This window comes from Kribbella sp. NPDC056951 (assembly GCF_042674205.1).
Taxonomy (GTDB): Bacteria; Actinomycetota; Actinomycetes; order Propionibacteriales; family Kribbellaceae; genus Kribbella; species Kribbella yunnanensis.
On sequence record NZ_JBHUQZ010000005.1, the window covers coordinates 57,672 to 172,630 of the forward strand.

94 protein-coding genes, 1 pseudogene, 2 riboswitches and 1 other annotated feature (2 of these 98 cut by a window edge) are annotated in these 114,959 nt (G+C 68.0%); of the genes and pseudogenes, 47 read left to right on the top strand and 48 right to left on the bottom strand.

Annotated elements, in window-relative coordinates:
* On the bottom strand, nt 1–1,080 hold the 5' end (the start) of the coding sequence (locus tag ACFTSF_RS21160; RefSeq protein ID WP_380155359.1) for an RICIN domain-containing protein. Its footprint begins 1,146 nt before the window's first position; 1,080 of the gene's 2,226 nt are visible here — the first part of the coding sequence; the start codon lies at nt 1,078–1,080; the stop codon falls past the left edge of the window.
* A gap of 97 nt (nt 1,081–1,177) precedes the next feature.
* Between ACFTSF_RS21160 and ACFTSF_RS21165 the strand changes: the two genes are divergently transcribed.
* The 6 genes from ACFTSF_RS21165 to ACFTSF_RS21190 all read left to right on the top strand — a co-directional run bounded on the left by ACFTSF_RS21165 (nt 1,178) and on the right by ACFTSF_RS21190 (nt 7,243).
* Nucleotides 1,178–1,609 carry an RpiB/LacA/LacB family sugar-phosphate isomerase gene (locus ACFTSF_RS21165; protein ID WP_380155360.1) on the top strand — a complete coding sequence of 144 codons (432 nt, stop codon included), beginning with the start codon at nt 1,178–1,180 and terminating at the stop codon, nt 1,607–1,609.
* Between the two features lie 53 nt (nt 1,610–1,662).
* Nucleotides 1,663–2,679, top strand: coding sequence for a Gfo/Idh/MocA family protein (locus ACFTSF_RS21170; protein WP_380155362.1), 1,017 nt, complete (start codon nt 1,663–1,665; stop codon nt 2,677–2,679).
* Nucleotides 2,679–4,172, top strand: coding sequence for an ABC transporter substrate-binding protein (locus tag ACFTSF_RS21175; protein WP_380155363.1), 1,494 nt, complete (start codon nt 2,679–2,681; stop codon nt 4,170–4,172). The genes ACFTSF_RS21170 and ACFTSF_RS21175 overlap by 1 nt, the downstream gene beginning before the upstream one ends.
* Nucleotides 4,169–5,080, top strand: a complete 912-nt coding sequence (locus ACFTSF_RS21180) for a carbohydrate ABC transporter permease (RefSeq protein ID WP_380155364.1) — start codon at nt 4,169–4,171, stop codon at nt 5,078–5,080. Before ACFTSF_RS21175 ends, ACFTSF_RS21180 begins: the two co-directional genes overlap by 4 nt.
* Before the next feature lie 2 nt (nt 5,081–5,082).
* Nucleotides 5,083–5,913: a carbohydrate ABC transporter permease gene (locus ACFTSF_RS21185; RefSeq protein WP_380155365.1), complete on the top strand. Its 831-nt coding sequence runs from the start codon at nt 5,083–5,085 to the stop codon at nt 5,911–5,913.
* Nucleotides 5,914–5,986: 73 nt separating this feature from the next.
* Nucleotides 5,987–7,243 (top strand): hypothetical protein, encoded by a 1,257-nt coding sequence (locus ACFTSF_RS21190; RefSeq protein WP_380155366.1) that lies wholly within the window; start codon nt 5,987–5,989, stop codon nt 7,241–7,243.
* Between the two features lie 2 nt (nt 7,244–7,245).
* Here the strand turns inward: ACFTSF_RS21190 and ACFTSF_RS21195 are convergent, their stop codons facing one another.
* From ACFTSF_RS21195 to ACFTSF_RS21215, 5 genes are read right to left on the bottom strand one after another with little or no spacing between them, the layout of a single operon-like run.
* The gene (locus tag ACFTSF_RS21195) at nt 7,246–8,064 is read right to left on the bottom strand and encodes a carbohydrate ABC transporter permease (protein WP_380155367.1); all 819 of its coding nucleotides are present in this window, start codon (nt 8,062–8,064) and stop codon (nt 7,246–7,248) included.
* Nucleotides 8,054–8,929, bottom strand: coding sequence for a carbohydrate ABC transporter permease (locus ACFTSF_RS21200; protein ID WP_380155369.1), 876 nt, complete (start codon nt 8,927–8,929; stop codon nt 8,054–8,056). The genes ACFTSF_RS21195 and ACFTSF_RS21200 overlap by 11 nt, the downstream gene beginning before the upstream one ends.
* Nucleotides 8,929–10,185: an extracellular solute-binding protein gene (locus ACFTSF_RS21205; RefSeq protein ID WP_380155370.1), complete on the bottom strand. Its 1,257-nt coding sequence runs from the start codon at nt 10,183–10,185 to the stop codon at nt 8,929–8,931. The genes ACFTSF_RS21200 and ACFTSF_RS21205 overlap by 1 nt, the downstream gene beginning before the upstream one ends.
* A 16-nt stretch (nt 10,186–10,201) precedes the next feature.
* A complete protein-coding gene (locus tag ACFTSF_RS21210) occupies nt 10,202–11,800 on the bottom strand; it encodes an FAD-dependent oxidoreductase (protein WP_380155371.1) in 1,599 nt (532 codons plus the stop codon).
* Nucleotides 11,797–12,843: a LacI family DNA-binding transcriptional regulator gene (locus tag ACFTSF_RS21215; protein WP_344148791.1), complete on the bottom strand. Its 1,047-nt coding sequence runs from the start codon at nt 12,841–12,843 to the stop codon at nt 11,797–11,799. The genes ACFTSF_RS21210 and ACFTSF_RS21215 overlap by 4 nt, the downstream gene beginning before the upstream one ends.
* A 178-nt stretch (nt 12,844–13,021) precedes the next feature.
* On the opposite strand from ACFTSF_RS21215, the gene ACFTSF_RS21220 reads away from it, so the two are divergent.
* Complete coding sequence (locus ACFTSF_RS21220) at nt 13,022–15,367, top strand: hypothetical protein (protein WP_380155373.1); 2,346 nt, start codon at nt 13,022–13,024, stop codon at nt 15,365–15,367.
* On the opposite strand, the gene ACFTSF_RS21225 is transcribed toward ACFTSF_RS21220, so the two are convergent.
* The 5 genes and pseudogenes from ACFTSF_RS21225 to ACFTSF_RS21245 form a co-directional block, all read right to left on the bottom strand.
* Nucleotides 15,364–16,140 carry a hypothetical protein gene (locus tag ACFTSF_RS21225; RefSeq protein WP_380155374.1) on the bottom strand — a complete coding sequence of 259 codons (777 nt, stop codon included), beginning with the start codon at nt 16,138–16,140 and terminating at the stop codon, nt 15,364–15,366. The genes ACFTSF_RS21220 and ACFTSF_RS21225 overlap by 4 nt on opposite strands.
* A 1,327-nt stretch (nt 16,141–17,467) precedes the next feature.
* Nucleotides 17,468–18,704 (bottom strand): annotated as a pseudogene (locus ACFTSF_RS21230) (IS3 family transposase).
* Nucleotides 18,295–18,426 (bottom strand) — a sequence feature (AL1L pseudoknot). (Overlaps the previous pseudogene by 132 nt.)
* A gap of 159 nt (nt 18,705–18,863) precedes the next feature.
* Complete coding sequence (locus ACFTSF_RS21235) at nt 18,864–20,798, bottom strand: hypothetical protein (protein ID WP_380155376.1); 1,935 nt, start codon at nt 20,796–20,798, stop codon at nt 18,864–18,866.
* A gap of 137 nt (nt 20,799–20,935) precedes the next feature.
* Nucleotides 20,936–21,760, bottom strand: coding sequence for an SDR family NAD(P)-dependent oxidoreductase (locus tag ACFTSF_RS21240; protein WP_380155378.1), 825 nt, complete (start codon nt 21,758–21,760; stop codon nt 20,936–20,938).
* Nucleotides 21,757–22,686 (bottom strand): SDR family NAD(P)-dependent oxidoreductase, encoded by a 930-nt coding sequence (locus ACFTSF_RS21245; protein ID WP_380155379.1) that lies wholly within the window; start codon nt 22,684–22,686, stop codon nt 21,757–21,759. The genes ACFTSF_RS21240 and ACFTSF_RS21245 overlap by 4 nt, the downstream gene beginning before the upstream one ends.
* Nucleotides 22,687–22,756: 70 nt before the next feature.
* Here ACFTSF_RS21245 and ACFTSF_RS21250 point away from each other — a divergent pair, with 70 nt between their 5' ends.
* Nucleotides 22,757–23,665, top strand: a complete 909-nt coding sequence (locus ACFTSF_RS21250) for a LysR family transcriptional regulator (RefSeq protein ID WP_344145615.1) — start codon at nt 22,757–22,759, stop codon at nt 23,663–23,665.
* On the opposite strand, the gene ACFTSF_RS21255 is transcribed toward ACFTSF_RS21250, so the two are convergent.
* Nucleotides 23,662–24,720 (bottom strand): enoyl-CoA hydratase/isomerase family protein, encoded by a 1,059-nt coding sequence (locus ACFTSF_RS21255; protein ID WP_380155381.1) that lies wholly within the window; start codon nt 24,718–24,720, stop codon nt 23,662–23,664. The two genes, ACFTSF_RS21250 and ACFTSF_RS21255, sit on opposite strands and share 4 nt — an antisense overlap.
* A gap of 76 nt (nt 24,721–24,796) precedes the next feature.
* Nucleotides 24,797–25,010: riboswitch (cobalamin riboswitch) on the top strand.
* Between the two features lie 118 nt (nt 25,011–25,128).
* Here ACFTSF_RS21255 and metE point away from each other — a divergent pair.
* Nucleotides 25,129–27,390 carry a 5-methyltetrahydropteroyltriglutamate--homocysteine S-methyltransferase gene (gene metE, locus ACFTSF_RS21260; protein ID WP_380155761.1) on the top strand — a complete coding sequence of 754 codons (2,262 nt, stop codon included), beginning with the start codon at nt 25,129–25,131 and terminating at the stop codon, nt 27,388–27,390.
* A 12-nt stretch (nt 27,391–27,402) separates the two neighbouring features.
* Here metE and ACFTSF_RS21265 read toward each other — a convergent pair whose 3' ends face one another.
* The 7 genes from ACFTSF_RS21265 to ACFTSF_RS21295 form a co-directional block, all read right to left on the bottom strand.
* Entirely contained in the window at nt 27,403–28,230 is an 828-nt protein-coding gene (locus ACFTSF_RS21265) for an ABC transporter permease (protein ID WP_380155382.1), read from the bottom strand.
* Nucleotides 28,227–29,144 carry an ATP-binding cassette domain-containing protein gene (locus tag ACFTSF_RS21270; protein ID WP_380155384.1) on the bottom strand — a complete coding sequence of 306 codons (918 nt, stop codon included), beginning with the start codon at nt 29,142–29,144 and terminating at the stop codon, nt 28,227–28,229. Before ACFTSF_RS21270 ends, ACFTSF_RS21265 begins: the two co-directional genes overlap by 4 nt.
* A 6-nt stretch (nt 29,145–29,150) precedes the next feature.
* Nucleotides 29,151–29,690 (bottom strand): MauE/DoxX family redox-associated membrane protein, encoded by a 540-nt coding sequence (locus ACFTSF_RS21275; RefSeq protein ID WP_380155386.1) that lies wholly within the window; start codon nt 29,688–29,690, stop codon nt 29,151–29,153.
* Complete coding sequence (locus tag ACFTSF_RS21280; protein ID WP_344145624.1) at nt 29,683–30,111, bottom strand: lasso peptide biosynthesis B2 protein; 429 nt, start codon at nt 30,109–30,111, stop codon at nt 29,683–29,685. Before ACFTSF_RS21280 ends, ACFTSF_RS21275 begins: the two co-directional genes overlap by 8 nt.
* Nucleotides 30,108–30,365: a lasso peptide biosynthesis PqqD family chaperone gene (locus tag ACFTSF_RS21285; protein WP_344145626.1), complete on the bottom strand. Its 258-nt coding sequence runs from the start codon at nt 30,363–30,365 to the stop codon at nt 30,108–30,110. Before ACFTSF_RS21285 ends, ACFTSF_RS21280 begins: the two co-directional genes overlap by 4 nt.
* A complete protein-coding gene (locus ACFTSF_RS21290; RefSeq protein WP_380155388.1) occupies nt 30,362–32,185 on the bottom strand; it encodes an asparagine synthase-related protein in 1,824 nt (607 codons plus the stop codon). Before ACFTSF_RS21290 ends, ACFTSF_RS21285 begins: the two co-directional genes overlap by 4 nt.
* A gap of 152 nt (nt 32,186–32,337) precedes the next feature.
* Nucleotides 32,338–32,451, bottom strand: coding sequence for a lasso RiPP family leader peptide-containing protein (locus tag ACFTSF_RS21295; protein WP_380155389.1), 114 nt, complete (start codon nt 32,449–32,451; stop codon nt 32,338–32,340).
* A gap of 221 nt (nt 32,452–32,672) precedes the next feature.
* Between ACFTSF_RS21295 and ACFTSF_RS21300 the strand changes: the two genes are divergently transcribed.
* The 3 genes from ACFTSF_RS21300 (at nt 32,673) to ACFTSF_RS21310 (ending at nt 35,074) form a co-directional block, all read left to right on the top strand.
* Nucleotides 32,673–33,695 (top strand): LLM class flavin-dependent oxidoreductase, encoded by a 1,023-nt coding sequence (locus ACFTSF_RS21300; RefSeq protein WP_380155391.1) that lies wholly within the window; start codon nt 32,673–32,675, stop codon nt 33,693–33,695.
* A 163-nt stretch (nt 33,696–33,858) separates the two neighbouring features.
* Nucleotides 33,859–34,575: a BTAD domain-containing putative transcriptional regulator gene (locus ACFTSF_RS21305; RefSeq protein WP_380155392.1), complete on the top strand. Its 717-nt coding sequence runs from the start codon at nt 33,859–33,861 to the stop codon at nt 34,573–34,575.
* A 1-nt stretch (nt 34,576) separates the two neighbouring features.
* The gene (locus tag ACFTSF_RS21310) at nt 34,577–35,074 is read left to right on the top strand and encodes a flavin reductase family protein (RefSeq protein ID WP_380155393.1); all 498 of its coding nucleotides are present in this window, start codon (nt 34,577–34,579) and stop codon (nt 35,072–35,074) included.
* Here ACFTSF_RS21310 and ACFTSF_RS21315 read toward each other — a convergent pair.
* Entirely contained in the window at nt 35,071–35,721 is a 651-nt protein-coding gene (locus ACFTSF_RS21315) for a TetR/AcrR family transcriptional regulator (protein WP_380155394.1), read from the bottom strand. The two genes, ACFTSF_RS21310 and ACFTSF_RS21315, sit on opposite strands and share 4 nt — an antisense overlap.
* Before the next feature lie 87 nt (nt 35,722–35,808).
* On the opposite strand from ACFTSF_RS21315, the gene ACFTSF_RS21320 reads away from it, so the two are divergent.
* From ACFTSF_RS21320 to ACFTSF_RS21340, 5 genes are all read left to right on the top strand, one after another.
* On the top strand, nt 35,809–36,741 hold the full coding sequence (locus tag ACFTSF_RS21320) for an amidohydrolase family protein (RefSeq protein WP_380155395.1): 933 nt from the start codon (nt 35,809–35,811) through the stop codon (nt 36,739–36,741).
* Between the two features lie 180 nt (nt 36,742–36,921).
* Nucleotides 36,922–37,986: a fatty acid desaturase family protein gene (locus ACFTSF_RS21325; RefSeq protein WP_380155396.1), complete on the top strand. Its 1,065-nt coding sequence runs from the start codon at nt 36,922–36,924 to the stop codon at nt 37,984–37,986.
* A 40-nt stretch (nt 37,987–38,026) separates the two neighbouring features.
* On the top strand, nt 38,027–38,722 hold the full coding sequence (locus ACFTSF_RS21330) for a GAF and ANTAR domain-containing protein (protein ID WP_380155397.1): 696 nt from the start codon (nt 38,027–38,029) through the stop codon (nt 38,720–38,722).
* Nucleotides 38,723–38,798: 76 nt separating this feature from the next.
* Nucleotides 38,799–41,516, top strand: a complete 2,718-nt coding sequence (locus ACFTSF_RS21335) for a TIM-barrel domain-containing protein (protein WP_380155398.1) — start codon at nt 38,799–38,801, stop codon at nt 41,514–41,516.
* A 114-nt stretch (nt 41,517–41,630) separates the two neighbouring features.
* Nucleotides 41,631–42,554, top strand: a complete 924-nt coding sequence (locus ACFTSF_RS21340) for a hypothetical protein (RefSeq protein ID WP_380155399.1) — start codon at nt 41,631–41,633, stop codon at nt 42,552–42,554.
* Between the two features lie 52 nt (nt 42,555–42,606).
* Here ACFTSF_RS21340 and ACFTSF_RS21345 read toward each other — a convergent pair whose 3' ends face one another.
* The 3 genes from ACFTSF_RS21345 to ACFTSF_RS21355 form a co-directional block, all read right to left on the bottom strand.
* The gene (locus ACFTSF_RS21345; protein WP_380155401.1) at nt 42,607–45,420 is read right to left on the bottom strand and encodes an AAA family ATPase; all 2,814 of its coding nucleotides are present in this window, start codon (nt 45,418–45,420) and stop codon (nt 42,607–42,609) included.
* A complete protein-coding gene (locus tag ACFTSF_RS21350; protein WP_380155402.1) occupies nt 45,417–46,064 on the bottom strand; it encodes an MBL fold metallo-hydrolase in 648 nt (215 codons plus the stop codon). Before ACFTSF_RS21350 ends, ACFTSF_RS21345 begins: the two co-directional genes overlap by 4 nt.
* A 135-nt stretch (nt 46,065–46,199) precedes the next feature.
* Nucleotides 46,200–47,390, bottom strand: a complete 1,191-nt coding sequence (locus ACFTSF_RS21355) for an epoxide hydrolase family protein (RefSeq protein ID WP_380155403.1) — start codon at nt 47,388–47,390, stop codon at nt 46,200–46,202.
* A 106-nt stretch (nt 47,391–47,496) separates the two neighbouring features.
* Between ACFTSF_RS21355 and ACFTSF_RS21360 the strand changes: the two genes are divergently transcribed.
* The gene (locus ACFTSF_RS21360) at nt 47,497–50,367 is read left to right on the top strand and encodes an ATP-binding protein (RefSeq protein ID WP_380155405.1); all 2,871 of its coding nucleotides are present in this window, start codon (nt 47,497–47,499) and stop codon (nt 50,365–50,367) included.
* Here ACFTSF_RS21360 and ACFTSF_RS21365 read toward each other — a convergent pair.
* Nucleotides 50,357–51,067: a hypothetical protein gene (locus tag ACFTSF_RS21365; RefSeq protein WP_380155406.1), complete on the bottom strand. Its 711-nt coding sequence runs from the start codon at nt 51,065–51,067 to the stop codon at nt 50,357–50,359. The genes ACFTSF_RS21360 and ACFTSF_RS21365 overlap by 11 nt on opposite strands.
* A gap of 73 nt (nt 51,068–51,140) precedes the next feature.
* Here ACFTSF_RS21365 and ACFTSF_RS21370 point away from each other — a divergent pair, with 73 nt between their 5' ends.
* Together ACFTSF_RS21370 and ACFTSF_RS21375 are read left to right on the top strand one after the other, a co-directional pair.
* The gene (locus tag ACFTSF_RS21370; protein ID WP_380155408.1) at nt 51,141–52,364 is read left to right on the top strand and encodes a flavin monoamine oxidase family protein; all 1,224 of its coding nucleotides are present in this window, start codon (nt 51,141–51,143) and stop codon (nt 52,362–52,364) included.
* 10 nt (nt 52,365–52,374) lie between these two features.
* On the top strand, nt 52,375–52,848 hold the full coding sequence (locus ACFTSF_RS21375; protein WP_344145697.1) for a nitroreductase family deazaflavin-dependent oxidoreductase: 474 nt from the start codon (nt 52,375–52,377) through the stop codon (nt 52,846–52,848).
* Here ACFTSF_RS21375 and ACFTSF_RS21380 read toward each other — a convergent pair.
* The 3 genes from ACFTSF_RS21380 to ACFTSF_RS21390 are packed head-to-tail and all read right to left on the bottom strand — an operon-like array spanning nt 52,841 to nt 56,245.
* On the bottom strand, nt 52,841–53,611 hold the full coding sequence (locus ACFTSF_RS21380) for a hypothetical protein (protein ID WP_380155410.1): 771 nt from the start codon (nt 53,609–53,611) through the stop codon (nt 52,841–52,843). The genes ACFTSF_RS21375 and ACFTSF_RS21380 overlap by 8 nt on opposite strands.
* Entirely contained in the window at nt 53,608–54,153 is a 546-nt protein-coding gene (locus ACFTSF_RS21385; protein ID WP_380155411.1) for an RNA polymerase sigma factor, read from the bottom strand. Before ACFTSF_RS21385 ends, ACFTSF_RS21380 begins: the two co-directional genes overlap by 4 nt.
* 34 nt (nt 54,154–54,187) lie before the next feature.
* The gene (locus tag ACFTSF_RS21390; RefSeq protein WP_380155412.1) at nt 54,188–56,245 is read right to left on the bottom strand and encodes a glycoside hydrolase domain-containing protein; all 2,058 of its coding nucleotides are present in this window, start codon (nt 56,243–56,245) and stop codon (nt 54,188–54,190) included.
* Between the two features lie 85 nt (nt 56,246–56,330).
* Here ACFTSF_RS21390 and ACFTSF_RS21395 point away from each other — a divergent pair, with 85 nt between their 5' ends.
* The 4 genes from ACFTSF_RS21395 (at nt 56,331) to ACFTSF_RS21410 (ending at nt 62,620) form a co-directional block, all read left to right on the top strand.
* A complete protein-coding gene (locus tag ACFTSF_RS21395) occupies nt 56,331–57,194 on the top strand; it encodes a MurR/RpiR family transcriptional regulator (RefSeq protein WP_380155414.1) in 864 nt (287 codons plus the stop codon).
* An 83-nt stretch (nt 57,195–57,277) separates the two neighbouring features.
* Nucleotides 57,278–58,585: a lysine N(6)-hydroxylase/L-ornithine N(5)-oxygenase family protein gene (locus tag ACFTSF_RS21400; protein ID WP_380155416.1), complete on the top strand. Its 1,308-nt coding sequence runs from the start codon at nt 57,278–57,280 to the stop codon at nt 58,583–58,585.
* Nucleotides 58,586–58,595: 10 nt separating this feature from the next.
* Nucleotides 58,596–58,811, top strand: coding sequence for an MbtH family protein (locus tag ACFTSF_RS21405; RefSeq protein WP_344145715.1), 216 nt, complete (start codon nt 58,596–58,598; stop codon nt 58,809–58,811).
* Between the two features lie 98 nt (nt 58,812–58,909).
* Entirely contained in the window at nt 58,910–62,620 is a 3,711-nt protein-coding gene (locus ACFTSF_RS21410; RefSeq protein WP_380155417.1) for a S8 family serine peptidase, read from the top strand.
* A gap of 10 nt (nt 62,621–62,630) precedes the next feature.
* Here ACFTSF_RS21410 and ACFTSF_RS21415 read toward each other — a convergent pair whose 3' ends face one another.
* Nucleotides 62,631–63,884 carry a hypothetical protein gene (locus ACFTSF_RS21415; protein ID WP_380155418.1) on the bottom strand — a complete coding sequence of 418 codons (1,254 nt, stop codon included), beginning with the start codon at nt 63,882–63,884 and terminating at the stop codon, nt 62,631–62,633.
* Nucleotides 63,885–63,966: 82 nt separating this feature from the next.
* Nucleotides 63,967–64,061, top strand: a riboswitch (glycine riboswitch).
* 161 nt (nt 64,062–64,222) lie between these two features.
* On the opposite strand from ACFTSF_RS21415, the gene gcvT reads away from it, so the two are divergent.
* From gcvT to ACFTSF_RS21435, 4 genes are all read left to right on the top strand, one after another.
* Nucleotides 64,223–65,326: a glycine cleavage system aminomethyltransferase GcvT gene (gene gcvT, locus ACFTSF_RS21420; RefSeq protein WP_380155419.1), complete on the top strand. Its 1,104-nt coding sequence runs from the start codon at nt 64,223–64,225 to the stop codon at nt 65,324–65,326.
* The gene (gcvH, locus tag ACFTSF_RS21425) at nt 65,326–65,700 is read left to right on the top strand and encodes a glycine cleavage system protein GcvH (RefSeq protein WP_380155420.1); all 375 of its coding nucleotides are present in this window, start codon (nt 65,326–65,328) and stop codon (nt 65,698–65,700) included. The genes gcvT and gcvH overlap by 1 nt, the downstream gene beginning before the upstream one ends.
* Before the next feature lies 1 nt (nt 65,701).
* Complete coding sequence (gene glyA / locus ACFTSF_RS21430; protein WP_380155422.1) at nt 65,702–66,973, top strand: serine hydroxymethyltransferase; 1,272 nt, start codon at nt 65,702–65,704, stop codon at nt 66,971–66,973.
* 131 nt (nt 66,974–67,104) lie between these two features.
* Nucleotides 67,105–69,030: a heparinase II/III family protein gene (locus ACFTSF_RS21435; RefSeq protein WP_380155423.1), complete on the top strand. Its 1,926-nt coding sequence runs from the start codon at nt 67,105–67,107 to the stop codon at nt 69,028–69,030.
* A gap of 252 nt (nt 69,031–69,282) precedes the next feature.
* On the opposite strand, the gene ACFTSF_RS21440 is transcribed toward ACFTSF_RS21435, so the two are convergent.
* Nucleotides 69,283–69,606 carry a plasmid stabilization protein gene (locus tag ACFTSF_RS21440; RefSeq protein WP_380155424.1) on the bottom strand — a complete coding sequence of 108 codons (324 nt, stop codon included), beginning with the start codon at nt 69,604–69,606 and terminating at the stop codon, nt 69,283–69,285.
* A gap of 156 nt (nt 69,607–69,762) precedes the next feature.
* On the opposite strand from ACFTSF_RS21440, the gene ACFTSF_RS21445 reads away from it, so the two are divergent.
* Together ACFTSF_RS21445 and ACFTSF_RS21450 are read left to right on the top strand one after the other, a co-directional pair.
* The gene (locus ACFTSF_RS21445) at nt 69,763–69,933 is read left to right on the top strand and encodes a hypothetical protein (RefSeq protein ID WP_344145738.1); all 171 of its coding nucleotides are present in this window, start codon (nt 69,763–69,765) and stop codon (nt 69,931–69,933) included.
* 31 nt (nt 69,934–69,964) lie between these two features.
* Nucleotides 69,965–70,843: a DUF2797 domain-containing protein gene (locus tag ACFTSF_RS21450; RefSeq protein WP_380155425.1), complete on the top strand. Its 879-nt coding sequence runs from the start codon at nt 69,965–69,967 to the stop codon at nt 70,841–70,843.
* Here ACFTSF_RS21450 and ACFTSF_RS21455 read toward each other — a convergent pair.
* Nucleotides 70,820–72,859 (bottom strand): HelD family protein, encoded by a 2,040-nt coding sequence (locus ACFTSF_RS21455; RefSeq protein ID WP_380155426.1) that lies wholly within the window; start codon nt 72,857–72,859, stop codon nt 70,820–70,822. The two genes, ACFTSF_RS21450 and ACFTSF_RS21455, sit on opposite strands and share 24 nt — an antisense overlap.
* A gap of 169 nt (nt 72,860–73,028) precedes the next feature.
* Nucleotides 73,029–75,815, bottom strand: coding sequence for an ATP-binding protein (locus tag ACFTSF_RS21460; RefSeq protein WP_380155427.1), 2,787 nt, complete (start codon nt 75,813–75,815; stop codon nt 73,029–73,031).
* A 117-nt stretch (nt 75,816–75,932) separates the two neighbouring features.
* On the opposite strand from ACFTSF_RS21460, the gene ACFTSF_RS21465 reads away from it, so the two are divergent.
* Nucleotides 75,933–76,532, top strand: a complete 600-nt coding sequence (locus ACFTSF_RS21465; protein WP_380155428.1) for a dihydrofolate reductase family protein — start codon at nt 75,933–75,935, stop codon at nt 76,530–76,532.
* 14 nt (nt 76,533–76,546) lie between these two features.
* A complete protein-coding gene (locus tag ACFTSF_RS21470; protein ID WP_380155429.1) occupies nt 76,547–77,146 on the top strand; it encodes a dihydrofolate reductase family protein in 600 nt (199 codons plus the stop codon).
* On the opposite strand, the gene ACFTSF_RS21475 is transcribed toward ACFTSF_RS21470, so the two are convergent.
* The 3 genes from ACFTSF_RS21475 to ACFTSF_RS21485 are packed head-to-tail and all read right to left on the bottom strand — an operon-like array spanning nt 77,137 to nt 81,175.
* Nucleotides 77,137–78,918: an ABC transporter ATP-binding protein gene (locus ACFTSF_RS21475; RefSeq protein ID WP_380155430.1), complete on the bottom strand. Its 1,782-nt coding sequence runs from the start codon at nt 78,916–78,918 to the stop codon at nt 77,137–77,139. The two genes, ACFTSF_RS21470 and ACFTSF_RS21475, sit on opposite strands and share 10 nt — an antisense overlap.
* Entirely contained in the window at nt 78,911–80,704 is a 1,794-nt protein-coding gene (locus ACFTSF_RS21480) for an ABC transporter ATP-binding protein (protein WP_380155431.1), read from the bottom strand. The genes ACFTSF_RS21475 and ACFTSF_RS21480 overlap by 8 nt, the downstream gene beginning before the upstream one ends.
* 36 nt (nt 80,705–80,740) lie before the next feature.
* Entirely contained in the window at nt 80,741–81,175 is a 435-nt protein-coding gene (locus ACFTSF_RS21485; RefSeq protein ID WP_380155432.1) for a hypothetical protein, read from the bottom strand.
* Nucleotides 81,176–81,215: 40 nt separating this feature from the next.
* On the opposite strand from ACFTSF_RS21485, the gene ACFTSF_RS21490 reads away from it, so the two are divergent.
* On the top strand, nt 81,216–82,427 hold the full coding sequence (locus tag ACFTSF_RS21490; protein ID WP_380155433.1) for an ROK family protein: 1,212 nt from the start codon (nt 81,216–81,218) through the stop codon (nt 82,425–82,427).
* Here ACFTSF_RS21490 and ACFTSF_RS21495 read toward each other — a convergent pair.
* Both ACFTSF_RS21495 and ACFTSF_RS21500 read right to left on the bottom strand, forming a co-directional pair.
* Nucleotides 82,424–83,203: an arginase family protein gene (locus ACFTSF_RS21495; RefSeq protein ID WP_380155435.1), complete on the bottom strand. Its 780-nt coding sequence runs from the start codon at nt 83,201–83,203 to the stop codon at nt 82,424–82,426. The two genes, ACFTSF_RS21490 and ACFTSF_RS21495, sit on opposite strands and share 4 nt — an antisense overlap.
* A 24-nt stretch (nt 83,204–83,227) precedes the next feature.
* Nucleotides 83,228–84,544, bottom strand: a complete 1,317-nt coding sequence (locus ACFTSF_RS21500; protein WP_380155436.1) for an NAD(P)/FAD-dependent oxidoreductase — start codon at nt 84,542–84,544, stop codon at nt 83,228–83,230.
* A 162-nt stretch (nt 84,545–84,706) separates the two neighbouring features.
* On the opposite strand from ACFTSF_RS21500, the gene ACFTSF_RS21505 reads away from it, so the two are divergent.
* Nucleotides 84,707–86,440, top strand: a complete 1,734-nt coding sequence (locus ACFTSF_RS21505) for an L-aspartate oxidase (protein WP_380155437.1) — start codon at nt 84,707–84,709, stop codon at nt 86,438–86,440.
* Here ACFTSF_RS21505 and ACFTSF_RS21510 read toward each other — a convergent pair whose 3' ends face one another.
* A complete protein-coding gene (locus tag ACFTSF_RS21510; protein ID WP_380155439.1) occupies nt 86,441–86,905 on the bottom strand; it encodes a nitroreductase family deazaflavin-dependent oxidoreductase in 465 nt (154 codons plus the stop codon).
* A gap of 323 nt (nt 86,906–87,228) precedes the next feature.
* On the opposite strand from ACFTSF_RS21510, the gene ACFTSF_RS21515 reads away from it, so the two are divergent.
* From ACFTSF_RS21515 to ACFTSF_RS21525, 3 genes are read left to right on the top strand one after another with little or no spacing between them, the layout of a single operon-like run.
* Entirely contained in the window at nt 87,229–88,773 is a 1,545-nt protein-coding gene (locus ACFTSF_RS21515) for an aldehyde dehydrogenase family protein (RefSeq protein WP_380155441.1), read from the top strand.
* Nucleotides 88,770–90,092, top strand: coding sequence for an aminotransferase class III-fold pyridoxal phosphate-dependent enzyme (locus tag ACFTSF_RS21520; RefSeq protein ID WP_380155443.1), 1,323 nt, complete (start codon nt 88,770–88,772; stop codon nt 90,090–90,092). Before ACFTSF_RS21515 ends, ACFTSF_RS21520 begins: the two co-directional genes overlap by 4 nt.
* Nucleotides 90,089–91,426: an aspartate aminotransferase family protein gene (locus ACFTSF_RS21525; protein WP_380155444.1), complete on the top strand. Its 1,338-nt coding sequence runs from the start codon at nt 90,089–90,091 to the stop codon at nt 91,424–91,426. Before ACFTSF_RS21520 ends, ACFTSF_RS21525 begins: the two co-directional genes overlap by 4 nt.
* Here ACFTSF_RS21525 and ACFTSF_RS21530 read toward each other — a convergent pair.
* The 3 genes from ACFTSF_RS21530 to ACFTSF_RS21540 all read right to left on the bottom strand — a co-directional run bounded on the left by ACFTSF_RS21530 (nt 91,404) and on the right by ACFTSF_RS21540 (nt 94,727).
* The gene (locus ACFTSF_RS21530; protein WP_380155445.1) at nt 91,404–92,549 is read right to left on the bottom strand and encodes an acyltransferase family protein; all 1,146 of its coding nucleotides are present in this window, start codon (nt 92,547–92,549) and stop codon (nt 91,404–91,406) included. The two genes, ACFTSF_RS21525 and ACFTSF_RS21530, sit on opposite strands and share 23 nt — an antisense overlap.
* 124 nt (nt 92,550–92,673) lie before the next feature.
* Nucleotides 92,674–93,669, bottom strand: a complete 996-nt coding sequence (locus ACFTSF_RS21535; RefSeq protein WP_344145790.1) for a Gfo/Idh/MocA family oxidoreductase — start codon at nt 93,667–93,669, stop codon at nt 92,674–92,676.
* Between the two features lie 11 nt (nt 93,670–93,680).
* The gene (locus tag ACFTSF_RS21540) at nt 93,681–94,727 is read right to left on the bottom strand and encodes a Gfo/Idh/MocA family protein (RefSeq protein ID WP_380155447.1); all 1,047 of its coding nucleotides are present in this window, start codon (nt 94,725–94,727) and stop codon (nt 93,681–93,683) included.
* Between the two features lie 95 nt (nt 94,728–94,822).
* Between ACFTSF_RS21540 and ACFTSF_RS21545 the strand changes: the two genes are divergently transcribed.
* The 4 genes from ACFTSF_RS21545 to ACFTSF_RS21560 all read left to right on the top strand — a co-directional run bounded on the left by ACFTSF_RS21545 (nt 94,823) and on the right by ACFTSF_RS21560 (nt 100,829).
* Nucleotides 94,823–95,965, top strand: a complete 1,143-nt coding sequence (locus ACFTSF_RS21545) for an ROK family protein (RefSeq protein WP_380155449.1) — start codon at nt 94,823–94,825, stop codon at nt 95,963–95,965.
* 113 nt (nt 95,966–96,078) lie between these two features.
* The gene (locus tag ACFTSF_RS21550; RefSeq protein WP_380155451.1) at nt 96,079–97,824 is read left to right on the top strand and encodes a DUF4832 domain-containing protein; all 1,746 of its coding nucleotides are present in this window, start codon (nt 96,079–96,081) and stop codon (nt 97,822–97,824) included.
* A gap of 12 nt (nt 97,825–97,836) precedes the next feature.
* The gene (locus tag ACFTSF_RS21555) at nt 97,837–99,273 is read left to right on the top strand and encodes a DUF4832 domain-containing protein (protein ID WP_380155452.1); all 1,437 of its coding nucleotides are present in this window, start codon (nt 97,837–97,839) and stop codon (nt 99,271–99,273) included.
* Between the two features lie 107 nt (nt 99,274–99,380).
* On the top strand, nt 99,381–100,829 hold the full coding sequence (locus ACFTSF_RS21560) for an alkaline phosphatase PhoX (RefSeq protein WP_380155454.1): 1,449 nt from the start codon (nt 99,381–99,383) through the stop codon (nt 100,827–100,829).
* Nucleotides 100,830–100,854: 25 nt separating this feature from the next.
* Here ACFTSF_RS21560 and ACFTSF_RS21565 read toward each other — a convergent pair whose 3' ends face one another.
* The 3 genes from ACFTSF_RS21565 to ACFTSF_RS21575 all read right to left on the bottom strand — a co-directional run bounded on the left by ACFTSF_RS21565 (nt 100,855) and on the right by ACFTSF_RS21575 (nt 104,567).
* Nucleotides 100,855–101,316, bottom strand: a complete 462-nt coding sequence (locus ACFTSF_RS21565; protein WP_380155455.1) for a hypothetical protein — start codon at nt 101,314–101,316, stop codon at nt 100,855–100,857.
* A 5-nt stretch (nt 101,317–101,321) separates the two neighbouring features.
* The gene (locus ACFTSF_RS21570) at nt 101,322–101,912 is read right to left on the bottom strand and encodes a sigma-70 family RNA polymerase sigma factor (RefSeq protein ID WP_344145811.1); all 591 of its coding nucleotides are present in this window, start codon (nt 101,910–101,912) and stop codon (nt 101,322–101,324) included.
* 66 nt (nt 101,913–101,978) lie between these two features.
* Nucleotides 101,979–104,567, bottom strand: coding sequence for a CHAT domain-containing protein (locus ACFTSF_RS21575; protein ID WP_380155457.1), 2,589 nt, complete (start codon nt 104,565–104,567; stop codon nt 101,979–101,981).
* An 86-nt stretch (nt 104,568–104,653) separates the two neighbouring features.
* Here ACFTSF_RS21575 and ACFTSF_RS21580 point away from each other — a divergent pair, with 86 nt between their 5' ends.
* On the top strand, nt 104,654–105,916 hold the full coding sequence (locus ACFTSF_RS21580) for a S8 family serine peptidase (RefSeq protein ID WP_380155459.1): 1,263 nt from the start codon (nt 104,654–104,656) through the stop codon (nt 105,914–105,916).
* 241 nt (nt 105,917–106,157) lie between these two features.
* Here ACFTSF_RS21580 and ACFTSF_RS21585 read toward each other — a convergent pair whose 3' ends face one another.
* A complete protein-coding gene (locus ACFTSF_RS21585; RefSeq protein ID WP_380155460.1) occupies nt 106,158–106,571 on the bottom strand; it encodes a hypothetical protein in 414 nt (137 codons plus the stop codon).
* 148 nt (nt 106,572–106,719) lie between these two features.
* On the opposite strand from ACFTSF_RS21585, the gene ACFTSF_RS21590 reads away from it, so the two are divergent.
* Nucleotides 106,720–107,295, top strand: a complete 576-nt coding sequence (locus tag ACFTSF_RS21590; RefSeq protein WP_380155461.1) for a hypothetical protein — start codon at nt 106,720–106,722, stop codon at nt 107,293–107,295.
* Here the strand turns inward: ACFTSF_RS21590 and ACFTSF_RS21595 are convergent, their stop codons facing one another.
* From ACFTSF_RS21595 to ACFTSF_RS21605, 3 genes are read right to left on the bottom strand one after another with little or no spacing between them, the layout of a single operon-like run.
* Complete coding sequence (locus ACFTSF_RS21595) at nt 107,296–107,784, bottom strand: acyltransferase (RefSeq protein WP_380155462.1); 489 nt, start codon at nt 107,782–107,784, stop codon at nt 107,296–107,298.
* Nucleotides 107,785–107,816: 32 nt separating this feature from the next.
* Nucleotides 107,817–111,230 carry an error-prone DNA polymerase gene (locus ACFTSF_RS21600; protein WP_380155463.1) on the bottom strand — a complete coding sequence of 1,138 codons (3,414 nt, stop codon included), beginning with the start codon at nt 111,228–111,230 and terminating at the stop codon, nt 107,817–107,819.
* A gap of 30 nt (nt 111,231–111,260) precedes the next feature.
* Complete coding sequence (locus ACFTSF_RS21605; protein ID WP_380155464.1) at nt 111,261–111,830, bottom strand: TetR/AcrR family transcriptional regulator; 570 nt, start codon at nt 111,828–111,830, stop codon at nt 111,261–111,263.
* A 38-nt stretch (nt 111,831–111,868) separates the two neighbouring features.
* On the opposite strand from ACFTSF_RS21605, the gene ACFTSF_RS21610 reads away from it, so the two are divergent.
* Genes ACFTSF_RS21610 through ACFTSF_RS21620 form a run of 3 tightly spaced genes read left to right on the top strand, consistent with a single transcriptional unit; the run spans nt 111,869 to nt 114,058 of the window.
* The gene (locus ACFTSF_RS21610) at nt 111,869–112,264 is read left to right on the top strand and encodes a nuclear transport factor 2 family protein (RefSeq protein ID WP_380155465.1); all 396 of its coding nucleotides are present in this window, start codon (nt 111,869–111,871) and stop codon (nt 112,262–112,264) included.
* A 28-nt stretch (nt 112,265–112,292) separates the two neighbouring features.
* The gene (locus ACFTSF_RS21615) at nt 112,293–112,859 is read left to right on the top strand and encodes a TetR/AcrR family transcriptional regulator (protein ID WP_380155466.1); all 567 of its coding nucleotides are present in this window, start codon (nt 112,293–112,295) and stop codon (nt 112,857–112,859) included.
* A complete protein-coding gene (locus ACFTSF_RS21620; protein WP_380155467.1) occupies nt 112,856–114,058 on the top strand; it encodes a cytochrome P450 in 1,203 nt (400 codons plus the stop codon). The genes ACFTSF_RS21615 and ACFTSF_RS21620 overlap by 4 nt, the downstream gene beginning before the upstream one ends.
* Here the strand turns inward: ACFTSF_RS21620 and ACFTSF_RS21625 are convergent.
* The gene (locus ACFTSF_RS21625) at nt 114,055–114,519 is read right to left on the bottom strand and encodes a hemerythrin domain-containing protein (RefSeq protein WP_380155469.1); all 465 of its coding nucleotides are present in this window, start codon (nt 114,517–114,519) and stop codon (nt 114,055–114,057) included. The genes ACFTSF_RS21620 and ACFTSF_RS21625 overlap by 4 nt on opposite strands.
* Nucleotides 114,520–114,715: 196 nt before the next feature.
* Between ACFTSF_RS21625 and ACFTSF_RS21630 the strand changes: the two genes are divergently transcribed.
* On the top strand, nt 114,716–114,959 hold the beginning of the coding sequence (locus ACFTSF_RS21630) for a GNAT family N-acetyltransferase (protein WP_380155471.1). The gene runs 491 nt beyond the window's last position; 244 of the gene's 735 nt are visible here — the first part of the coding sequence; it begins with the start codon at nt 114,716–114,718; its stop codon lies beyond the right edge, outside the window.

Sequence of the window (114,959 nt, forward strand, 5' to 3'; positions counted from 1 at the left end):
CGTGTTGCGCGACAGCCACTGCTGCTGGCTACCGGACCGCACCTGACCGTCGACGATCGTGTCGGCCATGAAGCCGCCGCTCGACCAGCCGCCGTCGTCGAGCGCGAGGTTGCCCTTCAGGTGGATCCGCCGGTACGCCGACGCCTGGCTGACCGCCCAGCGGTCGAGCCCGCCTGGCGGGGTGACTGTGAGGCCCTCGGCGCCGCGCCAGAAGTTGTGCGTCGCGTTCTGCGGCGGGAACCAGTCCGCCTCGACGTGTACGGCGCCATTGATGTTCACACTGCCCGGCGTGAGGCCGAGACCGGCGACCTGGGTGAAGAACCCGACGTTCGCGCTGACGTTGTAGGTGCCGGGCTTGAACAGCAGGGCGTACCGCTGCTCGCCGTACTGGTTCTCCTCCTGCTGGTTGAAGACCTGGTCGAGCCGCGACTGGATCTGGCTGGCCGGCATCGACGGGTCGAAGACGGAGACGTTCGGGCCGAAGTCCGGCGTACCGGGCGGGTTCGGCGGAGTGTCCACTGAAGTGATCCTGAACGATTGGGCGGCGCTTCCGTTGCAGGCGAACTGCACCAGCTGGACGCTGTCCGCGGTGGAGGCCGACGGTACGTCGAGACACTTGCCGCTGTGCCGGTTCACCAGGTGGTAGGCGCCATCCGCCTCCTCGACCGGCAGCCACTGCTGGTTGTTGCCACCGCCGTACGCCCAGAGGTGGACCAGGGCATTGTCCGCGGTCGAGACGTTGGAGACGTCGACCACCTGAGCCGGAGCGGTGCGCACGTTGACGCGCACATACCCGCCGCTGGTCGGCTGGAACTGCCACTGCTGGGCGGTGCTGCTGTTGCAGGCGTACTGCTGCACCACGGTGCCGTTCGCCGTACCGGCTGCACGCGTGTCGAGGCACTTGCCGCTGTGCTTGGCGGCCACGGTGTTCCACGCGGTCGGCGAGATGGCAGCGGTCGCCGACGGCGGGTCGATCAGGGTCAGTCCACCGGCGACGAGACCGGCCAGCGCCGCGGCGATCACGACGGTACGCCGGCGCCGGGTACGCGGCGGCGGGCGGAGTGGGGCGGCTCCGGGCATGAGATCTCCTCGAGTGGGCGGCAGAGGTGCGCCTAGGAAAGCGGATTCCCACACTTAATTCAAGACCTGACCGAAGTTCCGGAACTAGGCTCGGTGCATGCGGATCTCGGTTTCGTCGGATATGGACCTGCCCGTCGCACGCGCACTCGTCGCGGAGCTGACCAAGCGCGGGCACGAGGTGAGCGCGCATGGAGCGCTCGAGCCCGGGAGCGATCCGCAGTGGGCGGTTTGCTCGGAGGCGGCAGCCCGAGAGGTGGCCGACGGTACGGCGGATCAGGCGGTCGTGTGCTGCTGGACCGGTACCGGCGCATCGATCGCCGCGAACAAGGTTCCGGGCGTGCGGGCCGCGCTGTGCACCGACGCCTACACCGCCGACGGCGCGCGGCAATGGAACGACGCCAACGTGCTCGCACTCAGCCTCCGACTCACGTCCGAGCCGCTGCTCGAGGAGATCCTCGATGCCTGGTTCGCCGGGACCCCGAGCGCCGACGAGACCGATCGGATGAATGTCGAGCGCGTCAGCAATTAATGCACCATTCATTCCATTGACACGTTCTGCGCGCCGTCCGCAAACTCCCAGGCATGACGGCAGAGAATGGACTGAATTCATTCTTTACAAGGAATGAAATTCGCGTCGGACTGGTCGGCGCCGGCAGCGTCGCCGCGGTGTACGTCGAGGCCGCGGCAGGGCTTCCCGGGATCGCGATCACGGCGATCTGCGACGTACGACGGGAGGCCGCCGAAGCACTCGCCGTACCGCTGAATGCCAGCGTGTACGGCGATCACCGGGCGATGTTTGCTTCCGGCAACCTCGATGCCGTCGTGATCACCTCGCCGCACTCGCTGCACACCCCGATGGCCGAGGACGCGGCGGCCGCTGGGCTGCACGTGCTAATGGAAAAGCCGATGGCTACCACCGTGGCCGATTGCCGGAAAATGATCAAAGTCTGCGCCGATTCCGGTGTCCGGCTGGCCGTCGGTAATCTGCAGCGATTTGTCCCGGCGGTCCGGCAGGCGCGCGACATTCTGCGCTCCGGGCAACTCGGTCGCCCGTTGCTGATCACCGAGCGGCGTGCTGTCCGGTACGACCCCGACTCCCGCCCAGCCTGGTTCTTCGATCCCGAGTTGGCCGGTGGCGGCATCCTGATGAACATCGGCGGCCACAGCATCGACAAGGCCCAGGTGCTGACCGGCGAGAAGGTCGTCGCGGTGAACGCCCGGACCTGGCGCCGGCCCGGGATCGCCGTCGAGACCGAAGCCTCCGGCGTGATGGAACTGTCGGGCGACACCCAACTGACGTTCTCGATCACCAGTACCGGCCTGCCTCCGCAGGACGAGACCGAGGTGATCTGCGAACGCGGCGCGCTGCGGCTGTCTCACACCAGCGGGCTGTGGATGTTCCACGACGGTGAGTCCGTCCACCTCCGGGAGCGGACCGGCCACGACGAGATCGTGACCGCCTTCCGCGACCAGCTCGCCGATTTCACGGGGAGCGAACCCCCGAGCGTCACCGGCGACTACGGCCTGTCGGTCGTCGCCGCCGTCCAGGCTGCCTACGACTCAGCCGCCGATCGATCCCTGCAGCGAACGGAGTACTGATGAACCTCAACCGGATCACGCAGGCGGCACTGGCCGCCGGGCTCGCCCTGGCCACTCTCGCGGCCTGCAACAGCACTGGCGGCAGGCCGGAGACCGAGGATGGTGTCGTCACCATCAAGTGGCAGGGCTACAGCCAGGAGCGGCTCGAGTTCTACAAGGAGGCCGCGGCCGAGTTCCGCAAGGAGTTCCCGAACATCAACGTCGTCCCCGAGGAGCTGGCCGAGGCCGACTACAAGCAGGCGTTGCCGCTGAGCTTCCGGAGCAAGAACTCCCCCGACATCTTCACCTACACCTGGCCGGCCGCCGGTGCGTACTTCGAGCTGGCCGATGTCATCGGCAACAAATGGGCCGCGCCGCTGGACGACTCGGTGCTCCCGGCCGACTTCCGCTCCCGCTTCCGCGACACTTCGAATCTGATGGAGCCGATCTACAGTCAGGGCGGCAAGATCTACACCACGCCCCGGCCGCCCGCGACCGGCACGATCGGCTTCGGCTACATGTACTTCAACAAGGACGTGATCGCCAAGGCCGGCCTGACCGGCAAGCTGCCGGCAACCTGGGCCGAGTTCACCGCCGCCTGCCAGGCGATCAAGGACAAGGCCGGGGCGAGCTGTCTGGCCCAGTCGACGCAGGGACCCGACGAGATCGAGCGACTGCTCACGACGTTCGTCGGAGTGAACAAGAAGGGCTACACGCCGACCAAGGTCTCCCTGCAGTCCGGCAAGTTCACCGAGACGTCCGATCCGCAGTTCGTCGAGGCCCTGCAGTACATCCGCTCCTTGTACGAGCAGCAGTACGTCTTCCCCGGCCAGTACGACAAGATCGCCGCCCGCCAGGCCGTCGTCGGCGGCAAGGCCGCGTTCTACTTCGACGGCGGCTGGATGTCGTCGGTCTTCCCGCAGACCTTCAAGTTCAAGAACTTCGGGGTCGCGCTGCCGCCGGCCAAGACCACCGCTGCACCAGGCGGGTACGCCGGCCGGATCGCCCAGGGACCGCCATTGCCCGAACTGTTCATCAGCTCGCAGAGCAAGCACCCGAAGGAAGCGACGCAGTTCCTGGAGTGGATGACCCGGCCGAAGGGCTGGTTCTCCGAACACTTCACCGCGAAGGGCTTCGACCTGCTCCCCTGGATCGACCCGGCCGACGCGGCCAAGTGGCTGCCGAAGGAGAACCTGGCTCGCGAACTGCTGCCGCTCGACCCGAAGGTGCATGTCCTCGCTCCGGTTCCGGCGCTGAAGTGCCCCGACCTCGCCAAGTCCGAAGCGATGAGCAAGGTCGACCGGATCCAGGAGAACCTCGTCTACAGCACGGTGAACAAGTACCTGCAGAGCGGCGGCGACTGGCCCGCACTGGCCAAGGGCATCGAGGACAAGCAGAACAAGGTCTTCGAGGCCCAGCTCAGCAAGGAGGCCGCGTCCGGGCTGAAGGTCTCGACCGACTGCTACGCCGAGCCTGACTGGGACGGCCTGACTCCGTTCAAGTTCACCAGATGACCCGCCGGAGCGACGTCGGCTGGATCTACCTCGTGATGGTCCCGTTCATCCTGCTGTTCCTGGCCTTCACGGTCTGGCCGCTGGTCCGGACCGTGCAGTTCAGCCTGCACGACTTCGACGGGATCGGCGCCCTCGGCGACTCACCGAACGTCGGCCTGGACAACTACAAGACCGTCCTATCCGACCCGCTGTTCGGCAAGGCATACGCCAACACCTGGGCGTTCACGATCGGGCAGACGCTGATCAAGCTGCCGCTGTCCTTCCTGATCGCGCTGCTGCTGACCCGTCCGTGGCTGCGCTGGCCGGCGTTCTTCCGGACCGTGTTCTTCCTGCCCTGGCTGATGCCGGCGTCGATCGTGGCCATGGTCTTCTACTACCTGCTCAGTCCCTCCGACGGAGCGATCAACCACCTGCTCACCACGCTGCACCTGGTCGACCAGCCGGTCGACTTCCTCCGGTCCGGACCGATCGCGTTCAGCACGATCGCCGTCATCTCGACCTGGCAGATCATGGGCCAGTACGTGATCTTCTGGATGGCGGCCCTCCAGCTGGTACCGCGGAACCTCCTGGAGGCCGCCGAGGTCGACGGCGCCGGCGCGCTGCAGCGGCTGTGGCACATCACCCTGCCGCTGGTTCGCCCGATGGGCGTCGTGATCGCATCCCTCGGCCTGATCTGGTCACTCGGCATCTTCGACTGGATCCAGATCCTGACCTCGGGCGGCCCGGGCACCGACACCTACGTCATCAACTACTACGTCTACGAGATGGCCTTCACTCAGGCCCGCCCACAGTTCGGTACGTCGAGTGCCGCGGCCTTCGTGTTCGGAATCACCGTGCTGATCGTGTACGCGGTCGTCGGCAAGCTGGTCGGCCGGGCGCAGCTCAAGCGGAAGGACTACGGGGTCTAGTCATGCGCACCCAACGATGGACTCCACGCTCGGTCCTGCTGGTCGTCGTACTGCTGGCCGTCTCCTTCATCTACCTCTACCCGTTCCTGTGGCCGGTGTTCTCGTCGTTCAAGTCCTCCAACGAGATGTACACGGCAGGCTTCAAGCTCTGGCCCGAGCACTGGACGACCGAGAACTACGGCCGAGCCTGGACCACGGCGAACTTCAGCCGCTATCTCTTCAACTCGGTCTTCTACAGTACGGCGAGCACCGCTCTCACCGTGATGTCCGCGGCCCTCGCGGGCTACACGCTCGCCCGCTACAAGTTCCCCGGCAGCCGCCTGATCGGGATGATGATCCTGGCCTTCCTGTTCATGCCGACGGCAACGAGTGTGCTGCCGGTGTTCGAGCTGATCCAGACGATCGGTCTGCTCAACACTGTCTGGGGTGTCCTGCTCGCCCTCACCGGCGGCGTCGGTTTCAGCACGCTGTTGTTCCGCGGGTACTTCAGCGCGATCCCCCAGGAGCTGTTCGATGCGGCCGCGATCGACGGCGCCGGCTTCTTCCGCACCTTCCGGCTGATCTTCCCGCTGGCCAAGCCCATCATCGCGACAACTGCGATCCTCGGCTTCACTTCCAGCTGGCAGGAGTACTTCGTCCCGCTGATCTTCACCCTCGGCGATCCCGATCTGCGCACGGTCTCGGTCGGCCTGCGCGCCTTCACCCAGCAGTACAGCGTCGACCTGTCCGGCTTCGCCGCCGCCGTCACCCTGTCGATGGTTCCGATCGTTGCCGTCTTCCTCTTCTTCCAGCGCTACTTCATCGAGGGCCTATCCGGAGCGGTGAAGGACTGATCCGAACTTTCCCCCGAAGCGTCACGTCTCACGGGTTACCAACGGGGTGACGTGAAATTCTGGGGGAATTTCGATGAGCGCGGTACTGACGCATGTCCAATTACCGGAGGAACTGCCGGCGGCACGGCGGATTCTCAAGCATCCACGACTGATGCAGAGTCATCGACTGACTCTGCTCGTCGTTCTCAGCAACGCGATCCTGCTCGGGATCGGCCTCGGGAACCACTGGTGGGGTTCGGTCGTTAATGTCGCATTGATTGCCCAGATCAACTTCGCATTGGGCATTCTGATCCGCCAGCAGTTCTTCGTGAATGCGTTGTGCAAGCTGGTGATGCGGGCACCGAAGTCGTGGCCGCTCAAGCTGCGCTGGACCCTTGCCAAGGGCTACCATCTCGGCGGCTTGCACGTGGGTGGCGCGATCTGTGGGACCTTGTGGTTCTGGGCGCTGACCGTGGTGGCCATCGGCCAGGTCGACGCTGCTCTGCAGGTGACGTACTGCCTGCAGTCGCTGCTGTTGCTCGGGATCGTGATGACATCGCGGCCGAAGTTCCGGGCCGAGCATCACGACCTCTTCGAACGCATGCACCGGTTCGGCGGATGGACACTGTCTGGGCTGTTCTGGATCAGCGCGCTCCAACTCGCCAGCGCCTCGACGATCATCGTGCTGACCATCACCACGGCCAGCTCGCTGCTCCCGTGGACGATGTTGCGGCGGATCCCGGTCGACGTGATCCGGCCGTCGTCACACGTCGCGCTGGTGAGCAGCAATCGCTTCCGGCCGATGGCAGGTTCGACGCGGGCGATCGCCCGGCACCCGCTGCAGCAGTGGCACAGCTTCGCGGTGATCCCGACGCCCGGCGCACCGGGGTTCCGGATGGCGATCTCGCGGGCCGGTGACTGGACCAGCGACTTCATCGACAACCCGCCGTCGCACATCTGGGTGCGCGGGATCTCGACCGCCGGCATGGCCAACTACGGCAGCGTCTTCAACCGAGTCGTGTACGTCGTGACCGGCAGCGGGATCGGTCCAGTTCTGGCCCACATCCTCGCCAACCGGGTGCCGATGCAGCTGGTCTGGGTCACCCGCAACCCGGTGAAGACCTACGGGCAGTCGCTGGTCAACGAGATCCTCGCCGCCCAGCCCGACGCGATCATCTGGGACACCGATGCCAACGGCAAACCCGACATGGTGAAGCTTGCCTACTCGGCGTACGAGTCCTCGGACGCCGAGGCCGTGATCTGCGTGTCGAACCGCAAGGTCACCTGGTCGGTGGTGCACGGGATGGAGCGGCTCGGAATCCCGGCCCTGGGACCGATCTGGGACTCCTGATCTCATTTGAGGCCGGAGTGCGCGAGGCCCTCCACGAACTGACGCTGGGCGAGGACGAAGACGACCAGCATCGGTAGCACGGTCATCGTCGCGGCGGCGAGCTGGGTGTTCCACATCTGGCCGCCGTATGCGTCGGTGAACCGGGTGAGCGCCTGCGGCAGCGTGAACAGCTCCGGCGAGGTGATGTAAACGGTCGGCTCGAGGTACAGGTTCCACGACGCAAGGAAGGTCAGGATCGCGACCGCTGACAGCGCCGGCTTGGCCAGCGGCAGGCAGATCCGGAGCCAAATCCCCGGTCTGCCGAGTCCGTCCAGCCGAGCCGCCTCCTCGAGCTCCACCGGGAGCGCGATGAAGAACTGCCGCATGATGAACGTTGCCAGCACACACGGCGCCGCCAGCGCGGTGACCAGGATCAGCGGCCAGTGCGTGTTGATCATCCCGGCCCGTTTGAACAGCTGGAACAGCGGCACGATCGTCACCTCACTCGGCACCAGCAGCCCAGTCAGTACGACGAGGAACAACGCGTTCGCCCCGGGAAACCGGATCCGCGCGAACGCGTACCCACCCAGCGCCGACACCACCAGCGTGATCAGCGTGACCAGTACGGCGATATAGACGCTGTTCACGTATTGCCGAGCAAACGGCTGGAAGCTGAACGCCTCGCCGTACGCCGCCAGCGTCGGATGCTTGGTCCACGGCGACAGCGCAAAGATCTCCGGCAACGGTTTGACCGACGCGGCAACCATCCACACCGTCGGCACCACGAACGGGATCGCCAGCACGGCTAGCGCCAGCACGAGTAGTACGCGCCTACTCCTCATAGAACACCCATTTCCGGCGCAGCTGCCATTGCAGCAAGGTCAGCACCATCACGAAGCTCAGCAGCATCAGCGCCAGCGTCGAGCCGTACCCGATGTCGTTGAACTTGAAGGCCTGCTGGAACACGTTGTAAACGAGCACGGTCGTCGACAGCTCCGGCCCACCTGCCGTCAGTACGGCGATCTGCGCGAACGACTGCAGTGCGCCGACGATCGTCACGATCACCGTCAGCAGAATCGTCGGCGAGATCAGCGGCAACGTGATCCGCCCGAACACCGACCGGCTGCTCGCACCATCGATCCGCGCCGCCTCGTACAATTCCCCCGGCACCCCCTGCAGCGCGGCCAGGAACAGCACCATGTTCACCCCGACACTGCGCACCACCTGGGTGAAGATCACCGAGATCATCGCGGTGTCGCCGTGCTGCAACCAGTTCGGACCGCCGCCGAACAGACCGTTGATCGCGCCGTTGTCCTGCAGCAGGAATCCCCAGACCAGCGTCCACGCGACCACCGACACGACCACGGGCGAGAAGAACAACGTCCGGAAGAAGGTCACCCCACGGAACTTCCGGTTCAGCAGTACGGCGATCAACAACCCCAGCGCGATGTTGAGTACGACGACTCCACCGGAGAACAAGGTGGTTGCCAGCAGCACCTTCGGCAACTGCGGATCATCCGCCAGCGCCGCATAGTTCGCGGCACCGACGAACGTCTGCTGACCGGTGAACACGTTCCAGTCGTTCAGGCTGTACCAGATCGCCATCCCGACCGGCAGCAGCACGAACAACGCGACCCCGGCCAACTGCGGAAGGATGAACACATACCCCGTCAGGACATCGCGGCGCCGGATGGTCCAGTACGACATCACTTGTCCAGGACGGGTTGGATCGCCGTACAAACCGACTTCAGTACGGCGGGGATGTCGGCGTCCGGTGTCCACAGCGCATCCAGCGCGGTCTTGCCCTTCTGGGCGATCTCGGCCGGGTTGGTGTGGTTCGGCAGCGTGACGGCGTTCGGCAGTTGGTCGACGACTGCAGCCTTCAGTTGGGCGGCATTGAGCACCTTGTTGTTCGCGGCAAGTTGTGGGCCGGTCAGCAGCGACTTGCGGGGCGGCGGGAAGAACTGCGCGAGCTTCGCGGCGTTCTCCGGATTCGACAGGTAGGCCAGGAAGTCCACGGCCTGGTCGCGTTGCTTGCTGGAGGCAAGTACACCCACGCCGGCCTGGCCGATCACGGCGTACTTGCCCTTCGGCCCGGCCGGCAGCGGGTGCAGCGCGAACTTGAACGACCCGGTCAGCAGCGACGCGCGCGACACCTGCGCGACAGTGAACGCCGCGTCACCGGCGAAGAAGTCGGCCGTCACGCCAGGACCCGGCATCGCCTTGGTCTTGAAGGCGGCATCATGCAGGAACGTGAACGCCTGCTGCATCTCCGGGCTCGCGAACGTGCACGTCTTGCCGTCCGCACTCCACGCCGACGCGCCCCAGCCGGTCCAGACCGTGGCCAGCGTGTTCCAGGCCTTGTAGTCGAAGTCGCGAACGACGAAGCCGGCCTTGCCGGTCTTGGCATGGACCGCAGCACCGGCGGCTGCGACCTGGTCCCAGGTCAGTTTGGCCGGGTCGATCTTCTGCCCGGCCTTCGCCAGCAGGTCGGTGTTCACGTACAGCGCGAACGGCGAGTTCGAGAACGGATACGCGTAGAGCGTGCCGTCCTTGCTGAACTCCTTGGCCGCGCTGTCCACCAGGTCGTCGTACTTCCAGCCCGCGGTCGCCTTCAGCGGATCGGTCAGCTCAACCAGCGCGTCGGCGGCGATCAGGTCTCGCGAGATATCGCCCATCCAGGCCAGGTCGGGCGCGTTCCCACCGGCGATCTGAGTCGTCAGCGTCGTGTTGTAGTCGGCGAACGGCAGGCTCTCGAACGTGATCGAGCTGACCTTCGGGTGCTCGGCCCGGTACGCGTCGGCGATCGAGTTGAGCAGCTTCAGCTGGGCCTCGTTCGAGGTCCAGACCGTCATCCGCAGTTTCGCGTCGGCCGCCTTGTTCGCCGTTTCGGTCGCGGGTGCTCCGCAGCCTGCGAGGGCGAGAGTCGCCACCAAGGCGACCAGCTTTCGTGCAGTGGTCATGAAGGTTCCTTCGAGTCTAGTAACCGGCGACTTCCGGCCAGTGGAGTTCGACTCCGGCCTCGGTCAGCCGGCGCTGGAGCTGCTCGATCTGGGCCGGGTCGGCCGCGAGCTGCTGCGGGCTGATCCCGTGGTCGAGGCAGAACGCGGCGAGCTCCCCTGTGGACTCGCCGATGTTCCACTCGACCGGGTGCAGCCGGTAAGCACCGTTGGTGATATGCGTCGTACCGATGTTCTTTGCTGCAGGCAACAGGTTCTGTGTCGCGACCGGGACCAGCGCGCCGAGCGGGATCTCGAACGGCGCACAGTCGACGTCGATGTAGTTGTCGCCGCCGGTGGACGGATGCAGGTCGATCCGGTACATCCCGACCCCGACCGACCCCTCGAACCGCGCCGGACCGTCGTACCCGCGGACCTTGATCGATACATCCTGTTCGCGAACCGTGCTGATCGCTTTGATCCGGCGGGACTCCCGGATGTACGGCGCCTGCGCGAACCCGTCATCCGTCCCGACCACATCCGGCCGCAACCGGAGTCCGGGCCAGCCACGGCCGCCATCCGGCCGCGGCGCCTCGGTCTGCAACCAATAGACGTAGGCCCGCGACTGCGCCTTGGCGGCGGCCAGGTGCACCGCACGGTCCTCGAAGTCGATGATCGAGCCACCGACATAGTCGAGCTGCGGCCAGTTCGCCAGCACGATGTCGCTGTCGTAGAAGCCGTCCGCGAAGGTACTCCGGGCCGCGATCCGCCGGAACAGCCAGAGATCCCGGTCCCCCGGATCGAACCGCGGATCCCCGGTCACGTCACGCTCCGGGTTGACGTTCATGGTCCGGTCCTCCGGGACCAGGGTGCGCGGGTTCGGCGCAGTGAACGACAGCATCGGCGCGCCCCAGTACGGCAGCTCGAACGAACGCCAGTAGTCGTAGTCCACCGGCCGCTCGATCGTCTGGTCGCCGGCCACGTGATCGAAGGCGAAACACCACGCGATCGACTGCACGTTGCCGGGATCGGCGACCTCGGCCGCACTCGGCTCCCCCGTGTCCGCGCGACTCTCGGCTCCGACGACGAACGCCGTACCGGTCATCGGCAGCAAGTCGCCGGTCTCGGTCCCGTCCACGAAGAACTCGGCCGCAAGCTCGGTCTCGGCCCCGGTCCGCAGGTCGGCGACCGTGACGACACGGACCGACGTACCACTCATCTCGGCGGAGACCGGAACCACTGGCTGCAGGACGGTCAAGCGGCCAGTCGATCGGTACGGCGCCAGCTGCGCGGTGATCACGGCGTTCGCGACCCGCGGTTCGTGGCAGAGCTTGCTGACCCGGCCGCGGCCCGGATTGAGCTCGCGGTCGATCCGGGCGGACACGGACAGCGGGTAGTGGTCGCGGTAGTACTTCCGGATGTCGTCGCGCAGGGCGCGGTAGCGGGCGGTGATGCCGAACTGCTCAACCCAGATGTGCTCATCGGGCGGCACGGCCTGCGAGGTCAACTGACCACCGAGCCACGCATACTCCTCGGTTAGCACCACGCGCCGACGACGCTGCAACAGCGCGAGCGCAGCGGCGACCGCCCCGAGACCGCCGCCGATAATCGCCACGTCGGTAGTGATCCGCCGCGTCACGCCTGGGCCTTCCGCGGCACGATCGTCTCGCTGGATCGCACCTCGGCCACCAGCAGCCGCCGGATCTCCAGCGTGTGCCACTCACTCGGATCCGTCGCGATGAGCAGCTGCAACAGGTCAAGGGCCTCGGCGGCAAGTCGTTCCCTAGGCACGTGGAACCCCGCCAGCGCGCGTCCCTCGACGCGATGCCCGCGCACCTCGGCCAATGCCGCCACCGAGATCTCATCGGGTACGCCGATGCCGGCCGCGGTCAGCGAGTGCACGACATCCTCGGTCAGGAACGCATCCTCGCCCAGGATCACCGTGGCACCAGTCGCCTGGGCCAATCGCGGCAGCTCGGGAATGCGCTCCTCGCCGACCAGCAGGAACGACAACCGCCCTTCCGCGGACGCAGCCTCCACCGCCAGCCGTCGATCACGCGCGGTCGGCGTATCGGTACCGCGATGCACGTACAGCGCCTGTTGGTGGCCGTGGGCAACTGCTTGGTCCATCAGCTCGTTGGCCGGCGTGACGTAGTCGATCGCGACATACGGTACGGCGGCCGCGGTCTCGTCCCGGCGTCCGATCGCCACGAACGGGAACTGCTCGGCGACCAGTCGCTCCAGCTCGGACGCGACCATCTGCTGACCGAGCAGCACGCAGCCGTCGGTCAGCCGCAGGCGGGTCTTGCGGTGGAAGAGACTGCGGGTGCCGTTCTCGACCGGTGAGGAGGTGAAGAACAGCAGATCCCAGCCGACCTGCTCAGCGGCGCGCTCCAAACCATTGAGCAACGGACCGTAGAAGTCCATGCTCTCCGGGGACAACGCGGCCTCGTAGGTGAACAGGCCGATGATCTGGTTGTCCAGCCCGGCCAGCCGGCGCGCGGCCGGGTCGGCGACATAGGTGAGCTCCTCGATCGCCGCCTTCACCCGCGCCCGGGTCTCGGCCGGGATCCGCACGTTCTTGCCGTCGCGGTCGTTCAGCACCACCGATACGGTGGTCTGGCTGACGCCCGCGAGCTCGGCGATCTCGCGCTGGGTCACCCGGCGAGGCTTCGATGGCATTCGCTCTCCTGATAATGCGTATCTGCAGTGGATTGCCACGACCCTAAGGCGATCCTCATGAAAGCGCAACACCCTCTTGACAGACACGTGATCCGCTTGAGACGGTCCTCGGCAATGGCGTGCAGATACGCATTATCAGGTTGATCTGCACGCCAGCCGCCGAACCAAGGAGCTGACGATGACCTCTCCGGAACCTCGACTCTTCCGCACGAGCCGCCGCCGGTTCCTTGGTTCGGCCTTGGCCGCCGGTGTGGTGCTGGCCGCCGAAGCAACCCCGATCACCGCGTTCGCCGCGGCCGGTGACGTCACCCTGACCGCGGGCGGTATCAGCCTGCTGGCCAGTCCGGGCGGCCGGCTCGCGATCCGTGACTCTGGTGGCGTCACGCGATCCGTCGGCTCCAAGTTCGAGGTCAAGACGAAGGTGGGCGAGGAGCCGAGTGTCACCCACACCTCCACCGGCGGTACTCCGACACTGAGCGCGCTGCCCGATGGCACACCGGCGATCCGGATGCCATATCAATTCGACGCAGCTACGTTCGATGCCGCCATCACGGTGGTCGGGTGGTTCAGCGTTGCGACCAATCACGCCGTACTGGAGTGGCGGATCACCGGCCCAAGCTCCCTGGTCCCGGACGGATTCTCGTTCAGCCGGGCGATCCAGGGGACGGCCGCATCCGACTACATCGCGGTCACCGAATGGGTCCGCGATGCGCGCGGCGGCATCCCGTACGAGGAGACCGTCGGGGTCGCGCACACCTCTGCGTGGGCTGACAAGTACGGCCTGTTCCTGCTCGAGAAATCGAAGCAGGCCTTCACGAATGCCACCTGGGTCCACGCGCCCGGCGTCGCCGATCCGGCCGGCGGCTGGACCAGCCGGGCCGACTTCTTCTTCTCCGACACCAGGCCGTCGGCGACCGCCACCATCGGCCACGGCGACGAGCTCGGGCTCGAACTGACCACCAACGCGAACTTCAACCTGTACGACGCTCCGGGCGCGCCGATGCAGCTCACCGCGCTGGTCGCGAACGGTGGCGCGGCCGCGAAGTCCGTCCAGCTGCAACTCGTGATGCGCGACTTCGACGGCGTACAGCTCGCTTCGTCGACCGTGCCCGGGAGCGTCGGCGCGGCCGGGACCTGGCAGCACACCTTCACCGTGCCCGCACCGGCCGCCGGGATCGCGCTGGCCGAGGTCGTCGTCCGCTCCGGCACCGACGAGGCGTTTGCGCGAACGAACCTCGCCACGCTGCCGCCGTACAGCTATCAAGCCGGAGCGAACAGCATGTTCGGGATGGCCAACTATCCCTGGCTGCTCAGGCCGAGCAGCGACGCCGTACTGGATCTGTGGCAGCGCATCGGGGTCAACCTGGTGCGGATCGCGTACGACGGCGGTCCAGGGCTGCCGCCGTCGCGGTACGACGCGCGCGGGATGCGGCACAACATCGAACTCCAGCCGTCTTTGAAGCCGGACGCGGACGGCGTGGCGTGGGCGGCGACCAGTCTGGCAACGGCTGTTGGTGCCGGTGCTGGATATTTCGAGGTGGGCAATGAGCTGAACCGGCCGTTTACCAGTGGCGAGATGGTCCCGGAGTATTTGGAGAAGGCGCTGCGGCCGGTGTTCAACCGGCGGGCCGCGACCGGCGCGACGATCAAGCTGATGAACAACGGCCTGGCCGGCATGGACAAGAAGTGGGTCGAGAACTTCATCGCGGCCGGTGGCTGGGATCTGATCGACGCGTTCGCCTACCACCCTGGCCGCGGCAACTTCACTCCCGACTACGCACCGCCGCCCGGTGGGGATGCCGGCCCGAACGGTACGTACTGGAACTTCGCCGGTGGCCTGCAGCAACTGAAGGCCCTGATGGCACAGCACGGTCAGAAGGAGATCTGGCTGACCGAGGCCTACGCACCGACCCGCCCGAACAGCTGGTGGAACGACACCTACCGGCACGCCGCCGAGAACGTCCTGCTCACGCTGGCCCTCTCGAAGGCCGAGGGCATCAAGTGCGTCTGCTGGTACCAGTTCTACGACAGCGTCCTCGGGATGCCCCAGGTCGCCGACCCGCTCAACACCGAGTACCACTTCGGCCTGCTGAACCGCGACCTCAGCCCGAAGCCGTCACTGCTGGCCTACGCCACCGCCGCCCGAACCCTGGACCAAGCCACCTTCCGCGGCCGTCTCACCTTCGCCGACCCGAAGACCTTCGGCCTCTGGTTCGACACCCCTGCTGGGCCCATCACCATCCTCTGGAACCGAGCCGACGGCTACGTTCTCAACACCACCGGCCAACGCACCGACTGGCACTTCCCCGCCCCCGAAACCTGGATCGATCCCTGGCCAACCAAGACGACACTCACGGTCGGTGCCACCACCGCCGTACGCCAGGTAGACGCCATCGGCCGCATCAAACCCCTCTCCCCCACCAACGGCCGACTAACCCTCATCCTCGACGGCGCTCCCCGCATCTACCACGGCCTAGCCCCACAAACGAGACGAGGCATCCACCGCCTGGCGGTCTGCCGTTAGTGAGCCAACGAAGGGGTGTGCTGCTCGTACTCGTCGGGAGTCCCTTCCCAGACGGCCGCGCACCCCGACGTCCCACACTCACAGGCAAACGGGAAGGGCGGCAACTCGGCCAACCCGATGTCCGCCTGCCACAACCGTCCCTGCACGCAGGCCGCTTGGTTCTCGTACTGCCGCTGTCGTCGCAGCTCAGCCCCCGCCTGCAAACGCGGCGGCATACCCAACACGTCCTCGACAGCGCGAACGATCTCCGGCCAGGCAGGCTCGGCCGGCACCTCGACAAGCGTCCGCCCGTACTCGCGAGCCTCCTGCCGCACCCGCTCAGCCAGTACGGCGTCTCGCGCCAGCAACCCTTCGAGTCGAGCACGCCCGGCTGGATCCGGCGTCCGCTCCAACCGCTGCTGGCGAGCGCGCCGTGTCTGCTCCCCATCCGGTACCAGCCAAACCGCCGCCGGCACCTCATCCGCCATCGACGGGAAGAGCTGCGGCCCCTCAACCAGCGCAGGCACCGCGCCCAACGCCCGTTCCCGCACGTCGTCCACCACCAACTCCACCCGCAGCCGAGCCACCCGCACAAAGGCCTCGGCCGCGTACGCCGCCCCCGCCGCCAACTGATCCGCCAAGGACGGCAGCGGCGGCATCCGATCGAGATGCGCATAAGTCCACAGATCGATCGGATGCAACGGCAGATCCATCCACCGCGCGAGCTCCCGCGCAATCGTCGACTTCCCCGCCCCCGGCGCCCCACCGATCCAAACCATCGCGGGCCAGCTCATCCACCCATCCTCCCACTCGGCCGGCTAGTCGAGAGCTCCCACCACAAGCCGGTACGACGTTGGGCACGGGTCAACCGTGTGCGCGGGCCGGAGGTGGTTGAGGGGTGCTCAAGGTGCGATGGTCGGGGCGACCTTGAGCACGGTTCGACCGTTTCAGTCGGGGCCGGATGGTTGGTGGAGTCTCAAGGTGATTACCGGCCCGCGTTCTCGAGTCGTCGGGGATATCTGGCGCGTTAGTCGGAACGAAATCGGCGCCTGGACCCCTAGGAGATCTTCCGACTAACGCAAGACCTCGAGCATCACGCACGGCAACCACAGCCCGTCAGCCCCAGACGGCGTGGAACCGCGGTCGCCGGGCCTCGCCACCCAGCCCAGCCACCCGCGCAGCGCACCCTCTGTTTTCTGTCGGCCGCCGTCGGCGGTCGAGGCGGGGTACAGGTCCGAAAGGACTCGGCCGGGGACGTCCGCTGTGGCTGATCGCCGCTCCCGGCCGACCAAAAAGACAGCGTGGCTGGGCGCCGCGGGTGGCTGAGGTGGATGGTGCGGTAGGTGACCGCGGCTCCAGGTCGCCTGGGGTTCCGGGCTGTGGTTGCCGTGCGGGAAAGAGGCCGGCGGGCCCGTGCCCGCTCCCACCCGAGCAGCCCACATCACTCGCCACCGGGTAACGCAAAGACTCGAGCATCACGCACCTCAGCCACAGCCCGTCGGCCCCAGACAACGTGGAACCGCGGTCGCCGGGCCTCGCCAACCAGCCCAGCCACCCGCGTGGCCAGCCCTGTGGTTTTGGTCGGCCGCCTTTGGTGGTCGAGTCGGGCGCAGGCCCGAAAGGACTCGGCCGGGGACGTCCGCTCTGGCTGATCACCGCTCCCGGCCGACCAAAAAGACAGGGTGGCTGGGCGCCGCGGTGGCTGAGCTGGGTGGCGAGGTTGGCGACCGTAGCTCCAGGTCGCTCGGGGTTGCCGGGCTGTGGTTGCGGTGCGGGAAGAGGCACTGGCCGCTACCCGCGAAGCCCTCCGGACCCGGCCGCCTGCCGGCAGCTAGACCACCCCGCGCCTCACCAAACCGCGCCTCGCCTCACCACCTCCGCGCCTCGCTACCCCCGCGCCTCACCAAACCGCGCCGCGCCACCCTCGCGCCTCGCCAAACGTGCCGCGCCTCGCTACCCCCGCGCCTCGTCGAAGCGCGCTGCGCCTCGTCGTGTGTGCAGCGTCGTGATGCGTTGGCCGGTACTTTTTTCGCGTATCGCGCCCCAAAATTACCGACCGACGTAACCTCCGCCGTCTGACGTCCTGAGCCGCCCCGGCGAGTCCGGAGGCTTCGTTAGGTGTTAGCTGGCCTCGGCGAGGCGGGTTCGGTGAGTGTAGTGAGTTTGTTCGGCTTGGATCGGTGTCAGGTCTTGGATCGATCCGTGGGGCCGGGCGGTGTTGAACCAGTCGACCCAGTCCAAGGTGGCTGCTTCGACGTCGTGGAGGCCTTGCCAGGGTCCGTAAGGGTTGATCAGTTCAGACTTGAACAGGCCCATGTGGGTCTCGGCCAGGGCATTGTCGTAGGCGTCGCCCACGGATCCGACCGAGGCGTCGATGCCAGCGTCGAGCAGTGCCTGGGTGAAGGCGATCGAGGTGTATTGGGTGCCGGCGTCGTTGTGGTGGACCAGCCCGGTCAGGTCGGCGACTCCTTCGGTTCGGCGGGCCCACATCGCCATCTCGAGGGTGTCCAGAACCAGGGGTGTGGTCATCGTGGTGGCTGCTTTCCAGCCGATGATCCGGCGGGAGAACACGTCCACGATGTGCGCGACGTAGACCGTGCCGGATCGGGTCGCCACGTAGGTGAAGTCGGCCACCCACAGCCGGTTCGGGGCCGAGGCGGCGAACCGGCGGTCCACCAGATCGGCCGGCCGGGCAGCTTTCTCATCGGCGACGGTGGTCCGTGGGGTCTTGCCGCGGACTACGCCACTGATGCCCATCTGGTTCATCAACCGTTCCACCGTGCAGCGAGCCACGTCGTGACCCGAGGTCCGCAGATGCAGCCAGAGTTTGGCGGCCCCAACAGCCGCACGAACCGGACTTTGCGGGCCTTCTCGATCACCGAGATCAACTCGGAATCGCGCAGTGCCTTCTTACTGGGTTGACGATTCCGGTTGTCGTAGTAGGTGGATGGGGCGATCTTGCAGCCATGCTCTGACAGCACTCGGCAGATCGGCTCGACCCCGAAACGGTCCTTGTGATCGTTGATGAAAGTAATGATCACTTGTGTGGGCGGTCGAGCTCCGCCGCGAAGAAAGTCGCTGCCGACTTCAAGATCTCGTTCGCCCGGCGCAGCTCGGCGTTCTCCCGCTTCAGCGCCTTCAGCTGCTCCGACTCCTCGCTGGTAACCCCGGGCCGCTGGCCGGCATCAACCTCGGCCCGGCGCACCCACTTGCGCAGCGTCTCGGCCGAGCCGATACCCAGCTTCGACGCGACTGACCTGATCGCCTCGAACTCTGAGCCGTAGTCGGCCTTGGACTCAGCAACCATCCGGACCGCGCGCTCACGGATCTCGGGCGAATAAGACGAGGGACCTGCCATGGACTTCATCCTTCCAACGAATGAAATCTCCAGACACCCCGGGGCGGCTCATCCGATGGATCCGGAGACCGTGCCTGCGGGTTCTTCGGAGGTTGTGGCAGCTAGGTTCCGGGGTGCCGCGCAGGCGAGCCCTGACTGGCCGGCCTGGGGGCTGCTCCTCTAGTCCTGGCTTCCGGGGACGACGCGGTGGGTGCCGGTGGGGTCGACGTGGAAGACGAAGCCGTGGGGTGTGGTCCATTCGAGGGTGGTTGGGTTGATGCGGCGGACGTTCCAGCCGCGCGCGTGGGTTTTCACTCGGTGGGCGTAGCGGCCGAGTGGGGCGAGGTTTTGTGTGTTTGTCTGGCCTGGTGGTCCGAGTGGGTCGTAGGGCTTGAGGTGGTCCAGGTCGATGCTGTGGTTGGTTTCGCGGGTGCCGTAGGGGAACAGTTCGACCGGGTGGGTGAGTTTGACGCGTTCCCGGATGCGTTCGGAGGCTTCGTAGCAGTTGACTGAGACTGCGTGGTTGAGGTCGATGACGGGCTTGACGGTGTAGGGGCTGTATCCGATCAGTTCGCTCAGCTGGGTTGCCAGTAGGGGGCCGATTTCTTCGGCGCGCAGTACACCGTCGCCGGATGCGAGTGTGTGGTCGGTGAGGTGGACGTAGATCTCGGTCTTCCCGGGGCGCGTGGGAGTGCCTGGGCGCGCGGGAGTGTCTGGGGGCTGGATGGAGGCTAGTCGGGCGTAGGCGTCGTGTTTGATCTGCGCGAGCCGGCTGGCGAGCGCGCGTTGTGCTGCTGCGTCCATGGGCTCGCCGTCATCGGGTTCGTGGTCTGTGTCTGCGGGGAAGGGTTCCGCGAGGTGGTCGGGTCGGCGGTCCGTGTGGTCGAGCGGATCGGGTTGGTCGCTGTTGCTCGGGTGTGGTGCGTCTCGATCTGCTTCGTCGTCCGGGCCAGGCTCATCCGGTACAGGCTCGTCACCAACCACCCATCCATCGCCCCCGGGAGCGTCCGGCGTCGCGGCGCTTTGAGTGCGGGCGTTGGACGTGGACGTGGGCGTCGCTGCAGCGCGGGAGGCACCGGTGTGCGCGGTCGCCGTGTTCGCGGTGGGTGCTGCCGTGTCCGGTACCGGTGATCCAGGAGCGGAGGTGTCGGCGGTGGAGTCGCCGGGAGCGGGTGTGGCGTTGCGGGATGCCGGGGGCTGCGGGGTTGAGGTGTCCGGGGCAGACGTGGCTGGTGGTGGGGTGGGGGCTGCGGCAACCGGCGCGGCAGCGGGCGCTGCCGCTGGCGCGTCGGCGGGTGCGGGCGGGGTGGGTGGGTGCGGTGCCGGGGAGGGGGTCGGGTGGTGGTGGGCTTGGGTGAGGAGTTCTTGGGCGAAGATCGGGTCGGCGATGATGCCGACTGATTCGGCTCGGCGGATCTGGGTTGAGCGGGTGTCGCCGAGGGTTTGCTGGGCGTCGCTGAGAGCGTGGATGGTGGCGTCGAATCGGGTGGCCGCACCCGAGGAGGTGCGGATGTAGATGGTTTTGGTGCCGTGTTCGTCGGAGCGGCCGATGAAGACGCCGCGTTCGCGGACCTTCGCGGCGGCCTCGGCGCGGGCTCCTTCGGGGTCGATGTGCATCTTGGCTGCTTTGACGATCTTGTCCAGGCGGTACGGGGTGATCGTGTCGATCAGGGCGGCGACCCGCTGGTCGACGTACCGGGCGGCTTCCTCGGACAGGTCCACGCAGTCGCGGACGAGGCGGCAGGCCTTCCACGGGGTTGCGTCGCCGGACAGGACTCGCGCCCAGGTGAACGGGAACCGGTGCCGCAGTGCGAGGGCGTCGCCGATGATCTTGGCGCCGATCCGATGCGAGACGCCGAGCACCGCCGCGTACTCGGCGATCGCGAACTCGGCGATCTCCGGGCAGCCCTCACCACCCAGCACCACCGCGCATTCGCGGCCGTCGACCGAACGGCGGCCGGGGCGCGGCGTGCAGGCGTCGGGGTGGAAACGGTCGGCGTAGACCAGGGCATGTTCGAGCACCCGGGCATCGGCCCGGTTTGCCATGGCGCGATGCTCGGCGGACGACTCCAGCAAGTCAGCCGTCGAAAGCAACGTCAGATCATCATCGAACATGTGTTCTAGTTTAGGCAGTCAAGGCAGCACACGCAAATCGCCGCAGAGTCAGAATCCCTTGTCCACAAGGGAAACCATCACACCTGCATCAGCCGCGAATCCGTGTAAACCGAGCCTTGCGGCGCCGCGGCCGACTATCAAACCCAGGGCAGGACCTTGCCGTACCGGATCAGCTGGCCGTAGTGATCCGGATCGGCCGGCTCCAGAGCAAGGTCCAGCAGCGGTACAGCGGCCTCGGCCGGCGTGGGCGCCGTACTGACGTCCCACCACAACGCCGAGGTGGGCGTGTTCATCATGCCGGGGCAGACCGCCGCCAAGACGATGCCGCGGGCAACGTCTTCGGTACGGCGCCGGGCGGCCAAGGTGCGGACCGCGGCAACCTGGCCGATCTTCGAGGGGATGTTCACGAACCCCGGCCAGGCGGTTGCCCGGGCAGTCCCGTCCTTGACCAGGTCGCGCCAGGCGGCTACCTCCCGATCCACGTCGTCGAGGTCCGCGAGGTTGGTGAAGTGGCGGTGCAGCGCGGGCGCCAGGTACTGCAAGGTGCCGAACGAACTGGCCACAACCAGCAGGCGGCCATCGTCGCGTAGGAGCGGAGCGAAGGCGCGCAGGAGCCGAGTGGTGCCGAAGTTGTTCACCTCGGTGTAGGTGTCGACGATCGCGCGCGGGTCGTCGTCGGGGCCGACCCGCATGACGGCGTTCCCGAACACGATGTCGACGCCGCCATGCCGTTCCTTCAACTCATGCGCCAGCTTCTCGATGGCGCCCGGGCTGCCCACGTCGAGCAGCTCGGCGCGCACCCGCGCTCCGCCGGCCGGGATGGTGGCGACGGCGGCGGTGACCCGGTCGATGTCGCGGCCGGTCAGATAGACGGTGTCCTCAGGTCCGAGACGGGCCGCCAGGCCTTCGACCAAGGCCAAGCCCAGTCCCTGGGTAGCGCCGGTGACGAGTGCGATGGTCATGCTGCGACCAGCCTTTCGGACAGGTCCCACAGCCGTACGGCGTTCGCCGGGTCCAGGGCGTAGCGAGCCACACCATGCAGCCGCGGAACCTCACCGCGACGGTCGATGGTCGGAGTCTCGTTGCAGTCGACGAAGTAGCGTCCGCCGACTCCCTCGAGCTGAGGTGACGTGGCCAGCAGAACCGAGGTCGCCGCGCCTTGCTCCGGTGTCTTCATCAGCTCGGATGGCGTGCTGCCGCTCCCGCGGCCGTCGGTGTGCCGCTGCAGGTTGGTGAAGATCGCACCCGGCATCAGGGCGTTCGCGGTGATGCCGTCGGCGGCCCAGCGACGGGTGGCCTCGACGGCGAACAACACGTTCGCGGTCTTGGACTGCCCGTAGGCCAGCCAGGGGTCGTACGCGCGGAACGCGAAGTTCACGTCGTCGAAGATCACTGGCGAGAGCTGGTGACCGCTCGAACTGACGCTGACGATCCGAGCCGAACCATCGGCGGCCAGCGCATCGTGCAGACCGATCGCCAAGGCGAAATGACCGAGGTGGTTGGTCGCGAACTGCAACTCCCACCCCCGCGGCGTATAAGTCTCGGGCGACGCCATCACCCCGGCGTTGTTCACCAGAAGGTGCAGCGGCCCATCCCAGGCGGCGGCGAACTCCGCGACCGAGGCCGGATCGGTGAGATCAAGCGGTAGGACGTGCAATGCCGTGTTGCCGGTGGTCACGCGGATGTCCTTGGCGACCCGCTCCCCCGCCTCGAGGTCGCGGACCGCGAGGGTGACTTCGGCGCCGGTGCCTGCCAGCGCTCGGGCGGTCTCGATGCCCAGGCCGGAGGCTGCGCCGGTCACCACGGCGCGACGGCCGGAGAGGTCGATGCCGGCGGCAACTTCTGCCGCCGTACTGCTGAAGCCGAACTGTGTCTTGATGAGTTCCATACCTTCAAGCTAGGCACCTCCAACCCATGCCACCAGCGAAAGTCTGGCAAGTGTGGTATGCGTAAACGTCATGACCTTCACCGACGCCTCCCTGACTGCCCTGCGGGTGTTCCGCGAGGTGGCCGAGCGCGGCACGCTCACCGCCGCGGCGACCGCGCTCGGCTACACCCAGTCGGCCGTCTCGCGCCAGATCGCCTCCCTGGAACGCGCGGCAGGCACGGCACTGCTGGAGCGCCGCCACGACGGGGTACGGCTGACGCCGGCCGGACGGATCGTCGTACGGCGGGCTGCCGCCGCGATCGATCAGGTCGATGCGGCCGCTCGTGAGCTGGCCGGGATCCCGGAAGAGCTCGGCACGGTCCGGCTCGGCTGGTTCGCGACGGCGGGCGTCTTCCTGGTACCCCGCGCACTCGCGGCACTCCGCGAGACGCACCCCGGCATCACGGTCATCAGCCGTGAAGGCAGTACTCCGGCCCTGGTCCGCGCACTACGCGCAGGCACCATCGACCTCGCACTCCTGGCCTCAGCGCCGCCGTTCCGCGCGCCCGATGCCGAATCGCCCGCGCTGGAGCTGCACACGCTCTCCGAACGCAGTCTCCGGATCGCGGTCCCCAGCACGCATCCGCTCGCCCACGCCGACGTCGTCGACATCGAGGATCTCCGTGGTCAGCGCTGGATCGCCGGTCCGGGCGGCGAGCAGTACATGGGCGTCTGGCCGGGTCTCGACGAGCGCCCCCAGGTCGTCCACACCGCGCGCGACTGGCTGGCCAAACTCCACCTGGTCGCCGCCGGCTGCGGCATCACCACTGCCCCCGCCGCCCTGACCTTCGCCCTCCCACCGGGCGTCCGGATCATCGCCGTACAAGGCGGCCCCGAGGAGCAACGCCGCATCCTGCTGGCACGGCTCCCCCGCCCGGTACCTGAGCCCGTTGCTCGCCTGGCCGCCGCCATCCGCGCGGCCGCGAGCGCGGACGGCTAGCTCGACGCGTCGGTGAGCCCGAGCTCGGCGTCGCCGAGAGTGGCGAAGTGGGCGGTGATGGATTCGTCGCTGACGCCGTCGAAGGTGGCCGGTGACCACCGCGGGTTGCGGTCCTTGTCGATCACCTGCGCCCGCACACCTTCAAGGAAGTCGTGCGAACCGTGGAGCCGCACCGACAACCGGTACTCCTGCTCCAGTGCAGCCGGCAGCGACGGCAGATCGGCCGCGGCCCGCAGCGCGCGGAGCGTCACCTTCAAAGAGGTCGGCGACTTCGTCAGCAGCACCACGGCGGCCTCCCGCGCAGCCGGTACGTCGGCATCCGCCAACCGGCTGTAGATCTTCACCAGGTCGTCGCCCTCGTAGGCCTCGTCGATCCACTCGCGGTCACCGATCAACCCAGACTCCGGAACCGGATCGGCAAACGAGGCCACCGCGGTCGCCGCGTCCTGAGAAGCCAGTGCAGTAAGGAGATCCGGCAACCGATCGCTCGGCACATACCAATCGGCGAGACCCACCGCGATCGCATCACCCGCGCCGACCAACCCGGCCGTCAGCGCGAGGTGCGTGCCCAGCTCCCCCGGTGCGCGCGACAGCAGGTAGGTGCCGCCGACATCGGGGAAGAAGCCGATCCCGGTCTCCGGCATGCCGAGCTTCGACCGCTCGGTGACGACCCGGATACTCGCGTGCGCCGACAGCCCGATGCCGCCGCCGAGCACGATCCCGTCCATCACCGCGACGAACGGTTTCGGGTACTCCGCGATCTCCGCATTGAGCCGGTACTCGTCCGCCCAGAACGCCGTCGACGCCGTACCGCCGGCGATCCCGTCGTGGTAGATCGAGACGATGTCGCCGCCCGCACACAGACCGCGGTCACCGCTGCCGGTCAGTACGACGGTCTGTACGGCGGGATCCGCGGCCCACTCGTCGAGCACCCGGCGGATGATCGTGACCATCTCGTGGGTGAGCGCGTTGATCGCGCGCGGCCGGTTCAGCACCAGATGACCGGCGTGACCGTCCACGTGCGCGAGGACCGGGGATTCTTCGACGTTGCTCACGGTGCGCCAAAGTAGCTGGATGTCCTACTAAATTCCTAGGGTGTGGATCACAGGGCCGGAACCTCCCGCGAGTGCGTAGGCTGATCGGGTAGCTGGTTCGTCCTGGCAGCCGGTCAGGACGTCGCAAGAGGGAACCCGGTGTGAATCCGGGACTGCCCCGCAGCGGTAAGTGGGAACGACCACCGTCATACGCACTGGACCTCACGGTCTGGGAAGCGACGGTCAGTAGGTGTCCGGTTCGCCGGACGTGCCCACGAGTCCGAAGACCTGCCAGCCGCCCGCTGTGCGCCCGTCGTACGGCGGTGATCGCAAGGCCTCGTGGGAGGGCCGGCGTACGTGTGCCGCCTTTCTCCAAGCCCTGTGGTCCTCAAGACAGGCTCGCTCGCTAAGGAGAGACGCTTGACCACCGTGCACGGCTACCCCCGGCAAGGCCCGAACCGGGAGCTGAAGAAAGCCATCGAGGGCTACTGGAAAGGCACGGTCACCGCCGACGCCCTCCGGCAGATCGCAGCCGACCTGCGCCGATCGAACTGGCAGCAGCTCGCGGACGCCGGGATCGACGAGGTTCCGACCGGCGACTTCTCGTACTACGACCATGTCCTGGACACGTCCGTCCTGCTCGGCGCGATCCCCGCGCGGCACCGTGCCGCAGTGGACGCCGACGCGCTGGACGGCTACTTCGCGATGGCGCGCGGTACCCAGGAGGTCGCGCCGCTCGAGATGACCAAGTGGTTCGACACGAACTACCACTACCTGGTCCCGGAGCTCGGCCCGGACACCACGTTCGCCGCCGACTCCACCAAGCAGGTCGCCGAACTGCGCGAAGCACTCGCGCTCGGATTCAAGGCCCGCCCGGTCCTCGTAGGACCGATCACCTATCTCCTCCTCGCCAAACCCGCGCCCGGCATCGACTTCGAACCGCTGTCGCTCCTCGACAAGATCCTTCCTGTGTACGCCGAGGTCCTGGCCGACCTGCGTGCCGCCGGAGCGGAGTGGGTGCAGCTGGATGAGCCGGCTCTGGTGCAGGACCGGACCGCGGATGAGCTGACTGCAACCACGAGCGCGTACGGCGAACTGGGCGGCCTCCTGGATCGCCCGAAGCTCCTGGTCGCGTCGTACTTCGACCGGCTCGGCGACGCACTGCCGGTGCTGGCGAAGTCGCCGGTCGAGGGCCTGGCCATCGACTTCACCGGACCGGCCGCGGCCAACCTCGACGACCTCGCAGCCGTCCCCGAGATCCGGTCGAAGCGCCTCGTCGCGGGTGTCGTCAACGGCCGTAACGTCTGGCTGAACGATCTGCCCAAATCGCTGTCCACACTGGCCGTTCTGCTCGGATTGGTCGACCAGGTCGAGGTCAGCTCGTCCTGCTCGCTCCTGCATGTCCCGCTCGATGTCGCGGCTGACGCGGACCTCGATCCGGAGGTCTCCCGCTGGCTCGCGTTCGCTCGACAGAAGACCGCCGAGATCGCCACACTGGCTCGCGGCATCACCGAAGGCACCGAGTCGATCGCGGCCGAACTCGAGACCAACCGAGCCGCGCTCGAGTCCAGGGCGAACTCGGCGTTGACGAACAACCCGGCCGTGCGCGCCCGCGTCGCCGGTGTGACGGCTGACGACAGTGGCCGGGCGGCGTCGTACGAGGAACGCAGTGCAGCCCAGCAGAAGCGGCTCGAGCTGCCGTTGTTGCCGACGACAACGGTCGGATCGTTCCCGCAGACGACCGAGCTGCGAACCGCCCGGGCCGACCTGCGCGCGGGCCGCATCGACGAGGCGCAGTACGACGAGGTGATCGGAGCCGAGATCCGCGAGGTCCTCGCGTTCCAGGAGAAGGCCGGGCTCGACGTTCTGGTCCACGGCGAACCCGAGCGCAACGACATGGTGCAGTACTTCGCCGAACAGCTCGACGGGTACGTCGCCACTCAGCACGGCTGGGTCCAGTCGTACGGTACCCGCTATGTCCGGCCGCCGGTGCTCGTCGGCGACATCTCCCGGCCGACGCCGATGACTGTCCGCTGGTGGGCCTACGCGCAACTGCAGACCGACCGTCCGGTCAAGGGCATGCTCACTGGACCGGTCACGATGCTGGCCTGGTCATTCGTCCGCGACGATCAGCCGCGCAGCGAGACCGCTCGTCAGGTCGCGCTGGCGCTGCGCGACGAGGTGGTCGATCTCGAGCGGGCCGGAGCTGCGGTCATCCAGGTCGACGAGCCTGCACTGCGCGAGACATTGCCGCTGCGGCAGGCCGATCGCGCCGCCTACCTGAACTGGGGTACTGAGGTCTTCCGGCTGACCACGAGCGGCGTGCGCGCGGACACGCAGATCCACACGCACATGTGCTACGTCGAGTTCGGCGACATCCTCAACGCGCTCGACGAGATGGATGCCGATGTCGCAAGCCTCGAGGCAGCCCGCTCGCATATGCAGGTCGCGCATGAGCTCGGCGAGGCCGGCTACCCGCGCGGGGTCGGTCCGGGCGTCTACGACATCCACTCCCCCAGAGTCCCCGGTACGCCGGAAGTCGCGTCCCTGCTGCACAAGGGACTGGACGCGATTCCAGCGGCACGGCTCTGGGTCAACCCGGACTGCGGCTTGAAGACGCGCGGCTGGCCTGAGGTTCGCGACTCCCTGCAGAATCTGGTCGCGGCTGCTCGCGAGGTTCGCGCCGAGTAGGTCGGAGGGGCCTCAGCCAGGGCGGCTGAGGCCCCGGATCGCCACGGTGGCGCCGATGACCGTGATGACGGCGGCACCGGCGAGCGCGGCGAGCAGTTGGCCGACGGGAGCGTGCCCGAGTACCAATTCGCGGGCGGCGGTGATGCTGTGCGACACGGGATTGAAGGCAGCGACGTGACGCAGCCAAGTGGGCAGACCTGCCTCGGGAACGAAGGCATTCGAGGCGACGATGAGGGGAAACGTCACAGTCCCAGAGATGGCCTGCACGAGTTCGGTATGGCGGAGTTGGCACGCCAGCGCGATGAAGATCCAGCCGAGGCCGGTACTGACCGCGGTCGAGACGACCACGGCGGCCGCCGTACCGAGGATGCCGCCCGGTGGGTCGAATCCGAGCACGACCGCGGCGAAGATAGACAGCACCGTGAGTTGCAAGACCATCCGGACCAGGCCGGCCAGGCTGTGCGCGACGAGTACCGAACCCGGCCAGATCGCCATCGTCCGCAGCCGGTTGATCAGCCCGTTGCGCATGTCCTGGAGCAGACTGATGATCAGGCCGAGCGCCGACTGCAGTGCGGTGGTGATCATGATCGCCGGTACGACGAAGTCGACGTACCGGGTGCCGCTTGGGAAGCTGAGGGTCGTGGACAGGCTGCCGAGCAGCTGACTGAGCACGCTCACGAGCAGGATCGGGCCGAGCAGCGTCACGATCAACGTGCGCGGTTCGAAGACGACGCCGCGCAGGGACCGGCCTGACAGCGCGATGATTTGGGTCGCGACGCTTGCCGACTGTGTCCGCGTCCGCAAGGCTGGCTGAGCCCGGGGTGCGGTCATGACGGTCATCGGGCCTCCCCCAGTGTCGCGAAGACGTCGTCGAGACTCGGTTCGGCGACTTCGAGACGTTCGGCCTCGATCCCGAGATCATCGAGTGCGCGGACCACCTGGACGATCGTCGCCGACGACGCGTCCACCACGGTCAGGGTGAATTCGTTGCGCTGGGCAACATCCAGCCCGCGCCCGGCGAGATGCTCGACGACCGCAGCGGCCGGGGCATCGGGTGGCAACTGCACCACGATGGCTCGCCGGCCCACCTGCTGTTTCAGGTCCGCCGGCGTCCCACCGGCGACAACGCGTCCACCAGCCAGTACGACGATCCGGTCGGAGAGTTGGTCCGCCTCGTCCAGGTACTGGGTGGTCAGCAGGACCGTCGTCCCGAGCCCCGCGAGTTGGGCGACCTGGTCCCAGACAGCCCGCCGACTGGTCGGGTCGAGTCCGGTGGTCGGCTCGTCGAGGAACAGCACGGCGGGAGCGGTGACAAGGCTCGCCGCGAGGTCGAGCCGCCGCCGCATGCCGCCGGAGTACGTCCGGACCCGCCGATCCGCCGCGTGCGTGAGGCCGAACTGTTCGAGCAGTTCATCGGCCCGCACTCGCGCGGCTCGCCGACCGGTCCCGCTAAGCCGGGCGAGCAGAACCAGGTTCCCCAACCCGGACAGCGTGTCGTCGACGGTGGCGAACTGCCCGGTCAGCCCGATCGCGCGCCGGACGCGGCCGGGCGAGCGGATGACATCCGCGCCGGCGACTCGCGCCGTACCGGCCGACGGGCGCACCAACGTCGCGAGGATCTCGACCAGCGTCGTCTTACCGGCGCCGTTGTGACCGATGAGCCCGAGCACCTGCCCCGCCCCGACCGACAGATCGACCGACGAGAGCGCGAGTGTGTCGCCGTACCGCTTGCTCAGTTGCTCGACCTCGATCACGGCCGCTCACGCCGTCGCATGCCGACGCAACAGCAGCCGGACGAAGTCGTCGTAGTAGCGGATGACGAGGTACGCGAGCAGCAGCCCGGACGCGAGCGCGGGCAGCGCCAGTGGCAGATTGCCCAGGACCGGAGCGACCGGTACGACGGCGCCGACGACCGCGATCGCGAGGAAGACCAGGTTGCGCCCGACCATCGCCGTACTCATGATCGCGCCCCGGCCACCGAAGCAGCGGCACTCGGCGAAGATGCCGGCCCGGACCGAGCGGATCACCACACCGGTGAACAGCAGCAGCATCAGCCCGCCGATCACGAACCCGAGCCGTGGCGCAAACGGCGAGACCAGCAACGCAGCGGCCAGTCCTTCACCGCCGACGACGATCCAGGCGAGGATCGCGGCAGACCGCGCGGACTCCAGCCGAGCCAGCCCTTGCACCGACTGGGCGAAGCCGCGAAACCCGTTCTTGGTCAGGGTTTTCCCGACGAACGCGGTCACGAAGACCAAGGCCAGGAAGGCGCGCGCGGCCACGGCGACGAACTCAGTCATGGCGACCTCCCCGCGGTGGTACCTCGATCAGCTTGCGGAAGTGCTTGACGTCGGCGAGTTCGCCGACCGGCTGTCCGTCGGCCTCGACCCACGCGTGGGCGCGGAACGGTTCGGTCAGTGCGCCGGTGCACCAGTGCGGCCAGGTCCCGGACAGCCGGCAGCGCAACGCGGTCGCCACCGATCGCGGCAGGCAGCCCTGGCCCGCGCACGTCACACTCACCGCGACGACGGCCGACCGAGCGGCGTACGCATCGGTCTCGGTCGCCGGTCGCGCGCCGATCCGGACGGTCGACATCACGCGGCGCAGGGTCGCCGGCCGCAGTCTGATGAGCCCGAAGGCCGCCGCGACGCAGATCCGGCCGAGCAGCCGGTCCCAGCGGCCGACCGGGATGCCGTGTTCCAACGTCACCGGCATCGTCATGGCCGCAGCACCCCCGCCTGCTGGAACGACGTCATCAGCTGACCGACGTCGGCGGCGATCCGCTCGGACGCATCCGGGTACGACGCCTGCAGCGTGGTGATCAGTTCATCCGGGCTCTTGCCGTCGAGAATCCCGTGCAGCACCGTCGCTCCGGTGCGGTTGAGGGTCAGGTAGCTACCGGACTTCTCGTTCAGCAACACCATTCCTTCGTCGGTGTCGGTCCAACTCATCCCGGGCGCCAGCGTGTACGTCATCCCAGACCTCCTTGGCGGGTCAGTTGTTCGTTCTTCCGGGCCGAGCGGCCGTCGACGGTTCGCAGCCAGGACTCGACGGCGAGCGTGCTGATCAACGGCATGAACGCGAACGACGACTGCGGCGGCCGGATCACCAGGTCGCGCAATCGGTCCGCGTCGACCAGACCGCGTCGGGCCAACTCCAGGTCGTCGCACAGTTCCAGCAACTGCGGTCGCATCCGGCGAACTCCGGCGTACACATCGGCGCTGTACTCCGACTTGGTCCGGCGAAGGCGGAACTCGTCGGGGACTGCGCCGCGCATCGCCTCGGTCAGCAGCGGTTTGTAGCGGTCCGGCATTGCGACGTCCCAGGGGCTGACCGAGCAGGCGGCCTCGACGACGGCGTCGTCGATCATCGGCGCGTGCCACGCCACCCCGCTGCGCTCGGTCCACCGCGACACCCGCCGGATCGTGTCGCCGCACAGCCGCACGTCCTGCAGAAGCGCGTGTACCCAACGATGCGGCGACATCGGCTGCGGATCTTCGTCGGCGGTTCGGTGCAGTTGGCGGCGAGCCGCCTCGACTCCGTCGGCGGTGGCCCAGATCGGCATCCGATAGCCGATGCCCCAGCCGAACTCGGGTTTGCGCAGGTACTGCTCGATCGGCGTATCGATGAGAGACGCCGTACGACGTAGTCCGTTGGCGAACGTCTCGGACCGGTTCAGCTCGGTGAGCGTCTCGCGCCACGGCCAGCGGTGCACGGCCCGATACGCCTTGACGTACGGCAGCGCGCGCAGTGGTCGCTCCATCAACGCAGGCAGGAAAAGCTGCGTCGCGGTGTAGAGCTCGTCACCCCCGTGACCGGTCAGGTGCAGCTTCGATCCACGAGACGCGAGGAGCTCGGCCTGGTAGCGCAGCTTGCCGCGCGTGCGGATCCAGGCGAACGGGCCTTCCAGCTCGTCGTGTCCGTCGAGATCCGAGAACCAGGCCGGCGCATCCCGCAGCACCTGATGCGCGCCGGACAACTGGTCGGCGGCCCGGGCGGCCCAGAACTGATCCTCGTCGGCCGGGTTGGCGGCTTCCCAGCTTGTCAGTGCCATCCCGCGCTGGTGCTGACCGGCGAGGAAGCTCAGCGAGGTGGAGTCGAGTCCACCAGATAGGTCTGCGCTCAGGTCGGTGTGGGCGGCGCGCACGCGGATCGCCTCATCAAGTGCTACGCGGGTTGCCGCGGCGGCCTGCTCAAGTGAGAGTTCGGGCTCCGGCGGCGACCACCAGCGGGTACGGCGAGCGCGGCCGGCACGGTCCCAGTCCAGGCGCTCGCCCATCGGTACGGCGTCGATCCCGCGCCACATCACGTGGTCGGTGTACGGCCATGGTGTCCACGGCGCGAGTAACCGGGCCGGAATCGCATCGTCGTCGACCGTCGCACCGGTCAGCCGGATCAGCAATTCGGGGTCGTCCGCCGCGATGTCGATGCCGTCGTACCGGACGAAGAACAACTGCCGGGTCGACGAGAGTGTTCCGTGCGCGCGAACCAGGCCGGCCATCGAGAGCAGGACGTGCCGGTCACCTGGGATGCGGCGCGTGAGGGTGTCGGCCGCGGCCGGTGCAGACAGTCGGTCCAGCTCGGCCTGGGCGTCGGCGGGCGGCTCGGTGACGCCGACGGTGACCAGGCATCGATCGCGGCCTCGGTGGACGGTGAGTGCCTTGGCAGGAAGCTGCCCGGCCAGCCAGGGGCGTCCGCTGACCGGGTGGGACAGAACCTGGGCGCCGGACGGCCAGTCGAAAGAGTCGGCCAGCTGCGACGCGGTCGCATGGTCGGGAAAGATCAGGAAAGTCATCGCCGCCCCCGGAAGAGGTCTAACCGGGGTAATCGCGAAACAAAGATCCCGCAATCCCGGTGACAAATTGACGGACGGGGTGCCGGCCCGGGAGAAATCCGCACCGACACCCCACTGTGCCTAGGTTCCGCGACCTGCGGAGCTGCTCGGAATCAGCACAGCATGACGCAGGTCCAGTCGGCTTCGAAGCCCCAGCTCGGACGTCCCAGGGTCACCTCGGCGAAGCTCCCGACCTCGGTCAGCATGGGCGGCTCGTAAGCAAGCATCATTGCCTCCAGTACGCGATTCGCGATTAGACCAATTGACAGAATTGCCAATCGGCGACTTCGAAAACCAACTTAGCCAGTGGTTGCTGCAAACCTCGTTCGGAAATCCCTCGGTGCACTTTCACATCGCTTTCACCGACCCGCGCCGCGCTTTTGTCCGACCCGTTCGCGTGTTGTAGTGGGGTGGTGATCGCGGGTCATCGAGGGTGAGGAGAAAACCGATGTCGGTGCAGTTGTCAGTGCTGGATACGGCCCCCATCTGGCAGGGCCAACGGCCCGCCGATGCGCTGCACGATTCGGTGCGGCTGGCGATCGAGGCCGACTCGCTCGGCCTGAATCGCTACTGGGTGGCCGAGCATCACAACGCACCGTTCATCGCGAGTTGCGCACCACCGGTCCTGGTCGCCGCCATCGCCGCCCGGACCTCGCGGATCCGGGTCGGCTCCGGCGGTGTGATGCTGCCGAACCATGCCCCGCTCGTCGTCGCCGAACAGTTCGGCACTCTGGAGTCGCTGCACCCGGGACGCATCGATCTCGGCGTCGGCCGCGCACCCGGCACCGATCCGACGACGGCAGCTGCTCTGCATCGCCGGCCGGGTGCAGAGTTCGAGCCACTCGTCGAGGAGCTGTCCGACCTGCTGCTGCGCGGAGCGGGCGGCGAGGTGATGGGCGACATCACCGGTACGACGATTCAGGCGGTGCCGGCATCGGGATCCCGGCCGACTCTCTGGGTGCTGGGTGCGAGCCCCGGAAGCGGCGAACTCGCGGGACGGCTCGGCGTACCGTTCGCCTACGCGTACCACGTGCGGCCGGTCGGGGCGGTGGAGTCGATCGCCGCCTATCGGGAGTCGTTCCGCCCGACCGCCTGGTCGACGGAACCGTGGGCGGCGCTGTCCGCATCCGCGATCGTCGCCGACACAGCGGCCGAGGCCGAGCATCTCGCCGGGCCGACGCGCGTGGTGGTCGCAGAGCTGCTCCGCGGCCGCCGCAACGGCCCGAATCTGCCGCCGGCCGAAGCCGCGTCGTACCGGTTCGATCCACGCGAGAAGCTGGCCGTCACCCAGCATCTGCGGAGCCACCTGATCGGAGATCTCGCCACCGTTCGCGACCAGGTCACCGAGTTGGTCGCGGCAACTGGGTGCCAGGAGATTCTGGCGCTCACTCTGATCCAAGACGTCGCCGCCCGGACCGAGTCGTACCGGCTGCTCAACCAGGCGGTCTCCGCCGTGCCGGTCCGGGCGTGACCTGTCGCAGCTCTGCCAGGAGGTCACCTGGCAAGCCGTAGCCATTTTGCTGAGTTCAACACTCTGGCGGCTGCGGCCGCCTGACTCTGGGGAGAGTGAATTGGTGTCACGTGCGGAGATAGCCAAGGACTTGGACTGTCGGGTCCTCGGTCCGCTACAGCTCATGGTGGGTCAGCAGAAGGTGAAGGTCCCGGCCGGGAAGAACGGCGTCCTGCTGGCGATCTTGCTCGTTCGCGTCGGCGAGCTCGTCTCCACCGAGGAAGTGATCGACCGGCTCTGGGGCGACGACCTGCCACAGCGGCCGAAGTCCGCCCTGCAGACCCGCATCACGCGCGTCCGGCACGCACTCGATCGCGGCCGGCCAGGGCTCGGCCAGGTCGTCCGCAGTGAGTCCGGCGGCTACGAGTTCGCCGTCGATCCCTCGCAGGTCGACCTGATCCGTTTCCGTCAGCTGGCCCAGCGTCTTCCGGCCAGGTGTGCAGTCGAGGAGTCCGAGCGCCTCCGCCAGGCGCTCGACCTGGTGCACGGCCGGATTCTCGCCGATGTCCGCGGTCCGGCGCTGGAGGCCGACATCATTCCGGGGCTCGAAGAGGAACTGCTGCTGGCACGCGAACGCCGCTGCGAGCTCGAGATCTCCCTCGGACGTCACCGCGAGCTGGTCTCCGAGCTCCGCGGACTGGTCGGCCGGTACACGTTCCGCGAACGGTTCTGGCTGCAGCTGATGACGTGCCTGTACCGGTCGGACCGGCAGACAGAGGCTCTTGAGGCGTACTGCGAGATCGACCGGCGACTGCGTCAAGAGGTCGGAGTCGACCCGTGCGAGGAGCTCCGGACACTGCACGCGCGCATCCTGCGGAACACGGCCGTCCAGGTGGCCTGAGATGTCTCAGCCGACGATGCCGAAACCTGCGCGGAAACATCATCCGCTGCGGTTGGTGCTCGGCCGCTTCGCCACCGGCGTCACGATCGTGACGGCGGCCGGCGACAGCGGCCCGGTGGGGCTGACCGCGAACTCCTTCACCAGCGTCTCGCTCGAACCCGCCATCGTCCTGGTCTGCCTGGACGCGTGCTCCCGTAGTGGGCAGGCGATCACGCGTGCCGAGTCCTTCGTGGTCAACTTCCTGCGCCGCGACCAGCGCCGGTTGAGTGAAACGTTCGCGCGCCCTGGGCAGGACCGGTTCGCCGGACTGCCCACCCGCCCGGGCCGCACGGGGGCACCGGTCATCGAAGGCAGCCTCGGGCACGTCGACTGCCGGGTCGACGAGACCCTGATCCGCGGCGATCACCTCGTTCTGTTCGGCGCAGTCCTCGAAGCGGCCGTGACTCCCGAGGCCGCCGACGACGACCCGCTGATCTTCTACGCCGGCCAGTACCTCTAGCGCGCGTAGGCCGCGAGGAAGACCTCGACGCCCGAGGTGACGAGGTCTTCCAACTCCCCCGGCGCAAACTCGTAGCTGGGACGCAGTGTGTGAATCAGTTGCGCGGAGCCGACCGTCAGAGCGATCAGCTGACGGACGGCTCGCAACGGATTCGGTACGTCGAGCCTGCCCTGCTCACGCAATGCCATCAGCGCGCGCATCAGCGGCTCGTCGTTCTTCGCCTGACTGATCTGTGCCCACAACTCACCGAGCTGCGGGAACCGGTCGACCTCACCGATCACCAGCCGGCGCAAGGTGATCAGGTCGTCCCGCAGCAGGATCTCGCCCAGCGCACCGGCGAACTCGATCAACGCCGTACGGAGGTCGTCGGCCTCGATGATCTGGTCGGCCAGCTCGTCGAAACCGGTGTAGCTGTCCCGCAGGTAGCTGCCGATCACCGCGAGGAAGAGCTGCTCCTTGTTGCCGAAGTGGCTGTAGACGGTCGGCTTCGACACGCCTGACGTGGCGGCGATCGACTCCACCGAAGCACCGGAGTACCCGTGCCGGACGAACTCCTTGATGGCTGCCTGCGTGATCGCCACCCGCTTGCGCTCCGAGGCTCCTGTGACAGCGGTCAGGAGCGGTATGCCGAACTCGTCCGTATCCATGCGCTCACCCTACATCAAACTAAACCGTGTTGTAAGATTTTACTGAACGGTGTAGTTTGAAATTACTGACTGAAGGAGCTGATGGCGATGCGGATCGATGTTCATGCCCATCTATGGACCGACGAATACCTGGACCTGGTCGAGCGCTACGGGCAGGACACCTCGGCCCATCGCGGGCTCGGTGCGGGCGGCAGTCCTGACGAGCTCGCGGCCCGGTTCGCGCTGCTCGACTCGGCAGGTGTCGACCGGCAGGTGCTGTCGGTCCCGCCGCGTTCACCGCACTTCGCCGACGAGCACCAGGCGGTCGAGGTGGCCCGGTTCGCCAACGACCAGTACGCCGACTTCGTACGCCGGTATCCCGATCGATTCGCGGCGTTCGCGGCACTCCCCCTTCCGCACCTCGACGCGACCTTCAAAGAACTCGGTCGCGCACTCGACGAACTCGGCATGGTCGGCGCCTCGGTGACAACCGACGTACTGGGCACTCCGCTGGCCGACGCATCGCTGACGCCGTTGTGGGAGGAGCTGGATCGACGCAGCGCAGTGCTCTACATCCACCCGTCGGGTGCCGCGGCGCAGTCGCCGCTGATCAAGGACAACCACATGTTGTGGATGGTCGGCGCGCCGCTCGAGGACACGATCGCCATCACCAATCTGTTGCTGGCCGGCATCCCGAGTCGCTATCCGAACGTGAAGATCATCACGTCGCATCTCGGTGGCGCGCTCCCGATGCTGCTACAACGCCTCGACGACCAGTACGAGTGGGAGGCCGGTGGAGCACCGGAGAAACCGAGCGTCGCCGCACGCCGGCTCTGGTACGACACAGTCGGCCACAGCCACCGCCCGGCCATCCGTGCCGCGGCGGAGAGCTTCGGTTCCGATCGTCTCGTCCTGGGAACCGATTTCCCTTACGAGGCAGGCGATCTGTTCCTTCGAGCGATTGCTTATGTCCCCGAAGCACTCGGAGCCGACGGCAACAACGTGCTAGACCACAACGCTGCGGAAATACTCGGTCTCTGAGTCCGGCGTGGCGGTTTCGGGGGTGCCGTAGGGTGGGCACCAGAACGACCTCTTCAAGGTTCTCGTTGTCGTGACCGGCCGCAGCAGAAGATCGCGGCGGATGTGTCTGCGCGGACTGAGCAGATTCCTGCCCACCTTGGCTGCCCGTTGCCAGCCGCGCCACCATGATTCGAGGAACCCATGCCATCCGCCGGCACGACGCTCACGCCTACCCAAATTCAGACCTGCACCCCACCTCCCAAGGGCAGCGACTTCGCTCCGCTGCTCCGTGAGATCAAGGCAGCCGGACTGCTCGAGCGCCGAACCGGTGAGTACGTGATCGGCATCGTGATCAACCTGCTCTGTCTGGGCGCGGTGGTCGCCGGGCTGATCCTGCTGGGCAACTCCTGGCTCGTGCTGCTGCTGACCATCCCGGCGGGGATCTTCAGCACCCGCGCTGCGTTCTTCGGCCACGACGCCGGTCACCAGCAGATCGGCAGCTCGCGCCGGCTGCACGACGCGATCGGTCAGCTGCACGCGAACTTCCTGCTCGGTATGAGCTACGGCTGGTGGAACGACAAGCACAACAAGCACCACGCGAACCCGAACCACACCGACAAGGACCCCGACGTCGCGGCCGGCGTACTGGTCTGGACGCTCGCGCAAGCCGAGGGCCGCCAGGGCCTGTACGGCTGGCTGAGCCGCAACCAGGCGCGGATCTTCTTCCCGTTGCTCAGCCTCGAAGGCTTCAGCCTGAAGGTCTCCGGGATCACCTACCTGCTCACGCACCGGCCGCGCCGCGACTCCGTCCTCGAGCTCGGCCTGATCGTCGCGCACCTGACCGTGTACTTCGGTGGTCTGCTGCTGATCATGTCGCCGCAGAAGGCGCTCGTCTTCGCGGTGCTGCACCACGTGCTGTTCGGGCTGCACCTCGGCAGCGTCTTCGCGCCGAACCACAAGGGCATGGAGATGCCCGACTGCGATTCCAAGTGGGGCCACCTGGAGAAGCAGGTCCGGACGTCGCGCAACGTCAACGGCAACCTGGTCACCGACTGGCTGATGGGTGGCCTGAACTACCAGATCGAGCACCACCTCTTCCCGAACATGCCGCGCGCCAACCTGCGCCGCGCCCAGGCCGCCGTCCGCGCGTACTGCGAGCGCGTCGGCGTTCCGTACCTGTCGACCAACATCATCGAGTCCTATGCCCAGGGCTTGCGCCACATGCACGAGGTCGGTCGGCAACTGCGCTCCCCCGCCACCTCCTGAATTCGTGTCGAAGCAGCGGGCGGCGAGGCATGATGTGCCCATGGATCAGATGGACGCCGATGCGTTCGCCCGCCTAGCTGTCGAGCTGCACGATGCCGGCGGCATGGAAGAGACCGTCGAGGCGGTCGTGCAGTTCGCGTTGCAGGCGGAGGCCTGCTCGTACGCCGGTGTCGCGCTCGTCCTGCGCGGTGTCCGGGAGATCGCGGCGGTGACCGACCCGCTGGTCGCCGAGATCTACCAGATGCAGTTCGACCTCGGCGAAGGCCCGATGCTGACCGCATTGACCGAGGGTGTCGCTGTACAGGTCCCCGAGGTAGCGGCCGAGACGCGCTGGCCGGACTGGTCCGCCAAGATGACGAAGTACCCGATCGGTTCCGTGCTGCACGCTCCGATGTGGGCGAACGCCCAGCTGATCGGCGTGCTCTCGCTGTACAAGACCGAGCCGGACGCCTTCAGCGCCGACGACGAGGCGATCGCCCACATCCTGGCCCGGCACGCCTCGGTCGCGGTCGCCACAGCCCGCAACGACGAGACGATGACCGCGGCCGTCGACGCCCGGAAGCTCGTGGGGCAGGCGATGGGCATCCTGATGGAGCGCTTCGACCTCGACGAGACCCAGGCCTTCGAGACCCTCAAGCGGTACTCCCAGGAGCACAACATCAAGTTGCGCGACGTTGCGCAGGAGTTGATCGACACCCGCAAGCTGCGTGACTCGGGGCCGACTCCGAAGGCTTGACTTCCATCGTTGTAAATGGCCTAATTTCAAGGCTTGAACTCAAGGTCGTCCCGCCCCTGACCCTTGTGAGGTCTTGATGCGACTTTCGCCTGCCCGGATTCTCCGCTTTCTCGCCGCCGGCACCTGTTTGTCCCTGGTCGCCGGTACGGCGCTCGCCGGTCCACCAGCGCCCACCAGATCCGTCGTCACCGATGGCAATGCGCGTTTCCAGGTCCTGTCCCCCACGCTGATCCGGGTCGAGTACGCCGGGGACCGGAAGTTCGAGGACGCGACCACGTTCACCGCGGTCAACCGCGCGTTCCCGCGGACGCCGTACACGACCAAGGTCACCGCGGACGGGTTCCGCGAGATCCGCACCAGCGGTCTGACCCTGCGCTATAAACGTGGGAGTGGCCCGTTCACGCGGTCCAACTTGTCGATGGTTGTCGCTGGCAACAATGTCACGGCGGCTCCGGCGTTCCCGTCGTACTGTGGCTTCGCAGCAGCCTGTGAGGCCGAGAACGCGCTGCTGCTCGGGCACGCGTCGACGGCTTACGACCATGTGAGCTACACCGGCTCGGGGTTCGTCGCCGGGTATGAGAAGGCCGGCGCGGGGATCACCGTGAATGTCTCCGGCGTGCCGGCCGCAGGTAGCTATCGGCTCGCCCTGCGGTACGCGAACTCGACCGGCGGCGACGGGCAGAACACGACACGGACCTTGTCGACCCAGCTCAACGATGCCGCCGGTCCAGGGCTGACCTTGCCGCCCACCGGATCCTGGGACACGTGGTCAACCGCCAGCACCACAGTCGATCTGAAGGCCGGGACCAACAGCATCACCGTTCGGCAGAGCCCGACCGACAGCGGGAAGGTCAATGTCGACAGCCTCGCCGTCACCGCGGTCGACAACTCGACCTATCCATCCGCCGACACCGGTCTGCTGAGTACGGCGTACGGTGCCGGGCCGGCCAACACTCTCGGCGGCTGGAGTCGCGCGCTCGACAACCCGCGGCAGGTACCGGCGTATCAGCACCCAGGCATCCTCAACCGCGACGGCTGGTACCTGCTGGATGACACCCGAACCGCCTTGCTGAACGCCGATCACGTCGTTGGTACACGTCCGAGCCATGGCACGAATCCCTACCAGGACGGCTATCTGTTCGGCTACGGCCGCGACTACAAGCGTGCGCTCGGCGACCTGAACACGCTGACCGGCGGGACCAACCTGCTGCCGCAATCGGCGTACGGCGTCTGGTACTCGCGGTACCACGCCTACAGCACCGACGACTATCAGAAGACGTTGCTGCCCAAGCTCCGCGCGGCCAAGGTGCCGATCGACTGGCTGGTGATCGACACCGACTTCAAGTCGCCGAGTACCTGGAACGGCTGGAACTGGAACGCGTCGCTCTTCCCGAACCCGCAGACCTTCATGGACTGGACGCGCGAGCAGGGACTCTCGGTGGCACTGAACGTGCACCCGACGATCGCCGACGACGATCCGCAGTTCGCCAAGACCAACGCGACCGCGGGCGGTCTGGAACTCGACGGCGGCCGGAACTACTTGTTCGACTGGTCGAAGCCGGCCCAGCTCACGGCGTACCAGGAGCTGCACAGGCCGTTCGAGCAGCAAGGCGTCCGGGCTTGGTGGCTGGACTACTGCCAGTACTGCGGTGGCTCGACCGCCTCCAACCCACAGGTTGCCCCTGACAACTACATCAACCAGGCGTACGCCGACAGTGCCACGAAGCGCGGTCTGCGCGGCTTCTCGTTCGCGCGAGTCGGCGGTGCCGAGTACGGCGGTATCGAGAGCTCGTACCCGATCGGTCCGTGGTCGGAGCGGCGGAACACCCTCCAGTTCACCGGCGACACCCCGGGCACCTGGGACTTCCTGCGGTACGCCGTTCGTTTCACCGCCGACGAGGCATCGGCCGGGCTGTCGAACGTCAGCCACGACATCGGCAGCTTCCACGGCGACCACCTGCCGGACGACCAGTACGCGCGGTGGGTCCAGTTCGGCACCTTCCAGCCGATCGACCGGCTGCATTCCGACCACGCCGACCGGCTGCCCTGGGAGTACGGCGCCGAGGCGGGTGAGAGCGCCACGAAGTTCCTGCAGTTGCGGGAGGCACTGGTCCCCTACACGTACACGATGGCCGCGCAGGCGCACACGACCGGCGTACCGATCGTGCGGCCGATGTATCTCGAGTACCCGGCGGAGGAGGCGGCGTACAGCAGTCCCGGTCAATACCTGTACGGCGACAGCCTGCTCGTCGCACCGATCACCACCCCGAACGTCGGCGGCGTCGGATCGGCGTCGGTGTGGGTGCCACCGGGCACGTGGACCGACTACTTCACCGGTACGTCGTACACCGGCCCGGCCACCGTCACGATCAGTGCGCCGCTGTCGCGGATGCCGGTGCACGTGAAGGGCGGCGGCATCGTCACCACCCGGACCGACTACGTCGACAACCAGACCGACAGCGTGCTCACGCAACTGACCGCCACTGTCGCCGCTGGTGCCAACGGCAGCTTCAGCCTCTACCAGGACGCCGGTGAAGGCTCCAGCGGCTCGGCCAGCACAGAGCTCACCTGGAACGACCGGGCCCGCGCACTCACGATCGGCGCCACCCGCGGCAGCTATCCGGGAGCCGCTGCCGCACGCGCCTACACCGTGCGCCTGACCAACAGCAGCGCCCCCAGTGCGGTGTACGTCGACGGCCGCCGTACCGGGTGGTCGTACGACGCCGCCACCCGCACTGTCACGGTCACCACCGGCAGGCTGAGCACTCGGATCCCGCACAAGATCACGCTCTGACCCCCACACCCCCCAGGCGCAGAGATGAGGGATCGACCCTCATGCCTGGGGGGTGCCTCAGGCGGGAGATTTGGTGGCACAAGGTCAACCACCGAAAACCTGGGGGTAAACGAAATGAAGCGTCAAGGGATCGCCGTACTGGCCGGAGTCGCCGCTGTGATCGCCGGGACCGTGCTGCCGGCCGGGACCGCCGCTGCGGACGGACTGCCGCTGCAGGCGCCGTGCACCGAGCAGAAGGACGTCACGGGACCGCAGTTCGCCGTCAACCTGTGCGACGTGACCGACGCGGACCAGTTCCGCACCAACCTCGCCAACGAGGGCAACGTCCACTGCGGACCGACGTCGCTCTACAACGCGATGTACTACCTCGGCGAGCACAAGGGCCTGCCGATGCGGGTGGTGCCGAACGGTCAGCTGATCACCGAGTACGACCCGCACGACCCGGCCGACTACGACGAGGCCACCGCGTGGATCGGCTGGCTCGGCTCCAAGGCCGGCATGGGCCCGAACCCGAAGAGCTCCACCGCCAAGGGCAACCGGCTCGCCTTCGACGCGGCGACCGTCGGCGCGAAGGAGAGCGGCTGGACGGTCAACCGCGGCGAGGCCCGCACCGACGACTTCCCGGAGTTCGGGCTGGAGATCGCGAAGCGGCTGCGCCAGGCCCCGCTCCAGCTCTGGTACGGCCGGTATGTCCTGAACGCGGACAACACGCACACCCGCACCGGCGGCCACGCGGTCACCGTCGTCGCGGCCAAGGGTGATGTGGCATCCGGCAAGGTCGAGCTGACCCTGCACGACCCGGCCCGCTCCGACGACCACGGCACGCCCGGCTACAAGGACACCCAGTCCGACATCCGCGACGAGACGGTCACCCTCTACCGGGTGAACATCCGGACCAAGTCGGTCGACGAGGAGACCGGTGTGGTGACGACCGCGCAGCACACCTTCTGGCGGCTGTTCGGCGAGAGCTACACCGGCACGACGCTGCAGTACGTCGAGGCCTTCAACTGGTTCGAGACCGCACCGCCGGTCGGCTGACGCAGTACCTGACGAGCGGCCCCTTGGAGGGAGGGGGCCGCTCGTTCTTGCGTTAGGCCAGGGCGCGGCCGAGTTCGCGGCGGCCAGTGATGCCCAGTTTCACGTAGATGCGGCCGAGGTGGTTCTCGACCGTCTTCGGTGACACGAACAGCTCTTGGGCGATATCGCGGTTGCTGCGGCCAGTGACCGCGAGCCCGGCGACCCGGCGTTCGCTCGCAGTCAGGGAGTCCTGGCCCGGTGCCACCAGCGACCGCGGCCGATCCCCCAGAGCCTGCAGGACTTCGGCCACCCGGTTCCGCAGGACGACAGCGCCACAACTGGCGGCCAGTTCGCCGCCTCGGTTGAGCGTCTCTCGAGCATCAGTACGGCGGCCGACCACGCGATAGGCCTCACCGAGATCGACCAACGCCCGCGCCAGCTCCAGCCGGGCCGGCGAACGCTCCAGTACGGCGACCGCCTCGGTCAGCGTCTCGACCCGGCGAGCTCCCTGCCCCACGTCGACCTTGGCGGTCAGTCGCAGCGCAGCACCCAGGTCGGTGGGCGCACCCCAGCGGCGAGTCAGGGCCAGTTGATCGCTCGCCAGCTCACGCGCCGCAGCCTCGTCGCCTAGTCGCAGCTGGGCCAATGCCGCAGGAGTCCGCCACGGGACCGCCGGTGGATCCAGATCCGCGGCCACCATCTCGTCGCGCAACCAGAGCGCATGCTCCAGCGCAGCGAGCGGATCGTCCAGCTCCAACGCGATCCGAGCTCGGATCGCCTCCAGCCACATCGCCGCGATGACGCGCGGCGCGTTTCGGCTGGACTCGTCCCACTCGGCCAGCATCGCCTGTGCCCCGGCGAGGTCACCGCGTTCCAGCGCCGCATAGAGCCCGAAGGTCACCGCGGTAGCCCGGATCGCCACCACCTGCGGAGTCAGGTCCTCCGACTCGATCGCGGCCAGTACGCCGTCCGCGTCGGCCTCGACCGCGGGTAGATCACCGCAGCGCCAGGCCAGGAAGTCCGCGACATTCGCGACCATCGCGAACTCGATCGGCGAACCGTGCCGCCGTACCCAGTCCTGTGCGCCGGCGATCTCGTCCCGGGCCGGGCCGACGCCGTCGGCCGCGATCAGCGACATCATCGCAAGCAGCCAGCCGACGAGCGGGTCCGCTTGGCCGACCGAGTCCTTCAGCAGCGCGCCGCGACGCAACGCGCGCTCCGCAGTACGCCGTACGTCGGCCGACGGGGTCACCTCGTACCGGCCGCATTGCGCGAGCAGCGCCAGCAGGATCCGCTCGTCGGGCGTGTCACCGGGGAAGTCGGCGAACCCGCGCAGGTGCTGCGAGGCGCGCTTGCGCTCGGACGGGAGGTACGACCGGATGATCCCGAGCCGCGCGTCCAGCGCCAACCGCGCCGACCTGTCGTCGGTCCAGTCATCGAGTGCATGCATCAACTCGGTCGCGGCCGCCACTGGCCCGTCAACCGCCGAGGTCGCGGTGGCCGCCGTACCGAGTAACTCGGCGCGCTCCCGGCCGCTGGTCGAGTCGGCCGCAGCCAGCAGGTAGCGCCGGGCCGCCCGCGGATCGCCGTTGCGGAGCAGGAGTTTCCCCAGCAGGCTCTGGAGTTTCGCGTTGGACGGCTCGACCTCGACCGCACGGTTCAGGTAGTCGATCGCCTTCACGACATCGCCTGCCGTCGCGCACATGGTGGCGGCCTCGGTGAAGATCGCGACCGCGGAATCCAGCGTCCCGGCCGGCGCCTGGACCAGATGGGCTGCCACCCGATCGGCCGCCGCTCGCGCCGCCCACAGGGTCTCGGCCGCCCGGCCATGCAGCGTGGCCTGGTCGACCGGGCCCAAGGTCGAGGTCACCGAGTCGCGGATCACCGGGTGCACGAAGCTCAGCTGGGACGCCTCGACACAGACGACGTGAGCCGCGACCAGCTCATCCACCGCCGCGGCGAGCGCGGACTCGGGCAGCTGCGCGACCGAACCGGCCGCCCAGATATCCGTGCGAGCGCCGAACACCGCCACGGCCTTGGCCAAGGCGAGTGCGGTCGGCGACAACCTCGACAACAAGGTCCGGCTCACCGCACTCGCACCGAGCCCGCGGACAGTCTCGGCGGTCGCCGCATCCTTGGTCGACCGGTCCAGCACCGCCAGCTCATCCAGCAGCGACTCGGCCAGGAACGGGTTCCCACCACTCGCCGCCAAGACCGCATCCACGACCTGGTCGGCCGCTTCGGTGCGGCTGCGTTCCGCGATCAGTACGGCGATGCCGTCGCGGCTCAGCGGTCGCGGCAGCAACCGCTCGACGTGCCGGGCGACGGTCAGCTCGGCCAGCGGACCCAGTCGGTCCGGCGGCGGCCGGGTCGCGACCACCAGGGCGATCGGCAGGTCACCGACCCGCTTGGACAGATAGGACAGGAACCGCAGCGACGGCGGATCGGACCATTGGGCGTCGTCGATTGTGATCAACAGCGGCCGCGGCGAGGCCAGGTCGACCGCCACCCACCAGAGCGCGTGCAACGTCCGCGCCACCTCGGCGTCCCCGGCATCCGGAGTCGCCTTGTCGAGCGCCTCGATCGCGCGACCGGTCGGTCCGGCGATGATCGCGGCCCGCGTCTCCCCGGCGTACCGGGCGATCGACCGCTCGATCAGCTGCCGGACGACGCCCCAGGCCAGCGCGCTCTCGACCTCGTCGCCGGTCGCCTGCATCCGGACGAACCCGCGTTCCTTGGCCATCGCCCGGGTCTCGGCGACCAGCCGCGACTTGCCGATCCCGGCCTCACCCTCGATCACGACGACCTTGCCCTCACCACGACCGGCCGCATCCAGCGCGGCGGCGATCCGGGCGAGCTCGTCCGGCCGCTCGAGCACGCCGCTCACTCAGATCCTGGCAGCGCGTCGGCCACCCGGCTCAGCAGATCGGGATCCCGGAGCGGCTTGCCGTGACCGAACAGCACCAGTGCGGGCCGCAGCGCGGCGAGCCGGCGCATCGCCTGATGGTTGCGCCGGACATCGAAGGTCAGGAAGTTCCACGGCGCGGACACCTTGGGCAGCCGGAAGAAGACGTCACCACACAGCAGCGTCCGATCCGACTCCCGCCACAACGCGATGTGGCCGGGCGAGTGGCCCGGCACGTCCAGCACGGTGAAGCTGCCCACCTGATCGCCCTCGACCAGTCGGCGGCTGACCGGATGCGGCGGCGGCATCTTGCCGCGGGCCATCATCCCCGGCAGCCATCCGGCCGCCGGCACCGGCGTGGCCGTCTCGATCGCCTCGGCGTCGTCGGCCCCCGCCCACAGCGGAATACCCAACTCCTCGCAGACCGCGTGACTCGACCCGAAATGATCGGGGTGCGCATGCGTCACCACGTGTGCGGCCACATCCCGCCCACGAAGCTGCCGCAGGATCCGCCCGGCCGCGGCCGGCGTCCCGGCATCGACCAGCACGTCGTCGACGAGATACGCATTCATGAAATGCGGCGGCCGGCCCAACAACTGACCGACCCCCTCCGCAAGCTGCCGCACAGACGGATCTTAGTCATCCCACGGCCCACTCGCCGACCACCGGCGTGGTGTCAGCCTGAACCAACGCTGGACGGCCTTCTGCAAAAGACCGTCCAGCGCAGTCTGTGACGGACCCGGCGGGTCCTGGGTTCCGTCCTACTGGAAGGTCCGGAAGAACTTCCGGATGTCGTCGACGAGCAGGTCGGGGGCGTCCTGGGTGGCCCAGTGGCCGCCGCGGTCGTACTCGTTCCAGGAGACGATGTTCGCGTGGTCGCGGTCGGCGAAGCGGCGCAGCGGGGTGAAGTCGTTGGCGAAGCTGGCCAGGCCGGTCGGCGCCTTGGTCGCCTCGGTGGGGTGCTCGGCGTGGTGGTCCTCGTAGTAGAACCGTGCCGACGACGCCGCCGTGTTGGTCAGCCAGTAGATGGTCGCGTTGGTCAACACATGCTCGTCCTCGCAGGCCGCGAGCAGTTGCGCGATCCAGGCGAGCTGACCACTCGGTGAGTCGGCCAGAGCATGCGCGAGGTTCTGCGGTGCGGTCTCCTGCAGCTTCGCGTACGCCGACATCTCCTCGTTGAACTTCTGCAGGAACCCGAGGTACTCGATGTCCTTCTCGGTCAGCCCTTCGAACTCGGCCGGGTCACCCGACGGGAACGAGAACAGCTGGGTGACGTGCACGCCGATCACCTGATCCGGCGCGATCCGGCCCAGCTCCGGCGACACGAACGAACCCACATCGTTGCCGTGGGCACCGAACTTCTCGTAGCCCAGGCGCCGCATCAGCTCGGCCCACGCACGCGCCGTACGGTGCCGGTTCCATCCCTTCTCATGCGTCGGTCCGGAGAAGCCGAAGCCCGGCAGAGACGGTACGACGACGTGGAACGCGTCGGCCGGGTCACCGCCATGCGCCCGCGGGTCGGTCAGCGGGCCGATCACGTCGAGGAACTCGACGACGCTGTTCGGCCAGCCGTGCGTGAGGATCAGCGGGGTGGCGTCGGCCTCGGGCGAGCGGACGTGCAGGAAGTGGATGTTCTGGCCGTCGATCTCGGTGGTGAAGTTCGGGTACTCGTTCAGCCGCGCCTCCCACTTGCGCCAGTCGTAGCTGTCGCGCCACGTCTCGACGAGCCGCTGCACGTACTCCAGCGGTACGCCGTACTCCCAGCCCGGCGTGACCGGACCGCGCTGGATGCCGTCGGTGACCTGGTCGCGCGGCAGCTCGTTGGCCCACCGGACACGCTCCAGCCGAGCGGCCAGATCATCCAGCTGTGACTGGGGAACTTCGATCCGCAACGGCCTGATCTCGTCGTCCGCAGTATCCCGCGGGGTGCTGTTCGGAGTGTTCACTGTCATCTCCTCGGAGGTCGTTGTTTTCCGGCCTTCTCTCGCCCCCGGCCGGTCTACGATCACAGCGTGCTGGCAGACCGCTTCCGGCGAATCCGTGGAACGCGGTATTTCCATGTCCGGTGACGATCTGTCCGCCCTCGGACGACAACCAGTGGTCAGCCCCTTGTACGTCGGACGCCGTACCGAGCTCGCGGAGTTGCGAACCGCGGCCGCTCAGGTCGAGGCGGGCGGTTCGGCGCGGATCCTGATTGCCGGTGAGGCCGGGATCGGCAAGTCGCGACTCGTCACCGAGTTCGGCGGGACCCTCGGCGCGGACTGGTTGATCGTCACCGGTGCCTGCCCGGAGCTCGGTGCCGAACACCTCCCGTACGTCGGCTTCCTGCCGGTCGTGCAGCAGCTCGTCCAAGCCGAAGGTGGTTCGGCCTCGGGGTCGCCGTTGCGTACGCTGCTCCCCCAGCAGGATGTCCAGAACAGTCGATTGACACTCCTGCAGGAACTGCTCGCACTGGTGGAGCGTGCGGCCACCAAACGCCCGTTGTTACTTGTCGTCGAAGACCTGCATTGGGCCGACGGTGCGAGCCGTGAACTCTTCGGCTATCTCGCCCGGAACCTCGGCCGGCTCCCCGTCCTGCTCGTCGGCACGGTCCGCACCGGTGAGCTGCCGGCCGGGCACCCGATCCGGCAGCTCGTCGCTGAGCTCGGCCGACGGCCGGACGTGACGACGCTGGAACTCGGGCCGTTGCGGCAGCGCGATGTCGGTGAGCAACTGACCGCCATCGACGGTCGGTACGACCCGGCCCGCGCCGCGACCATTCATCGCCGTTCCGGTGGCAATCCGTTGTTCGTGGAGGCGTTGGCCCACGATGCGCCCGGGAGCGCGCGGAGTGGGACCGCGCAGTTGCGGACACTCTTGCAGGAACGCGTTGCCCGGCTGTCGGAGAGCGCTCGCCCGGTTCTCGCAGTCGCCTCGATCGCGGGGGCGACCGTGGGCCACGAGTTACTCACGTTGCTGGTCGGCCGGACCGACGACGAACTCGACCTTGCCCTCCGCGAACTGGTCGAGCGAGACCAATTGCAGACCACCGCGACCGGTTACCAGTTCCGGCACGCGCTGATCCGCGAGGCCGTCTACACCGGACTTCTCCCGGCCGAACGCCGTCGCCTGCATGGACGCGCGGCGAGAGCGCTCTCCGAGTTTCCCGCGCTCGCTGCACAAGGACTCCCGGCCGCCGAGCTGGCCGAGCACTGGTATCTCGCCGGCCGGACCGAGGAGGCCTACCAGGCCTCGCTGATCGCCGCCGACGAGGCCCGCGCGAGCTTCGCCTACATCGAAGAGCTGCGGCACCTGGAACGCGCTCTCTCGTTGCGTCCCGCCGACAACCCCGAGCGGCTGACGCTGCTCGAACGCGCGATGGCCGCCGCCATCCCGGCCGGAGCTGCCAACCAAGGTCTGCAACACACGATGGCGGCCTGGGAGCTGGTCGATCCTGATCGCGAACCCGGCCGCGCTGCCGAGATCCTGATGTTCCGCGCGCAGTTCAGGAGTCGCCGCGATCTCACCGCCCGGGCCGACCTCGACCGCGCACTCGAACTGATCCCTACCGACCGACCGAGCTACACCCTCGGCATCGTGCACTACCTGCTGGCAATCGACGAGGCCACCGCCCGTCGCGGCCCATCGGCCAGTCGCCATGCCGCCGCGGTCACCGAGATCGCCGAGACCCTGGACGACGACCGGCTGCGTTGCCGTGCCCTCGCGGCGCAGGGAGACGCGTTGATGATGACCGGTCAGCCCGATGCGGGCGTCCTCGTCTCGCGCCAGGCTCAGGAGCTCGCCACCGCGATCGGCGACGACTACGTGCTGATCGCGAGCGTGCTGTGGGAATGCGCTGCACTCGGGATGGCCGGCCGCTTCGAGGAACTCGCGACTCGGTGTCCGACCGCGATCAGGCAGGCCGAGCTCGTGGGGATGCAGAAGTGGCGCGGGCCCTTGCTGGCGGTCAATCTGGCCATGGCACAGGTCGCACTCGGCCGCTGGAACCAGGCTGTCGAAACCATCGAGGAAGCACTGGCGAGCGAACCCGAACCGCTGTACGCGATGGTCCTGCGGGCACAGTTGGCCGACATCCACATTCACCGTGGGGACTTCGATCAGGTTGCCGGACTCCTCATCACGGCCGACGAGGTGTTCGCCGGATCGGCGACGTACCGCAACTACATCCTCGGCTACATCACCTCGCTATGGTGCGAGCTGGCGATGGCCCGTCAGGAACCCGAAGCGGCCAACCGCGAGGTCGACCTGTTCCTGCAGCACTGCCGCGACCAGCGCGACTCGCTGCAACCCGACACCGAGGGCCTGATCGGCGTCGCACGCCTCCAACGCGCCCGCCTCGCCGCCGCACCACGCAACCGCGAGATCGCCGCCGACGTGATCCGGATCCGGGCCGCCCTCGCCGACCTCGTCCCCCTGATCCCGACCGGATCGCGGCTGGCCGAGGCTTATCGGTTCACCATCAAGACCGCGCTCGGCCCCGGCCTGATGGCCGAGTGGGACCAGGCAGCTGATCATTGGCGGCAACTCGGTCACCTCTACGGCACGGCCGAGTGCCTGATCAGCTCAGCCGAAGCAGCCCTTGCCACCAGCAACCGCGCCGGCGCCCGCCGCCGACTGGAAGAAGCCCGCGACCTAGCCACCGTGTACGGCGGCACAGTCGCGCTGGACCGCATCGCCGTCCTAGGCCAACGGGCCCGCCTCGAACCCCCGACCACCACACCCGAGGACGACACGGGCCTGACTGCGCGCGAGTACGACGTACTGCGGCTGCTAGCCCGCGGTCTGCCGAACCGGCAGATCGCCGCCGAGCTCTACATCTCCCCCGCCACCGTAGGTGTCCACGTCGGCCGCATCCTCACCAAACTGAACGCCACCACCCGCACCGAAGCCACCGCAGTCGCACACACCCTGGGCCTGCTCACGGACTGACCAACGCCGCCACCGCTGATCGGGCCTCCGCGAAGCTGGTGATCGCCGAATGGGTCGGCACCGTGGCAACCAGAGCATCGAACGCTCGCCGGTCGTGGGCGTACATCCCTTTGCTGGTCTCCGGACTCCGCACCAGGAACCCAGCCACCCCAGCTGCGATCTCGTGCTGGCCCAGCTGGGACGCCGCGCGTGCCAGGTGGACGAGGTCGACGTGCTGCTGTTCGAAGTCGTCGATCTCGGTGCGTATGCCTAATGCCCCGAGGAGGAGCGGCACCGCGTCCGCAGCCCGGTCGACCGCCAGCGCCGCGACGCCCAAGCCGCTCAAGCCGTTCCCGGTCAGGTTCACGATTCCAACCGCAGGTGCCAGCGCGAGTGCGCGGAGGAACTCGCTGCGCGACTCCTCGGGCCGGCCTTCTCCCAGCAGCAAGAAGCCCAGCTCCTGCCGCACGTAGGCCTCTGCCATCAGATCGGCTCGGGCCAGCGCCAGCTCCAAGGCCACCTCGAGATGCAGCCGCGTCTCGGCGAGGTTGCCTTCCTTGTGGCTCACCACCCCGAGGATCGACCGGATCCGCAGGACCATTTCGTCCAGGCCGGCGGCCGAGGCCAGCGCCTCTTCCAGGTAGCGCCGCGCGGGCTCCACCTCGCCGGCCATCTCGTGCCGGCGGCCCTGGCGGTACAGGTTTTCGACCCTCTCGCGCATCCTCGCCTCCTCGCATTGACGGTACGGGAGGTTGCGGGTGACGGAGACTGGTAGTCGGCGGGGAGGAGATGTTGTGGATGCCGATGTGATTGTGGTGGGAGCCGGGGCGGCGGGGTTGGCGGCGGCACGGCGATTGGGTACGGCAGGACTCGAGGTGCTGGTGCTGGAGGCACGGTGGCGGATCGGTGGGCGGGTGCACACCGATCGGGGGTTCACGCGGTTTCCGGTGGAACGTGGCGCGGAGTTGTTGCAGGGTGCGGAGAGCCCGCTTGGTCAACTGGCCAAGGAGATTGGGGCTCGGCAAACACCGGCGATGACGATGCGGCGCGGGCGCGTGCTCGACGGTGGACGGATGCGCGGGCTGCTGCCGTGGACGTTGCCGGCGGTGCCGAAGTTGGCTGCGGTAATGCTCGCCGTACGGCGGGCGCCGGGGAAGCCGGATGAGTCGTTCGCCGAACTGCTGGCTCGTCGGAACGTTGATGGGCGGGCGCTGCGGATGGCCGACGCGATCGCGCACGATGTCTGTTCGACGCCATCCGACCTCAGCGTGCACGAAATGGCGGCCGTGATGGGCGGTGCCGAGGAGTCCGGTGGGCAGCAAAGACTGCGCGATGGGCTCGACCAGGTGATCGACTACCTGGCCCAGGACTGTGTTATCGAACTGAACAACCCGGTCAAGGTCATCCGCCACTCGGCCGACGGGGTGACCGTCGAAGCGGATCGCGCCTACACCGCGCGGGCTGTCGTCGTGACGATCCCACTCGGGGTGCTGAAGGCCGGCGGTACCGAGTTCGCGCCCGAGCTACCGGCGGCCAAGCAGCACGCGATCGAGGAGTTGCGGATGTACTCCGCGACGAAGGTGATCCTGCATTTCGACCGAGTGTGGTGGCCGGACTCGATGTCCTACCTGCTCGCGGATCCCGACATACCGGTGTTGTGGCCGCCGCGACCCACCGAGCCTGTCCTCACAGCCTTCGTCACCGGCCCGCGCTCCGACGCCTTGCGCCCGCCGCCGGGGCCGGTCGCGCGGGTGCTCGACGTACTGCGGCCGCATCTGAACGGCGCTGAGCTTGTCGACTCACAGGTGGTCGACTGGGGTGTCGATCCCTGGTCGCGCGGCGGTTACTCGTCCGCGGCCCCGGGTGGCACCCAGCTGCGCGACGTACTGGCTGCGCCTCTCGGGCCGGTCTATTTCGCTGGTGAGGCGACCGACAGGACCTCGCCTGGCACGGTGAGCGGGGCGCTGCGATCCGGTACCCGGGCGGCCGAGGAAGTACTGCGATCGGTCAGCCCCTAGACTCCGCGCAATGAACGGACTGCAGCGGCTGATCGGCAAGCTCGGCACCACCAGAGCCTTCGCGGGCATCGGCCGCGCGCTGGTCCGCGTCGACGAGCGATTGCTCCGCAGTACGAACGGCCGCATCGGGATCGGTTCGGGGATCGGCCTGCGCACGCTGTTGCTCACCACAACCGGCCGCCGCAGCGGCCAGCTCCGCCAGGTCCCACTCCTGTACGTCGAACGCGACGGAGCCTTCGTCGTCATCGGCTCCAACTGGGGTGGCGAGAACCACCCCGCCTGGTCGGCCAACCTGATCGCCCAACCCGAAGCCAGCGCCACCGTCCGCGGCCGCACCATCCCCGTCCACGCCCGCCTCCTCACCGGCGACGAACGCCAGCAGATGTGGGACGCTGTCGCCGCCTACTGGCCGGCCTACAACACCTACGCCACCCGGGCCCCCAACCGCGAGATCCGAGTCTTCCGCCTGGATCGGGTCAGCTGAGCTGGATCGTGGTCGCGGCAGTCGTGCCGTCGCGGTACCGCACCTGCACCGGGACCAGGTCCGGGCCCACGAACTCGAAACCGGGCACCCAGAACGCGAAGAAGCCGTTCTTGACGGTCGCCTTCACGACGCCATGCTTCGGGCTGGTGTAGGTCAGCCCGACGATGTCGGAACCGGCCCAGCCGATCGCTGAGGTCACGTAGCCGGCCTGCTTGCCGCCGACCGCACCCAACTGCAGGACCGCGAGCTCTCGCGGACCGACCGGCGGATGGTTCGGTCCTGCGGAGCCGCCGTAGCCACTGCGTTTGTCGTAGTCGACGACGTTCGTCATGCAGTAGCCCTGGAACTTGGGCGGGCCCTTGAGAACCACGATCGCCCACTTGCCCCGCCGTTCGGCCATGGCAACCTGGGCGCTGTTGCTGGGCCCCGTGCTCTCCAGCGAGTACCGGCAGTCGGCGACGGCTCCGGCGTACTCCTTCGGCGACAGCCCGGACGGTGCTGCGGTCCAACCGGCGTACGCATCACCGTTCGGCAGCAGGCCACTCCGAGGGACCAGGACGACGGCTGCTCCGATCGCGATGGCGGCGGTGGCGACCGCGGCCCGAACCAGCGGGCGACGGAGCCGATGCGGAGGGACGTCGTACGACGGGTCGGTGGCCACGATGCGCTCCAGCGACGCCTGAGCGCGGGGGCTGTGGGGGTCCGGATCACCTGAGGCGGGATCCAGGGTCTTCAGGGCGGCGAACTCGTCGAGGGGCTTCATGTCGGTTGCCTTTCGGTGACACGTGCTGGCGTGGTGGGACGGTGATCGAGTTGACCGCGCAGGGCATTGCGCGCCCGGGACAGCCGCAGCCGGTACGCGACGCTCGTGATGCCGAGCACCGCGGCCGCCTCGCGGCTCGGGAGGTCATCGATCACCGCCAGAGCAAGTGCCTCCTGATGGACGGCGGACAGCCGGGCCCACGCACGCGTGAGATCGACCTGCCGTGCCACGAGTTCGGTGTCGTCCGGCAACGAGGTCTCGACGATCTCCGCCAGTCGGACTGCGACCGCTCGTTGGCGGCGGGCGCCTCGGTGGCTGTTCAGGATCGTGTTGCGGACGATCCCGAACAGCCAGGCCCGCGCGTCCGGCAGCTGGGCCGGCGCGTCGTCCAGCCGCCGCCAAGCGGCGAGGAACGCCTCCGCCACGGTGTCCTCGGCCTGGACCTCGGGCACCCGCCGCTGCGCGAACCGCACGAGATCGGCGTACGTCGCCTCGTACAAGGCCACGAACCGTTCCGCGCGCTCATCCGGTTGCTTGCTCATGCCCCTACTTGTCCACCACACCCCAAGGTGTATCTCACCAAAGGGTGAGCGAATCCGGATCGACGGATCCGTCGTCGGCGTCGTGGCGCAGCGTGATGGTGTTGACCCCGGCAGCCAGATCGACCGTGACGTAGGCAGACGACCAGGTGGTGTTCCAATCACCGGTCGGCAGGAACTCGACCTTCCGCGGTGCGGCGCCGTTCACAAGCAGCGTCAGCGTGTTCGTGGTGTCGGTGCCGTTGCTGTAGCGGATCTCGACGACCTGCGGTCCCGGCCGAGCGGCGGTCACGTCCACGGTCACCGAACTACCACTCGCCTGGTCGAGCCAACCGACGTACCCGCCGCCGGTGTAGCCGCTGCCGACGGTGTCGACTCGGCCGGTCCCGGTGAGCCGGCCGTTCTCGGCCTCGACGCGCGGCGGCAACGCCGTACCGGCTGCGCGCAGGAGTAACTCCTTGCGGGTCTTCGCCATCAGATCCGTGTCGTCGGTGAAGTTGTCGTAGCCGCGCATCAACGCGTCCGCGAGCCGCTTGGCCGCCGCCGGATCGCGCTGCTTGAGGATCGAGAGCAGTTCGTACTCCTCGTTTCCGTCCCGTGTCGCCAGCGAGCGCACACTCGTCCGCACGGTCCCGTTCGGTACGTCGGGATAGACGATGTACCCGTCGCCCGGATACGGCTCGACTTCGCCGTACTGGCCGGAGGTCCACGCGTTGTAACCCCAGTGGAAGAAGCCGGTCGCGCCGTACTTGAAGTTGCCCCAGGCAAGTTGTCTGGCCGTGTACGCCGGGTACGTCGACCATCGGTTCAGCCAGCCGTCCCGGGCATCCGGCTGCAGGCAGACGTACGTCCACACCTCGTCACCAGCGGCCTGCCGGTCGCGGTAGAACTGCTCGTTCTCCTGCAGTTTGTCGATCAGCGGGATCCACACCGACAGGTTGCCGACGAGTTCGGGGAACAGGCCGATCACCGCGTCCTGCGTCTTCGCGTCCGCGCCGAAGTACTGCCGGTACTTGCCGACGGCCCAGTTGTAGTTGGCGAGCTTGTCCTCCTTCGGTTCGTCGGAGATCGTCTGGTACCAGATATCCGTCCAGCCCTTCGCATCGAGATGAGCTTTGAGAGCAGGCAGGTACTGGTCGAGCCAGCGGTTCGCCTTCGGGCTGTCCACCGGGGCGAGCGCGACCTTGTTCACACCGTCCTCGTTGTCGATGATCCACACCTGGTCGGTGTGCAGCGCGTTCAGTAACGGGTTCCCGCGCAGCCGCGCGACCGAACCGTGCCGGATGAACAACTCGACGAACTGATCGAACTTCGACCAGTCGAAGTGGTACGTGTCCCCCACCAACGTGGTCGGCCCATCCAGCAGCGGATCGATCGAGATGTGCACCTGGTTCTGCCGGGTCGCCTTCTGCTCCTTGGCGAAGTCCTCGATCAGCTTCCACCACTGCGCCGAATACCGCGGGAACTTGTACCGCTTGACGATCTCGTCGGCGACCACGCCGCCGTCGGTATCGGCGTACTCGTTGAAGAAGACGTTCCAGGTGCTGTAGATGTATTTGCTGTCCACCGCATTGGGCACGTCGATCGGATAGACCGTCAGCCGCATCGGTACGGCGATCGCCCCGGTGCTCGTCGCGATGTCCACCGAGCCGGTGTAGGTACCGACGGCCTGTCCAGCCGGCACGTTCACGGTCACCCAGATGCCTTGGGTCGTGTTCGCCGGCACCGCCTTCGACCGCTCGTTCCCCAGCGGATCCGGGAACAGTTGCCCTTTCTCCGGCGCGTGGTGGTTCTGGAACTTGTACTCCAGATTCCCCGCCGGGATGGTCCCCGCCGACCCGGTCAGCGCGCTGAGGGTGACGCCGGTGATCGTGAACGACGCGGTGTGCCGCAAGAGGATCTGATACGACTCGGCCTCGTTGCGCGCTGCGTCCCAATTGATCGACGTACTGGCGCCGGCCGGGCGTTGATCGGTCTGGAACACGCGCTTCCAGGAGTCGGCCGTCCACACCCTCGCAACCGCGGCGACCGCGGGAGTCGCGGTCATCAGCAGGGCGAGTACGACGAGCGGGACGAGGAGCCGGTGAAGTCTCATGAGCAGATGTCCTTGCCGTGAGCTGCAGCGTGGGTGAAAATCACTCTCAGGCAATCACTCCGGCTTGACAAGGATTATCACCAGCATGCAGACCTCGGGGGTTCTGGACCGGGTGTTGACGTTCCGTGCGCAGATGCCGGCCACGATGGCCCGCGTCGCCGCCGTACTGGAGGCTGACCCGGCCGCGCCACTCGAACTGTCCATCACCGGCCTGGCCGAGCGCGCCGGAACCTCCGCCGCGACCGTCACCCGGCTCTGCCGCCTCCTCGGCTTCTCCGGCTATCCGGCGCTGCGGGTGGCGGCCGCCCAGGACGTCGGCCGCGGCGATCGCGACCGCGCGTGGCTCACTGACTTCGGCGATTCGTTCGCGCCCGGCGACTCACCATCGACCGTCCTCTCGACCCTGCTGAACGCCCAACTCGTCGCCATCCGGACCACCGCGCAGCAGTACGACCTGCCCGCGCTCACCAGCCTCGCCACCCGCATCCGCCACTGCCAAAAACTCGATGTGTACGCCGTCGCCGGCAGCGGCCTGGTTGGCCGCGAACTCGCCGCCCGGCTGGCCCGGTTGGGTGTCAACGCGCACGCGCACATCGACCGGCACAGCGGTCTCCCGAGTGCCGCGCTCCTCGACGAAAACTGTGTGGCACTGGGGATTTCGAACCACGGCGACACCGAGGACACACTCGGAATGTTGTCCGAGGCAACGAGACGACGGGCTTGGACGGTCGCGATCACCAGTTCGCCGGAGACCGCGATGGCGGTGATCGCCGATCAGCACATCACCGCGGCTTCGCCGCACTCCGACGTACAGCCTGATGAGGTTGCTGCGCGGCACGCTCAGCTGCTGACTGCCGACCTGCTCTACCTACTGGTTGCCCAGGTCGATCCGGCGCTCACCGCGCGCACTCTGGCGGCCACCGCCGAGGCCTTCACCCACCGGGTGTGACCTGGAATTCGTGGACCCCCTCTATTCTTCAACGATTCGCTTAGGTTAGCCTCGCCTAACCGCGAATGAGGAGGATCCACCCTGTGGAAGGCTTCGAACTGATCGGGGTCGGTTTCGGCCCATCCAACCTGGCTTTGGCGATCGCTGCCGGTGAACTCGGCGCGGCGACCCCGCGGCAGCTGTTCCTGGAGCGGCAGCCGCGATTCGGCTGGCACCGCGGGATGCTGATCGAGGACGCGACCATGCAGGTCTCGTTCCTCAAGGATCTGGTCACCCTGCGCAACCCGGCCAGCCAGTTCAGCTTCCTGAACTTCCTGCACTCCAGCGGACGGCTGATCGACTTCATCAACAACAAGACGCTGTTCCCGCTGCGCGTCGAGTTCCACGACTACCTCGAGTGGGCCGCGGCCCAGGTCGACGACGTCGTGCGCTACGACCGCACCGTGGAGGCCGTGCGCCCGATCACGAACGACGGCGTGGTGGACGAGTTCGAGGTCACCTCGGCGTCGGCCGACGGCGGCGCCCGCGAGACGTACCGGACCCGCAACCTCATCCTCGGGACCGGCCTGTCGCCGCGGCTGCCTGACGGTGTGACGGCGTCGGACCGGGTCTGGCACAACCGTGAACTGCTCGACCGCGTTGAGCGGCTCGGTGACGACGCAGCGCCGCGCCGCGTGGTCGTCGTCGGTGCGGGTCAGAGTGCGGCCGAGGTCACCGGGTTCCTGCACGAGCGGTTCCCGTCGGCCGAGGTGTGCTCGGTGTTCTCGCGGTTCGGGTACAGCCCGGCCGACGACAGCCCGTTCGCGAACCGGGTGTTCGACCCGGATGCGGTCGACGAGTTCTACTCGGCGCCGGAGGACGTCAAGCAGCAGCTCCTCGGGTACCACGCGAACACGAACTACTCGGTCGTCGACACCGAGGTCATCCAGGACCTGTATCGCCGCAGCTATCGCGAGCGCATCGTGGGCAAGGAGCGGCTGCGGTTCTTCAACGTCTCCCGGGTGATCGACCTGCACGACACCTCGAGCGGTGTCTCGCTCACGGTCGAGTCGCTGAGCACAGGCCAGAAGACGCCACTCGATGCGGACCTGGTCGTGTTCTGCACCGGATACACGCCGGGCGATCCGACCGATCTGCTCGGTGACCTGGGCAGCGAGTGCCGCCGGGACCAGGCCGGGCGGGTCCGGATCGGCCGCGACTACCGCGTCGTCACGACTCCCGTCGTACGGGCGGGCATCTATCTCCAGGGTGGTGGCACCGAGCACAGCCACGGGTTGGCGTCGTCGCTGCTCTCGAACATCTCCGTCCGGGCCGGCGAGATTCTCGACTCGATCCGGCAGCAGCCGGTCGCGCCGCTCCGGCCAGCTGTCGCACAACCCGTCGGTGTCTGAAGGAGTTGAGATGAGCAACCCGTTCGACGATGCCGAGGGCAGCTTCCTGGTTCTCGTGAACGACGAGAACCAGCACAGCCTGTGGCCGGAGTTCGCCGCCGTCCCCGATGGCTGGCGGAACGTCTTCGGCCCGACCGGCCGCCAGGCCTGCCTCGATTACATCGAGACCAACTGGACCGATCTTCGCCCGGCGTCGCTGATTGCGCAGGACGACTCGGCCGCCTGAAGGGTCAGCCTTTCCGGGCAACAACCAACCAAATCGTCCCGAGGACCGTCAGCCAAGCGAAGCGGGAGTGCCCGCTGGACTGACTCGGGGGTTGGCGCATGCGATTCACACGATCGGTGGTGGCCTTGGCCGGGGCGGCCTTGCTCACCACAGCCGCTGGGGTGACGGCGACCGCTGAGGTCGGTGCCGGGTGGCAGACCGGCGCACAGCCCGGTGACAGTCAGCGCGTCCTGACGTTGCTGACCGGTGACCGGGTTGCCGTGACCGTGCGGCCGGGAATGCCGGAGCAGGTGCGATTCCTGCCGACGGCGGGCAGTGGTTCGGCGGGGGCCACTGTTTCCCGGGCGAACGGGCACACGTTCGTCGTACCGTTCGCAGCGCGCACACCGATCGCTTCCGGGCGAGTGGACCGCCAACTCTTCGACATCACCACCCTGCTCGCCCAACTCGGCGACGACCAGGCGTCGGACCGCATCCCGGTCATCGTCGAGTACGACGGCCCGCCGCGCGAGGCCGCTGCCAAGGCGCAACGCGCGCTGCCGGGTACCGCGGACGGCACCGCGCTCACGTCGATCGGAGCACGCGCCGAGTCGGTCCGCCGTACGACGGCCAAGGACTTCTGGCAGTCGCTGGCAGGCAGTGGCTTGCAGAAGCGTTCGGCCCAGGCGGTCCGCAAGGTCTCGCTGGATCGGAAGGTCGCACCGGCACTCGACTGGAGCGTGCCCCAGATCGGCGCACCCACCGCGTGGAAGCGCGGCCTGACCGGCAAGGGCATCAAGGTCGCCGTACTCGACACCGGGATCGACGCCACGCACCCGGACCTGAAGGGCAAGGTGCAGGCGGCCAAGGACTTCTCCGGTTCCGGCAACATCGTCGACCACCACGGGCACGGCACCCACGTTGCGGGCACCATCGGCGGCACCGGCGCCGCATCGAAGGGCAAGTACCGCGGGGTCGCACCGGACGTCACGCTGCTCAACGGCAAGGTGATCGGCGACGACGGCATGTCGTCGGAGTCGAAGGTCATCGCCGGGATGGAGTGGGCAGTTGCCCAGGGCGCCAAAGTCGTCAACCTCAGCCTGCACGCTGACGGGACCGACGGCACCTCTGCGCTCGCGCGTTCACTCGATGCCCTGAGCAAGAAATCGGGGACCCTGTTCGTCGCCGCGGCCGGCAACGGCTGTGGCCGGCGCGGACTCATCCAGGCACCCGGCGCCGCCGAGCAGGCATTGACTGTCGCCAACCTCGAGCGCGACGGCAGCCTGAATGAAAGCTCCTGCCTCGGGCCGAACCCGGACCACACCGGCAAGCCCGACATCGCCGCTCCGGGCACCGACATCGTCGCGGCACTGGCCGCCGGTTCCGAAGGCGAGCCAGTCGACAAGTACTACACCCCCATGACCGGTACGTCGATGGCCACGCCCCACGTGGTCGGCACCGCCGCACTGCTCGCGCAGCAGCACGGTGACTGGAAGGGCGATCGGATCAAGGCGCGGTTGATCTCGACCGCCGATCCCCTGCTCAAGCAGCCGCTCGACGATTCCGGCACCGGTCGGGTCGATGCCGATCAGGCCACTGACAACGGCGTCACGGTCGACACCGCCGAGCTGGAGATGGGCACCTACCTTTGGCCGCACCGGGCGCCGAAGCCGTTCAGCCAGGTGCTCACCTACCAGAACAACGGCACGACCGCCGTGACGCTTAACCTGACCGCGCCGCTGGACGCGGGCGACAACGGGGCGGCGGCGAAGCTCAGCACCACGAAGCTCGTCGTACCGGCCAAGGGCAAGGCGTCCGTCACGGTCTCGGCCGATCCCGGTCTGGGCAAGGTCGGCCGGCACACCGGGCGCGTCGTCGCGACTCCGACGCAGGGTGATCCGCTCTACACGTCGTACGGGTGGTTCCTCGAGCCGGAGATGTACGACGTCACCGTGAAGGGCGTCCTCGGCGACGGGACGCCGGCCGACTCGCTGCTGTTCGTCACCCGGCCCGACGGCGGACCCGTCGAGACCTGGGACGGCAACGGCGGACCGGACATGATCAACGGGGTCGCGAAGATGCGGATCGAGCCCGGCGTCTACTCGATCGTCGGCACGTTCCTGCAGCCCGCGACGGCCAAGACCGCCGACAAGTTGGTGATCGCCGCCCAGCCGGAGGTCAGGATTCGCAAGGCGACCACGATCACGTTGGATGCGCGCAAGGCGGTTCCGGTCGGGGTTTCGCTCGCCGGAAAGCATCAGCTCGCGCCGGCCGCGAGCTCGATGGCCTATTACCGCTTGAACCGGTTCGGGAAGCTCAGCGGTTTCGAAGAGGTCGAGGTGGACGACACCCCGATCGAGCTGCGTGCAGTTCCCACATCTGGTGTCACGGTCGGAAAGATGGAGTTCAGCGCGGCGACCAGGCTCGAGACGCCGCCGTACCGGATGAAGCTCGGGACTCAGGAACTGCGGGTCGCGGAATTGACCGATGGGCCGCGCATCGCTGGAACCAAGCAGCTGACCGCGGTCGATGCGGGGACCGGTACGGCGGCCGACCTGAAGCGTGCCGTGGGCAAGCTGGCGGTGGTCGCGCTGGACGGGTTGCAGGGGCAGGTCGATGTCGCCCGCGCAGCGCAGCAGGCCAAGGTCGCCGGTGTGCTGTTCTACGACCCGAATGTCGCGGGGTTCGGCGTCGACGAACTCTTCCTCGGCGACCGGACGCTACGGATCCCGGTCCTGCAAACCTCGCGTGAAGTCGCCAAGACGTTGACCGGCAAGGTCGTGCGCATCGACGGGACGAACGGATCGCCGGAGGTGTTCGACCTGCTGAAGGCTTGGCCGGGACGGGTGCCGCTGCGGCCGGTGCACCAGTACCGGAAGGCGCAGCTGGCGCGGATCGCGGAGTCGTATGCCGCGCACAGCAAGGTCACGCAGCTGTGGGAGTCGAAGGTCGGATACACGCCGCTTGGCGAGGCGCACGGTCTGCGGCCGCTCCCCCTCGCGATCGGTCCGTTCCAGCGGACCGCTTACGTGACGCCGGGCGCATGGGAGCAGCGCGTCGACATCGGTTCGGCGGATTCCGGCAGCCGGGGGCGGGCGGCGGCATACCGTTATCGGACGGGCGAACGCCGTACGGTCGCTTGGGGTGGACCGGTGGCGACCTCGGGGTTGCCGTCGGCAACCACGACCTGGCCATCCGATATCGGGGTGCAGCGGACCGGCAAGAATCTGGTCATCGGGCTTGCGCCGTTCGTCGCGGGTGGGGCGCAGTACGAGGAGCCGGACGGTTTGTCCACCGGCACCTACGCGCTGTCACTGAAGCGGGACGGGAAGGTCCTGGTCGAGGCGGAGGAGCTGCTGATCAACGGGCCAGTGCCTGATGCCCCCGGCAACTATCAGCTCGCACTGGACGTGCAGCGGAGCGAGCCGTGGTGGAAGTACTCCACGCAGATCCGCAGCACCTGGGACTTCCGCTCCCGGGCTGGTGCGGCTGAGACGATGCTGCTGATCCTCGCCGACCTCGGCTTGCCGCAGGCAACCAACCTGAACCAGGTCCGCGTCGGTACGGCGACGCCGCTCACCGTGTCGTTGCGTCACCAGACCGGTGCGCCGACCGCGTCGTTCAAGAGTGTGAAGCTGCTGATGTCGTACGACGGCCGCAGCTGGACGCCGGTGCCGTTGGCCAAGAAGTCGGACACGCTGTACACGGCCAGCGTCAACCACCCGGCCGCCCGGGCAGGCGGCACGGTCGATCTGAAGCTGGACGTCACCGACGCGGCAGGTGGGCGCCTTCAGCAACAAGTCACCAAGGCGTATGGTCTAACTAAGTAGGAGCCAGGGCCTAGGCCTGCGGGTACGGCGAGTCCTGCAGGCCTAGGTTCTTCCACACGAAGCGCGGGACCCGGGCCAGGAAGTCCCGGAGGAAATAGGAGCACCGGGCAATCGTCTGGTGGTCGTGCCGGCCGGCCTCGAACCAGGCCCAGTTGCCGACCACCTGGAACGACGCCGGTTTGACCGCCATCAGGAACTCCATCTGGCGCGGGTGAATGACGTCGTACGCGAACTTCTGGTCCCGCGCGTGGATCGCGAACTGCTCGTTGAAGGCCTCGCTCTCGAAGCTGATCCCGGAGCCGAACCCGCGTCGGCTGACCTGCAGCCAGGGCATCCCCACCGGCAGCTCGAAGCCGAGGATCGGCTCGCTGTGGTTCTCGGTCACCGTGCGCGTGGTCGTCCGGCCCTCGGAGTCGGTGGAGCTCTCGGTGCGGGTGGTCTTCCAGTGGTGGGTGAAGGCGACGAACGGCGGCCCGTCGCCGTCCCGGCCGCGGATCACCTCGCTCGTGCTGTGATCGTGTCCGCTCTGCGTCACCGGCGTGCTGTGCAGCAGGCTGTCGTCCTGGCCGATCCAGTACCAGTCCGGGTGCTGGTAGAAGCTCAGCCGCGGCTCCTTCGGCGGCTGGATCCAGCGGTCCAGCGGCAGCGCGTCGATGGCTGCCGCGAGCAAGGCCACCTGGTCCAGCCACGGCGCCAGCAGCTCGGGATCCTTGCGCGGCGGATCGAGGATGACGAGCTGGTCGCCATCGATACTGAGGTTCACGCCCGGCTGCCCACTCGCCAGCGTGAGCAAGGCAGTACACAGCTGACCGCTGAGCACCTCGGTAGCGAACGCCGGGTCCTGCACGCCAACCGCCCAGCCCGCACCCAGCTGCGGCGGCACCGGCACCATTGTCGCGGCTACGCCGGACCGCGGCGCGGTCTGCCCACCCGTGATCCACAGCTCAGGCAGTCGGCGTGACAACGTCACCATGCCGACCCAGCCCTTCCAGTACTCGCTCCCGTACTCGATCACCTGAAACGGCCGCCCGGCGGTGGTCAGCCCGGTGATCTGGTCGTCCGGGTTCCGCGTGAACCCCATCCCGAACGGCGGATTGGACAGCCGCGCCACCGAGTCGAACACCGGGCTGCCCACGAACGTCCAGCCGCGATCCCGCAATGACTTGACATACCGCTGCCGCCGAACGAACAGCCCCACGCCGACCGCCGTACCGGCCAGCAGCAGCACAATCAGGATCAGGCTGAAGATCTGGTTCCCGGTCATGGAGTCGAGCCAATCACATCGGCGGGTCCCGGAGCGGTCAGCTGCTGCTAGAGTCGGCGGCTCAACTGCATATCGCGCCGTTCGAATCGGGGCGGGAGAGTCCGGGCTCACCATGACCCGGCGCCGAAGGAGCAAATCTCCCCAGAATCTCTCAGGCCCACTGACCGTTCCGATGAGGCGAACTCTGGAAAGCCGGGGTCCCCACGGGGAGATCCCGCACCCACGGTGCAAACCGCCCATCCGGCGGTGAAGCTCTCAGGTACAGATGACAGAGCGGGGAGGTCACCCAGCAGTGGCACCGCAGATGCGGTGCCTGACCGAGGGAGCCTCCCAGACTCATGACACGCGCGACTCCATTGCAGGCTGAGCATCAGCAGCTCGGTGCATCCTTCACTGATTTCGCCGGCTGGAACATGCCGGTTCGCTACACCTCCGATATCGCTGAGCACACGGCTGTCCGGACCACGGCCGGGCTGTTCGACCTGTCGCACATGGGCGAGCTCGAGGTGATCGGCGCCTGCGCCGCCCGGGCACTCGACCACAGCCTGGTCGGGCGGCCGTCGAAGATCGGTATCGGCCGGGCGCGGTACTCGATGTTGTGCGCCGAGGACGGCGGCATCATCGACGACCTGGTCGTCTACCGGCTGGCCGAGGACCACTTCCTGATCGTGGCCAACGCGAGCAACACCGACGTCGTCCGCGACGAGCTCAAGCAGCGGATCGCCGGATTCTCCACCGAACTCCGGGACACCACCGAGGACTGGGCGCTGATCGCGGTTCAGGGGCCGGTCGCCGGACAGATCGTGGGCGAGCTGTCGGACGCTGACCTGGACGACCTCAAGTACTACGCGATCACCGAAACCACGCTTGCCGGAAGCAACATCCTGCTCGCGCGCACCGGGTACACCGGTGAGGACGGTTTCGAGATCTACTGCCGCCCGGCCGAGGCTCCGCAGATCTGGGCCGAGCTGCTGCGGGTCGGAGCGCCGTACGAGCTGAAGCCGTGCGGTTTGGCCTGCCGGGACACTCTGCGGCTGGAAGCCGGAATGCCGTTGTACGGCAACGAACTCAGCCGCGAGCTGACGCCGTTCGAGGCTGGGCTCGGGCGGGTCGTTGCGTTCGGCAAGGAAGAGGACTTCGTCGGTCGCGAGGCACTCGCCCGCCGTCGCGACGAGGGCGCCCAGCGGGTGCTCGTCGGGCTGACCTCATCCGGCCGCCGCTCACCGCGCAGCGGGTACGCCGTACTGGATCCGGCCACCGGCCGTGAGATCGGCACCGTGACGAGCGGCGCGCCGTCGCCGACGCTCGGTCACCCCATTGCCATGGCCTATGTCGACAGCGCCTTCGAGGAGCCGGACACCCGCCTGCAGGTCGACATCCGCGGCACCCACGACGACGTACTCGTCGTCCCCCTCCCCTTCTACCGCCGCCAGGAGTCCTGATGTCTGTTCCTTCTGAACTGAACTACACCGAAGACCACGAGTGGGTCGCTCTGGATGGCGACCTCGCGACCGTCGGCATCACCGCCTTCGCAGGTGAGGCCCTAGGTGACGTCGTGTACGTCGATTTGCCGGCCGTCGGCAGCACCATCCTGACCGGTGACGCCTGTGGCGAGATCGAGTCGACCAAGTCGGTGAGCGACCTGTTCGCGCCGGTCGACGGCGAGGTCGTCGAACTCAACGAGGCGGTCGTCGCCGATCCCAGTCTGCTGAACACCGATCCGTACCAGGCCGGCTGGCTGTTGCGGATCAAGGTCAGCGGGCCCACCAAGCTGCTGGACGCCGCGGCCTACGAGGCACTGATCGGAGGTGAGTGAGATGAGCACTCTCGATCAGAGTCTGGCCGAGTTCGACCCCGAGATCCACGCAGCGGTGAAGGCCGAGCTCGGGCGTCAGCGCGACACCCTCGAACTCATCGCCAGCGAGAACTTCGCCCCGCTCGCGGTGATGGAGGCGCAGGGTTCCGTCCTCACCAACAAGTACGCCGAGGGCTACCCCGGCCGGCGGTATTACGGCGGCTGCGAGCATGTCGATGTGGTCGAGCAGCTGGCGATCGACCGGGTGAAGGCGCTGTTCGGTGCCGGCTTCGCCAACGTTCAGCCGCACTCCGGCGCCCAGGCGAACGCGGCCGCCATGTTCGCGCTGCTCGATCCGGGTGACACGATCCTCGGTCTCGATCTCGCCCACGGCGGTCACCTCACCCACGGCATGCGCCTCAACTTCAGCGGCAAGCTGTACGACGTCGTCGCGTACCACGTCCGTGACACCGACTTCGTGGTCGACATGGCCGAGGTCGAGCGACTCGCCCTCGAGCACCGGCCGAAGCTGATCGTGGCGGGCTGGTCGGCGTACCCGCTGCACCTCGACTTCGCCGAGTTCCGGCGGATCGCGGATCTGGTCGGCGCGTATCTGATGGTCGACATGGCGCATTTCGCCGGTTTGGTTGCCGCGGGGCTGCACCCGAACCCGGTCCCGCACGCCGACGTCGTCACCACGACGACCCACAAGACCCTCGGCGGTCCGCGGGGTGGTGTCATCCTCACCAACCGCGCCGACCTGGCGAAGAAGTTCAACTCTGCGGTCTTCCCCGGGCAGCAGGGCGGTCCGCTGGAACACGTGATCGCGGCCAAGGCGGTCGGCTTCAAGCTGGCGGCATCCGACGAGTTCCGCGACCGGCAACGCCGTACCCTCGAGGGCGCGCAGGCGATCGCCTCGCGATTGTCGGCCGATGACGTCCGCGACGCCGGGATCTCGGTGCTCACCGGCGGTACCCAGGTGCACCTGGTGCTAGTCGATCTGCGGAACTCCGAGCTCGACGGGCAGCAGGCCGAAGACCGGTTGCACACGGTCGGCCTCACCGTGAACCGGAACGCCGTACCGTTCGACCCGCGGCCGCCGATGGTCTCCTCCGGGCTGCGCATCGGTACGCCGGCCCTCGCCGCTCGCGGTTTCGGTCCGGCCGAGTTCGCGGAGGTCGCGGACATCATCGCGACCACGCTCGTGCATCACGCCGACGAGTCCGTGCTCGAAGGTCTGCGCGATCGGGTCGGACTACTCACAACGAAGTTCCCGCTGTACCCGGAGCTCTGACTCCCCCGCCGTAACGAAAACTCGGCTCCGCTTCGGTGCTTCATGCAACGGTTCGATCCAGCTCGGGCGTTATTGCCTACATAGGGTCCTGACCGGAAATACCGGAGCGGCCGGGGGCTGGGGTGGCTGGGGTGGGCGGACACAAGGGTGAGCTGCGCCGAAAACTGGGCAACACCGTCGCGTTGGTCGCGGTCTGTGCGCTGATCTGTGGGATCGCGTTCACGGGAGCGATTGTCCTGTTGATGCCAAGTGAGAAAGGACATATCGCTCCGGTCGGCACCACGCGGCCGACTGCCCCGGTCAGCCAACCGGTCGCCGCACCGGTCCCGGCCGCGCCTCGAACCACACCGGCGACCAAGGGTTACACGTGTCCTGGTTACAGCGGTCTGCAGCAGAAGATCCCGCTGAAGATGGTGCTCGAGGACACGTTTGCGTGGGGCAACAACCCGCCGTACAAGGCTGGTAACGGGTCCGGTGACATCAAGTGGGAATCGAACCCGTACCAGGATCCGAGCTGGCACCTATGGCTGCACTCGCTGCGCTGGCTGGGCAATGGGATCGACTCCATGAAGGCCGGGAACGCCGCTGCGCGGACGCACACGCTCGCGATCATCCAGGACTGGGTGCGCGACAATCCCTTCCCTTGGAAGAGTGATGCGAGCGCATCTGAGTCGACGATGCATCGGACCAACGTGCTGATCTGCGCTCGGCAGGCGGTGCTCACCGGGCTGCACGCCAAGACGCTGCCGGCGCAGTACAAGTGGCTCGACGACGCGCTGCTCACGCACGCGCGGTACATGATCGACCACTGGAGCGGCAGCCGGAACCACGGCACCGACGAGAGCATCGCGCTGTTCGGCGTCGGCTGCACCTTCGGCCGTCAGGACCTGATGAAGAAGGCCATCGACCGGTTCAACACGGGCGTCGTACAGTCCATCGATTCCGAGGGCACGACCAACGAGCAGTCCGTCGGGTACGCCGGCTTCAACTATCGACTGTGGGGCCGGGCCGCCGAGGTCGTGCGGCGCTGCGGGCAGTCCCCGGGCCCGGCGATCGACGCCCGGCGGAAGCTGCTGGCGGACTGGATGGCGCTCGCCACCAAGCCGAACGGCGAGCTGTTCCAGATCGGCAACACGACTCGGGACAAGGTCCAGAGCGTTCCCGGTACGCCGTGGGAGTTCGTCGCGACCCAGGGCAAGTCGGGTCCGCGGCCGGATCGCCGTACTGGGATCTTCAAGGGCGGCTACATCTTCGGGCGAACCGGCTGGGGCGAGAAGCGGCCGTTCGGCGCGGAGTCGGCGTACAGCATCCGTTTCGGGCCGTCGAAGAAGTACCACGGGCACGACGACCACATGTCGATCAACTACAACTGGCACGGCCAGGATGTGCTGATCGATCCCGGGTACTACGGCTACAAGAAGGGTGACCTGCAGGCCTGGGCACCGAGCCAGGCCGCGCACAACGTGATGACGATCCCGACCGCCCAGGGCAGGCTGGTGCCGACGCGGCTGGTGGGGTCAGTCAGTACGGCGAACTCGGACTACTACGAATTGGCCGACGACCCGGCCGGGGGTGTGAGCCGTATCCGGGATGTCCTCATCCTGAAGGATCCGGATGTCGTTATCGCGCTGGATCGTGGCGAGTCGGGGAGCAACCAGCGGTACGAAACGCTGTGGCACCTGCCGCCTGGTCAGGCCGTGACCGTGCAGTCGCCGACCACCGCGGTGGCGACCGGCACGACGATGCAGACGCACCTCTTCCAGATCCCGTTCGGGGCGCCAACCGGTACGACGACTGTCGAGCAGGGGAAGTCGAACCCGGCCCAGGGCTGGTACCTCCCGGACATCTTCAACGCGAAGCCCGCGCCGGTCGTCAAGTTCACCCAGACCGGTCAGAACGCGCGCATCCTATCCGTGATCGCGCCCTCCGCGAACGGCGAGAAGGTCACCTACAGCACCCGCTCCGCCGGCACCAACTTCTTCGTCGAACTCTCCATCGGCGCGAAGAAGGTCACCGTCAAGATCACCCCGGACGGCCGCCTCACCCGCATGAACTGACGTGCTTCGGTCGCTCCCGAAGCCGGGTTGAGACCACCGTCGAATCCTTTGAGTGGCACATCCTCATCAGATCGACTGGGGCCATGAGTAGCCGCGATTTCTGATTCCGTCCGCACCCGAGTTCAGGAGGCACCATGGCCGGCAAGGACCAGTAACCCGACCAGCCCGCATCCGCACAAGATCTGAGGAGGCGACATGGCCGGCAAGGAGCAGTAACTCAACCCAGGCCGCGCCACCGTGCAGGTGGCGCGGTCACCGGCCGACGGCGCGTTGTAGCTGAGCCTTGTTCATTTTCGAACGGCCCTTGACGCCCTTGTCCTTGGCCTCGTTGTAGAGCTGCGCCTTCGTCCGCCCACCGGACCCCTTGTGTGACCGCAGTCCACCGCGCCGCGCCGACGAAATGTCATGGGTGGAACTCCGGCTCGACTCCTTCGACTCGCCGGACCGGGCACGCTCCTTGTTCACCGTGCGCGCCGCGATCTCCTCCGCCACATCCTCGCTGCGACCGCTCTTCTTGAGCCCCGCCTTGATGTGTTTGTACTGCCGTTCCCGCTTCGGACTGGCTCCTGCCGGCATGATCCGACTCCTTTCGGCCGCCGCCCGGTACCCAAAAACTTCGTCAAGACAACTTTGCGGCGTCAACTTCCCGTCCCGATCTCACGTCATGAAGTCGAACGGGGTGCGTCTCACCTTCGAAGGAAGGCGGCCGAGCGAGCGGATGAGGTGTTACAGATGAGCCACGACGGTGGTGGATCGGTGGAGCAGGTGGGTGACATCTGCCGGTTCGCGTGGGCCGTTGGCGGGCAGGCGCACGTCTGCCGCCAGGGCAACGGCCACGCAGTGCCGCACAAATGCGGGTACTGCGGACTCGAGCACCACCCCGGATCGGACAACGTGCACTGACTGTCGGAGGCACCCTCTAGAGTCAGCGCCCATGAGCGAACCTGCGCGCGTGGCCGGATTGGTCTGGAACGACGGCCTCCCGCAGCTGGAGTGGTCCGCCGCCACCCCGCGAACCCCGCTCCGGCTGGGCGACGAGATCGCCTTCGCCACCGGGCAAGACCGCCAGTGCATCGGCATCTGGCGCAACGGCAAACGCCTCGGCTGCCCGACCAGGACCCCGCTCGCCGCCACCGTCCACGGGCCGCTCTGTCCGGAATGCCAGACGATGGACCGGTCCTACTCGATCGCCGCTGACACCAGCCTCGACGACCCCCGCGAGTTCGCCGTCTACCTCGCCCACCACGGCAGCCGCGTCAAGATCGGCATCACCGCCGCCGACCGCGGCCAAGCCCGCCTCCTCGAGCAGGGCGCCCTCAGCTCCGCCTTCCTGTCGAGCGGAACCCTGGCCGCGGCCCGCCGCGTCGAGCGACTCTTCACCTCCGCCTTCGGCGTCACCGACCGAGTCACCTCCCCCACCAAGCGCACCGCCCGCCTGGACCCGCCCACCAGTCTTGAACGCGCCGACGACCTCCAAACGCTCGCCAAGAACGTCACCACCCTCGACTGGCCGGCCGGCCAAACCCTCCGCCGACTGGACGTCATCGACCACACCCCGACGTACGGCCTCCCCGCGAACGGCATCCAGCCCGCTCACACGCTGACCGCACTCACGCCGTACGCCGTCATCGCTGGCCGCATCACCTGCCAGATCGCCCGCGACCTCTACCTCGAAACCCCCGAAGGCCTCGTCCTGGCCGACACTCAACTCCTCTCCGGCTGGCCCCTCACCCCAGCCGACCCCGGCAGCCCCTTCACCGCCCCCACCGAACCAATCGCCGCGCCCGTGTTACCGCAGGACGCCCTGTTCTAGCGCCTCCGGCAGCGGCTCCGAGTGCACGAGATGCAGCCGACTCACGGCTCGCGTCAGTACGACGTACAGGCGTTGTAGGCCTCGGGGTTCCGCGGCGACGATGCGGGCGGGCTCGGCCACGACGACTGTGTCGAACTCGAGGCCCTTGGCGAGGGTTGCGGGGACGCAGACGAGGCGGGTCGCCTCCATTGAGTCCTCCGAGTCGCCCAGCAGGCCGGCCTCCAGGCCGGCGCCTACCAGCTCGGCCTGGAGTGCGCCGATCTGGTCATCGGCGGCGATCAACGCCACCGAACCTTCACCGGCCAGCGCGGTGCGGCAGGACTCGACCACGGCGTCGGCGAGCGACTCCTCCGCGGTTCGTACAACGGCCAAGGCGTCCGCCACCGTTCGGACGCCCGTCGGTACGCCGAGGGTCGGGGCGATGACCGGCAGCAGCCGGGCCGCGAACTTGATGATTTGTTCGGGCACCCGGAAGCCTCGATCCAGCTCGACCACCCGGCCGTCCGACTTGTCCAGGTGGCTGAGGACGCGGTCCCATGCTCCGGCCGCCCACGGGGTGGTCGCCTGGGCGACGTCTCCGAGCACCGTGGCCGAGCCGGTGCGGCAGCGGCGGCCGAGGGCGCGCAACTGCATCGCCGACAGGTCCTGCGCCTCGTCCAGCACCAGATGCCCGAGGGAACCGGACCGCCGCTCGATCAAGTCGTCCAGCTCGTCCAGCAACACCGCATCGGCCGACGACCACTTCGCCGACTTCCACGACCGCGCCGGCTTGGCCCACAGCAGGGCAGCCTGCTCATCGGCCGTCAGATCGTCGCCCGCGACCTCGGCCAGGAACTCGGCATCGGACAGCATCCGATGCAACACCTGCTCCGGGACCAGCTTCGGCCACACCGAATTCACCAGTGCCTGCACCGGCTTCGACCGCGCCACCGCGTTCTGCACGCGGTCGTCCGGCGAGTCACCCCGCTGTTCCATCAACACGAGTACGGCGTGGGCGAGCCGCTGCGCGAGCGCATTGCGACCAGCGGCGTACCCGGTCGATCCGCGCAGCGCGGCGACGATCTCCTGCGCCTCGTAGTCGTGCACCCGGAACCGCTGTGCGCCCTTGCTGTACAGGATCCCCTCGGCCGGCGTACCGACGAAGGACCACAAGGCCCGGACCAGTACGGCGGACATCCGCTCGTTGCCCTTGATCCGCGCGGTCTCCGGACCGTCGGTCGCGTCGGTTGGGTGCGTGATCAGCTCCTCGATGGTGATCTGCCGGACGTCGACCTCGCCCAGCGCAGGGAGGACCTTGCGGATGTAGGCCAGGAACGAGCGGTTCGGTCCGACGATCACCACACCGCCGCGCCGGAGCCGCTCGCGTTCGGTGTAGAGCAGGTAGGCGACGCGGTGCAGACCGACCGCGGTCTTCCCGGTCCCGGGCGCGCCCTGGACACAGATCGACGGGTTCAGCGGCGCCCGGACCAGGTCGTCCTGCTCCGGCTGGATGGTGGCGACGATGTCGCGCATCGGCCCGGTACGCGGCCGCTCGATCTCGGCCCGCAGGAAGGCGTCACCCTGATCGTGTGCCTCCGGCCCGAGCATCGGCTCGTCCTCGAAGCCGGTCAGCTCCGCACTGTCGGAGAACCCGTACCGCCGACGCAGCAGCACTCGCTGCCGATCGCTGTGCGTGGCCCGGTAGAACGGCACCGAGACCGGCGCCCGCCAGTCGATGACCATCGGCTCACCACTGCCGTCGTGCACATGCCGGCGGCCGATGTAGATCCGGTCGATCCCGTCGATCGTCCCGTGCTCGTAGTCGAGCCGGCCGAAGAACAGCGGTACGTCGGGAAGGTCGACCAGCGCGAGGGTCCGCTGCTCGTGTGCGCGCTGGTTCGCTTCGTTGGTGAACCGCTCGTCGTTGTCCTCACCCCCGATGACGGGAATGTCGCGGACCAGTACATCGGCGTACATCCGGGCCAGCGCGGCCTTGGATTCGGCGAGCACCGCACGCTCGGAATCGAGCTCTTGCATCGAAGATTGCCTCGTTTCAGTGAAGGAGAACGGACAGATCGACGGGCGACCACCAAGGGTCCCGCCCCGGAAGATGTCCGGTTCGATTCGATCCTTCACTCAGTGCTACAAGTCACCCGAAAAGGCAGACGGGCGACATTACCAGCCGTCCCCAGGCGCTGCCACCGAATTAATTCAGCAGTCCCTCGCGGTGCGCGATCGCCGATGCCTCGGTCCGCGACGCGGCCCCCAACTTCCGCAGGACCCGGGCCACATGGGTCGCCACGGTGTTCCCAGACACGAAGAGCTTCCGCGCGATCTCGGCATTCGACAGCCCCTGCGCCAGCACCTGCAGCACCTCGAGCTCCCGAGCCGTCAGCCCGAACGCTCGCACCGGCCGCGGATCCGCCCCGAGCCCGATCCGGTCCGCCAGTACGCCGATCCGCGCGAGCAGCGGTTCCGCGCCCAGCTCGGCCGCGACCACCCGAGCCTCTGCCAGGGTCTCCCGGGCGATCCGTTCGTTGCGCTCGGCAAGTTCTGACCGGCCCAACTCGGTCAGCGCGACCGCGAGTTCGTACCGATCGCCGGCCTGCCGCCAGGCCGTGACCGCACGTCGCCAGGCCTCCGCGGTCGGGCGTTCGAACGCCTCGGCCGAGGACATCACGGCGGCCGGGACGTCCCTTCGGTACGCCTCGGGCGTGACGAGCTTCCGCGCGGCGGGCAGGGCGCTGTGCAGACCCGTCTGCGCCACCGCGAGCACGAACCAGCTGGCTTCGTACCCACTCCAGATCGAGCAGGCCATGCCCTGGTCGATCAGGTGCGGTATCGCCTGGTCGTTGCCCTGCAGCGTCGCCATGGTCATCCGGATGATCAGCATCATGGCCACGAACGGCTGGCGGTCATCGTGCCCTACTTCGTCGAGCAGGCGGTTGGCATGCTCGAAGCGGCCCTGCCGGACAGCGATCAGCGCTGCCACGAAGTGCAGGGCGGCCACGTAGCGCAGTGGTGGTGCGTCCGCCAGCGCGTCGTCGACGACATCGAGCGCCTCGTCCCAGCGGCCCAGGCGGAACAACGCGTACGCGCGATTCTGGGCGAGCATGCTGCCGCGGGACCGGGCCAGGCCCCAGCCTTCGGCCAACTGCCGGCCACGGGTGGTGACCTGCACCGCCGCTTCGAACCGGGCGTCCTGCACCAGTGCGATGGTGCTCCACTGGATCGCCGTCAGACACAGTGAATGATCGCCCGCGCGCAGCGCCAGCTCTTCGCAGTCGGTGTACAGCGCGAGCGCGGAGTCGCCATCCCACAAGGCGTCGTCGACATAGGCGGCCGGCAGCAGAGCAGCAGCCCGGAGCCCGTCGTCGTCGAGCTGATCGGCCAGCTCGTAGGCTTCGGCCGCGAGCACCCCAGCGCGTCCCGTGTCCTCCGCGATGCACAGCAAGAAGGCCAACCAGGCCAGCAGCCGGCTGCGCAACAGGTCGTCTGCGCCGGGCGGCACGAGCGCGACCGCTCGCTCCAGACTCTCCACCCCGGACAGCCCCAGACGGTTCTGCAACAGGGCCTGCAGTCCGAGGAACCGCGCCGCCCGAGTCGGCTCGTCGGCTATGTCCATGGCGGCCAGCGCCTCCTGCGATCGCCGTACGCCCCACTCGGCCTTCCCAGCCGAGTAGGCAGCCTCGACCCCGGCGGCCAGCACATCCACCCGGTTGACGCCCGTCAGCGTTTCCGGGCTCTCGACCTCCGGCCACAGCGTCAGCGCCTTCTCGAGCAGGTTCAGCTGATCGTCGTACGCGAACTGCCGCCCAGCGACCGCAGCTGCTCGCCAAGCCGCGATCAGCGCGCGCTCCAACTCGCCTGCGGCCTGCCAGTGCTCAGCCAGCGCAGCAGCCTGGTAGTCGCCGTCGGTGTCCCGACTGTCGATAGCGGTCGCATAGCGGCGATGCAGACGACGACGTTCGCCCGGCAGCAGCGCGCCGTACACGGCCTCCCTGATCAGGTCATGCCGTACGGCGTACACCGTGTCCCGTACGACGACCTGGTGCCGCTCGACCAGCTCGTGCAGCGCCTCGTCACTCGGCCGCTCGAGAACGTCAGCCAGGATCACGTCGGGCACCTCGGCCCCGGCCACCGCGATCGCCGCCAGCAGGTGCCGCGCATCCGGCGACAGGTCCGCAACCCGGTCGAGCAACAGGTCAGTCAACCCACCACCAGCGGCGGAGCCGCTCGACTTCAAAGCCTCGACGAACAACGGGTTCCCGTCACTGCGCCGATGGATCTCACTCGCCACGACCGGATCGACCGGCCGTCCTTCGATCGCGGTCAGCAGCGCCGCCACCTCACGCCGCTCGAGCGCCACGAGCTCGATCCGTACGACGTCCGCGCGCCGACCCAGCTCGCCCAGCAACTGCCGGGTCGGGTGACCGGGTGTGAGTTCGCCGGACCGAATCGTGCCGACCAGCAGGACCGGGCGGTCGGCCAGGTTCCGCGCGAGGTAAGCGAAGAGCTCGCGGCTCGACATGTCCGCCCACTGCAGGTCCTCGATCACCAGCACCACCGGCTGATCCCGTGCCGCCCGGTCGAGCAACGTCAGGACCTCTTCGAACAGCCGCACCTGCCCGCCATCGGCCCGGGTCAGCCCAAGTTCCGGCCACCAGTCGGCGAGCGCCGTACCGTCCGCCGGCAGTTCCGCCCGCAACCGCTCCGGACCCCAAGCCCGGCGCAGCTCCCGCATCACCGCGACGAACGGCAACCACGGCGTCCCACCGGACCCCAGCTCAAGACAACCGCCGCGCAACACCAGCGGCTCAGCCGTCAGTCGGCCGGTCGCCGTCGACACCAGCCGGGACTTGCCGATACCAGCCTCGCCGGTGACGAGCACCGTGGTCGATTCACCAGCCCGAACCTGGCCGTACGCCGCCTCGATCGCCGCCAGCTCGGCCGTCCGGCCGACCAGGACGGGACTGATGACAGGCGACGGCATGAGCCCATATTGGCATCACCGGGGAGCGCGGCAGCGAAGTCACCAGTTCTGGTGACGACCCGGGCCGGTGTCGACACCGAGAGTTGAGACATCAGCCCTTGCAGGAAAGGAACCGAGATGACCAACCCTCGTCGTACCGTCGTCGGAAACATTTCGCTGTCGCTGGACGGCCGGGTCAACGGCCCCGGCGGCGACTTCGACATGAGCTGGATCGTGCCGCACGCGGCCACCCCGGTGACGCTCGACCACATGATCCGGGTCACCGCCCCGGCCACGACTGTGCTGCTCGGCCGCAAGAACTACCAGGGCTTCGGCGGCTACTGGCCGACCGTCGCCGATGACGAGAGCGCGCCGGAGCAGAGCCGGCAGTTCTCCCGCTGGCTCAACGCGGTCGAGAAGGTCGTCTTCTCCAGCACGCTCGAGCACGCCGGCTGGCAGAACAGCTGGATCACCGCCAGCGACCCGGCCGCCGCGGTCAAGGAGCTCCGCGGCCAGCCCGGCGGCGACATCATCGTGCTCGCCAGCGCCAGCGTGATCCGCGCTCTGCTGGCGGCCGACGAACTCGACCGCCTCTCGATCACCCTCTGCCCGGAACTCGTCGGCGGCGGCACGCCGCTCTTCGACACCACCCTGGTCCCCGGCTCGTGGACCCTGGTTGACAGCACGCCCGGCGAGAGCGGAACCCTCTGCCTCCTCTACGACCGCCAGCGCAGCTGAGAAAGGAACCTCCCATGGGCACCGTGCAGGCACAGGCGAACATGTCGCTCGACGGCTACGTCGCCAAGCAGGACAACTCCATCGGCCGGTTGTTCGACTGGCTCCAGAACGGCGAGGTCGCCGTCCCGACCCCGGCCGGCGATTTCACTCTCCACGTCAGCCCGACGAGTGCGGAGCACCTGCGCCGGTGGGTGTCGTCTCTCGGCGCTCTGGTCTGTGGCCGAACGCTGTTCGACGTGGCTCACGGCTGGCAGGGGCGGCACACCTTGGACGTCCCCGTCGTCGTGGTGACCCACCGGGTGCCGACGGACTGGATCGAGGCCCACCCGGACGCACCGTTCTTCTTCGTGACCGACGGTGTGGAGGCTGCGATCGCCCAGGCGCAGAAGCTCGCCGGGGACCGGATCGTCTCGGTCACCGGCGGGACCATCGCCCGGCAGTGCCTGGACCTGGGGCTGCTCGACGAAGTGGCCGTCGACCTGGTGCCCGTGGTGATGGGCGCCGGAAACCGGCCGTTCTTCGGCGAAGTCTCCGCCGAGGTCCTGCTCGGTAACCCGACGACCTGCATCCAGGGCGACCAGGTCACCCACCTCGTGTTCCCGGTTCAGCGGTAGGCGCGGGCTTGTAGCTCGAACAGTTCCGCGTACCGGCCGCCCGCCGCGACGAGCTCCTCGTGGGTGCCGACCTCCTCGATCCGTCCCTCGTGCAGGACCACGATCAGGTCGGCCATCCGCACGGTCGAGAAGCGGTGCGAGACCAGCACGGTGATCCCGCCGGTCTCGGTGCCCGCGATCCGCGCCGCTTCGGCGTACTGCTCGAACAGCCGGTGCTCGGCCTCCGGGTCGAGCGCGGCTGTCGGCTCGTCGAGCAGCAACAGCAGCGGTCTCTCCCGCATGAACGCCCGCGCCAGCGCGAGTCGTTGCCACTGGCCACCGGACAGCTCGGCACCGCCCTCGAACTTCTTCCCCAGCTGGTTGTCCAAGCCCTTCGGCAGCCCGGCGATCACCGACTCGGCATCACCCCGTACGACGGCCGCCCGGATCGCGTCCTCGTCGTCGAGCCGGGTGAGGTCGCCGATCCCGACCACCTCGCGAGCCAGGAACTCGAACTTCACGAAGTCCTGGAACCCGGCCGACATCCGCAACCGCCAGTCCTCCGGATCGACCTCGGGCAGCGGTACCCCGTCGATCCGGATCTGCCCGGTGGTCGGGTCGTACATCCGCGCCAGCAACTTCACCAGCGTGGTCTTGCCTGCACCGTTCTCCCCCACCAGCGCGACCGCCGACCCGGCCGGAATCTTCAGCGTCACCTCGCTCAACACGGGCGATTCGCCGCCGGGATAGGCGAATCCGACGTTCTGCAGCTCGATTCCCGAGCCGAGCTTGGCCGGGGCGGGCGTCGTACTCGATCGCCAGGAGTTGTCCTTCGCGTACTCCCGCAGCCAGTCGTAACGACTGAAGCTCCGGACCACTTCACCAACCCAGTAGATGTTCTGCGCGATCCCGCCGGTCATCTGATCGACCTGCGGCGCCAACAACAGCACCAGTACGACGTCGCCCGCCGACGCCTGGCCGTTGCGGGCCCGCGAGATCACCCAGACGATCGCCGCGGCATAGGCCAGCGCGAACCCGAGCCGCACCGCGCCGTCGACCTTCCCACTCCATTTCACCGCCGCGACCTGCAGCTTGAACCGCTCGGCCTGCAACGCCGAGATCCGCTCGATCAAGATCTTGCCCAACCCGAACACCCGCAGCTCGAGGGCGGTCCGCGGATCCTTGGCGACCTCGATCAGCCGATCCGCCAACCGCTCGTGCGGTAGCGAGTCCTCGTAGGCCTTCTCCTCCCGCATGCTCCCCTTGTACGCCGACCAGATCCGCGACGTACCGAGTAGTGGCAGCAGCAACAGCAGTGGGTGCACCGAGCCCAGCAAGGTGAGCACCGTGACCGTGTTCGTCACTGTGCCGAACACCCACAGCAGCACCTCGGAGCCGACGCCCATCCGCCAGGCCCGCTCCCGCACCAGCTCCAGCCGATCGGCCACATCGGGCCGCTCATGATGGGTCAGCCCAGGGATGCCGGTCGTCACGTCCAGCAGGTCGGCATGCACCTTCCCGGCCATCCGCTCCTGCGCTGTCTCCTGTACCGGCCAGCCGACCACGTCGGCGAGGAACGAGACGGCCAGACCACCGACGATGATCGCCACGCCGAGCGCGATCGTGTTCGACCGGTCTCCGCTGAGGCCATCGACCAGCAGGCTGATGCCATAGGTCTGAGCCGGCGCCGTCACCGCCCGCGCCGCGACCAGCACGGTCGAGATCGCCATCAGCACCGGCGCCGCCCGGAACGACGTCGTCAGCCACAGCCGGCCGATCCGCAGGCTACGCATCGGTCACGTACCTCTCGGCCTGCAACCGGAACATCTTGGCGTAGGTCCCCTCTGCCGCGAGCAGCTGCTCATGCGTTCCGTCTTCGGTGATGTGTCCGTCGGCGAGCACACAGATCCGGTCCGCGTTCCGCACGACGGAGAACCGGTGCGAGATGATCAGCGACGCCACTCCGGAGGTCAGCTCGAGATACCGCTCCACCAGCTCGATCTCGGCCCGCACATCCAGCGCGGCCGCCGGCTCATCCAGGACGAGCACTCCGGCACCCGCATGGACCGCGAACAACGCCCGCGCGAGCGCAACGCGCTGCCACTCGCCACCGGACAGATCGACACCGCCGTCAAACGCCTTGTCCAGCACGGTTTCCCAGCCTTTAGGCAGCCCGCCGACCACGTCCTCGATACCGGACTCCCGTGCCGCCTTCGCCAGCGCCGCCTGGTCACCGGCCCGCTCGACCGCGCCGAACTCCACGTTGTCCGTCACCGGCAGCGGGAAGCGCAGGAAGTCCTGCACGATGGCCGCGATCCGCCGCTGCCACGCGCCTAGGTCGAGCTCTGCCAGATCGACCCCGTCGATGAGGATCCGCCCGCTCGTCGGCCGGTACGCCCCACCGAGCAGCTTCACCAGCGTCGACTTCCCGGCGCCGTTGATCCCGACCAGCGCCAACGCCTCCCGCGCGTGGATCGTCAGGTCGAGATCCCGGAGCACGTAGTTGTCCGAGCCTGGGTAGTGGAAGCTCACCTTCTCGAACCGGATTTCACGCGCCGGCATCGTCTCTGTTCTGTGCTGCGTCGTGACTACCGGCTCGGGGTGCCGGGTGGCGATCGTTTCCGGCAGCGCCACCATCGCCCGGTACGCCGACAATCCGCGCCGCATCTGGACGACGCCGTACCCGCTGCCGGAGACGCCGATCGCCAAGATCGCCGGCACTGCGGTCGCGACCTGGGTCAGCGGGAGGTCACCGGCCAATGCGGCGCGACCGACGAGCAGGATCGCGAAGCCGTCCGCGGCCAGCCGGACAAGGCCCATCGCGATCGACCAGACGACGTTCTTGCCGCGTTTGGCCCAGACGGCCCGGAACCCGGCTGTCCACTCGTGGACGTAGCGGTGCACCACCCACTGATGGAGGCCGAAGACCCGCAGCTCCTTCGGGGCATCCTTCATACCGAGGTCGAAGACGTAGTTGGCACGGCGCTGCTCCTCCGTGTTGCCCCACCACATGTCGATCTCGCCCTCGATCATCCGGCCCTGGTGCCACTCCAGCAGCAACGTCACCGCGACCAGCATCGCGGCGACCAGCCAGGAGAACATCAGCCCGACGATCACGGCGGACCCGATCATGGTGACGCGGGCCGCGAGCAGCCACGGCAGTTGCGACATGCCTTGGGAGAGGTGAAAGCCGCCCTTGCCCTTCGCCCGTTCCTGGACGTCGAGGACTTCACCGTCCTCGAGGTGCTCGATCCGCTGCGGCCGCAACAGCGGCTCGGTGATCCCGATCCCGATCTCGCGGACGACCGCCGCCTCGAGCAGCGTCGCCGTGACGCGGTGCATCGCCGGCGCCAGACTCTCGAGCACGAACACGACCAGCATCGCCGCCAGCAGCCACCCGAAGGCCCACAGCGACATCGCCCCGGCCGACCCTGCGACCACCCCCGGTACGGCGCCGACCACCTGCCCGGTGAGCAGCGTGACCGCCATCCCGAGCACCGATCCGAGCACGGTCAGCCCCACCGTCAACGCCGTACTCCCCGGCGCGACGCGCATCCCGTATCTCAGCAGAGTCAGCACTCGACAGACGGTAACCGGCCGCGCCGACACTCGGCACTATTTTTTTGGCAACTTGAATAACTCGGCCCGACGCATCTCGAGCAGGTCGGCGAGCTTGATCGACTCGCCATCACGTCCACCTTGACCGACCACCAACGGCGGATCGGACGGCAACACCCGTACGCCGGTCACTCGCGCGGCCAGGCTCGCGGTCGTCCCAAGAATGTAGAAGTTGGCCTCGGTGTCGACGCCGACCGAGCGGTTCTTCCGCAGATACCACCCGCTGATCCCGGTGCGATAGCTCGTGCCGGACCCGATGACCTGCGCCCGCAACGCCTCAGCCGCCACACCACGGTCCTGCAGTTCGCGCACGAACGCGATCAGCAGCTCACGCGCCTGCGCCGACTCCGCGGCCTTCCGCCGTTCCAGCGCCGCTGCTTGCTCGACGGACGCCTCGCGACGCCGTTCGCGCCAACTCGTCTGGTCCTCCACAGCTTCAAACTACTGGAACGGCAGCCCGTATCCTCAGGGGGTGAGTCAGGACAAAGCCGATGGCGGCCGGATGGGCGACTCCTCTTTGCTGCGCAAGCTGAACCTGGCGGCGGCTCTGGATGCCTTCCTCCAAGCGGAGTCCCTGACTCCGCGCGACCTACGAGCCGTCGTCGGCGTCTCGCGCCCGACCGCCGAGGACCTGCTCGCCAGTCTGATCGCAGACGGCCGCGTCGAGGAGACCGCGGCACCGCGGCAGCCGGCCTCCACCACTCGTTCCGCCGGGCGTCCGGCTCGCCACTTCCGCTTCCGCGCCGAGTCCGGTTACGTGAGTGGCATCGACATCGGCGCACACAAGGCGATGGCCGTCGTCACCGACCTCCGCGGCAACACCCTCGCGACCCAGCGCGTCGAACTGGACCCCGGGCTGGACGCAACCGCCCGCATCAAGATCGCCATCGACGTCACCCGCGCGACCTGGCAAGAGGCGCGCCTCGATCCTCACGAAATCACCGGCGCCGCTTGCGGAGTGACCGGTGCTCTCCGGGCTGGAGAGGGCGTGCACGACGTACGCAAGGGCCCGATCGGTGCCGGACTGGCGGTCTACTCGCTGCCCGGATTCCCCGACGTCGATGTGGCCGCCGAGCTGTCGACAGGACTCGGCGTACCGGTTGCTGTGGCGAACGACGTGAAGCTCGCCGCGCTCGCCGAGCACTGGAAGGGTGCGGCCCAGGGACATCGCGACATGGTCTATATGTTCGCCGGCCACCGCGCCGGCGCCGGCGTCTTGATCAACGGGCAGGTCCATCAGGGCTTTCACGGCGCCGCTGGCGAGATCGGTACCTGGCCGGCACTCGGCTGGGAGGCCGCGGTCGATCAGTTGCACGCTCGCGGTGCCCAGCTCGCCACCGAAGCCGGCCTGCCGTCAGGCCGTGAGGGCGAATTGGTTATCGCCTCGGCAGCACTTCAGGACCCCGAGAGTCTGCGCGTGCTGATCGAATTCGCGGAGGTGCTGGCCCGCGGCGCCGCTGTCCTGGCGCTGGCCGTCGACCCCGAGGTAGTAGTCCTCGGCGGCGGCATGTCGCGCGGCGGCGCGATCATCGCCGAACCCTTCCGTCGCGAACTGGCCCGCCTGGCCCTGGTCCCGATCGAGGTGATCACGTCGACCATGGGCGCCGACTCCGTCGCGCTAGGCGCAGCCCGGATGGCGCTCGACACAGTCCTGGCCGACCTCCTCGCCGTACCAGGCGCCTAGCCGACCAGTGCGGCACCCAGTCGACGGATGACCGCCGCGTCCTTCGGGTCGCCGGTGCCCACATACTCGGTGATGGCTCCGCCGACCACAGGTCCAACGGCCCGCAACAACTCAACCAGTCGGTCGGGCGTTACCCCACCTGCCACCGGATAGCTCACCGAGTCGAAGTGCTCCGGATCCAGAACATCCAGGTCGAGATGCACATAGACCGGTCCGCTGATCCCGTCGACCGCGCGCTCCAACTCCGGTACGCCGTACAGGCGCACTCCCCTGCTTTCGACGTACTCCCGCTCCCCCGGCTCATAAGCGCGCACCCCCACCAGAATCACCTGCTCCGGCTTGAGTCGATGCTCCGGCACCAACGCCGCCGCGCCATCCCCGAGCAACGTCGCCACCACCATCCCGTGGAACGACCCCGACGGCAGCGTCTCCGGCCGGTTCACATCCGGATGAGCATCAAGCCACAACACCGTCAGCTCATCCCCGTACCGCTCCCGCGCCGCCGCGATCGGCGCCAGGTCGACCCCACAATCCCCGCCAACCGTCACCACCGGCCCATCGCCAACAGCCAGCGCCTCCCGCACCAACCCAACGTTCTCCACCAGAACGTCAAGCGCCTTCACACCCTCGCCAAACACACCACCGTCTCCCCGCACCGGCACCACCACCCGCTCCCCCGGCACAAACCCACCCGCCCACCGAGCCCCCTCCACCAACCCCAAAGCCTTAGGCGAACTAGACCCCTGCCACTGCCCAACCTCCAGCACCGTCACCATCCCGGCATCAAAACACGCCAGGGGTCACTCGCCGGTTCGGTCAGCTTCGGTGGTGAAGGCTGCTCGGGGTTGCTGGACTGACGCCAGGGACACGATGTCGCGGCCGTAGACGGCGGCGGCCAGCCAGACTGCGAGGACGCGGACCTTGCGGTCCCAGGTCGGTACGGCGAGGACGTGGTAGCCGCGGTGCATCAGCCAGGCCAGTGGGCCCTTCACCACAATGCGGCGGAACTGGAAGACGCCAGTACCGAGCCCGAGTGTCGCCACCGCGCCCAGTGTGTGGTGCAGGTACTTCTTCGGCTCTCGGCCGCGCAGGTTCGCGAGCAGGTTCTTCGCGAGCAACTTCCCCTGCCGTACGGCGTTCTGTGCGTTCGGAACCGTCAAGGAGCCCGGTACGGCGAGGTCCGGGATCGCGGCGTCGTCACCGGCGGCCCAGGCGTCCGGCACGATCTCGTCGTCGGTTCCGACGCGAAGGTCGGGGCGGGTCTGGATCAGGCCGCGCGCGGTGACCGGGAGGTCGGTGTGACCGCGCACCAACCGGGTGGCGGCGTTACCGGCTGTCCAGACGATCAGCTCCGCGTCGAACTCGGACCCATCGGACAGAACGACGTGACCGTCGACGGCGGACGTCACCGTGGTCTCCAGGTGCAGGTGACCGCCCCGGCCCTCGAGCAGTCGGCGGACCCACGCACGTGGACCGTCGGTCACCTCGGGCAGCATTCGCTGGGTCGCCTCGACCAGGTGGAAGGACAGGTCGTCGCGGCTCAGTCCGGGGTAGGACTTGAGCAGGCTGTTGGCCAGCGAGAGCAGTTCGCCGAAACTCTCGACCCCGTTGAAGCCCGCGCCGACGAAGACCACGGTCAGCAGGCGGCGCCGTACCGGGCCCGGGGGTAGGACGGATGCCTCGTCGAAGGCGGTGAGCAGCCGGTCGCGAACCGCGACGGCCTCCTCGACATGCTTCATCCCGATCGCGTGGTCCGCGATGCCGGGGAGGTCGAAGGTGCGGGTGATCGCACCGGCGGTAACCGCGATCACGTCGTACCCGAGCTCGAAGTCCTCGCCGTTGACGGGGTGGATGGTGACAGTACGGCGGGCGTGCTCGACCCTCGTCACCGAACCGGCGATGATCCGGGTCCGGCGCAGGTTGCGGCGCAACGAGATCGCGGCGTGCCGGGCCTCGACCGAACCGGACAGCACCTCGGGCAGGAAGGGCTGGTAGGTCATGTACGGCCGCGGATCGATGAGTATCACTTCGGCCTCGCCGCGGCGGAGCTTCTTCTCCAGCTTCCAGGCCGTGTAGAAGCCGGCATAGCCACCTCCGACGACCACGATTCTGCGCACCGCTGTTCTCCGTTCTCTCACCAGCTATGACAGCGTCGAGGGCCTCATTGTGACAACTCACACCCCCGATGTGACTGCGGTTACCCGTCGGCGAGTCACAGATCCGGAATCTGCGTGGTCAAGTGGTTAGTAGAGCCGATGAGCCTGAGGAGAGAACCGTCAATGACGATGGCCGAGCAGCAGATCGCAACCTCCGTCCTGGTGATCGGAACCGGCGGTGGCGGCCTCCGGGCCGCGATCGAGCTGGCCGAACGCGGTGTCGAAGTCCTTGCCCTGGGCAAGCGCCCACGGAACGACGCGCACACTTCGCTGGCGGCGGGCGGGATCAACGCCGCGCTGGCCACGATGGATCCCGAGGACACCTGGCAGCAGCACGCCGCCGACACCCTCCAGGAGAGCTACCTGCTCGCGAACCCGGACACGGTCCGGATCGTCGCCGAGGGTGCGGCGCAAGGCATCGCCGATCTGGAGCGCTACGGGATGCCGTTCGCGCGCGAGGCCGATGGGCGGATCTCACAGCGGTTCTTCGGCGCGCACACCTACCGCCGGACGGCGTTCGCGGGCGACTACACGGGCCTGGAAATCCAGCGCACACTGGTGAATCGCGCGGTCCAGCTCGGCGTACCGATCCTCGACAACGTCTACGTGACGCGGATCCTGGTCCGGGACAACACGGTCTTCGGCGCATACGGATTCGATCTCGACACCGGTAAGCGCTATGTCATCCACGCCGACGCCGTGATCCTCGCGGCCGGTGGGCACACCCGGATCTGGCGGCGGACGTCGTCGCGCCGCGATGAGAACACCGGCGACTCGTTCCGCCTCGCGGTCACGGCCGGCGGACGGATCCGCGACCCCGAGCTCGTCCAGTTCCACCCGTCCGGTTTGCTCGAGCCCGAGAACGCGGCCGGGACGCTGGTGTCCGAGGCCGCCCGTGGCGAGGGCGGTCAGCTCCGGAACGCGCTCGGAGAGCGCTTCATGGCCCGGTACGACGCCGAGCGGATGGAGCTGTCGACCCGCGACCGGGTGGCGCTGGCGGCGTACACGGAGATCAAGGAAGGCCGCGGTACGCCGAAGGGTGGGGTCTGGCTCGATGTCTCCCACCTGCCGCGCGAGACGATCATGCAGCGCCTGCCGCGGGTCTACCAGACCCTGCTCGAACTGCAGATGCTCGACATCACCCAGCAGCCGATCGAGATCGCGCCGACCGCGCACTACTCGATGGGCGGCGTGTGGGTGCGCGCCGAGGACCACTCGACCGGCGTCGACGGTCTGTACGCGCTCGGCGAGGCAGCCAGCGGTCTGCACGGCGCGAACCGGCTCGGTGGGAACTCGTTGATCGAGCTCCTGGTGTTCGGGCGGATCGTCGGTGAGGAGGCGGCGAAGTACTCGGTCAATCGCGAGTCCCAGCAGCGGTCTGCCGAGATTGTCGGTGAGGCGCGGGCCGAGGTGGACGGGCTGCTCGCGGCCGACGGACCGGAGAACGTGCGGGCACTGCAGAGAGCGCTCCGCGACACTCTCACCGCCCGCGCCGGCGTCGTCCGCGACGAGGCCGGTCTGCTGGCCGGGATCGCTGAGCTCGGCGAGATCGAGGCGCGTACGGCGCAGATCGGCGTCCACCCCGATATCGCGGGGTTCCAGGACCTGGCGCACGCCTTCGACCTCAAGTCGTCGGCGCTCGCCGCGCGCGCCACGCTCGACGCCGCGCTGGAACGGCGGGAGTCGCGCGGGTGCCACAACCGTTCCGACTACCCCGACCTCGACGAGTCGCTGCAGGTCAACCTCGTCTGGTCCGGTCCCGGCGAGATCACGAGAGAGCGCATCCCCGCGATCCCGGCCGAGATCCGCGCCCTGATGCGCGACGACATCTCCACCGAGGGCAAGCTCGTCGAGTGATCACCCGCGCGGGGTGAGCCGGACGACCGGGTACTTCCGGTCCGACTTCTCCTGGTACTTCGCGAACCGTGGCTGGGCCTCGACCACCGAGGCCCAGGCCGCGTCGTACGACGATCCGGTCAGCCGCTCAGGTGTCACCGGCAGGACGCCGCGACCGGGCAGTTCGATCGTCGCCGCCGCCGGGTTGGCCAGCAGATTCGCGAACCAGCCGGGGTGCTGACTCCCACCGCCGGACGCGATCAGCAACCACGAATCCGGTCCATCGGCGAACCAGGCGAGCGGGTTCTCCCGGGGCAGGCCGGTACGGCGTCCGACCGTGGTCAGGATCAGCAGATCCATCCCCATCATGGTGGCGCGACCGCGGCGGATCTTGCGGGTGGCCCGGTCGTTCATCTTCCGCTGGAACCAGCGAGAGAGCGCTCCCGGCGTTCCCGGCCTGCGTTCTTGGGTGCTCGTTTTCTCCATAGCTGGAACGCTAGATTCGGCTGCCCTCCCGGGGCTTCTTGATTCCTGATCATCTCTGCGAGCCGACCGCTTGGTGATGAAGATCGCATCGGCGCGCGGCCAGACCGGATGGTAGAAAGGGCCGTAGCAAGTCCACCGTGAGCGAAGGGAGAGCGAGGCCAATGCGTCCTCCGGGCTCCCTCAAGCCGCTCACGATTCTTCCCCCCGGGTAGGTTCTCCACCCGCTGCCACCGATGCTCTCGGTGGCTTTTGGCATGCGCGCGTTCTGCCGCCTGCCCCTCTTCTGGCACCGCCTTACCCCAGTGCGTCTCGGAAGGAAGCCCATGACGACATTTCGCGTGACCTACGCAACCCTCAGCGCAGACAACGAGGATCTGCACACCGCGTACGAACAAGGCCTCGCCACCGCGAAGGACTGGCTCGGCGCCGAGCTCACCGGCTTCGTCGGCGGGAAACCGCTCTCTGGCCAGGACACCTTCACGATCACCAGTGCGGGCGACGCCGCGCTCACCTTGTGCACCGTGCACAGCGCGACCGCGGCCGAGGTCGACTCCGCGGTCCGGGTCGCAGCCGACGCCGTACCGGCGTGGTCGGGTCGGCCGTGGCAGGAGCGGGTCGAGATCCTGCTGCGCGCCGCGGACCTGATCAGTGAGCGCTCCAACGAACTCGCAGCTCTGATGTCGATGGAGGTCGGCAAGAACCGCCTCGAGGCACTCGGCGATGTCGAGGAGTCCGCGGACCTGATTCGCTATTACTGCAAGCAGTTCAGCGCCAATGACGGCTTCGTCCAGCCGATGGAACGACTGTCCGACCAGGAACGCACGACGAGCGTCCTGCGCCCGTACGGCGTCTGGGGCGTGATCAGCCCGTTCAACTTCCCGATGGCGCTGGCCGCGGGACCGGCCGGTGGCGCGCTGGTCGCGGGGAACACCGTTGTCCTGAAGCCGAGCCCGCAGGGAACGTTCACCGCGGTCAAGCTGTACGAATGCCTGCAGGACGCGGGTCTGCCGGGCGATGCCCTGCAGCTGATCCCCGGTGGCGACGAGGTCGGCCGGGCGCTGGTCGCGAACCCGGGTGTCGACGGTCTGACCTTCACCGGCTCATTCCAGGTCGGGATGGAGATCTACCGCAGCTTCCCGACGCCGTACCCGAAGCCGGTCGTCTGCGAGATGGGCGGCAAGAACCCGGCCATCGTGTCAGCCAAGGCCGATTTGCCGACCGCGATCGCCGGGATCGCGCGATCCGCGTTCGGGTTCTCGGGGCAGAAGTGCTCGGCGTGCTCGCGCGTGTACGTCGAACGTGGCGTGTACGACGAGTTCGTGGCCGGCCTGGCTGCTCGGGCCAACGAGTTGAAGGTCGGTGATCCGACCGAGCGTGATGTGTTCGTCGGGCCGGTGGTGAACGACGAATCCGTTGCCCGGTTCAAGGATGCCGCCGCGCACGCCGCGAGTGTCGGCCAGGTGGTCGCGGGTGGTGCGGTGATCGAGGGCCGTTACGTGCAGCCGACCGTGGTCACCGGCCTCCCGGCGGGAGACCGGTTGCTGACCGACGAACTGTTCGTACCGTTCGTCGCCGTCCAACCGGTCGACTCCCTCAACGAAGCGATCGAACTCGCGAACGCGACCGAACTCGGTCTGACCGCGGGCTTCTTCTCCGCCGACGACTCCGAGGTCGACGCGTTCCTCGACCGGATCGAGGCCGGAGTCGTCTATGTCAACCGCGCGGCCGGCGCGACCACCGGTGCGTGGCCGGGTGTCCAGCCGTTCGGTGGCTGGAAGGGATCCGGCAGCTCCGGCAAGGCCGGTGGCGGCCTGTACTACGTCCAGCAGTTCCTCCGCGAACAGTCCCGAACGGTGGTAGCCCGATGACTCAGACCCCGATCAACGAGCAGACCCAGGCCCAGCAACCCGCGTGGTTGCCCGAGGGTCGACCGGTCCCGGACCTGGTGACGGCGATCCCCGGACCGCTGTCGAGCGCCGCGGTAGAGCGCGATCTCGCGGTCACCAGCCGCTCCCTCCCTCGCGCCTACCCGCTGGCTCCGCGCCGCGGTCACGGCAGTGTCATCGAAGATGTCGACGGCAACCTTTTCCTCGACTTCAACGCGGGCATCGCGGTCAACTCGACCGGCCACTGCCACCCGCGGGTCACCGCCGCTGTGCAAGAGCAGGCTGGTGAGCTCCTGCACTACTCGGCGAGCGACTTCTTCCTGCCGATCTACGCCGAGATGTGCGCTGCCCTCGCCGCCACTGCGCCGATCAGCGGCCCGGTCCGGGTGTTCCTGTCGAACTCCGGCGCCGAGGCGGTCGAGGGTGCGCTGAAGCTAGCCCGGTACGCGACCAAGCGCCCGTACGTGATCAGCTTCTACGGCGCCTTCCACGGCCGCACGATGGGCGCGGTCACGCTGACTGCCTCGAAATCCAAGTACCACAAGGGATTCGGGCCGCTGCTGCCCGGCGTACTGCACGCGCCGTTCGGCGACGACAGCACCTTTGAGCACCTCGAGAACACGCTCTTCCGGTACGAGGTCTCTCCGGACGAGGTGGCCGCGATCTTCGTCGAGCCGATCCAGGGCGAGGGCGGTTATCTGGTCCCGCCCGCGGGCTGGATGGCGCGGCTGCGCGAACTGTGCGACAAGCACGGCATCCTGCTGATCGCCGACGAGGTCCAGTCCGGCGCCGGGCGGACCGGCAAGATGTGGGCGATCGAGCACACCGGGGTTCAGCCCGACATCCTGATCACCGCGAAGGGGCTCGCGTCCGGGCTCCCGCTCGGCGCGTTCATGGCGCGGGCCGAGCTGATGGAAAGCTGGCCGGCCGGCGCCCACGGTTCGACGTACGGCGGTAGTCCGGTGGCGTGCGCGGCCGGGTTGGCGACGCTCGAGGTGATCAAGTCCGAGCGCCTGATGGAGAACGCGACCGAGATCGGCCGGCTGCTCATCGACGGGCTGACCAAGATCCAGGCGGAGCACCCGGAGCTGATCGTGGATGTCCGCGGCGTTGGCCTGATGATCGGCGTCGAGTTCGCGACCGCGGCCGACGCGGCCGCCGTACAGCAGCGGGCGTTCGAGCGTGGACTGCTGGTGCTGGAATGTGGAGAGAGCGCTATCCGGCTTTCTCCCCCGCTCGTCGTGACAGCTGAGGAAGCCGAGATCGCGCTCTCTCTGTTTGCTGAAGCGGTCGCTGGGTGACTGGCTCCGTCTTCTCCCGTGCCGCTGGTCGCGACCTTCCGGTCGTGGCCGGCGGCCGCGGTGCCGAACTGTTCGACACCAGCGGCCGGCGGTATCTCGATGCCGCAGGCGGGGCGATCGTGGTCGGGATCGGGCACGGTTCGGCCGAGGTCGCGGACGCCATCGCAGCTCAGGCACGCGAGGTTGCGTACGTGCACGGCTCAGCCTTCAAATCAACGGCGTTGGAGGGGTACGCCGAGATGCTGGGGCCGCTGCTTCCGGTGGATGACCCGTACATCTACCCGGTGTCGGGCGGTAGCGAGGCCGTCGAGACCGCGCTCAAGCTCGCCCGGGCCTATCACCTCGCCCGCGGTGAGGATCGGTCGGTGGTGATCGGCCGGACGGGCGCGTACCACGGGAACACCCGGGGAGCGCTCTCCGTCTCCGGTCGCGACGGGCTACGAGCGCCGTACCTGCCGTGGCTGGGTGCCGCGGCCCACACCACCTCGCCGTACGAATACCGCTGCCCGTTCCCCGACAGCCATCCGGACGGGTGCGGCGCCCGGCACGCCGAGGCGCTGGAGCAGGAGATTGTTGCCCAGGGCCCGCACAACGTGGCCGCGTTCATCGCCGAGCCGATCGCCGGTGCAGCCCTGGGAGCGTGCGTGCCGCCGGACGACTACTGGCCGGCGATCACAGCAGTCTGCCGCCGGTACGGCGTTCTGGTGATCGCCGACGAGGTCATGACAGGCTTCGGCCGCACCGGCCGCTGGTTCGGCTGTGACCACTGGGGTGTTCGCCCAGATCTGCTGGTGGCGGCCAAGGGAGCGGCTTCCGGCTACTGGCCGCTGGGGCTGGCAGTCGCCAGTGGCGAGGTGCACGACACGGTTCAGCGCGCCGGATTCGTCCACGGCTTCACCTACTCACACCACGCAGTCGGAGCCGCGGCCGGACTCGCCGTACTGAAGATCCTGAGCCGCGACGGCCTCGTCGACGCCGCCGCCCACCGCGGCGAACAACTGGGAGCCGAACTACGCGCCGAGCTAGCTGACCACCCGCACGTGGGCGACATCCGCGGCCGCGGTTTGCTGTGGGCGGTTGAGCTGGTCGCGGACCGCGAGACCAAGGTTCCGTTCGCGCGAAACGAGCGTGTGGCCGAGCGGATCGTCGCGGCTGCCAAGGAGCGTGGGGTGCTGCTGTACCACTCCACCGGCTGTGCGAACGGGACAGCGGGCGACCTGCTGGTGTTCGGGCCGCCCCTGGTGATCAGCCCGGCGGAGGTGACCGAGGTCGTGAGCGGTTCGGCCGCAGCAATCCGGGAGATCAGCCGGGTCAGGCCATCCGGCGGCCGATGAAGCGTTTGCCGACGGTGATCATCGGCTTCTCCACCCAGCGGTAGCAGAGGTGGGCCATCACGATCGACATCAGTGTCACGGGAAGCCACGGCACAGGGGTCTTGATCAGACTGGCGCCGAAGAGCAGATAGATCCCCGCCACGGCGCCGTGTGCGATCAACTGCACCAGGTAGATGGAGTACGACCGCTCGCCCAGGAACACGAACGGCCGCGTGGACAGCAAGCGCTGCGGGAAGGCATTGGCCAGCAGCGCCGGCAACAGCAGGAACCCGACCAGTACGACGTACGGCGGGGGGACCGCGATGAAGCCGGGGACCTCACCGGCCAGCTGGTACTTCTCGATGAACGCGGCCCAGAACTGCACGGTCGCATGGATCACGAGGAAGGCCGCGGCCGCCGTACAAGCGACCCATGGCCGGGTGAGCGGCCTGAACAGCGCGTAGGTCCGGGGGTTGTGCATGAGGATCGCGACCAGGCAGCCGACCAGGATCGAGAAGTAGTGCACGCTCCAGCCGCGCGGGTCGCTGCCCATCGACAGCGGCACTATCGCGAGCAGGATCGCCATCAGCACCAGCGTCAGGCCGATCCGGCCGCCGAATTTCGCCTTGCGCTGCACAAGGACGGCGGAGAAGGCCAGCAGCGGCCAGAACAGGTAGAACTTCTGCTCGATCCCCAGTGACCAGGACTGCCCGTAGGCGCCGCCGTGGCCGAATTCGTTGAAGAAGAACAGGTACATCGGCAGCTCAGATCCCGGCGGGCTCTTGGTCAGGTCTCCGTGGAAGAACTGCGCGACCAGCGTCACCCCGAGCAGCACGAAATACACCGGCAGGATGCGGAAGATGCGGCGGGCGTAGAACTTCCTGAACGAGATCTGCCCGGCGCGATCCTCTTCGCGCAGCATCAACGTGGTGATCAGGAAGCCTGAAATCACGAAGAAGATCTGCACGCCGATCCAGCCCTGCAGCCAATCCGGCCCTTGGTTGTGGAAGACCACGACCATCAGCGCCGCGATCGCACGCAGCCCATCGAGGGCCGGGAACCGCTTGAGCGCCAGGTACTCGGCGTGGCTCAGCGACTGCCGCGAGACGCCGGGATCGAGCTCGGTCGATGGACTGATCGTCATGCTTTCGACGATCGCTACCGGACCCCTGCCGCCACATCGCCGTCAGGTGCCCACCGTGGTCACCGCAACGAGTGAGCCGCGCCGACCGGGTGTCACTCCTGAGATTGACACCCGGTCTCCGTGTTCAGCTGATGACGGGGGCGATCGTCTTGTTGCGGGCGCCCTCGTAGGCGGCGAGCAGGATGCCCAGTACGGCGATGCCTTCGACCTCGGTGTGCAGCGGCCGGGTCTTGCCGATCAGGGAGTCCGCGAAGTGCTCGATCTCGGCGACGAAGGTGTCGACCGGTTCGAGCTCGAACGTCTCCGATTCGCCCGACCGCAGTTGGTACGTGAGCGACGTACCGTCACTGTGCAGTGAGCCCAGCTCGCCGACGGCCGAGAACCGTTCGGTGGAACCGGCGGGTTGGTAGGCCCAGCTCGTCACCAACTGACCGACGACTCCGTTGTCGAAGCGGATCAGCACCTGGGCGGAATCCTCGCCCTCCATGAACTTCAGGCGGTGCGTCGACAGCATCGCGGTCGCCTCGACCGGCATCCCGCCGGCCAGGTGCAGCATCAGGTACGTCGGGTGGTAGCCGGTGTCGATCAGTTCGCCACCGCCACTCGTCTTGCTGCTGGCCCGCCAGCCCATCGAGCTCGGGTCGAAGTCGTTGTAGAAGCTGTCCGTGGTCCGCACCTCGTAGACCGTGCCGATCGTGCCGGCCTCGAGGAGTTCCTTCGCCTTCGCGACGGCCGGCATGAACAGCTGGTTGTGCGCCGACATCAGCGTGACGCCGTTCGCCTCGACAGCACGCCGTACGTCGGCTGCCTCCTCAGCGCTCAGGCACAGCGGCTTCTCGCACAGAATGTGCTTACCCGCCTCAGCGGCCGCGACGATCGCGTCCCGGTGCAGGTGATGCGGAAGGCAGATGTCGACCGCGTCCAGCTCCTCGTTCGCAAGCATCTCGCGATAGTCCGTGTACGGCGTCGCATCGAGCTCGGCCGCACGCTTCTTCGCGGTCTCCTCAACCGCATCAGCGACCGCCGTGATACCGATCTTGTCCGCGTGCGCCGCATAGCCCTTGATGTGCGCGGATGCGATACCGCCGGCGCCGATCAGACCGACCTTGATCTGGGGCATGGGTGATCTCCTCAGCTGTAGGCGACGACTGTGTTGGTGGTGGCGGCTTCATTCGCCGCGACGACGAGCCGGGTCAGCTCCAGGGCGCGACTGATGTTGTCGTCCGCGCGGGTGCCGTTGGTGATGTGCTCGACCCACTGACCGAACGGGTCCAGGCTGTGCTCGGGCACCGGGACCTCTTCGCCACCGACCTTCAGCACGTTGCCGGCATCGGTGTAGGTCAGCGTGCTCTCGGTCCCGAAGATCTCGATCGTGAACGGGTTCGGGCTGGCGAAGCCGGCCTCGATGACGCCGATCGTCTGGTTCGGATAGCCGACCACGACGACCGCGTTGTCCTCCAGGCCGAGGCCCGCGATCGACCGGTACGTCGCACTGACGGTCTCGATGTTGGCGCCGAGGAAGAGCTGAGTCAGGTAGACGGGGTGGCAGCCGAGGTCGGTGAGCGCTCCCCCGATCGCGGCCTTCGGCTCGAAGAACCGGTGCGGCAGCCAGCCGTCCTTGCCGTCCCGCCCAATCGCGCCGTCGTGCGAGAGCCGGACTCGCGCATAGGTCACCTGGCCGAGCCGTCCGCTGTCGAGCACCTCGCGAATGGCGTTGGTGTAGCCGTGTGCCAGTCGCGGCAACGAGACGGTGAGCTTGACACCGTTGTCGTCGGTCGCGGCGATGATCTCCTCGGCCTCCGCGACGGTCGGCGCGAGCACCTTCTCGGTGAAGATGTGCTTACCGGCCTGCGCGACCTTGACCATCAGGTCGCGGTGCTCGTCGGTCGCGGTGGTGATCACCACACCGTCGATGTCGCTGGCCAGCAGGGCGTCCAGATCGCTTGTGTAGGCGACTCCGAAGGCCTCGGCACCGGCCTTGCCGCGCTCGACGTCGGTGTCCCAGACCGCCACGAGGTCGGTACCCGGATGCTCCTGCGCCTGCCGCGAATAGTCGCCCGCATGGACGTGCCAGAAGCCCAGGGTCGCGATCTTGAGGGGGTTCGGCATCTGCTTCCTCCAGCCCGAGGTCGTCCGGCTCACCAGCACCGGCCGCGCACCAACGTACAACGTTGTCATGGGGTTTTGGGAAGGGCTGGGCGCGCCCATTTCACGCATCGGACCTCGGGTGGCGTAGCTATAGTTATCCAGGACTCCTAGGTAATCGAGGCTTGATGAGTGAGGCACTGTCCGGTGGAGACCTGCAGCGCTTGCGGCAGCTCAACGTCGTGGCCGCGCTGCGGGTCCTGCGCGCCGAGGCGCCCCTCACCGTCACCGAGCTCGCGAAGCGGACCGGCCTGTCCCGCGCGTCGACCGAGGACGTCGTACGGGATCTCCTCGGCCGCGGCTGGATCAGCGAGGTCGAGCCGACCGCCGGCACGGTCGGGCGACCGGCGCGGCGCTACCGGTTCCGCGCCGATGCCGGTCGGCTGCTCGGCGTCGACATCGGCGGCCACAAGGTTCTTGCCGTGGTCACTGACCTCGAAGGCGACGTACTGCATCAGACCCGGATCCGGGTCGCGGCGGATGCCGGTCGGCGCGAGCGGCTGACGGCAGTCGACGACTGCATCGCGTCTGCGCTCGTCGGCGCTGGCACGACCCCTGGGCAGATCTGGGCGACCGGCGTCGCGACGACCGGACTGGTCGACGGCACCGGCAAGGTGATGCTGTCGGACTCGCTCCCCGAGTGGACCGGCGTCGACCTGGTCGCCCACCTCCACCGGGTTGTCCGCGGGCCGATTCGCGTCGAGAACGACTGCAAACTCGCTGCCCTGGCTGAGAATTGGCGCGGTGTCGCCCGCTACGCCAAGGACGTCGTATTCCTGCTGGCCGGCCTGCGCACCGGCGGCGGGCTGATCATCGACGGCAAGCTGCACCGCGGATTCGCGAACTCCTCCGGCGAGATCGGCGCACTGCCCGCGGTCGGCTGGGAGCGCGCGCCGGAACACCTGCACAGCTGGCTCGGCGCAGGCGAACCGGTCGAGCGAGTCTTCCTCGCCGCCCGCGACGGCGACCGCGCCGCCCTGCGAGCCGTCCGTGGGTACGTCCGCGACATCGCCATCGGTACGTCGGCCCTGGTACTGACCCTGGATCCGGAACTCGTCGTGATCGGCGGCGGCTTCTCCCGCTCCGCCGACGTCCTCGTCGAACCGCTGCGCCGCGAACTCGACCGCTGGTGTCTGCGCACCCCGGAGATCCGAGTCTCCGCCTTCGGCGACGAAGGAGTCGCCCTCGGCGCGGTCCGGCTGGCCGTCGAGCAGGTCGAGTCCACCCTGTACGGCGACGCTCCCGCGACCGCCGCCGCGCTCATGTTTTGAGCGCTGGATATTTTGAGCGAAGGTGCTCGAAACTACCGCGTTGTGAACTCTTGACACAGTTTCCGTGGAGTCCATGATTATTCCATCGCCCCGCCCAGCGAGAGGACTCACTCATGCGACTCCGGCAGGCTCTCCGGCTGTTGACCGGTATCACCGTCGGCGGACTGCTGACTGCCTTCGCGGTGGTCTCCCCCGCCGGCGCGACGATCAGCGGTGGTTCCGCGAGCAACACCGCGACCACCGTCACGTACCAGTACTCGTTCACCGGAGCCCCGACGTACCAGCGGGTCTATGTGGACACCGACCGGAACACCGGCACCGGCTACGCCCAAGGCACGGTGGGCGCCGACTACCTGCTCGAGAACGGCAACCTCTACCGCAGCACCGGCACCGGCTGGAGCTGGGCGCTGGTCAAAGCCGTCACCTTCTCGGCAAGCGGCGGCGTCGCGCGCTGGACCGTCGATCGTGCAGATCTCGGAGAGAGCGCTTCCCCGAATGACGCTGACCTGATCTTCCAGGTCGAGGCGCCGATGGAGACGTCCAGCAAGTACACCCACGTCTACAGCGGCGGCGGATCGGGCGGTTCGGTCACCTACACGGCAAGCACGGACAACTTCGCGAATCCGGAGCGCGGTTTCTACCACCACACCGGCGACTGCGACAAGGCCGACTTCTCGTTGAGTACCTTGCAGAGCTACCGCACCAGCCAGGGCATCTCGCTGGTGATGTGCGTCTTCTATCTGGCCGAGTACAAGAACGGCCCGATCGCGGAGAGCGCTCTCGCCCAGTTGCAGCAGCAGCTCGACACGGTTCGCGCCGCCGGGCTGAAGATGGTGCTGCGGTTCGCGTACACGACCTCGACGACCGGGGACGACGCCACCAAGGCTCGTGTGCTCGCTCACCTCGACCAGCTGGCGCCGTACCTGAACTCGGGGAAGGACGTCATCGCCGTCGTCCAGGCCGGCCTGATCGGGGCCTGGGGTGAGTGGTACTACACGCAGAACTTCGGCAACGCCGGCACGGTCAGTACGACGGACTGGGCGAACCGGAAGGCGGTCGTCGACAAGCTGCTGAGCGTCGTACCGTCGAGCCGGATGGTGCAGCTGCGGACGCCGAAGTTCAAGCGGACCATGTACACGACGACGCCGGTGCAGTCCGCCGATGCCTACAACGGATCCGCGACCTCGCGGATCGGTCATCACAACGACTGCTTCCTGGCGAGTCCCGACGACTTCGGCACCTACGAGAACCCCTCGGTCGAGTACCCGTACCTGCAGGACGAGACGAAGTACGTCGCTATGGGTGGCGAGACCTGTGCCGTGAACGCACCGCGGTCCACCTGCCCGACGGCGACGGCCGAGCTTGCGCAGTTCCACTGGTCGTACCTGAACACCGACTACGAGCCGAACGTGCTGAGCTCGTGGAACTCCGGCGGCTGCCTGGCGGATGTGACCAAGAAACTCGGATACCGCTTCCGCCTGGAGACCGGGACGTTCCCGACCTCGGCGGTGCGCGGCGGGAGTCTGCCGGTGTCGCTGTCGGTCCGCAACGACGGCTACGCGACGCCGTACAACTCCCGCGGTCTCGAACTCGTCCTGCGGAACACGACGACCGGAACCAACTACAAGCTGGCGATGAGCTCGGACCCGCGGCGCTGGACGGCCGGCACGGCGACCACGGTGTCGCAGACGCTCACCGTGCCCTCGAGTCTGCCGACCGGTTCTTACCAGCTGCTGCTCAACCTGCCCGACCCGCTGCTGTCCACGCGGCCTGAGTACTCCATCCGGCTGGCGAACCAGAACACCTGGGAGTCATCGACCGGCATGAACTCGCTCTTGCACACCATCACGATCAGCTAGGAGATCCCCCTGATGAAGCTTCGCCGCCTGATCGGCGCCACTCTCGTGCTCGGTCTGCTCGGACCGGCCCAGCTGGCCGACGCACACCGCGACAGCCCGACGGTCACGCGCACCTATCCGGCGAGCGATGCCGTGATCGCCAACCAGGAACGCGGGTTCTACCACCACACCGAGACCCACTACCGCGCCGACGGCTCCGGCTACGTCCCACTCAACCTGGAGACCTTGCGCGGCTTCAGAACGCAAGAGAGCGTTACCCAGATTCTCCGGGTGTTCTACCTGGAGAAGTTCGCGAGCATCGACAAACTCGACCCGGCCTACCTCGACCTCGTCCGCGCCGACTTCCGCACCGCCCGCGCGGCCGGCGTCAAGGTGCTGGTCCGGTTCGCCTACGCGCAGCCGCCCGGCTGGCCGCCCACCATCCCGTACGGCGATGCGCCGGTGCAGCGAGTCCTCAAGCACATCCAGCAACTCACCCCGATCCTGCGCGAGAACGCCGACGTGATCGCGCTGGTGCAATCCGGCTTCGTCGGCCTGTGGGGTGAGGGCTACTACACCGACCACTTCGCCGACCCGGCCGATCCGAGCAAGGTCTCCGACCAGAACTGGGCCGACCGCAGGGCCGTGATCATGGCGCTGCTGAGAGCGCTTCCCCGCGATCTCATGGTCCAGGTGCGCACGCCGTACATGAAGCAGCGCATGCTCGGACTGCCGACGGGAACGGAGGGAGCGCTCTCCGAGGATCAGGCGTACGACGGATCACCGGCCGCCCGGATCGGTCATCACAACGACTGCTTCCTGGCGAGTCCCGACGACTTCGGCACCTACCTCAGTGATCCGATCGAGCTCGACAAGGATTTCGTTGCCCAGGACACCAATTACGTCCCCGAAGGTGGCGAGACCTGCGCGGTGAACTCGCCGCGGTCCGACTGGGACTCAGCCGCGGCCGAGATGGCACGCCTGCACTTCTCCTACCTGAACACCGACTATCACCCGGACGTGCTCGGCAGCTGGGGCTCGAACATCACCACGGCCAAGCAGAAACTCGGCTACCGACTGTCCCTGGTCCGCGGCGAGTTCACCGCCAAGACGCGCCCGGGCGGCGCCGTACAGGTCGGTCTGGACATCCGGAACGACGGCTGGGCCGCGCCGTACCACCGCCGTCAGGTCCAGCTGATCTTCCAAGGCGACAAGCACAGCTACCGAGTCGACCTCCCCGCCGACCCGCGCCGATGGGCCGCCGGTACGACGACCACCCTCAAGGCGACCGTCCGAGCACCGATCGCACCCGGCCGCTACCGCCTGCTGCTCAACCTCGCCGACCCCTCACCCCGGCTGCAGACGCCCACCTACAACCCGCTCTACGCGGTCCAACTCGCGAACATTGGTACCTGGCAGCCAGCAACCGGCTACAACGAGCTAGGCCAGGACGTGATCGTCTCGAAGTGAGACCTCTCCCAGCTCCAGGATGCTCGTTGTTCAGCTTGCGTTTGCCGAATGTCAGCCGTGCTCGGGGGAGGATCAGGGCGTTCCGCCTACAGCGTCCAAGGAGCACCATGTCCGTCGATCGTCGTTCCGTCCTGCGTGGCGCCGCTGCCGGCGCCGCCGGTGTCGGTTTCGCCACCGTTGGTTCCATGCCGACCCTGGCCGAGGCCACACCGGCCTCGCACGGCCAGCACTCGCCGTTCCCGCAGCACAAGCCGTTCCCGCCCCTGCTGGACGACCCGGAGGGCGTGCTCGCACTGCCCCCGGGATTCAAGTACCGGATCGTCACCAAGGCCGGTGAGACCAAGCTCAAGTCCGGTCAGCCGACCCCGAACGCGCATGACGGCACCGCCGTGTTCACCGGCGGCCGGCACGACGCCTACCGGCTGATCCAGAACCACGAGATCAGCGGCAACAGCGCCCTCGGCGTACCGCAACTCGAGGGCACCGTGTACGACGCGGGTGTCGGCGCAGCCGGTGGCTGCACCGTCATCTCGGTCGACCGCACCGGCAAGAACCTCGGCGAGTGGGTCGCCATCTCCGGCACGCTCACGAACTGCGCCGGCGGCCACACGCCGTGGGGCACCTGGATGACGTGTGAGGAGACCGAGAACAAGGCCAACGGCACCACCCGGCTGAAGGACCACGGGTACGTGTTCGAGGTCTGGGGCGACGGCGAGACCGCGCACCCGGTCCCGCTGAAGGCTCTCGGCCGCTTCGCGCACGAGGCGCTCGCGATCGACGAGGACCGCGAGCACATCTACCTGTCCGAGGACGCCTCCGGCCCGAACGGCACGTTCTACCGCTGGTCCGCCCCGAAGGGCTACCGGCTGAGCTCGCGCAGCTGGAAGGACCTGCAGGACAAGGACTTCGGCACCCTCGAGGCGCTGGCCATCCTGGGTGACGACGGCAAGCCGATCCCGGATGTCGCCTACCTGACCTCGGCTCAGCTGCTGCGCCCGTTCCGGGTCGCGTGGGTCAAGGTCCCGGACCGCGACGGCACCACCACCTCGGTGCGCAAGCAGTTCACCGACGGCCAGATCACCCGAGGCAAGAAGTTCGAGGGTGTCTACGGCACCAAGCACGGCGTGTACGTCGTGAACTCCTATGCCCAGTCCGGTACGACGGACGTCCCGGCCGACGGTGTCCCGCACGACGGCATGGTCTGGTTCTACAACTACGCGAACAAGACCATCCAGCTGGTCACGTACTTCCCGGAGAGCGCGGCCGCGGACAAGGGTGCCGACGCGAAGTACCAGGACTACAACTTCGACGGCCCGGACAACGTGACGGTGACCCCGTGGGGTTCGCTGATCCTCGCCGAGGACGGCCAGGCCGCCAGCCACGTGCTGAGCGCCGTACCGGGTGGGCCGACCTACGCGATCGCCCGGAACCAGCTGAACGACTCGGAGTTCACCGGGCCGGCCTTCTCGGCCGACGGCAAGGTGCTCTTCGTGAACATCCAGGACCCGGGCATCACGCTGGCCATCACCGGCCCGTGGCGCGACTACCTGGGCTGAGCCTGAGGTCCGGTTGGGCCGCGTCTTACGGCGTGACCCAGCCGGTCAGGATCGTCGGGCCGTCGTCGGGGGTGCAGACCAGCCGGTACGGCACCTTCGGCAACGGCTTGAGCACGAAGAAGCCGAGCTCGTCGATCCGCGCCGTGGCCAGTACGCCGGAGTCGGTGCGCGCGGTGATCTCGCCGGGCGCGGCCGGATCGAGCTGGCCGAGCAACCCCTCCGGAGTGAGCTCGATCTCGATCGTCCAGCCGTCGGAGGCGAACGTCAGCGCCCGCAGCGTCGCGCTCTCGGCCGAGCGGACCGGCGCTGCCTCGACCGCGTCCCAGGCCGAATCGTAGGTGAGCGCGGCGAGCTCGGCGTCGATGGTCCGCCAGGCGAAGGCCGCCTTGCCGGCCTCGACGAATGCTCGCGGCACGTCCTCATCGGTCAGCGCGTCGCGCAGGGCCTCGAGCAGTTGGCCGTCGTCGTTCCAGTCGGTCTCCGTCATCCCACTCACCTCCCCATTCCTGTGGTCGAGCCGCCGCGGTCGTCGGCCAGGCCGGCCAGGGCCGGCGTCCGACGGAGCCGCTCCAGGCATCGGGCCCGGTTCGGGCCGATACTTCCGACCGGCATCGCCAGCTGCCGGCTGATCTCGTCGTACGGCGTCGGCGGGTCCTTCGTAATCATTGCCAAGAGCAACTGACAGCGCTGGGACAGCTGCCCGAACGCGGTCCGGACGATGGTGCGCCGTTCGTGCCGGAGCACCTCCTCCTCGGCCACGGCGGGCTCGACCGCATCGCGCTGTTCGGCCGGGTCCACCGGGTCGACCCGGCTGGACGCCCGCAGCAGGCGGAAACACTCCCGCTGCGTGGTGGTCGCGATCCAGCCGGGCAGTGCGGCGGGCTCCCGGAGACTCGGCAGGTGTTCGATCAGGCGCAACCAGACGCCCTGGCCGACATCGTCGATATCCGCGGGCGTCAGCCGGTACCGGCGTCCGATTCCCCAGATCAACGGTGCATACCTCTCAACCAGTTCGTCCCAGGCACCTTTGTCGCCATCCACCGCCCTGGTCACCAGAGCGACGACGACAGGATCGTCCCGCATGCCCTTTCTCCTTCCCCCCGATATCGTTACGGAGCGACCTGAGTCGCGGATTGATACAACAACCAGTTACGCGCCGAGTGCGACGAATGACCGCCCGGCCGCATCCGCCACCGGGTCCGCCCCCGCCGTACTGCGAGCTTGTGCGAAAGCCTCGGCGAGTGAACGACCCGACTGCAGATGATCGTGCACAGCGGTCATCAAGGGAACCGTTGCGGGATCATTGACCGGTACGACGCTCGCGAGGATGCCTGCCGCGCCGAGTGGCACCAGGCTGCTGCTCAGTCCGAGCAGCTCGTCGGCGCCGACCGGTTTGGCCAGGCCGGAGTCGCAACTCGACAGCACCAGCCGGTACGGCGCGCGTCGCAGCCGCTCGAAGTCGTACACGGTCAGCGGCCCGTCGTCGAGCCGCAAGGACGAGAACAGCGGACTGTCCGCCCGGAACGTGCCGTGCGCCGCGATGTGCGCGATCCACGCGCCGTCCAACTCGTGCAGCACCCGCTCCGCCGTCGCATCGCCGTCCCGGAGTACGACGGCCTTCGGGTACAGCTCGGTCAGTCGGTTGATCTCCGCCCGCCCCGCGGTCAGCCCAGGCCCGAGCACCAGCACGACCCGCCGATCCGCCGGCGGCCGCAACCGCTGCGCCCGTAACCACATCGCCGCCGACGCCACGACGTTCACCGGCCTGTCGGCCAAGGCCGGCACCATCGCCCACGGCACCGCCTGCAAACTCGCTGGCGGAACCATCACCACCGCTCGCTTCCCCAGCACGTCCTGCACCGGCCCGAGAATCGCATCCCCGAGCCGCTTCCCCAGCACCTCCAACGTGGGCCCGGACTTCGACCGCCCGTGCGCCAACCACCGCAGTCGGAACCGTGACCGTTCGACCTCGACCGCGGCAGTCGCCATTGGGCCCACCTCGTACCGCACGAGCTCGCCATCAGCAACGACGACCGCGTGCAGGGTCCCGCCGATATCGATCAGCTCGACCAGCGCCGTACTGCCAAGCTCGTCCTGCAACTCGGTGAGGTCGAGCGCACCCTCGGACTGGCCGGAATTGTTGCCTTGGGCCCTTAATACGCGGTCGCGGACGGCCGCTTCCAACCGACGGCGGTCGCGCTCGAGCGACGGCGGGCGAATGGGCTCCGGCGTGGACTCGAGGCGCTGTACGACGTCGCGCAGCTGGGCGAGGTCGCTGATCAACTGCTCGTCGCCGGGCGGGCGGACCGGTGGAACCGTCAGCGCAGTCGCACGCCAGCGCTCGGCCCACGTGAGCAGACCTCGGGCGTCGTCGCGGCCGAGCGCCTCGCGGAGTGCGAGCTCGGCCAGCTCGGCGCCGTGCCCGGTCGTGCGGGCCCGCAGCTCGGTCGCGCCCATCATCAGCCGGTACTCGTCCAGCGCGTCGAGACCGCGCCCGCAGGCCGTCAGCATCCGCCGTACCTCGCCACGTGCCTCCGCACGCAGCGCGCGGCCGAGCCAGGCGGCGCTCCGAACTGGCGGCGGGACTTCCTTCGACAACCGGCCGGCCAGCTCAAGCTGCCGATCCGCGGTCCGTTGGCGTCCCTCGGACAACGCCAGGCGACCGGCCAGCAGATGCGCCGCGGACGCCTCCGCAGTACTGAGCTCGTCGAGCCGGCCGGCGGTCCGGACCACCTGACGCAGCAGTCGCGGCCCACGCTCACCCGCCCGGTACTGCGCTTCCAGCCGCAGCATCGACGCCCGCACCGACCACCAGGAACGCCGTTGCGCAGAGAACAACCGGCGAGCCTGCTCGGCCCGCTCCTGCGCTGTCGCCGGATCGCCCACCGCCAGGGCAGCCGTCGCGGCGGTGAACAGCACCTCGGCACGCTTGGCCGCGGGCACCCCGCCGGGCTCCATCCGGCCGATCGCCTCGTCCGCCTCGGTGAGCGCCTCGGCGGTCAGCCCGGCAGCCATCAGCACCGCGCACCGATCGATCGTCAGGTCCGGCCACGCGACGCCGACCTCGTCGTACCCCTGCGCCGCCTCCCCCAGGTACTGCAGTGCGGCCGGCAGATCGCCTCGCATGAACGCGGCCCAACCACGGTTCTGCCGAGTCTCGGCGTACTCGAAGTCCTGCTTGGCCTCCGCATACAACTGGCCGGCCCGATCGAAATCCGCATCCGCCTGCCGGGTCCCGCCGAGCCTCAGCTGGATGACGCCGCGATAGTTCAGCGTCCGGGCCTCCCACACCTGGTCGCCGGAGCGCCGCAGCCGGCTGATCGCGAGCCGCAGATCATCCAGCGCCTCGCGGTGCCGACCGAGCATCAGGAGCACGTCGGCACGCCGCAGGAGCACGCGTCCGGCCAGTGCACCCCGACTTAATTCAACCGCCCGATCCAGCCGGGCCAACCCCTCCCGGCTGCGACCGGCGCGGCCGAGGGTCGCGCCGAGGGTTGCCAGTACGTCGGCCTCTCGCTCGGGCAGACCCGACTCCTCAGCGAGCCGAAGCGCCTTGCGGAGCTCGCGAATCGCCGCATCCACCTCGCCCAGCTGCCGCAACCCGATGCCACCGGCCTGGTGTGCGATCGACGCTGTCTCGGCGTCGGGCTGTCCGGCCAGCAGCTCCTGCGCGGCCTCGATCGCGTCGTGCGGACGCGACAACGCCAGCGGCAGCAGATCTTCGGGTGCAACCGTCATGCGAATCTCCCCCAAGTTCCCCGGCAGGGTGGAATGATATCGATTCGGACTCGACCATTTCAGTGATTCGAGGGGGGCGCCATTCCATGACCGAAGAAAGAAAGAATCCGCTCGGCGAAGAGCGGAAGTACATCGCGCAGATCAATCTGATCCTCAAAGGTTTCGGCAAGGCCGTCGAGGTCTACCCGGCCAAGTGGCAGGAGACCGGAGCCGACTACCTGTACCGCGCGGGCGTCGTGCTGGTCCGCGACGAGGACGTCGAGCGCGTGATCCGGCTCTTCGAGGGCGGGACCACGGGCGAGGGCGGGATCGCCGGCGTCACCCGGCTGATCCTGCCGTCCCGGGTGCCGCCGGGCGCGCCGGAGGATCGTTCGCCCACCCAGCGCTTCCTGAAGTACGCCGACCTGCGGCTCGGACGTGGCGTCGTCACCCCGGAGCACCTGTTCTACGTCGTACCGAGCGTCAGCCCGTGCCCGGCCACCGAGCCCGAAGAGGTGGATCCGAAGACTCTGCCGAGCCCGTTCATCGACGACAAGACGACCACGGGCAAGGGCGTCAAGGTCGTCGTACTGGATGTCGGCTGGTCCGACGCACCCGCAGCGGATTGGCTGGACGGCGTCACCGGCGAGCCGGAGGACGCGTTCGACCCGGCTGGGCTGATCAAGCCGTACGCCGGGCACGGCACGTTCATTGCCGGGGTCCTGCGCTCGATGGCGCGCGAGACCGAGGTCGTCGTACAGAGCTACTTCACCACCGCCGGTGCGATCTGGGAGTTCGACCTGGCCGCGGCCCTCGACGAGGTGCTCGACCTGGCGCCGGACATCATCAGCCTGTCGGCCGGGACCCGCACGAGGTTCGACCTGCCGCCGCTCGGCCTCGACGTGTTCATCGAGACCCGGCTGAACCGGGTCAACGGCCTCGTCCTGGTCGCTGCCGCCGGGAACGAGTCGACCCGCGACTACTTCTGGCCGGCCGCCTTCCCGGAGACCGTCGGCGTCGGCGCCCTCGCGGAGACCGGCACCGAGCGGGCCTGGTTCAGCAACTTCGGTGGCTGGGTCGACGTCTACGCGCCCGGTGAGAACCTGATCAACGCGTTCCTGACCGGCGAGTACCACTGCACCGAGCCGCCGCACACCGGCGAGGTGCGCAAGTTCGACGGCATGGCACGCTGGAGCGGTACGTCGTTCGCCACGCCGCTGGTGGCCGGTCTGATCGCCGGGCGGATGTCGCGCACCGGCGAGAACGCGCTGCAAGCCGCCGACGGCCTGCTCGCCTTCGCCCTCGGCCAGGTGGTCCCCGGCGTCGGCCCCGTGCTCAAGCCCGGCGACGCCCACAACAGCACCCCGTAACGGGGCAAGCCGGCCCCGGCCAGCTCAGTCAGGTGAGTTGGCCGAGGCCGGCGACCGGTGCACGCACTGACGCGGTGCCGAGAAGTTTTCGGCCTGACCACCGAAACTCCTCGCGCACCGCGTCAGCCCCTCCCCCCACGGAGACCCTCGAACTGCCTTCCCCCCGGAAGCAGTTCAACGGCGTTCCATAAGTGCGGAGTCAGCGCACCGGACCGGTGATACAGCCAATTTCAAAACTTTTTCAGCGGGCCTGCGGGTTCTCGCAGAGGAAGGGCGCGCGCGGTCCACCCGAGTGGTACTCGTACCGCTTGCCGTCGGCTTCGAGGATGATCCGCATCCCGTTGACCAGCGCCTGCGTGTATCGCATCCCCGGCTCCGGGCACCCGAGACTCCCGTCCGACCAGGTCACCTCCTCGGCCGAGACCACCTTCACCGCGGCTGCCTGGATCCCCTGCCGCTTCGCCAGATCGGCGGTCGCCTGCTCCACCGCCGTACCGCCCGGTGTCCCGGTCGGCGCCGCTCCACCGGGTGTCGGTGTCGAACTGCTGCTGTCGGACGGACTCACCCCAGGACCTCCAGATTCATTGCCACAAGCAACCAAAGTCAGCATCAAGGCGGCACCCGCCGCCAGCGCCGTACCGGATCGTCGAATCATGATCATCACCTCCCACCCTAGACGCACCCGGAAGCCCGTTCGTTGCAGGAAGTGGCAAATTCACCGAGGGTCCTTCCGCACCTCCCCTGTCGTCACTTAGCGTCAATAACAGTTGCCGTGAACAACTACTGAACGGGGAAAACTCGTGATGAGCAAGGCAAGTGTGCGGGGAATGCTGGTGCTGGCACTGACCGGAGCGACGCTGTCGATGGGCAGTCACGCGGCCGCACAGCCGGATCCGCCGTCGGCGGACGACTGCCCCAGCCGCTTCCAGGCCGCCTTCGCCAACTCGTCGTACGCCGGTGGTGCCAGCGGCCCGGGTAAGCCCGGTGGCCCGGCCGGGACCGGGGCGGCGCGGAAGGTGAACGAGATCCGCGGCATCGGCTGTTACGGCCGGACCGGACCCACGACCGGCCGGATCACGCTGAAGTGGAGCACCCCGGGCAAGCTGTACACGGGGATCATGTACTACCAGCTCCTGGACTGCAGCACCCGCAAGTACGCCGTGACCCAGAGCCTGCAGTACCCGAACGGCAGCAAGCAGAACTACGGCTCAGGCTCCGCGAACGTCACCCTGACCAAGGGGCACAAGTACCAGCTGCGCATCACCGGCAACGGGTCGTTCGCCCGCTCGGTCGACGGTGCCGGGTCGATCGGGTACTACCGCACCATCAAGGTGGGCGACACCCCTGCCTGGATGGACTTCAGCTCCAGCTGCATGTAGTCACCCGGCGTCGGGGTAGGTGACGGCGCGCAGGACTTTGGCCGGCGCGCCGGCCGCGATCGAGTACGGCGGGATGTCGTGCGTGACGACGCTGTTGGCGCCGATCACGCACCTCTCGCCGATCGTGACACCGCTGGTCACGACGACATTCGCCCCGAGCCAGACGTTGTCGCCGATCCGGGTCGGCCCCTTGGAGTCGAACCCCTGCCAGGGCACCGGGCGATCCGGATCGTCGAACCGATGGTTGGAGTCCGTCACGAAACAGCCGTTGGCGAGCATGCAGTGCGCCCCGATCTCAACCAGCTCGAGCCGCCCGTCCCGCAACGCCTCCAGCACATTCCCCTGCAACGGCCACCGCGCGAACGCCCCGCGCCGCATCAGCTCCCAGTGAATCCGCCCCCGATTCCAAGGCAGCGAGTTGCGCTCGTACCACCGCCATTTCTGCGCCCACAACTTCGCCTGCCCGGCAAGACCGTCCACCCGCCGCATGCTACTGACTGCTGGCTCCTGGTTGCTGGCGATCAGCGGAAGTCGCGGGATGGGGTGCGGGTTGCCAGGGGGAGGCGTTCGAGGGTTTCGGCGGAGAGGTTGGTGACTTCGCCGGCGCGTTCGACCCGGCCGCGGATGATCAGGGCGCTCGCATTGCGGGCGACCGCGGCGTGGCGGTGCCAGCAGCCTTTGGTGATGACGATGTTGGCCATGCCGGTCTCGTCCTCGAGATTCATGAAGGTGACGCCGGAGGCGGTGGCAGGGCGCTGGCGATGGGTGACGACGCCGGCGACGCGGACGCGGGTACCGTCGGGGACCTCGCGAAGTTGGGCGGCCGAGAGGATGCCGTCGGCGCGGAGCTGGTCGCGGACGCGCTGCATCGGGTGGCTGGTGGCGGTGATCGAGGTGGACCACAGGTCGGCCATGTCGGTCTCGATGTCGCTCATCCCGGGCAGGGTCGGTGGTGGACCGGCGGTGGAGACACCGGCGAGTCGGTCCGGGCGTTCCTCGGCGGCCCGGCCGGCCTCCCACAACGCCTGCCGCCGGTCCAGGCCGAAGCAGTCGAACACCCCGGCAGTGGCGAGCGCCTCGACCTGCGCGGCGGTGATCCCAGTCCGCCGTACCAGGTCGGCCATGTCGCGGTAGTCGCCACCGCGCTCGCGCTCCTCGACGATCAGCGTCGCCCCCTTCTCCCCCACCGTCCGGACCTCCGACAACCCGAGCCGTACGGCGAAGGCGCCGTCACGCCGGTGCACTGTCGAATCGAACGGCTTCGAGCCGTCGAACGGCCCGACCGGTGGTTGCGGATCCTTCAGGCAGCTCGGCGAACCGGTCGGACCGGTCAGCTCCTGGCCGTCGACCAGCAACTCCAGCTCGGCGTTGATCCCCGAGCGGAGCAGATCAGGACGCCGTACCTCGACACCGTGCCGGCGGGCGTCGGCGACCAGGGACTGCGGTGAGTAGAAGCCCATCGGCTGGGCCCGCAACAGCGCGGCCAGGAACGCGGCCGGGTAGTGCAACCGCAGCCAGGTACTCGAGTAGACCAGGAGGGCGAAACTGATCGAGTGCGACTCGGCGAAACCGAAGTTCGCGAAGGCTTCGATCTTGGCGTAGATCTCGTCGGCCAGGTCGCCGGTGATCCCGTTGCGCTCCATCCCGGCGTACAGCTTGGCCTTCAGGGACGAGATCTTCTCGACCCCACGTTTGGAGCCCATCGCGCGGCGCAGCAGGTCGGCCTCGTCGCCGTCGATCTCGCCGACCGCCATCGCCATCTGCATCAGCTGCTCCTGGAACAGCGGCACCCCCATGGTGCGCTCCAGCACCGGCTGCAGCTTCGGGTGCAGGTAGCTGATCGGCTCCTCGCCGGTCCGGCGGCGGATGTACGGATGGACGGCGCCGCCCTGGATCGGGCCGGGGCGGATCAGCGCGATCTCGGTGACCAGGTCGTAGAACCTGCGTGGTTTCAGCCGGGGCAGCGTCGCCATCTGCGCCCGCGACTCGACCTGGAACACTCCCACCGAGTCGGCCCGGCACAACTGGTCGTAGACCCCGGCCTCCTCCTTCGGGATCGTGTGCAGCAGCCAGGACTCCCCCAGCCGCTCGCGCACCATGTCCAGGCAGTACTGCAGCGCCGCCAGCATGCCCAGACCGAGCAGGTCGAACTTCACCAGCCCCATCCACGCGCAGTCGTCCTTGTCCCACTGCAGAACCGTGCGTTTCTCCTTGCGGGCATGCTCGATCGGCACCACCTCCCCGACCGGCCGCTCGGTCAGCACCATCCCACCGGAGTGGATCCCCAGATGCCGGGGGAACTTCAGCAACGCCGTCGCCATCGTCACCACCCGCGGCGGGATGTCGTGCTCGGTCGAGGTGATCTCCGGACTCCAGCCGTCCACCTGCTTCGACCACGCATCCTGCTGACCGACCGAATACCCCAGTGCCTTGGCAACATCCCGTACGGCGGACTTCGGCCGGTACGAGATCACATTCGCCACCTGGGCGGCGTTCTGGCGACCGTACTTGTCGTAGACGTACTGGATCACCTCCTCGCGCCGGTCGGAGTCGAAGTCGACGTCGATATCGGGCTCCTCGGCCCGGGTCGAGGCGAGGAACCGCTCGAACGGCAGGTCGTAGAGGATGCTGTCCACCGCGGTGATCCCGAGCGCGTAGCAGACCGCCGAGTTCGCCGCCGAGCCCCGGCCCTGGCAGAGGATGCCGTTGCTGTGGGCGAAACTGACGATGTCGTGCACGATCAGGAAGTAGCCCGGGAAGCCCTTCGCCTTGATCACGGCCAGCTCCCGCTTCAACCGCTCGTACGCATCCGGGCGCTGCTCGGGCGTCCCGTACCGCCGGGCGGCGCCTTCGAGAGTGACGTGCTCCAGCCAACTGTCCGGGTCGTGCCCATCCGGTACGTCGCGCAACGGCAACTTCGGTTTCGCCCGGCCCAGGTCGAACGCGAGCTGGTCGGCCAGGGTCACCGACCGCGCGACAGCGCCGTCGTACCGGCGGAAGCGGTAGGCCATCTCCTCGCCGGTGCGCAGGAACGCCATCCCGCTGGGCGGCAGCCAGCCGTCCATTGCATCCAGGTCGCGCCGGGCTCGGACCGCGGCCAGCGCAGCAGCCAGCTTGTGCTGTGCAGGGACCGCGTAGTGAACGTTGTTGGTGGCAACGACCGGAAGACCACGCCCAGCCGCCAGCTCAGCCAGGATCTGGTTCCGCGTACTGTCCTCCGGCAGATGATGATCGGTCAACTCGACCACCACCCGATCCTTGCCGAACAGACACGTCAGCCGATCCAGCTCCCGCCCAGCTGCCTCCCGCCCACCCTGTGCCAGCCCTTGCCGCACCAACCCCTTACGGCAGCCGGTCAGAATCACCCAGTGATCCTTGCCCTTGGCGGCGAGCCGCTCCAGGTCGTAGACCGGCTTCCCCTTCTCGCCACCCTTCAACTGCCCATGGGTGATCTCGCCCGCCAGCCGGTGATACCCCTCCTGCCCCTCGGCAAGCACCAGCAGATGGCTCCCCTCCGGATCCGCCGCCCCGTTCTGCGGCCCGGTCAGCCCCAACGACAGCTCCGCCCCGAACACCGTCGGCAACGAGTACGCCGCCGCAGCCTCGGCGAACCGGGCCGCCCCGTAGACCCCGTCATGATCCGTCAGCGCCAGCGCATGCAACCCCTGCCGAACCGCGGTCTCGACCAGCGCCTCCGGTTGCGAGGCCCCGTCCAGGAAGGAGTAGTTCGAGTGCACGTGCAGCTCCGCATAAGCCACCGAAGACTCGCCCCGCTGAACCTTCGACGGCACATAAGGCCCCCGATGCTGCGACCACGCCGGACTGTCCCCACCATCCGCCGTCACCGGCCGCCCGCCGTGGCTCCCGGGCCGTGACCGGTCTGACAGCCTGCGCTCCAGCTCCGACCATTTGATCGGCGGATTGTTGTACCCCATGCAGATATTAGAACATATGTTCGGAGGCGGTCACGCCAAATCGAGCGCTCGCAGAACCAACTTCATCGCGCGTTCGCCGCCCGCGGGATGGACATATGCCGCGTGCGCGGCGGCAACGAGCGCAGCCAGGTCGCGCTCATCGAGATCGGGACGGACGGCCCCGGCGTTATGGGCACGGGACAGGAGCACGCCCATCGCGCGGTCGAGCTCGGCGACCGGCTGTTCGACGCTGCCTGCACCAACCTGCAGCCGCGCGGCGAGTTCGTGGGCGGCGGCTCCCTCGGTGACCAGCCGCACCAGAAAGTCCCGCAGCGCTCCGCCGGCATCAGCGGACTCGGCAGCCGAGTTCGCCGCGGCCACCAAGTCCTCAACCGCTGCAGCGAGGACCGTGTCGACGAGCTCGGCCTTGGTCCTGAAGTGCCGGTGAACCGTGCCCGGGCCGACACCGGCCCGCCGGGCGATCTCGTCGAGGGACACGCTGAGCCCATCCGCCACGAACGCCGCACGGGCCGCGGCCACCACCTTGGCGCGGTTGGCGACAGCATCCGCTCGACGCGGTCCGGTTGAAGCGGGGCGCTCGCCCCGTTTAGGATCAGTCATCACCGCCATCCTCCCCCACCGATCACTCAGGAGTGCAGATGCCGCTGACCACCGAGGACCGGCTGGCCATCCACGAACTGGTTTCGCTGCACGGGCATCTCGCGGACGACCGACGTACCGACGATCTCGGGTTGCTCCTGACACCCGACGCGTCGTACGACGTGACTGCCTATGGCCTGGGCATCGTCCGAGGACTGCCGGCACTCGTCGAACTCTTCAGCTCAGCCCCCGGCGACCAGCCCGCCGGACACCACGTCACCAACGTGATCGTCACCGCCGACCCCGATCTCGATGACCGCGCCCGGGTGCGTTCGAAGGGATTGTCGGTGATGGCGGACGGCCGCGCGGGCACGGTCGTCTACGAGGACGAGGTGGTCCGGACGACGAACGGATGGCGAATCAGCGCCCGCGTGGTTGTGCCATCCCTTTCGTAGCCGCGAACAACACTGTACCTTCGCGAACATGAGTGTTCGCGTGGTTCCTGCCCAGTCACCGCCCAGTACGGCGGGGGCCGCGACGCCGGTGCAGGTTCTCGATATCGCGGCGGCGGTTCTCGCCAAGGACCCGGCCGCCTCCCTGGGACAGATCGCCGCTGCCGCGCGGATCGGCCGGACGACACTGCACAAGCAGTTCCCGACCCGGCACGACCTCCTGGTGGGCGTCGCATCGCGGGCGCTCGACATCAGCGAATCGGTGATCGCCGCCGCCCCGGTCGATCCTGATCCGCTCCGCCGGATGGTCGTCGATCTGCTGCCGTTCGGCGCCTACTTGACGTTGCTGACGGCGCAACCCGAGGTCTTCGCCGATGACGTCATCACGACCCGGACCGATGCACTGACCGCACCGATCGCGGCGATCGTGGCCGGTGCCGGGATCGTTCGTCCGGGCGTGCCCGACTGGTGGCTCGTCCGGTCCCTGCACGCGCTGTTGTTCACCGCCTGGGATCTGCTCCAAGCCGGCTGGCTCGCCCCTCGGGACGCGCCTGAGCTGGTCCTGTCGACGTTCACCGGAGGAGTGCTGACGCCATGACCGATACTTCCGCGCTCGATGCGTTCTGGTCCCGGTCGGGGCAGGACGAGCCGTACCCGATCTACGAGCGGCTCCGCGCCGGCGGACCGATCATCGGGTCCGACCAGGAGTGGGTGAGCACCGACTACGCCGTCTGCAACGCGATTCTCCGCGACCGGCGCTTCGGTGTCCGTCCGGCGGGCGATCCGGGACCGACCTCGGAGGACACCTCGGGCAACACCCTGGACCTCGGTTTCCTCGAGCGCGAACCACCGGATCACACCAGGCTGCGGCGGCTCGCGGCGCCGGCGTTCCGGCCGAAGATGATGGCCGGGTACGCCGAACGGATCGCCGACTTCACCCGCGACCTGATCACCGGTATCGAACGCCGGGCCGCAGCCGAACCTGACCGCCCCTTCGACCTGATCGCCGACTTCGCCGCGCCACTGCCGATCGGCGTCATCACGACCCTGATGGGCATCCCGGACGCGGACGTCGACCGCCTGTCCCAGCACGGCACCGTGGTCGGTTCGGCGTTGTCGGGTATCGAAACCCCGGCCGAGGCCGCCGCACTGGCCGCCGCGAACGCCGAACTCTACGAACTGTTCAGCGAGCTCATCCCGTTGAAGAAGGCACACCCGGGCGACGACGTGATCAGCTACCTGGTCGCCGCGGCACCTGACGGCATCACGCCGTACGAGCTACACACGACCGCGCGGCTGCTGCTGATCGCGGGGTTCGAGACGACCGTCAATCTGATCGGCAACGGCGTCGCCACCCTGCTCGATCACCCGGCGCAATGGGAGCTGCTCCGGACCGAACCGGAACGCGCGGGCGCTGCCGTCGAAGAGGTCCTGCGCTATGCGCCGCCGGTCCAGAACACGAGCCGCTTCGCGCACGAACCGGTATCGATCGCCGGCGTCGACCTCCCCGCGGACAGCTGGATCATGTTGCTCCTAGGTGCCGCCAACCGAGACCCCGAGATCTTCAGCGACCCCGCCGTCTTCGACATCACCCGCCCCCGTCAGGCCGAGCACCTGGCCTTCTCGAGCGGCATCCACTACTGCCTGGGCGCCCCACTCGCCCGCCTGGAGGCCCAGATCGCCTTCGCCGAAATCGCCACCAGACTCCCGAAGCTACGCCGCCCCGCCGACATCCCGACCTGGCGAGAATCCCGAGTCATCCGCGGCTACGCCACGCTGCCGCTCCTGGTCGACTAGAGCGGTCCCAGCACCTCCGGTACGGCGGCATTCAGCTCAAGGCCTTCGAGCACGGTGAGCAACTGCTTCTCCTCGTACCGGAAGTGGTTCTCCATGATCGCGGCCACCCCTTCGAGATGCCGATCCAGCTCATCGGGCGCGGCCGATCGGTCGACCGCGTCCCGCAACCCTCCGAGCAGGTGCTCGATCATCGAGTGGTCTTGCGTCAGCGCACGCAGGACCGGCGCGAGGTGCGGGTGCGCGGCTTCGATCGCCGGGAACAGCGCGCGGTCCTCGCCTTGATGATGCCCGTCGAGGGCCGCACAGAAGCCGTGGCAGTACAGCAGCAGGTCACGACTCGCATGCTCGCTCGGCATCCCGTCGCGCACCGCCTGCCGGGTGACCTCCAAGGCTTCCCGGATCCGGGTGTGCACCCGGCGAAGCTCGGTGCTCCAGGCAATGATCCTGGTCGTCTCGGTCACCCCTGAATGATAAATGGCTGGCCGGTACGGCGGTCGGCTTGCTACGGTTCCGGAGTCCGTGACATGAGCTTTGGAGGTGGGACCCATGAACGCAGTAGCGCAGTGGGCTCTCCCTCTCGTGGTCACGGGCGGGCGATTGACATAGGTGTCGCCGGGAGCGCCCCGAGAACTTCGGCACTCCCGAAAGGAAACACCTATGAACTCTTTGCTGCTCACGATCTCCCGCGTCGCCGAGAACCAGTGGCATGCGGTCGAGAACGATCTGGTCGTCGGTCGCGGACATGCGTCCCGCCGGCTCGACGGCCGGACCTTCCTCAGCATCGACACGTGGGACGACGCCGTCTTCGCCCGGCTCGCCGCCGCGATGCTGACCGACCACCCATCACCTCTGTACACGGTGGTCGACGAGACCGACCGTGAACTGACAACCGCCTGGGAAC

Bases quoted from the DNA above. Each gene is read 5' to 3' on its own strand.
- ACFTSF_RS21165 (WP_380155360.1), top strand. From the start codon at position 1,178: ATGCGGATCTCGGTTTCGTCGGATATGGACCTGCCCGTCGCACGCGCA.
- ACFTSF_RS21170 (WP_380155362.1), top strand. From the start codon at position 1,663: ATGACGGCAGAGAATGGACTGAATTCATTCTTTACAAGGAATGAAATT.
- ACFTSF_RS21175 (WP_380155363.1), top strand. From the start codon at position 2,679: ATGAACCTCAACCGGATCACGCAGGCGGCACTGGCCGCCGGGCTCGCC.
- ACFTSF_RS21180 (WP_380155364.1), top strand. From the start codon at position 4,169: ATGACCCGCCGGAGCGACGTCGGCTGGATCTACCTCGTGATGGTCCCG.
- ACFTSF_RS21185 (WP_380155365.1), top strand. From the start codon at position 5,083: ATGCGCACCCAACGATGGACTCCACGCTCGGTCCTGCTGGTCGTCGTA.
- ACFTSF_RS21190 (WP_380155366.1), top strand. From the start codon at position 5,987: ATGAGCGCGGTACTGACGCATGTCCAATTACCGGAGGAACTGCCGGCG.
- ACFTSF_RS21195 (WP_380155367.1), bottom strand. From the start codon at position 8,064: ATGAGGAGTAGGCGCGTACTACTCGTGCTGGCGCTAGCCGTGCTGGCG.
- ACFTSF_RS21200 (WP_380155369.1), bottom strand. From the start codon at position 8,929: ATGTCGTACTGGACCATCCGGCGCCGCGATGTCCTGACGGGGTATGTG.
- ACFTSF_RS21205 (WP_380155370.1), bottom strand. From the start codon at position 10,185: ATGACCACTGCACGAAAGCTGGTCGCCTTGGTGGCGACTCTCGCCCTC.
- ACFTSF_RS21215 (WP_344148791.1), bottom strand. From the start codon at position 12,843: ATGCCATCGAAGCCTCGCCGGGTGACCCAGCGCGAGATCGCCGAGCTC.
- ACFTSF_RS21220 (WP_380155373.1), top strand. From the start codon at position 13,022: ATGACCTCTCCGGAACCTCGACTCTTCCGCACGAGCCGCCGCCGGTTC.
- ACFTSF_RS21225 (WP_380155374.1), bottom strand. From the start codon at position 16,140: ATGAGCTGGCCCGCGATGGTTTGGATCGGTGGGGCGCCGGGGGCGGGG.
- ACFTSF_RS21235 (WP_380155376.1), bottom strand. From the start codon at position 20,798: ATGTTCGATGATGATCTGACGTTGCTTTCGACGGCTGACTTGCTGGAG.
- ACFTSF_RS21240 (WP_380155378.1), bottom strand. From the start codon at position 21,760: ATGACCATCGCACTCGTCACCGGCGCTACCCAGGGACTGGGCTTGGCC.
- ACFTSF_RS21245 (WP_380155379.1), bottom strand. From the start codon at position 22,686: ATGGAACTCATCAAGACACAGTTCGGCTTCAGCAGTACGGCGGCAGAA.
- ACFTSF_RS21250 (WP_344145615.1), top strand. From the start codon at position 22,757: ATGACCTTCACCGACGCCTCCCTGACTGCCCTGCGGGTGTTCCGCGAG.
- ACFTSF_RS21265 (WP_380155382.1), bottom strand. From the start codon at position 28,230: ATGACCGTCATGACCGCACCCCGGGCTCAGCCAGCCTTGCGGACGCGG.
- ACFTSF_RS21275 (WP_380155386.1), bottom strand. From the start codon at position 29,690: ATGACTGAGTTCGTCGCCGTGGCCGCGCGCGCCTTCCTGGCCTTGGTC.
- ACFTSF_RS21280 (WP_344145624.1), bottom strand. From the start codon at position 30,111: ATGACGATGCCGGTGACGTTGGAACACGGCATCCCGGTCGGCCGCTGG.
- ACFTSF_RS21285 (WP_344145626.1), bottom strand. From the start codon at position 30,365: ATGACGTACACGCTGGCGCCCGGGATGAGTTGGACCGACACCGACGAA.
- ACFTSF_RS21290 (WP_380155388.1), bottom strand. From the start codon at position 32,185: ATGACTTTCCTGATCTTTCCCGACCATGCGACCGCGTCGCAGCTGGCC.
- ACFTSF_RS21295 (WP_380155389.1), bottom strand. From the start codon at position 32,451: ATGCTTGCTTACGAGCCGCCCATGCTGACCGAGGTCGGGAGCTTCGCC.
- ACFTSF_RS21300 (WP_380155391.1), top strand. From the start codon at position 32,673: ATGTCGGTGCAGTTGTCAGTGCTGGATACGGCCCCCATCTGGCAGGGC.
- ACFTSF_RS21305 (WP_380155392.1), top strand. From the start codon at position 33,859: ATGGTGGGTCAGCAGAAGGTGAAGGTCCCGGCCGGGAAGAACGGCGTC.
- ACFTSF_RS21310 (WP_380155393.1), top strand. From the start codon at position 34,577: ATGTCTCAGCCGACGATGCCGAAACCTGCGCGGAAACATCATCCGCTG.
- ACFTSF_RS21315 (WP_380155394.1), bottom strand. From the start codon at position 35,721: ATGGATACGGACGAGTTCGGCATACCGCTCCTGACCGCTGTCACAGGA.
- ACFTSF_RS21320 (WP_380155395.1), top strand. From the start codon at position 35,809: ATGCGGATCGATGTTCATGCCCATCTATGGACCGACGAATACCTGGAC.
- ACFTSF_RS21325 (WP_380155396.1), top strand. From the start codon at position 36,922: ATGCCATCCGCCGGCACGACGCTCACGCCTACCCAAATTCAGACCTGC.
- ACFTSF_RS21330 (WP_380155397.1), top strand. From the start codon at position 38,027: ATGGATCAGATGGACGCCGATGCGTTCGCCCGCCTAGCTGTCGAGCTG.
- ACFTSF_RS21335 (WP_380155398.1), top strand. From the start codon at position 38,799: ATGCGACTTTCGCCTGCCCGGATTCTCCGCTTTCTCGCCGCCGGCACC.
- ACFTSF_RS21340 (WP_380155399.1), top strand. From the start codon at position 41,631: ATGAAGCGTCAAGGGATCGCCGTACTGGCCGGAGTCGCCGCTGTGATC.
- ACFTSF_RS21355 (WP_380155403.1), bottom strand. From the start codon at position 47,390: ATGACAGTGAACACTCCGAACAGCACCCCGCGGGATACTGCGGACGAC.
- ACFTSF_RS21360 (WP_380155405.1), top strand. From the start codon at position 47,497: ATGTCCGGTGACGATCTGTCCGCCCTCGGACGACAACCAGTGGTCAGC.
- ACFTSF_RS21365 (WP_380155406.1), bottom strand. From the start codon at position 51,067: ATGCGCGAGAGGGTCGAAAACCTGTACCGCCAGGGCCGCCGGCACGAG.
- ACFTSF_RS21375 (WP_344145697.1), top strand. From the start codon at position 52,375: ATGAACGGACTGCAGCGGCTGATCGGCAAGCTCGGCACCACCAGAGCC.
- ACFTSF_RS21380 (WP_380155410.1), bottom strand. From the start codon at position 53,611: ATGAAGCCCCTCGACGAGTTCGCCGCCCTGAAGACCCTGGATCCCGCC.
- ACFTSF_RS21385 (WP_380155411.1), bottom strand. From the start codon at position 54,153: ATGAGCAAGCAACCGGATGAGCGCGCGGAACGGTTCGTGGCCTTGTAC.
- ACFTSF_RS21390 (WP_380155412.1), bottom strand. From the start codon at position 56,245: ATGAGACTTCACCGGCTCCTCGTCCCGCTCGTCGTACTCGCCCTGCTG.
- ACFTSF_RS21395 (WP_380155414.1), top strand. From the start codon at position 56,331: ATGCAGACCTCGGGGGTTCTGGACCGGGTGTTGACGTTCCGTGCGCAG.
- ACFTSF_RS21405 (WP_344145715.1), top strand. From the start codon at position 58,596: ATGAGCAACCCGTTCGACGATGCCGAGGGCAGCTTCCTGGTTCTCGTG.
- ACFTSF_RS21410 (WP_380155417.1), top strand. From the start codon at position 58,910: ATGCGATTCACACGATCGGTGGTGGCCTTGGCCGGGGCGGCCTTGCTC.
- ACFTSF_RS21415 (WP_380155418.1), bottom strand. From the start codon at position 63,884: ATGACCGGGAACCAGATCTTCAGCCTGATCCTGATTGTGCTGCTGCTG.
- gcvT (WP_380155419.1), top strand. From the start codon at position 64,223: ATGACACGCGCGACTCCATTGCAGGCTGAGCATCAGCAGCTCGGTGCA.
- gcvH (WP_380155420.1), top strand. From the start codon at position 65,326: ATGTCTGTTCCTTCTGAACTGAACTACACCGAAGACCACGAGTGGGTC.
- glyA (WP_380155422.1), top strand. From the start codon at position 65,702: ATGAGCACTCTCGATCAGAGTCTGGCCGAGTTCGACCCCGAGATCCAC.
- ACFTSF_RS21440 (WP_380155424.1), bottom strand. From the start codon at position 69,606: ATGCCGGCAGGAGCCAGTCCGAAGCGGGAACGGCAGTACAAACACATC.
- ACFTSF_RS21445 (WP_344145738.1), top strand. From the start codon at position 69,763: ATGAGCCACGACGGTGGTGGATCGGTGGAGCAGGTGGGTGACATCTGC.
- ACFTSF_RS21450 (WP_380155425.1), top strand. From the start codon at position 69,965: ATGAGCGAACCTGCGCGCGTGGCCGGATTGGTCTGGAACGACGGCCTC.
- ACFTSF_RS21455 (WP_380155426.1), bottom strand. From the start codon at position 72,859: ATGCAAGAGCTCGATTCCGAGCGTGCGGTGCTCGCCGAATCCAAGGCC.
- ACFTSF_RS21460 (WP_380155427.1), bottom strand. From the start codon at position 75,815: ATGCCGTCGCCTGTCATCAGTCCCGTCCTGGTCGGCCGGACGGCCGAG.
- ACFTSF_RS21465 (WP_380155428.1), top strand. From the start codon at position 75,933: ATGACCAACCCTCGTCGTACCGTCGTCGGAAACATTTCGCTGTCGCTG.
- ACFTSF_RS21470 (WP_380155429.1), top strand. From the start codon at position 76,547: ATGGGCACCGTGCAGGCACAGGCGAACATGTCGCTCGACGGCTACGTC.
- ACFTSF_RS21475 (WP_380155430.1), bottom strand. From the start codon at position 78,918: ATGCGTAGCCTGCGGATCGGCCGGCTGTGGCTGACGACGTCGTTCCGG.
- ACFTSF_RS21495 (WP_380155435.1), bottom strand. From the start codon at position 83,203: ATGGTGACGGTGCTGGAGGTTGGGCAGTGGCAGGGGTCTAGTTCGCCT.
- ACFTSF_RS21505 (WP_380155437.1), top strand. From the start codon at position 84,707: ATGACGATGGCCGAGCAGCAGATCGCAACCTCCGTCCTGGTGATCGGA.
- ACFTSF_RS21510 (WP_380155439.1), bottom strand. From the start codon at position 86,905: ATGGAGAAAACGAGCACCCAAGAACGCAGGCCGGGAACGCCGGGAGCG.
- ACFTSF_RS21515 (WP_380155441.1), top strand. From the start codon at position 87,229: ATGACGACATTTCGCGTGACCTACGCAACCCTCAGCGCAGACAACGAG.
- ACFTSF_RS21520 (WP_380155443.1), top strand. From the start codon at position 88,770: ATGACTCAGACCCCGATCAACGAGCAGACCCAGGCCCAGCAACCCGCG.
- ACFTSF_RS21530 (WP_380155445.1), bottom strand. From the start codon at position 92,549: ATGACGATCAGTCCATCGACCGAGCTCGATCCCGGCGTCTCGCGGCAG.
- ACFTSF_RS21535 (WP_344145790.1), bottom strand. From the start codon at position 93,669: ATGCCCCAGATCAAGGTCGGTCTGATCGGCGCCGGCGGTATCGCATCC.
- ACFTSF_RS21540 (WP_380155447.1), bottom strand. From the start codon at position 94,727: ATGACAACGTTGTACGTTGGTGCGCGGCCGGTGCTGGTGAGCCGGACG.
- ACFTSF_RS21545 (WP_380155449.1), top strand. From the start codon at position 94,823: ATGAGTGAGGCACTGTCCGGTGGAGACCTGCAGCGCTTGCGGCAGCTC.
- ACFTSF_RS21550 (WP_380155451.1), top strand. From the start codon at position 96,079: ATGCGACTCCGGCAGGCTCTCCGGCTGTTGACCGGTATCACCGTCGGC.
- ACFTSF_RS21555 (WP_380155452.1), top strand. From the start codon at position 97,837: ATGAAGCTTCGCCGCCTGATCGGCGCCACTCTCGTGCTCGGTCTGCTC.
- ACFTSF_RS21560 (WP_380155454.1), top strand. From the start codon at position 99,381: ATGTCCGTCGATCGTCGTTCCGTCCTGCGTGGCGCCGCTGCCGGCGCC.
- ACFTSF_RS21565 (WP_380155455.1), bottom strand. From the start codon at position 101,316: ATGACGGAGACCGACTGGAACGACGACGGCCAACTGCTCGAGGCCCTG.
- ACFTSF_RS21570 (WP_344145811.1), bottom strand. From the start codon at position 101,912: ATGCGGGACGATCCTGTCGTCGTCGCTCTGGTGACCAGGGCGGTGGAT.
- ACFTSF_RS21575 (WP_380155457.1), bottom strand. From the start codon at position 104,567: ATGACGGTTGCACCCGAAGATCTGCTGCCGCTGGCGTTGTCGCGTCCG.
- ACFTSF_RS21580 (WP_380155459.1), top strand. From the start codon at position 104,654: ATGACCGAAGAAAGAAAGAATCCGCTCGGCGAAGAGCGGAAGTACATC.
- ACFTSF_RS21585 (WP_380155460.1), bottom strand. From the start codon at position 106,571: ATGATTCGACGATCCGGTACGGCGCTGGCGGCGGGTGCCGCCTTGATG.
- ACFTSF_RS21590 (WP_380155461.1), top strand. From the start codon at position 106,720: ATGAGCAAGGCAAGTGTGCGGGGAATGCTGGTGCTGGCACTGACCGGA.
- ACFTSF_RS21595 (WP_380155462.1), bottom strand. From the start codon at position 107,784: ATGCGGCGGGTGGACGGTCTTGCCGGGCAGGCGAAGTTGTGGGCGCAG.
- ACFTSF_RS21600 (WP_380155463.1), bottom strand. From the start codon at position 111,230: ATGGGGTACAACAATCCGCCGATCAAATGGTCGGAGCTGGAGCGCAGG.
- ACFTSF_RS21605 (WP_380155464.1), bottom strand. From the start codon at position 111,830: ATGACTGATCCTAAACGGGGCGAGCGCCCCGCTTCAACCGGACCGCGT.
- ACFTSF_RS21610 (WP_380155465.1), top strand. From the start codon at position 111,869: ATGCCGCTGACCACCGAGGACCGGCTGGCCATCCACGAACTGGTTTCG.
- ACFTSF_RS21615 (WP_380155466.1), top strand. From the start codon at position 112,293: ATGAGTGTTCGCGTGGTTCCTGCCCAGTCACCGCCCAGTACGGCGGGG.
- ACFTSF_RS21620 (WP_380155467.1), top strand. From the start codon at position 112,856: ATGACCGATACTTCCGCGCTCGATGCGTTCTGGTCCCGGTCGGGGCAG.